Consider the following 115,343-nt stretch of genomic DNA (forward strand, 5'->3'; position numbering starts at 1 on the left):
TAGGAAGTCAGGGCTCAATCTACGTCACAGCATTTTCACACTCTGGTTGGGTACGAGCTCACTGTCTTCCCGATGTGACAAGTGCTAGCTAAACACTCATCAAGAAGAGATACAAGGTTGGGTTGAGTGACACGAAACCCAGCGGATCTCCAATGCAAAGAGCACACCCAAAGCTAGTTATATGTAGTGTTTATTGTAGGCGCATAGCTTGCTAGCGCGTCGGGCGTTAGCCTGAAAGTTAAATACAACATAAAACCTCATTCAGGTTTTTATCGTGCTGGCGACAGCGGCAAAGGTATGCTGACGCTTATATCCTCTGATCTTTCCCTGTACCACCGAGCATCACATTGCTCCCTTCAAATATTGATAGATGTGAAAGTAAATGGTGAAGATAAGATACCAATGCGTGAAATTACTCATCAGCTACCTATTTTTCATGTCACGATGTCGGAAAAATTGTTAAGCGTTAAATTTATGTTTTAGTTTGGCAATAAACAATATGACCTTTACGAGTTTTGACCCTTACGAATTTGCTATTGTATCTATTCTATTAAAACTAGATACTTAGTAGATTACTTTAAGTCACTTTAGAGAAAGCAGGCGTATTCATGAAAACAGATCTATATTCAATTTCAAAAATATTTACTGAGCGATTATTTAGAATACCTGATTATCAAAGAGGCTATGCGTGGTCCGATAAACATTTAAAAGATTATTGGTCAGATTTAGTTCAATTAGAAAAAGATAAAAATCATTATGTTGGTGTTATTACTCTCGAAGAAGCTCCAGATAAATCTGTACAAAATTGGACTGACGATCATTGGATTATTCAATCAAAAAGTTTTTCTCCATTCCATGTTGTCGATGGTCAACAACGATTAACAACAACTATTGTACTAATTCAAAGTATATGTGAAGTAGTTGGTGAGGATGGAACCCTTAATTACGACCCCGTTTCATTAATAAAGAAGAAATATATTTATGATTCAAAGGATGGAGGTATCTCTAGATCATATTTATTTGGATATGAATACGATAACCCGAGCTATAATTTTTTAAAAGCGGAAATTTTTAATGAAAAAAGAAATGTAAAGCACCCCTTAGATTCAACTATTTATACTCAAAATTTAATTAATGCAAAAACATATTTTTTAAATAAATTAAAAGCTTTAGATATATCTGAAATTGAAAATATTTATAAAAAGGTAACACAGCATTTCCTTTTTGCTATTTATTCAATGTCAGATGATATTGATGTGTATATTACTTTTGAAACAATGAATAATAGAGGGAAGCCTTTATCACACTTAGAGTTGCTCAAAAATAGATTGATATACTTATCTACTAAATTTGATACAGATAATTATGAAAGGCAAGAGTTAAGAAGAACAATTAATTTATGTTGGAAGGCGATTTATCATCACCTTGGAAGAAATAAAGATAATTTATTAGATGATGATTTATTTTTATTAAACCATTTTATACTTTATTTCGGTAAAGATATTATTGAAACAGATTCGATTTCAACAAAACAACTTAGACGTGGTTACAGACATACTTTTAAAGACTACTTATTAGAAGAGAAGTTTACAGTAAAAAGTATAAAGACCGATGGCACTTTAAATTTACAAGATGTAAATGAATATGTAACTAGCTTAAAAACCTCAGTAGAAGATTGGTACCAGATACTTAATCCTAAATCTAGTCAGTACTCTGAGCCAGTAAAAGAGTGCCTTGCTAGATTGAATAGAATTGGAATAAGCCAATACTTACCACTCATAATGACAGTTTTTAGAATGACTGTTGACCAAAAGTTAAGACTTGATTTTCTGTCTGCAATAGAAAGGCAGGCTTTTGTTCATTCTTTAATAATGTATCGTATGTATATTGAGATGGATGATGGTTCTATTGTTGAAATTTGTAATCAATTGAGTGCTAAAGAAATAAATATTTTGGAAGCTATAAAGAAGATAAGTTTGGCTACGGATGACATTTTAAATAGAAAGGAATTGCTTAAAATAATTACTGACAACTTTAAAGGGAGTCGCGGGTTTTACTCTTGGGATGGTGTTAGGTACTTTCTTTATGAGTACGAAGTTAGCTTGCGAGAGCAGTCAAAAACATATTCAGATAAACTCAGCTGGGATGTTCTGAAGAGTGATGAGAGAGACTATCATACAATTGAACATATTTATCCTCAGAACCCCCGTAAAAAAGAATGGACTTCCTTATATTCTATGTACACATCAAAGCAAAAAACGCTATTGAAGCATTCATTAGGTAATTTAGTTCCATTATCAAAGCCTAAAAATTCTAGCTTTTCGAATAAACCATTTGAAGAAAAGAAATCCAATAAAAATAATACAGTTGGATTTATTTACGGCTGTTTTTCAGAGAATGAAATTGCAAAGAATGAAAGGTGGACAGCAAAAGAGATTCTTGACAGAGGGGTACGACTTTTACAGTTTATGGAAAGGAGATGGAACATTTCTATAGGTAACAAAGTCGAATTTCTTGGTCTAGGCTTTGTCGAAGATAAGCTGAAAAAAGAAAGGGAGAAGAAATCGTAGTTATTAATTTCATATAGATAAAGTACTTTATGTTATGGCTGTGTAATTCTTGAATGGTTTTTTGTATAAATCTTAGGTGGTAAACAGAATTACCACCTAAGCCCCACACTGCTTAACCCGAGCTCCCGCATGTTTAAGCGCAATAATTTGCCCTTTGCCGTTATGCGCCATGGCGAGCATATCGCCTGTATTTATATTACTTTCGACCGCGTGTTTACCTTTTAAATCACTCAACAGCGAATGCTTAATTTGCACTAGCACCTCGTCATTACAGCTGGCTATGTACCAGTCGTTATCTACCTTTACGAGCGTGCCGTATTCTATGTGGCGTTGTTGGTGGCGGCGTAAATCGTTAGCTAATTGGCTATCGAGTGCGTGTTTTTGCTCTGTAAAGGTGCTTGCGTAGCTACCTGCTTGATTTATTTCGTGTGTTTTAATAATTGAATAGTCGTGAATGTCTATAGTATTAAGTACGGTGTTAAGCACGGTTTTAGGCGCGTGGTTAATGCCATCGTTATTATCAAACACAATAAATGCAAACACACCCAGTGCGCAGGCAAGGCTGGTTAGCTGTAGCATAAAGCCGATCTTTTTAGGCTTAGTGTGCGTGGCTTTATTAAGTAGTACTTTTTGCTGAACGCTTGTAAGTGTAGTGCGCGCTTTTCGCTCTTTGTAGTGTTGTGTGAGCTTTTGATCAAACGGCTCATCAGGCTTGTTCATTGTTTGCTCCTAATAAACGTTTAAGGTGTTGCTTGGCGTAGCGCAGCCTTGTTTTAATGGTCTCAAGGCTGCTTTGCGTTATAAGTTCTATGTCGGCAAGCGAAAAGCCTTCTTGTTGCAAGGTTATGGCTTCGCGCTGTACAAAGCTAAGTTGTTTTAGGGCGGCGTCGAATGCGTCGTAACTTATGTTTGAGCTGCCTATAGTTAAGCCACTTTCGCTTTTATCATTTTGTGCTGCTAAATGCGTGTTTTCGTCAAGCTCTACAAAGTGCTGTTGCCTGCGGTATTCGTCAATGAGTGTGTTGCGGGCAAGTTTAAATAACCACGCTTTGGGTGTGGTTTGCGCTTGGTAAAGGTGGCGTTTTTCGATTACTTTTAGCCATGTTTGTTGGCTTACGTCGTATGCTAAATGCGTATTAGATTGCGTAACAAGGTAGTGGTATAAGTCGTTACTGTAGAGGGCAATAAGCTGCTCTAAGTAACGATTGTCGCCACTTTTTGCGTAACTTGCCATGCAGTCCTTGCTTGGCGTTTCAAATAACCATGACTTAATACTTAGTAGCATAGGCGTTTAGTCCGTTAAATAGAGTTATCTAATTTAAAATCGAGCTGTACAGTTTGACCTGTTTGTAATTGTGCCACACCTTCAATTACTTTGGGGCGATATTTCCAGCGTTTAATAGCTCTTATTGCTTCGCGGTCAAAGGTGCGTTTTGGCTCGGCGTTAATAACTACTGGGTCAATTACCTCCCCCGTTGGCGAAATGCTAAAGCTTAGTTGCACCCAACCTTCAATACCATCGCGCGCGGCTGTGGTTGGGTATTTAGGGTTTATGCGCACTATGGGTGTTGCATCCCCTGTTGGGCGATTAATGGTGTTGTTAATGTCGCCACCAAAATCGTCAATTGTTATCGGCGTAAAGTCGCTAATTGCCAGCACAGGATCGGCTGATGTATCAAGCGGTGGAGCTTTTTGCGGTACTTTAGGCATCGGCGGTGGTGGCTGTATTTTTTGTATATGCCTTACTTTTGAATCCTCAGGTGCTTGAAAAATCTCTACTATAATATCGTCCCCTGGTTTAACCGGTGCGCGTTGCTCGCCACTTATTAAATATTGCATAAACGCAAAAGCTGCAAAGGTCATCGCGGCGCCGCCAATAACGGCAGTCGATGTTTTAATAAATACTGGGTTGTTAGGTACTTCAAGTGTGTGCATAAGCCGCTCCAAATTTTATTGACCACTACAATTAGGGTGTTTTCAAAGCTATAACGGGTGGCAAATCAAAAAGGGGTGAAATAATTTTATAAAAAATGTGGGGTTTAGTTACAATAGCCATTCGCAAATATTAAAACTTAACTTTTTAGGCTGTTATGCAACTCATTGAAATAAATAAAGCGCGTTACCGTAAACATTTAAACCGTGTTATTGCAGGATGTGGTATTGGTTTGGCTGTAGGCAGCTTGGCTATATCGCAAACGCTGATTGCTTTATTTCCCAATGAAAGTGGTAGCCACTTTCATTGGAACTTAATAGGCGTTGCTATTACTAGCGTTGGGCTTGCGTGGCTACTTAATAAATACCGTACTCATACATTTATGACAGAAGTTGTTTATGTGTGGGAACTTAAAAAAGCACTTAATAAAATAACCCGTAAAATGGCTAAATTAAAAGCCGCTGGCCGTGAAGGCAATGCCGATGCATTATTAGCAATTCATTATAGCTACGCGGGCTCTCGGTTATTGTGGCAGCTAGACGATAACCTAATCACTATGGACGATTTAGCCATTAAACAAGCTGAGCTTGAATCTGTTGCAGCGCAACATAATGTAACGCTTAATGTTGAAGATTACGACGCAAGTATTTTAAAACAGTTTTAAAACATAGGTTTTTAAATTAGTGAGAGGAGCCTTAATGAAAAAAGTACTCATAGTGTGTTTAGGTAATATTTGCCGCTCGCCAACCGCAGAGGCGGTATTAAAAGCCCGAGCTAAAAAGCTAGGTGTTAACGTTAAAGTTGATTCGGCGGGCACTATTGGTTATCACGAAGGTAAAACGCCTGATAGTCGCTCAATGGCAGCAGGGGAGAAGCGCGGTTACAGCTTTAAAGGTATTTATTCACGTAAAGTACGTACAAGCGACTTTACTGAGTTTGATTTAATTTTAGCGGCCGATACGCAAAATTTAGCTGATTTAAAAGCCCAATGCCCTGAGCATCTACAGTACAAATTAGCGTTGTTTTTAGAGTTTGGTGAACAGAGCGTTAGTGCGATTCCCGATCCTTATTACGGCGGCGATGATGGCTTTGAAAATGTGCTCGATTTAATTGAAGCGGCTAGCGATAAAATACTCGCTAAAATTTAATCCCTATTTTATTACTAAAGCTAAATTTAACGAGCTTTTTGTCGTATTGCACAGCGTCCCTAAAGTGAGTACATTTTATACTTACTCAAAGGGAACTTTATGAAAATAAAAATATTACTACTGACTTTATCTATCGCTTCTTGTTCTACTTTTGCTAATGATGTTAGTTTTTCTATTGGGGGGGGCTATCCTTATTTGGTTATTCCTGAGGTGTCTTTATCGGCTAACGACGACACACAACGCTGGTATGCAAACTATAAACTAGGCCTTGATGATGGATTTTCAGCAGGTTTTGAACAAGCAGTAAGCGATAATAAAAAACATGCTTTTGGCGCGCTTGTGGGCGCTATTGGCGCAAGAGATACAGACCAAGAGTGTGAAAGTTCAACAAATGATGTAGCAACTGACTTTGCTAATACGCTAGGTTGTGTAATTGGCGGTATTTTTGATGAAGAAACAACAAACGGCATAGGGCTTACTTACAGCTATAACTTTAATGGACTGAACAGCGCTGGTTTTAGATTAGAGCTAGATGTTGGCTACGGTAAAGCAAGCGACAGCAACGAAAAAAGAGCTGATGGTGGTATTAGCGTAAGTTACGAATTTTAACTACGTGAGTTTTGTATTCGTTGGTATTAAAAAAGGCGCATAAAGCGCCTTTTTTAATGAGCCGCTTTTAGTTGCGGTTAATTTTAAAGTCGAGTTGTACCTGAGAAATAGCGCTAACGGGTTTGCCGTTTTCAAACTTTGGTGCGTAACGCCATTGCTCAACGGCTGCTTGGGCTGACTTTTCAAATGCGCTGCCACCTTCAGAACTAAGTACTTTTAGATTTTTTACAAAGCCTGCAGTATCTACCTCAAACTCCATAACAACGCTACCATCGGTACTAAATCTGGCTATGTGCACTGGGTATTTAGGATTAACACGATAGAGTGGTGTTTGCTCTTGCGATTCTTTCCATGGCACCATTTGAGCGATAGCTAGGCAGTGTTTAGTTGCTTCTTCGCTTTTGCCTTGTTTTTCGTACAGACCTACAAGTTTAGAGTGAGCGGTTAGCTCAGCACTGTGATCGTATTTTAAGTTATCGTCAAACGCGGTAACTATGCTGTTTAAGCGCTCAATTGCCTGATTATATTTTTTACTACCTTCGGCAAATGCGGCTATTAAAAAATTAGCTTTAATTTGCTCTACCGAGCTACTAGGCAGATTTTCACGGTAGTATTCGTCGGCTTCTTCTAGGTAGTTTTTCGCTTCGCGATATTTTTTAGAGCTAAACTTTTTAGCCAGTAGCGTTGCAGCTTCAAGTTTCATGTCGGCTACAAACTTAGGCTTATTTTGTGTTTTAGCTATTTCAATCACTTGTTCTAAAAAGTTAGCTGCTTTGTAAGCTGATGTTGTGTAGTTGGCTTGGCCAAGTAGTGCATCAATCGTTTCTATTGATAGTTTACCGTGGTTTGCAGCTAAAATAGTGTGTGCTTCATTATAAAGGGTATAACGCTGTTCGTTTAGCTCATCGCCGTAGCCTTTAATCGCTTTAGCGTAATTAATAGCTAAGTTAGCGGTGTTATCTGAGCTTTCACCATAAACGGTTTTACCTGATGTGTAAGCAAGTTTGGCAGTTTGTAGTACGTTTTCGTCTGCTTCAACTGCTGCTAAATAGCTTTGGTATGCTTGGCTAAATACCGTTTGAGGATCGCTTGCTTGGCTGGCGAGTGCTGTAGTGCTTAAAGTTGTTGCGCTTACAGCAGATAAACTTAAGCCTATAAATAAAGCGAGTTGCTGACGTTTCATAATAATCCCTATCGTTGTTTAAAATACAAAATACCAAACGTGCCTGTAAGTGTCACTGATTAAGGTAAATCAAAGTAAATAACATTGGCTGTTATTTGTATTAATTTATTGCTAACAATCATTGAAAATAACGCCTGTCGTCGCCATATATTTGCCATAAACAGTCTTGTACTACGGTGTATTTATCCTATTTTGTGATATTATCACTTTATTGTCGTGTCGTAGTTATTTAAATATTTGGATTTGTCGTGGCGCAAGTAAGAGCAAGAGTCCAGCTTAATGTTGGCAGAAATAGTGATATCCCTGCAGAAATAATCTCATTTACTGATTTAAAAGATGGCAAAGAACATATTGCTATGGTGTTTAACAACGCTGATACAGAGCAAAATGTACCGCTTATTCGTATGCATTCTGAGTGTTTAACGGGTGATGTATTTTACTCATCGCGTTGCGATTGCGGCGAGCAGCTAAATGAATGTATTGAAATGATGCACGAAAAAGGCGGTATTTTATTGTATTTACGCCAAGAAGGTCGTGGCATTGGTTTATACAACAAAATTGATGCTTACGTATTGCAATCGCAAGGTATGAACACCTACGAAGCTAATAATCATTTAGGCTTTGCTGATGATTTACGTGATTTTTCGGATGCGGTATTAATGCTCAATGCGCTTAATTTAAGCCACGTTAAATTAATGACCAATAATCCTAAAAAGCTTAACGCATTAAAAGACGCCGGTATTAATGTTGACTCGGTTGTGGGCACGCATGCGCACATTAAAGCGGGTGTTGCGGGTAATAAATCGTACCTAGAAACAAAAATTAAGCATGGCGCGCATATGTTAGATATTAAGAAAATTAAAAAACCTTAATCATTTAATTACGTTTCGTCTATTAATACCCCCTCACGCCAAGTTATACTTGGCGTGTTTCGTTTTAAATTAAGAGCAAGTATGTCTACACAATTACGAATTTTTAAAGCCGATGCAGGGCTAAAGTGGTTAAAAGCCGGATGGCTTATTTTTAAAACCCAGCCAGCAACCTTTATTTTTATGCATTTATTTATTGGCATTGTAGGGCTGCTGTCTTTATTTTTACCTTTACTGCAAGTGGTAGCAGCGCTAGCTACGCCATTTTTAACCGCAGGGTTTTACCAAGCGGTGCTTAGTAAGCAGCAGGGCGGAAAAATTATGCTAGCCGATATTCTCAAGCCATTTACGGCAAAAGGGAATCGCTTAGGGTTATTGCGTTTAGCACTTTACCAAATGGGTGCGGGCATTTTAATGGCATTACTTGCTAATGGCTTATTTGCCGATGCAGTGGCTGTTATGAGCCAACCAGGGCTTGATCCAAACGTAGCACTTGAACAAATGCTTGATAGTATTTCGGGCGCAAATGTAATTTTATTTTTTATGGCAATGCTAATTTATTTAACGGCATTTGCGTACGCTGTACCGCTTGTTTATTTTAGTAAAGAAACACGTATTTTAACGGCACTTAAAAAATCGTTAATGGTGTTTTATCATAACATTTTGCCACTTGGCGTTTTTGGCCTTATTTGCGCATTATTTATGGCGCTTTCGATGTTCTTATCGTTCTTACCACTGTTGATTTTAATGCCGATTTGCTACATTAGCTTTTTTGTATCTTATCAAGCCATTTTTATGCCTGTTGTACCACCAAGTGACGACATTAATGTTAAGCCACTTAGCAGTGAAACAAGCGGACGTTTTGACGCTTAATGGATGATAAATTAAAGCAAAAACTAAAAAACTATGTACTTTGGTTACTAGGGCGCCAAGAATATTCGCGTCGTGAGTTAACGCTTAAGCTACAGCAAAAAGAAGCCACAGAAGAGTTTATTGAAACGCTGCTTGATTGGTGCGAAAAGCACAATTTTATTAACGAGCAACGATACTGTGAAGGCTTTGTAAGAAAACACATATTTAAATGCCACGGGCTTAAGCGAATACAAAGCGAAGCTATGGGCAAAGGGATTGATCGTTCGCTACTTGAAATGGTAGTTGAAGAGCTTGAAGTAGATTGGTTTGAGCTTGCGCAGGATGCGTACAATAAAAAATATTCAAATACACCGCCAGATCTCGATTACAAAGATAAAGCTAAGCGCGTGCGCTACTTAATGTATCGGGGTTTTAGCTACGATGAAATTAATTTTGCAATGCAAGCACAGTAAATACAGGTGAGACTTTCAAATGCAGCACATGACTACCGCACAAATTAGGCAACAGTTTTTAGACTTTTTTGCCAGCAAGCAACATCAAGTTGTACCTTCAAGCTCGCTTATACCGGGTAACGATGCCACGTTGTTATTTAACAATGCCGGTATGGTGCAATTTAAAGATGTATTTTTAGGCGCAGAAAGCCGCCCTTATACACGTGCGACTAGCTCGCAGCGTTGTGTACGTGCTGGCGGTAAGCATAACGATTTAGAAAACGTAGGCTACACTGCTCGCCACCATACATTTTTTGAAATGTTAGGTAACTTCAGCTTTGGTGATTACTTTAAGCAAGAAGCTATTAAGTTTGCATGGGAGTTTTTAACTGAAGAAGTAAAACTACCAAAAGAAAAACTTTTAGTAACTATTTACCACGATGACGAAGAAGCATTTGAGTACTGGTCAAAAGACATTGGCTTAAGTGAAGATCGTATTATTCGTATTGCTACCTCAGACAACTTTTGGTCTATGGGCGATACCGGTCCGTGCGGTCCGTGTTCTGAAATATTTTATGACCATGGCGAACACATTTGGGGCGGACCTCCGGGCTCTCCAGAGGAAGACGGCGACCGTTTCATCGAAATTTGGAACTTGGTATTTATGCAGTACAACCGTCAAAGCGACGGCACTATGCTGCCACTGCCTAAGCAATCTGTTGATACGGGAATGGGCCTTGAGCGTATTTCTGCTATTTTGCAGGGCGTGCATTCAAACTACGAAATCGATTTATTCCAAGGCTTAATTGCCGCTGCTGCAAGTGTTACTAACGCGCAAGATATGGACGACAAGTCACTACGTGTAGTGGCGGATCATATTCGTTCGTGTGCGTTTTTAATCTCAGACGGTGTTATGCCATCTAACGAAGGCCGTGGTTATGTACTACGCCGTATTATTCGTCGTGCTGTGCGCCACGGTAATAAGTTAGGTGCACAAGATTCGTTTTTCTATAAATTAGTTGCTGCGCTAATTGAGCAAATGGGTCAAGCGTACCCTGAGCTTGCTAAGCAACAAGAAATTATTGAAAAAGTATTACGCATTGAAGAAGAACAGTTTGGTAAAACACTTGAGCGTGGCTTAGCTATTTTAGAAGAAAGCTTAAGCGACCTTAAAGGCGATATTATACCAGGCGACTTAGTATTTAAGCTTTACGATACGTACGGTTTCCCAGCTGATTTAACGGCCGATGTTGCGCGTGAGCGCCAGATGACGATTGATCATCAAGGCTTTGAAGAGTGTATGGCTGTACAACGTAAAACAGCGCAACAAGCGGGTAAATTTGGTGCTGATTACAATGACCAATTAAAATCAGATAAACACACTGACTTTAAAGGTTACGACAGTACGCACCACAGTGCGACAGTGGTTGAAATTTTTGCCGGTGGCGAAGCTGTACAGTTATTAGAAGATGGTCAACAAGGTATTGTAGTACTTGACCGCACACCGTTTTACGCAGAATCTGGCGGTCAAACGGGTGATACGGGTACTATTACAGTTGCGGGTGGCGAATTTAATGTTACTAATACCACTAAGCTTGGTAATGCTTTTGCTCACCACGGTACTGTACAAGGTCGTATTGGTGTTAACGATAAAGTGGACGCAACTATTGATGATACGCGTCGCGATAGCATTAAGAAAAACCACACAGCTACGCATATTTTACACGAAGCACTACGCCAACTATTAGGTGACCATGTAGGCCAAAAAGGCTCACTTGTTCAGCCTGATCGTTTACGTTTTGACTTTTCACACTTTGAAGCGGTTACTAAAGATGAGCTACGTGAAATTGAGCGCGTAGTTAATGACGAGATTCGTCGTAACTTTGCACTTAATACTGAGCTTATGGCTATTGATGATGCTAAAGCGAAAGGTGCAATGGCGTTATTTGGTGAAAAGTACGATGACGAAGTACGTGTAGTTACTATTGGCGACTACTCTATTGAGCTTTGTGGTGGTACTCACGTTGAGCGCGCTGGTGATATTGGTTTATTCAAAATTGTATCTGAAAGTGGTATTGCCGCAGGCGTACGTCGTATTGAAGCCGTAACTGGTGCAGATGCTGTAGCGTACGTTAGCGAGCAAGAGCAACAACTTAGCGATGTTGCAGCTTTAGTTAAAGGCGATAGCGCATCGGTACTTGAAAAAGTTACTGCGCTTCTTGAAAAATCAAAGAGCCTTGAAAAGCAAATTGCACAACTTAGCGATAAGCTAGCAAGTGCAGCGGGCGCGTCTTTACTTGACTCAATAGTAGAAATTAACGGCGTTAAGCTGTTAGTTGCAAACGTTGAAGGGACTGAATCTAAAGCGCTTCGCGGTATGGTTGATGACCTTAAAAACAAGATTGGCTCAGGTGTTATTGCACTGGGTGTTGCCAGTGGCGACAAAGTAAGCCTAATTGCTGGTGTAACTAAAGACTTAACAGGCAAAGTAAAAGCCGGTGAGTTAGTTAACCACATGGCAGGCCAAGTAGGTGGTAAAGGTGGCGGTCGTCCAGATATGGCACAAGCCGGTGGTAGTGAGCCACAAAACCTTGGTGCTGCATTAGATAGCGTAACAGCTTGGTTAACTGAGCGTACTTAAGCCTAAGTGGCGCTTATTGTTCAAAAATTCGGTGGCACTTCGGTAGGCTCAATAGAGCGAATTGAAGCAGTCGCCGACCTTGTTGTTAAGACCAGACAACAAGGGCATCAAGTGGTTGTGGTGCTCTCGGCTATGTCGGGAGAAACCAACCGCTTAATTAATCTCGCCAAACAAATCGATACTCGCCCGAGTAGCCGTGAACTAGACGTACTTATTAGCACCGGAGAGCAGGTTTCTGTTTCGCTGCTTGCTATGGCTATTATTAAACGTGGTCATTCAGCTGTAAGCTTGTTAGCCGATCAAGTTAATATTCTAACCGATAACATGTTTGGCAAAGCCCGTATTGCAGAGGTTGCAGCTACACGCTTAAAGCATGAGCTTGAACATAACCGTATTGCTATTATTGCTGGATTTCAAGGGCGTGATGTTGAGGGCAACATTACAACGCTAGGGCGCGGTGGCACCGATACATCGGCTGTAGAAATAGCAGCGGCTATAAAAGCCGACGAATGCCAGATCTATACAGACGTTGACGGCGTATATACTACAGATCCTCGTGTTGAACCTAACGCGCGCAGAATGAGCCAAGTTACCTTTGCCGAAATGCTGGAGCTGGCAAGTTTAGGGGCGAAAGTTTTGCACATTCGCTCAGTAGAAGCTGCAGGTAGACACAATGTGCCACTTAGGGTGCTTTCGAGCTTTAATCCTGATGAAGGCACATTAATAAGTTTTGAGGAGAACGATATGGCAAGCAAGGTGGTATCGGGGATTGCGTTTAATCGTGACGAATGTTTAATTAAAGTCGATGGTGTGCCAAGCGGTACACAATATCTTTCAAAAATATTGAAACTTTTTGCTGATAATGGCATCGAAATAGATATGATTAATCAAGTTAATCATATCTTTGAAAAAATAGACTATGCTTTTACTGTGCACTCGAATGATTATCTGCAAGCACTTGAATTATTGAGCGAAGATCAAGCTCAACTCAGTGCTCAAAATATAAGCGGATTACCAACAGTCGCTAAAGTGTCTGCTGTTGGAATGGGTATGAAATCGCATTCTGGTGTAGCAAGTTTATTTTTTGATGCATTAGCGCAGGAAAATATTAATGTGGTTTTAGTTTCGACTTCAGAGATCAAAATTTCAGTTTTAATAGATGAAAAGTACCTAGAGTTGGCTGTTCGTGCATTACACAAAGCATTTTTAACAGAAAATGGATAGATTGAGAGTTTTTACTTACTTTTCAGTCTAATTTTCATTAGTATGTTTAAGCGGAATCTTATAATTTTTATTGGAACATGGGAGCAAGAGAATGCTAATACTAACTCGTAGAGTAGGTGAAACCCTAATGATTGGTGACGAAGTAACAGTTACTGTTCTAGGTGTTAAAGGAAATCAAGTTCGAATCGGTGTTAATGCACCAAAAGACGTATCAGTGCATCGTGAAGAGATTTACATGCGCATACAAGCTGAAAAGTCGAACCCTAATCCGGGCAATGCTTAATCAACACGTATACGTAGCTGAGTAATTAACTCAACTAGTCAAAAGCCACTCACTGAGTGGCTTTTTTGTTTATAAAAGCGAGTGTTTCTGGGGTTAATATTTGTTTTGAAATATACTGCATGCCGCTTTTATTTTTAATAATAATACCTTGCTGCGTATCTATTACTTCGCTTATGTCTTGCCAAGTTAGCTGAAAGCTTTTGTAATGATTAGCCGATTTAATGCCTTCTTCATCAAAGGTAAGTGTTACTTCTGAGCCTGATGCTCTGCTGAGCATTTGTCTGGTTACCCACCAAGGTCTGCGATAGTAAAAAGCGACGCACTCTAGTACACCTAGCATGATCATAAACGATCCTAAGTAATGATCGTTTAAAACATAAATGCCAAATAAACCAAGCGCAACCAGTAGTACAAGTAAAAAGTACTTAGGTTTGGCGCGTTTACTGTACGGGAGTGACTCATCAAAGCACTCATAAAAGTAGGGTTTATCTAGCGTGTAGGTTGTTGTAAATGCCATATTGCCTTGCTTTAAATATCGTTTTTTTTATTTTAACAAGCTAATCGCTAAATGAGCAGCTTTATAGTCAGCGATTTTATTACAGACACAAAAAAACGGCCCTAAGGCCGTTTTTTAGCGATAAAAGAAGAATTAACAGTTAGTTTCTTCAGCGTTTACGCCTTCTTTAACATTTTCACATGCATCTTCTACTTTGTTTTGCACGTCAGTTACTGCTTCGTCAATACGTTCGCCTGCGTCTTCTGCATGGTTGTCTTCACAACCCATGATGAAAAAACTTGCGAATAGACCGATTAGTGCTGCTTTTACAGTTGTTGAATTCATAATGTAATTCCTTGTAAGTTTTAATTAAATTTTAGTGTGTTAGTTGCATGCTTTATCTACCTGGGCGATTTACCACGTAGTGCACCTGAAACTAATGAAATCACTAAAAGTACTAAAAAGATAAAAAATATAATTTTTGCTATACCAGCTGCGGCACCTGCGATGCCACCAAAACCTAACACTGCAGCGATTAAAGCAATAACTAAAAATGTAATTGTCCAGCGTAACATTGTTTTCTCCTTGGTTATCAAATTTGCTCATAATAACTAATGCCAGTTACATGCCAAAGTTTATTTTATATTAATATCAATGACTTATGTTTTTTGGTTATGTTTTTAGTTATTTGTTAGTTAGTAACTTTTACGCTTTGTTATGTAAGTTATTCACACTGTTACAAATTGCTGGCAAAAATCCACTGAGAATAAATTTTTTGGTAAGACCAATTAACAATTAGTGCGTGTTTTTGTACTTATTATAAAGTTTGGTGTGTATTTTTATTAAGTTGAATAGTTAATTAACAACTTCTATATAACTATTAGCTATAGTCGTTATTTCCTACGTGTATTGTAGGGCGCATGGTTGCTGGGTTATGGCATGTAAATAAGTTGAGTGTTATGTTGTTTATAGTTTAATTGGTTTTACCAATTTACAAGATGTAGACAAAGCGACTAGTTTTGTTATCATCCAGTGAATAAATATTTAATTAAATCGATTTTTTATTTTCGATATGGGTTTCAAGGGGGAGAAAAATGGATATAGGTGCTCTACTCACAACGGCTGGTAGCTTAATGCTAACTGGTATGGTTGGGGTGTTTGTATTTCTGTCGATATTAATTGGTGCAGTAACGCTTATGTCTAATTTGGTGACGCGCTTTAGCGAACCAGAGGCATCACCAGCTAAATCACCGTCTTTTAAATCTCAAGGTGTGCCTAATGAGCACATCGCTGCTATTAGTGCTGCCATTGCTCAGTACAAATCAAATAACAAATAAGGGGCACACACATGGCTAAATTAAAATTAACAGAATTGGTATTACGCGATGCGCACCAATCATTGCTCGCAACACGTATGCGCCTAGACGATATGCTACCTATTGCTAGCAAGCTAGATGATGCAGGTTATTGGTCTATTGAATCGTGGGGCGGTGCTACATTTGATTCGTGTATTCGTTATTTAGGCGAAGATCCTTGGGAGCGTATTCGTGCGCTTAAAAAAGCGATGCCTAATACTAAACAGCAAATGCTATTACGCGGTCAAAACCTATTGGGTTACCGCCATTACGCTGATGACGTAGTTGAAAAATTTGTAGAACGCGCACACAAAAATGGCGTTGACGTATTTCGTATATTCGATGCAATGAACGATGTACGCAACCTTGAAACAGCGATTAAAGCGGCTATAAAAGTAGGCGCACACGCTCAAGGTACTATTTCGTATACAGTTAGCCCTGTTCATACGCTTGAAATGTGGCTAACTCTTGCTAAGCAATTAGAAGATTTAGGTTGTCACTCAATTTGTATTAAAGATATGGCGGGTTTATTAAAGCCATACGATGCTGAAAAACTAATTAAAGCACTTAAAGAAACTGTATCGGTTCCTATTGCTATGCAGTGCCATGCTACAACTGGTTTAAGTACTGCGACTTATCAAAAAGCGATTGATGCAGGCATTGATATGCTTGATACCGCTATTTCATCTATGAGTATGACTTACGGACACACTGCTACTGAAACTATTGTATCGATAGTTGAAGGTACCGAGCGCGATACTGACCTTGATTTAAATCACCTAGAAGAAATTGCTGCTTACTTTAGAGATGTACGTAAAAAATATGCGGCATTTGAAGGTAGCTTAAAAGGGGTTGATGGTCGTATTTTACTAGCTCAAGTACCTGGTGGCATGCTTACAAACATGGAAAACCAACTTAAAGAGCAAGGCGCGGCAGATAAGCTTAATGAAGTTTTACTTGAGATCCCACGTGTACGTGAAGATCTTGGCTTTTTACCTTTAGTAACACCAACGTCGCAAATTGTAGGTACTCAAGCAGTACTTAACGTGCTTACGGGTGAGCGTTATAAAACAATTACTAAAGAAACTGCTGGCGTATTAAAAGGTGAATATGGCTTAACGCCAGCACCAATGAATAAAGAGCTACAAGAGCGTGTGCTTGATGGAGCTGAGGTTATTACTTGTCGCCCTGCAGATAACATTGCACCAGAGCTTGCAACGCTTGAAGCTGAATTATTAAAAGAAGCGCAAGAGCAAGGTTTAACACTTGCTGATGATCAAATTGATGATGTACTAACTTATGCATTGTTTCCACAAGTTGGTTTGAAGTTTATTAAAAACCGCAACAACCCAGATGCATTCGAGCCAGTACCTTGTGTTGAAGATAAAAGCAGTAAAGCACCTTCTAAATCAACTTCAAACAATAACGGCGTAAAAGCTGAGCAGTACAGCGTAAAAGTAGATGGTAAAGTTTACGACGTAGTAGTGGCGCAAGGTGGTGAACTTAAAGAAGTAACCTTAAAAGACTCTGAGCACATTCCCCAGTCGGCTTCGGTAGCATCAGGCGAAACACTTAACGCACCTCTAGCCGGTAATATTTTTAAGATTAAAGTAAAAGCTGGGCAAGTTGTTAACGAAGGCGATGTAGTGATTATTATGGAAGCCATGAAAATGGAAACTGAAATACGCGCTACGCATACCGGAACAATTGCTGAAGTGTTAGTTAGTGAAGGCGATGCTGTAACTACCGGCGACGCTATGATTGCATTAGCTTAGGAGTAAATAGAGGATGGACGGTATTTTAAACCTCTGGAATGCGACAGGCATTGCTAACTTTACAATCCCATCGTTAATAATGATTGCGGTAGGGTGTTTATTACTGTTTTTAGCAATAGCTAAAGGCTTTGAACCACTATTATTACTACCTATTGGTTTTGGTGCGATTTTAACAAATGTACCTGTGGCAGGTTTGTCAGACCCAGGTGGGCTTTTGTACTACGTTTATTATGTGGGTATTGATACGGGGATTTTTCCGTTATTGATATTTATGGGAGTAGGGGCGCTAACCGATTTTAGTGCGCTTATTGCTAATCCACGTATGTTGCTATTAGGTGCGGCTGCACAGTTTGGTATTTTTGCGACTCTGTTTGGCGCGATATTATTAAACTATGTGCCAGGCTTTGAGTTTACTTTACAGGATGCATCGGCTATTGCGATTATAGGTGGAGCAGATGGACCTACTGCAATATTTTTAGCGTCAAAACTGGCACCTGATTTACTTGGTGCAATAGCGGTAGCTGCATACTCATACATGGCACTTGTGCCAATTATTCAGCCGCCAATTATGCGTGCGTTAACAACTCCAGAAGAACGTAAAATAAAAATGCCAGAGCTTCGTAAAGTATCTAAAAAGGAAAAGATTATTTTCCCTCTTATGGTGCTTAGCTTAACGGCTATGTTTTTACCAGCTGCTATACCGCTGGTAGGTATGTTTTGTTTAGGTAACTTAATGCGAGAGTCAGGTGTTGTTGATAGATTAAGTAATAGTGCTCAAAACGAAATCATCAATGTTACAACTATATTTTTAGGCTTAGCTGTAGGCTCAAAGCTTGCTGCAGATAAGTTTTTAACTGTTGAGACGATTGGTATTTTAGTACTTGGCGCACTCGCGTTTGCAATTGGTACGGCATCTGGCGTATTTATGGCAAAAGGACTTAATCGCATATCTAAAACACCTATAAACCCATTAATAGGGGCGGCAGGTGTATCGGCTGTGCCAATGGCGGCACGAGTAGTAAACAAAGTAGGCCTTGAAAGTAATCCTCATAACTTTTTACTTATGCATGCAATGGGACCAAATGTTGCGGGCGTTCTTGGTAGTGCAGTTGCTGCGGGTATTTTATTAGCACTTGTTGGTTAAATTAATTTTAATCCAACCGATTAGCGCAGTTTACTGCGCTTTTTTTTGTTCTTAATTTCTTCGCCGCTAAATGGTTTCTTGTTCAGCGCTTTTTGTTTACAGTAACAGCTCTTCAAAATTTTAAGGATAGTTATCATGCTTCACACACCTTTAGCAAAGCACTTACCTCATGTTAGTAAACTTGTATTCGGATGCATGGGTCTGGGCGGCGGTTGGAATAAAGACGCAATTACTGATGCACATGTTAAGCAAACTCATGAATGTATAGATAATGCTATTGAAGGTGGCATTAACTTTTTTGACCATGCTGATATTTATACTTTTGGTAAAGCTGAGCAGGTTTTTGGTAAAGCATTAAGTGAGCGACCAGAGCTTAGAGAGCACATGTATATTCAATCTAAGTGTGGGATTCGTTTTGAAGATGACTTAGGACCAAAGCGCTATGATTTTTCGGCTAAGTGGATTGAGCAATCAGTTGAAGCATCCTTGAAGCGATTAAATACAGAGTATTTAGACGTACTTATGCTACATCGTCCTGATCCTCTCATGGAAGTTAACGAAATTGCTCGTATATTTAGTTACTTAAAAGAAAGCGGTAAAGTGCGCAATTTTGCAGTATCTAATATGCAGCAACACCAAATGAATTTTTTACAGCACGCACTTGATATGCCTATTGTGGCTAATCAAATTGAGGCTAGTTTGCAAAAGCATCAGTTTGTTGATGAAGGTGTATATGCCGGTAACAGTGACGGTAAAGATCTTAATTTTACACCAGGTAGTATTGAGTACTGTCGCCATTTTGAAATTCAAATTCAAAGCTGGGGCAGTTTATGCCAAGGTTTATACAGTGGTAGTGATTTATCAAACGCATCGCAGGCCGATATAAACACCAGTCTTTTAGTTAATAAACTGGCTGCACTTTATGATACTTCTGCTGAGGCGATTGTAATTGCATGGTTACTTCGCCATCCCGCATCTATTCAGCCTATTATTGGAACAACTAATGCCAAGCGTATTAAAGCCTCTTGTGATGCTGTCAACGTAGAGCTAACTCGTGAGCATTGGTATGCACTTTATGTAAGCGCTAAAGGGCATGAGCTACCATAAGTAGGGCGCAAATATGAATATATTCGTTATTTTAATTGGATTGTTTGTCGCGCTGGCGATACTCATTCCATTACTTGAAAAATATCAAAGTAAAATAGGGCTTGATGGCGCAACCAAATACAGTAAATATATTTGGCCGCTAGTGATGGTATCTTTAGTTATTCAGCTCATTTATGTATTAATGAATTGATGGTTTATAGCGTATACAAAAAAGCCTTTGCAGATTTAACCTGCAAAGGCTTTTTTAATGTTTATTAATAAGCTTTATTTTAGTGCTAACTGTAGCTCGCGATTGCGCTCAAGTTGGGCAATAAAGTTATCTGCAATCGGTTTAAACTTAGCAAGTTCTGAGCGAGGTAATGGCTCTGACTTAGGAAGCTTAACGGTTTTAGGATTACGATGAACGCCATTTACTAAAAACTCATAGTGTAAATGCGCCCCAGTAACACGACCAGTAGAACCTACAGTACCAATTTGTTGGCCCTGTTTAACTTTTTGGCCTGTTTTAACTAGTTTCTTATTTAGGTGTAAGTACTTAGTTACATATTGTGTGCCATGGCTGATAAATACGTAGTTACCGTTGTACTTGCTGTAACCCGCTTTAACTACCTTACCGTTACCTGATGCGACTACTGGTGTGCCAGTGCGTGCTGCAAAGTCGATACCACGGTGCGCTCTAACTTGCCCAGTAACAGGATGAAGTCGCTTAGGATTAAAGCTAGAACTAATATACTTAAAGCTTACAGGTGCACGTAAAAATGCTTTTTTCATGCTACGCCCTTCAGGCGTATAAAAATTGCCGTCGGTATGGCGAATCGCTGCAAAGCGCTGACCTTGGTTTACAAATTCAGCGGCAATAATTTTACCGGTACCAATAAACTCGCCATCAACATAATGAGACTCGTAAATTAAGCCAAATAAATCGCCTTTACGAATATCATTTGCAAAATCAACATCCCAACCAAATATGTCAGCAAAGTTCATTATTTGGCGCTCGCTTAAACCTGCCGCAATTGCTGAAGTCCAAAAGTTATTAGATATTTCGCCGCCAGCGGTTTTAGTTAGCGTTTCAATTTCTTTACTATCGATAGCTGTATCGTAATTACCTTCGTCGTTTAAGGTAACAAATAAAGTATCTGTTTTTGAAATTACATAACGCAGTTGAGCCAAAGAGCCATCTTCAGCAGTAGCAAAACTGAGTACTTCACCTGGATGAATTTTAGTTAGCTTGCGAGTCTCTGCATTAGTGTTAATTAGTTTATGAAGCGTTTGAGCTGAAAAACCAGCACGCTTAAAGATAATTGCTAAATTGTCGCCATTTTTAACTTTATGATCGACAAAGTCGTATTCTGGTAACTTTTCTGCTGCTTGCTCTGAATTTAGCTCAGTTAATTTTTCGTTGTCATCAACTTTAACTTGTAACTCATAGCGCTTACCAATTTCTAGTGCATTTGCACTATTGTCTTTGGATGCAGTGGCTTTTTCAGAAGGAAGAAAGGCTAAGCCAACAATAGCAGAAACCAAACCTAGAATAAGCAATTTGTGTTTTTTGGGGAGCGTGTGAACCACGTGAACCATAACGTGCCTTTTTCTGCTGTCAAGATAATAAATACGTAATATTGCAGGATATACTTAATAATGTGCGAATACTAGTGTTTTGTAGATTTAAACTACGCTAAAATCAGGGGTAGAAAGCCTTTTTTAACGTCCTATCTAACTAAGACTCAATTCATTTAGTTTAGTTGCCCTAATAACTTAAAAAGTTATTTTAATTAGATAGAAATTTGTTATGTTAGCTACATATATATGTTCGGTTTAAACCTTAATAAAAACCGTGATTACAAGTAACTAGTCGCCCCTTCGTAGGCAGAATTTTGGAGTAATACAAAGTGGATTTACAAACCGCTCTAGCAGAGATAAAACGCGGTGCAGAAGAAATATTAATTGAAGACGAACTAGTTGAAAAACTAAAGTCGGGCAAAAAGCTAAAAATAAAAGCAGGCTTTGATCCTACAGCACCTGATTTACATTTAGGGCACACTGTACTAATTAATAAAATGAAAACCTTTCAGGATCTAGGTCATGAGGTTATTTTCTTAATTGGTGACTTTACTGGCATGATTGGCGACCCAACAGGTAAAAACGTAACGCGTAAACCACTTACTCGCGAAGACGTATTAGCCAATGCTGAAACATATAAAGAACAAGTATTCAAAATTCTCGACCCTGCTAAAACCACTGTTGCATTTAACTCTACTTGGATGGAAAAGTTAGGCGCTGCAGGTATGATAAAACTTGCTGCAAACCAAACCGTAGCGCGCATGCTTGAACGTGATGACTTTAAAAAGCGTTATGGCAGCGGTCAACCAATTGCAATTCATGAGTTTTTATACCCTCTGGTACAAGGTTGGGATTCGGTTGCACTAGAGTCTGATGTGGAACTAGGTGGTACTGATCAGCGCTTTAACTTACTAATGGGTCGTGAGCTACAGAAAGTTGAAGGCCAAAGGCCGCAAACAGTATTAATGATGCCATTACTTGAAGGTACTGACGGCGTTCAAAAAATGTCTAAGTCACTTGGTAATTACATTGGTATTACTGATGCGCCAAACGATATGTTTGGTAAAATAATGTCAATTAGTGATGTGCTAATGTGGCGTTATTACGATTTATTAAGCGCGCTTTCTATTGAAGAAATTGCAGCTCAAAAAGAGCGTGTTGAGCAAGGTACTAACCCGCGCGATATTAAAATAGAACTAGCTAAAGAGTTAATTGCTCGTTTTCATAGTGAAGCTGATGCACAAGGTGCACATGATGATTTTATTCAGCGTTTCCAGAAAAAAGCGTTACCAGATGAAATCCCTGAGCTGACAATCACTATTGCAGAAGATACTATTTTAATTGCTAACTTGCTTAAAGAAGCAAATTTAGTAGTTAGTACGTCAGAAGCAATGCGCATGATTAAGCAAGGTGCAGTTAAACTTAACGGTGAAGATAAAATCACTGATACCAAACTTGAAGTAGCAAAAGGTACAACGGCTATTTACCAAGTAGGTAAACGTAAGTTTGCAAACATCACTGTAGCTTAAATACAGTATGAAACTAAAAAACCAGCCTAGGCTGGTTTTTTTGTGCTTGTATTTTGGGTCTGTAAATAGTTACGAGGTAGCCACTAAATAGTTACTAAATCACTTTTAATATTTCAATACTTACAATTACTAACAACCAAAATGCACGGGCCTGATTTAACCTATTAATTATAACGGGCACATCCTCGGGGGTAGGTAGTCTATCAGCACCAATACGCATTTTATTAAAGCGAGTACCCAAATAAACCGCAGGCCCGCCTAGTTGTACTCCAAGTGATGCAGAACATGTACTGAGTAGCCAACCAGTATTAGTTTGATAAAAGTGCCTGCCGTAATGCTTTATGTAGTGCATGCTTTGTTTGCTCGCTCTACTTGCTGCAATAGTTAAAGCCAGCAAGCGCATTGGAATATACTCAATAATAAACAAGAGAATTTTAAGCGGTTTTAAAAAGTAGCTATTTGGGGATATATCACTACGCCAGGCTTGTTGTATTAAAGTAAGTAATCGATAGGCGAGAGCAGCAATAGGGCCAAAGGCTAAAAATATAAATATAACTACGAAATAGTATCGAGCAGTGCGCAGTATTAAACTCTCAATTAATGCTTTGATAATACCAGGAGATGAAAGCCTATTAACTTCACGGGCAAGCAGTGGTTTTAGTAATTCGCGCGCCGTCGATTTTTGATTTTGTTTAGTTAGCTTTGCAATACGGAGCGCTTTTTTATCAATACTCTTACTTTCTAAGCATAAGTATAAAATAAGACCTGCGAGTAATTCAGGGTAAAAAGCAAACTCAAGCAATAACACGACTATAATGAGAATAACACTTAAAATGAGCGTGCTTGCGAGTATAGCTGCTAAATATTGATAGCTTTTAGGTTCTTTGCGTTTGTATATACGCCTGCCAATAGCACTAAAAACCGCGCTTAACGCTGTATTAGGATGATACCAGCTAACAAGAGGAATAAAGCGCTCAGCAAGGAGCGCTAGTATGAAGGCAATAAAGTCCAAGTGGTTTTGAACAATATTGCTAAGCATTTAAAGAGACACTGCAGTTAGCTTTTCTAAAAGTGCGACAACCATTTTAGATGAGTTGATTGATGCTGTTTCTAGGTATTCTTCAAATGATTGTGGTGACTCTTTACCTGCAATATCAGACATTGAGCGAATAACAACAAATGGCGTGTTAAGCGTAAAACACGTTTGTGCAATTGAAGCGCCTTCCATTTCAACGGCAAGCATTGTAGGAAAATCACTGCGTGCTTTATCAATACGTACCGGATCACACATGAAGGTGTCGCCAGTACAAATTAAGCCAACAAGTGTTTTAACATTACTGATTTGTTCGATTGTTTGTTGTGCTGCTTCTACTAATTTTGGATGAGCTACAAAGCCTGCTGGCATTTGAGGTACTTGGCCAATTTCGTAGCCAAAAGCAGTAACATCTACATCGTGGTGACGTACTTCTGACGAAATTACTACGTCGCCAACACTTAGTGATGGATCGAATCCACCGGCAGAGCCTGTGTTAATTACGCAATCAGGTTTGAAGTTATCAATCAGTAAGGTGGTTGCAATCGTTGATGCTACTTTACCAATACCAGATTGAACAAGTGTTACTGTGTTACCAGCCAATTCACCAGTATAAAAAGTGAAACCTGCTTTAGTTAAAATTTTTGGGTTTTGCATCGCTTCACGTAAAATTTTAACTTCTGGCTCCATTGCGCCAATAATACCAACATTCATAATGTTTAATTCCTGAGTTTGAATCACTTGATTATACGTGAAGTTAGCAATAAAAAACAAAAAAGCGAGCTTGTTTATGAGCTCGCTTTAAATACTTTTTAGGAGAGTATTTAATTTGGTTTTTAAATTTCAGCTAAAGCAGTTGTTTGTGCTTTAGCTTGAGAAGGTGAAAGTACCGCTGGCTTATGTGAGCGATTACGAACAGGGCGCTGCGTTTGTGTTGCTGCAGGCTTACCAAGTTTAAACATAATTGCATCGCGTACTTCAGAAGGACGGTAGCCCGATTTAACTTTCATACGAATATGTGGAATACCCGCAGACTCTAATGCACCGTTTACAAACCAGTCGCGTTGAGCTTTGTGGCCATCTTTATTGGCATTGTTAACTAGGTCAACAGCCGCAACAATAGTAAGTTTTTCTTTGTCGATTAATACAAAGTCGAGTTGCTTATTTTTAGCTTTAGCTAAAGCAGCACGTTTAGATTTAACTGAAAGACCTTGCTTACAGTCAATAACGTCAATTAACTTAACGCGACTAACAACTTTATATTGATCGCCAACAGCACGCTCGAGAAGATTTAAAAAAGCGCCTTCAACCTGAGTGAAAACAGTTTGCTTGCGGGTAAAAGGATACGGGTTTCCGCCATCGTCATTAAATTTTGACGCAACAACAGAGGCCCCGACAACTAACACTAAGATTAATAATAAAGCGAATTCCATACGGTAACTCCATAACAACAAATTGACACTGCTCAAATAAAGCAATTTACGTGCCTAAAAAGTATGGGTTATAAAATAAATACCGTTTGTTTTAAAAGTAAAACTACGCAGCAATTAAGCTTTGTAGCCACTTTCAATGCCTTTAACCGCAATAGCTACAGCATCGTGTGCATGTAGTGATTCATAATGGTTTATTTGCAGCCAGTAGTCGCTGTAATTACCATCCTCCAGCAATGCTTTTATTTTACGTGCGGCATCTTCACAAAACATAAGGTTTTGGCCATTTAAACGGGCAAATTCTTGCTCGTCTTCGCGTTTTACTGCCGCTTGTACAGGCGTTTTAAGTTCAGCTTCAAGGGTATTAATTAGCGTCACAACGTCAAACTCTTGAATATTGCTATCAAGCTTTACTTTTACGTTTGCAATAGAGCGCTGCGAGTGAGGTGTCGCTACAATACCTTGTGTAGTGCCTAGCCACTCGTGGACATCTTTTTGGCTTAAGGTTTCTTGGTTAAACTTTTCGTTAAACGCGTTTTGTATAAGCTGTCGCGCAAGTGCCGCAGAGCATGGGCACGTTGAAGAATAGGTAACATCTACGGTTAGCTCGTAGCTAATAATGTTATTTTCAATTGTACTGGTAAGTACAACTGGGTAGCTTTTCCAGCCCGCTTTACCACTTAATAGTGATTTACGGCGGAGCGGTAATTCAAATTTAAATTCAATTTGTGCTTTATCGCTTAGCCCTTCGTGGCTAGTTATAAAGGTATCGAGTGCTTGCGCTATTGTTTGCGGATTAACTTGCTGCTCGGTTGAAAGCAGGTCAAGTGCCAAAAATAGGCGTGACATATGAATGCCTTTGGCATCTTCTTTATGCAAATTAACAAATGCACGGGCTTTAGCGTTTACCGTTACCGGTGATAAGTCTCGCGATTCAAAAATAAATGGCAGTTCGATTTCGCCCATGCCAACCCAGTCTAATTTACCTGTTTGTAAAGCGGGTGCTGTGTCTGCTATATCTGGCATATTGGTTTGCATGTGCGCTACTCGTATTTGGAGATAATAAAGCGGGGCATTTTACACTAAATAATTTATTGCTGAAATGATGAGTTGAGGAGAGAAGCAAAATCAAACATGAAAATTTTTGTTTTTATCGCACAACATGGGTAGTGGTAGGATAAAAATGCTAAAATCTGGAAAAATGGTATGTTTGCGCATACGCATTGCCTTCTTTATATATAAGTACACAGCTAAGAGATAAAATTACGTATGACCGATTATTCTTTGAGCCCTTGGGCTCGGGTACTTTCCAGCTTAATAACGCGATTTGGTGAATTTAAAACAGCAGCTATTTGTTACACTTTATTTTTAACTGTATCTCTTATTTTATCGAGCATGTTTTATTATGTTGCGATAGGCGAATTGAACCTTGTTGATATTTTGGCTGTGGTGTTTTTTACTGCTGTAGTTTCTCCTTTAATTATAAGTGTATTACTTAATTCAATTCGTCAATTAGATGCCTCGTATGCTTATTTAGATAGTGCAACCAAACAAGAAAAGCTATTAAACCAAACCTTAAAAGACAACATTAGCCGTTTAAATATTGAAATTGATGAGCGTAAAATGGCGTTTCATGCCAAGCACCGCGCTATCGAAGAGTTGCGCCGAGAAATTGCTGAGCGTAAAAAAACCCAACAAGAACTTGCTCAACAAAGCATGTTGCAACGTTCAATAGTTGATTCATCTCCCGATTTATTTTATTACCGCGATAACAACGGTGTATTTGCCGGCTGTAATAAAATGTTTGAAGAAGTAATGGGTAAATCAAGCAGCGAACTCATTGGTAAAACGGTTGAGCAAATATTTCCGAGTCATTTTTTAGCTGAAGTTTTGGCAACCGACAAAGAGGTAGAGCAGAGCCATAAAGCACTAACTATAGATGTAGGCTATGAAGTGGACGGTGAAACACGTTGGTTTGAGCTGCGTAAATTACCTTTTATAAATGATGACGGTGACTACATTGGTTTATTGGGTTTTGGTCGTGATATCACTAGCCGTAAAGAAGCAGCTCAAGCACTTGAAACTGCCTATAAAGACAAAGGTAAGTTTATTGCTACGCTGAGCCATGAACTACGTACACCATTGAATGGTATTGTCGGTTTAACGCGTATGTTATTAGATACAGAGCTTAATAAGCAACAGCGTAGTTGGGGCAATACTATTTTTTCGAGTGCTGAAACACTCGGTAATATTTTTAACGATATTATAGATTTAGATAAAATAGATAGAGATCAGCTCGATATAGCAACCAATTCTATTAATGTGTCAGACTTTATAAACGATGTAGTTAATTTTGCAGGCTTAATAGCGGAGCAAAAAGAGCTTGAGTTTGATATTAAACGCAATGGTATGCTGGATATTTACGCGCAGCTCGATCCAACTCGACTACGCCAAGTTGTTTGGAACTTAATTAACAACGCAGTTAAGTTTACTCAGCAAGGCAAAGTAACACTCGAATGCAGCAGAGAAAATCGTGTAGAAGGCCCATGGTTAGTTATTAAGGTACTAGATACCGGTCAAGGTATTCCACCAGAGCAGCTTGCCCATATATTTGATATGTATTACAAAGCGCCGGATTTAAAAGGCACTAACGCAATAGGCTCAGGTATTGGTTTAGCTGTAACCAAGGCACTTGTAAGTGCAATGAAAGGGATAATTACGGTAAATAGTACTGAAGGCGAAGGAAGTTGTTTTACAGTGCAAATACCGCTTAGTTTATGTGTTGCACCAACAGAGCAAAGTTATGTTGGCCGTGGTTTGTATATTCTACTAGTAGAAGATGTTCCTCTTAATGCCGAAATTGCTACAAACCTATTAGAGCAACGCGGCCATGAAGTGTTATGGGCTGAAACCGGTGAAGATGCACTCTCGTTTGTCGAAACCGAAGATGACTTAGACTTAGTACTACTTGATATGCAATTGCCAGATATAAACGGTGATGTGGTTGCTAAACAAATACGCTCAGATAGCCACTTCGATAAATTACCTATTGTTGCTCTAACTGCCAATGTACGCAGTGCTGAAAAAGAGCTTGAAGGTATATCAATACAAGGTGCGTTGGCTAAACCAATTAACACAGTCAAGCTTGATAAAATGCTGGCTGACTTATTTGGCATTAAGCAAAGTGAGTGCACAGAGCCACAGCTAAAAGTAAGTGAAGAAGCGCTAGAGGGCATTGATGCACACTTATTAGATATTGAAACAATAGAAGACTTTGTAAATTCGATGGGCTTGGTTGTATTTAGACGCAGTAGTCAGTTATTCGAAAAGCTAAGTCCACAATATCAGCAAGAATTACTTACCTCATTAAATACCGGCGATAGAGAAGAGTATGAATCAGTAGCGCATAAACTTAAAGGTGCGGCTGGATCGGTAGGTTTAAATGATGTGCAGCTTCATGCCAAAATAATGGAGCATGGTGCAATAGATGAATCTGATGAAGTATTAAAGAAGTGGTTAGATGTTTTAGCAGATAAAATAAATGAAGGACAAAAAGCCCTTCATTTATTTTTACAGCAATTAGAGTAAAACTAATTAGCTCTAATTAAGCGTCAATTTTACCAATGAAACGGTAACCTTCACCATGGATGGTGCTGATTAACTCTGACGTTGAGTTATCACTTTCAAAATGCTTACGAATGCGACGAATAGTAACATCAACAGTACGGTCATTTGCGCGAAGCTCACGGCCTGTCATGTGCTTGATTAATTGCTCACGACTAAAAATACGACCTGGAGAATCAAGCATTAAACGAAGTGCTCTGTACTCACCTTTTGGTAAACGTTTAGCGTCGCCATTTGGAGAAGTAAGACAACGGCTATTTTCATCAAGTTCCCAACCGTTAAACGTAATAACACCATTTGTTTCTAGTGCTGACTCTTCACCGCCTAAAGCAGTACGAGTAATAAGGTTGCGAGCTCTAATAGTTAATTCACGCGGGTTGAATGGCTTAGTAACGTAGTCATCTGCGCCAATTTCAAGACCTAAAATACGGTCAACATCGTTGTCACGACCGGTTAGGAATATAAGACCTACTTTACGCTTTTGGCGTAATTCACGGGCTAAAATAAGACCGTTTTTACCAGGAAGGTTGATATCCATAACTACAAGATTAACGTCATCGTTATTTGTAAGCTTGTCATGCATATCATCGCCATCAATGGCTTCAATAACTTTGTACCCTTCAGCTTCAAATAAACTAACTAGGTTCAGTCGAGTTACGTCTTCATCTTCTACGATTAGAATGACTGGCGTTTGCATTATTAATTAACCTTTTGGAATATTTTATTTATAAAAAAACCGGTGACGAATTTATAACCGATTACTAGAGATTATAGGATTATACCCATTTGTTAACAAGGAAAAAACAAATTGGATAAAAATAAAACAGTAGGGTGTCCAAAGTCTACTAAAAAGGGCAGTGCAAAAACTACTGTTTAATTGATATATACGTGGATGTAGCTATTTGAATCATAAAGTCGAAGCCATTTTCCTTTAATAATTGATACATCATTCAATCAAACAAGGTACTTAAAATAATCAGACTAATTCAAAGCAAAACTATATCACTTTCTAACCTTTCATCAATGTATGTGATACAGCAAAGATAAAAAAGTTCATAAATCGCTTAGTAATATTTATTTAATGTAATTAAATAGTATTACACGCTTATCACATGCCTCATTAATGAGGTCATTAAATGCGAATTCAAGGATAAATTTTAAATATATGTACTTTTTAGTGATCTTTATTTAAGGAATAGTAATTATAAAGCGAGCACCGTGTTTTTCTTCAAGATCAAACATAACTCTTCCGCCGAGAGCCTGTGTTACTAAGTTGTATACTAAGTGCATCCCTAGGCCGCTTGCGCCTTGTCCTCGCTTTGAAGTTACAAAAGGGTCAAAAATTCTATTTTTAATATTTTTATCAACGCCTTGACCATTGTCAGAATAAACGATTGTTAATTTTTTCCCTACCAGTTCTACATCAAAGCGAATTTCATTATTTTCTTTACCTATAAATCCATGGATTACCGAGTTCATAAGTAACTGCTGAAACACCTGCTGTAGAGGTTCGGACTTACTATGAATGGCCAAATCGATCGGGCAGTTAATGATAACGACAGGCTTTTTAGGCAGTAACTCAGATTGTATTGATATTAAAACATCGCTAATTAATTTATGCACATTAATGTAGGTATTAACACCGTCGTCTTGAATAACGGCGACTTTTTTAAAATTAGAAATAAGGTCAGCGGCACGATTTAAGTTACGATAAATTAAATCTAAGTTTTCAATACCTTCATCTATAAATCGTTTTAAGTGTTTAGAGGTTAGTTTTTTATCATTAAAGCTTTGTTGTATATCTGCTAGCTTATCTCGTAGTAATGTAGAACCTGTAATACCAAGCCCTATTGGTGTATTCACTTCATGGGCAACACCTGCCACCATTTGCCCTAAAGACGCCATTTTTTCGTTTTCAACAATTTGTGTTTGATACTGGTGCATTCGCTCAAGGGTTGATAATAGCTCTTGATTTGCCTCTCTGAGAGCAATAGTTCGTTGACTTACTTTTTCTTCAAGACTTTGGTTGAGCTGTTTTATTTCTTGTTTATCTTTTTCGTGGCGCTCAAGCTGCTTTTTGGTACGTGCAAGCATGATATTTAAACTATTTGAAAGAGCGGTTATTTCTTTTACATCGGTTCCTGGCGCGCGTGCATCATAGTTATGATTTTTAGATACATCCTGCAATAGCATGCTTAGCTGTTCTATTGGCTTAGCTATACGTCTTTGAACTTTTATAGCAATAAAGTAAACAACTACCAAAATTAATAGCGTTAATAGCACATCTATTAATATTTTCCTTTCAATATAAGTTTCTAAACTTTCCAGACTTCCTCGCATGTATACATAACCGACCAACTGTTCGTTATCGTAAATAGGGCGGGTTAGTTCAATATTATCGCTCGTAATTCGTGGTGTTTTTAGTTCATCAACACTGTCTATTCTTAGCGGTACTGGAGGCGTTTTTTTTGCATTGAAACTAATAAAAAAAACAGGTTTTTTTGATGCTTTTTCTATTGAATAAATATGTATGTTTTTGACAAGAGGGATGTTTTCAAATGACTTGAGGCGTTTTTCTTCTGTTTTTCTATCATCTTCAGCTACTGATTTACCAGCATCAAAAGCTACAATTTCAGAAAGTATGACGAGTTTATTAATGATTAATTGCTTTTGCTCTTTTACGCTTAAATACGTAGAGATCGAAATAGATAGCGACAAGCAAATAGCTGTAATAAGCATAATTAAGTTAATGAGCGCTTTACGAATGCTACTTTGATGAACTTTTTTAGGCATTATTTCATTATCGCCTGAGTTAATTTTAATTATTTAGAATTTTAGTTTAGCAAAGACAGGAGAAAATGAAGGAAAAAAGCTAAATTAATTCTTATATTTATACGAAGGTTAGCTTGAGTACAGTTGGACTCAAGCGTTTTAAAAAATAATATTAGCTGCTATATACGGCAAATTTGTTATTTTTAAATACAGTTTGGTAGCTTTCAAATTGCGTTTCTAAAATAGGCGGGTACTTTAGAAAGCTGTTAGCTACAATATTCAGCTTTCCTGCTTTAGTTAAATGCTGTTTTGCATTTGCTAAAAATGTCTCTGCTACTGTGTAGTCGGTTGCAATACCCGTATGAAAAGGTGGATTGCTAATAATTAAATCAAACTTACCGGTAATGCTTTTAAGGCCGTCACTTAATATCGCTTCGCCTTTGATGTTGTTAAGCTTTAGGGTTTGCTGTGTTGCGTAAGTTGCCAGTGCACTTACATCACTACACACAAACTCAAGTGCTGGATTATGCAGCCCTAAAAAGGTTGCTATTAGACCTGCGCCACAACCAAAGTCGAGAACCCTACCTTGCTTAATTGTCGGTGCGTTTTCGAGTAGAACTTTCGTTCCCATATCTAAACTACCGTGATTAAACACCCCAGGGACACTAATAGCTGTAAACTCGGTGTCAGCAACATTAACAACAAACTTTTTATGGTAGGTCGTAATATCAAAATTAGGGTGCTGGGTAATCTCAGCAAATGAGTAAAGAACGCAGTGCTTAGCTGAATCAATTTTGTTACTAAACTCTGCTTTGCCAGCTAATTGCTTTTCAATTGATTTAACACCACTTTTATTTTCACCTACCACTAATAGCTCGGCATCATCAGTAATAGCAGCTCGAATATTATCAAGCGCCATTAATAACTCTGGTTTTGATTTAGGATAGTAAAGAATAACTAAATCATAGCCGTTACCAGGTATTGTGTGATTTACGTGGATTTCAATGTCTTTGCTGTTTTTAGCAAACTCACCGTTAGCATGGTTGTAGCTAAATGCAGTTACCTTGCTTTGCGGGTTAAGTTTTTTAAGCTCTGTTAAAAAGCCATCTTGAACAAAGTTGACCACCAAGATAGATTTGCCCGTTAATGCCTCGCTATTACGAAGTAACAGTAAACTTGGGTTGGTTAGTACGCTCATAAATGGCTTTGCCTTACAGTATGTTTAGTTTTATCAAAAATAAAAGTGAGTGCTTAAAGTTACAAATTACTCAGTACGTTCAAACATTAAATCCCACACGCCATGACCTAGGCGATGTCCGCGCTGCTCAAACTTAGTAAGCGGGCGCAAATCTGGACGTGGAACATAATCGTTAGTTTCTGATTGGTTTTTAAAACCAGGCGCTACATTCATTACTTCAAGCATATGCTCTGCATAGTTTTCCCAATCTGTTGCCATATGAAAAACGCCACCCATTTTAAGTTGGGCTCTTAGTTTTTCAACAAACTCAGTTTGTACAATACGGCGTTTGTGATGGCGCTTTTTATGCCAAGGATCAGGGAAAAACAATTGTAGAGTTGTTAAGCTTTCATTAGGTATACAATCTGCAAGTACTTCAACTGCATCGTGTTCAAAAATACGTAAGTTAGTAATGCCAGCTTCATCGGCATCCATTAAACAAGCACCAACGCCTGGGCGGTGTACTTCAATACCAATAAAGTTTAGGTGAGGGGCATTTGTTGCCATTTCGACAAGCGATTTACCCATACCAAAACCAATTTCTACTACTACATCGTTGTTATTGCCAAAAACTTCGCTTAAATCAAGCATACCGTTTTTATGCTCTAGGCCCATTGTTGGCCAGCATTTTTCGATTGCAGCGGCTTGGCCTTTGGTTAATCGACCTTCGCGTTTTACAAAACTGCGAATGGTGCGGATGTATTTACCTTCTTGCTTAGCTTGCTCAAGGTTAGTGTTGCTTGATTCACTCATATTATTGGCCTGACAAAAACAATGTGTTTAAAAATGGTTGCATATTATCCCTGACCGAGCTCGCAATCACAAGTATTAGCTGGTTTTACACGCCCTATAGCTTGATCTTTTTATTAACTACAATAGACTGAGCCGCCATTGAGCATCAGTAAAAGTACAATATGTTGGATTTAAATAAAGAACAGTCTAATTCGTTTTCTAATCAAGTCGTTGATTGGTATCACCTTCATGGGCGTAAAACACTTCCATGGCAGTTGGGTAAAACACCTTATAAAGTGTGGGTGTCTGAGGTGATGCTCCAGCAAACTCAAGTTATTACTGTTATCCCATATTTTGAAAAATTTATGCAAAGCTTTCCAGATATTATTGCTTTAGCTGATGCTGATGAAGATTTAGTACTGCATCACTGGACCGGCTTAGGGTATTACGCTCGTGCGCGTAACTTACACAAAACAGCTAAAATAGTACGTGACAAGTACCAAGGCGAATTTCCGCAAACGCTTGATGAAGTAATGGATTTACCGGGAATAGGGCGCTCTACTGCCGGGGCTGTTTTATCATTGTCGCTTGGGCAGCATCATCCAATTTTAGATGGGAATGTTAAGCGAGTCTTAGCGCGCTACTTTATGATAGAAGGTTGGTACGGTGTTAAAAAAGTCGAAAACCAGCTTTGGCATTTATCAGAGCAATTAACACCTAAAAATAATGTCACCGAATTTAATCAAGCTATGATGGATTTAGGAGCGAGTGTTTGCTCACGCAGTCGCTTTGATTGCGAGGCTTGCCCATTAAATTCAGGTTGTGGTGCCTTTAATGCAGGTAAAGTAAAAGAGTTTCCACATTCTAAACCTAAAAAAGCAGTGCCAAAGAAGAGTTGTCATCAGTTAATTGTTCAGTGCGGCGATAAAGTGCTTATGGAAAAACGCCCTAACAGCGGTATTTGGGGAGGACTGTTTGGCTTTTTTGAATTTAATGAGTTCGAGGAGCTTCAAACGTTTTTAGCTCAGCAAGGATTAGAAGCCGACTTAGTAGAGCTTGAAGCATTTATTCATGTGTTTTCACATTTTGAGCTGAAGATTAATCCGCATGTACTCAATGTTAAGAAAATTCCTGATGTAGTAAATGACAAACAATTAGTGTGGTATCCGCTTGATCAATCAATAGAGGTTGGCCTAGCAGCGCCAACTAAAAAGTTGGTTAAACAAATTACAGCAATAGTATAGAATAGTCCCATATTTAGCGTTAGAGAGAATCAATCATGGCACGTACAGTATTTTGTCAAAAGTTACAAAAAGAAGCCGAAGGGCTTGGCTTTCAGTTATACCCTGGTGAAATTGGTGAAAAGATTTTTAATAACATCTCTAAAGAAGCGTGGGGTCAGTGGCAGCATAAGCAAACAATGCTTATTAACGAAAAGCATTTAAATATGATGGACCCAGAGCACCGCACATTTTTAGAAGAGCAAATGGTTGGCTTTTTGTTTGAAAATAAAGATGTGGAAATTGAAGGTTATCGACCGCCTGAAAAATAATATTTTAAACATAAAAAAGGGCTAAATAGCCCTTTTTTGTGTGCGGTTATTTAATCACTTAACTCATCTTCTTGCTCAGAGATTTTAATTTGTTCTTTTAAAAATTGAGCTGCCTTAGAGTATTCAATTTCTAACTTATCTCTTAAGTCTATTAATTCATCGGTAGTGAGTTCACCTTTTTTACATTTATCTTCAAATGCACTTGAAAGTTCTGCCACCGTTAGGGCACCAATTGTTTTGGAGATCGATTTTAATTGATGACACCCTTCAATAATCTCATCTAAATCGTTAACCATAACGCCTGAATTAATCCCCTTAATTAGCCCTTGGCTTTGTTCTAAATACATTTTGAAAAAGCGTAACTGTTTAGCTTCGTCACCATTTACATATTTAGCAACTGCTTCCATATCAATAGGTAGCGCCATGGTTTGATGGATAACTACATTTGGGTTTTGGCTTTGCTTATCGCTCCAGCGTTTTAAAGTGTCCTCTAACGCGTTTAGCTCTATAGGTTTGGTAATGAAGTCGTTTATACCTACGGCTAAACAACGCTCTTTTTCGCCTTTAAGTGCGTTTGCTGTTACAGCAATAATGTAAGGCTGCGCATCAATTGATTCTAATAACTCTGCTTCGTTACGGATTTTTTCGACCATATCGTAACCCGACATTTTAGGCATGTGTAAGTCGGTTAAAATAAGTGAGTAATCACCTTTTCTCCACATATCTAAGCCTTCTTCACCGTTGTTTGCTATCTCAACGCCAAAACCTAGTATGTGTAATTGATCGGTTAGCACTTGTTGGTTTAGAAGGTTATCTTCAACAAGTAAAACCAATTTGTTTGATTGACGAGCCTGCTCAACATTTAAATAATTATTAAGTGTTTTGGTTTTTTTAATTTGTTTAGGTGTATGCAAACCTGCAGCGACTAAAATAGACAGCATAAAGTTAGACTTACATAGAGGAGAGGCATTAATATAAAAAATATTATTATGATTTATAGCCGCTTCATCAAGCTTGCTTAGTACAACAACTTGTTGGTTATAATCCTCTAATGAATAAAATAAGCGTCTTAGCAGCGCGTTTGTTTTATCCATATTGTCTATGCCATCAGCCACCCAAATAATATCTTGCGAATGTTGGTGCTCTTCAATTTCTTCTTCTGTGTGTGCATAAACTATTTTAGCGCCCATAAACGATAAATAACGGTACATTGTTTTTTCACGTTCTAGGTGATTACTAACTACAACAACTTGCTTACCATTTAATGCACCTTTGTGTGCGTACTTAATTCTACCCGATGTGCTAAACGGCAGTTCAACAGTAAACTCACTGCCAATTCCTGTATGGCTAGTTACATGAATAGTCCCTAGCATAAGCTCAGTTAAGCTTTTACAAATAGAAAGACCTAAACCTGTCCCTCCATATTCTCGGGTAATCGAATTTTCGGCTTGAATAAACGGATTAAATATTTCGCGTAGTTGTGCCTGCGACATGCCTTTACCGTTATCAGTTACGCAAAAGCGTAAGGTAAAGTGATCAGTTGTGTTATGCACCACCTCTACTGATATTTTTACATGACCTTGGGTTTTTTCATCAGTGCTCGTAAATTTAATTGCGTTGCTACACAGGTTATAAAGAACCTGACGTACACGTACGCTATCACCGGTAAGATTTATAGGAATATCTGGTGCTATTGCTAGCTCTAAATCAAGCTCACGTTTTTTAGCAACAGATGAGAGCACACGAGCAACTTCTTCTATGGTATCGGTTACTGAAAAGGGGATAGGGTCAATATTTAGCTTTCCAGCCTCAATTTTAGAGAAATCTAAAATATCATCCAAAATACTCAATAACGAGAACGCTGATTCACGAATAATCGTACTTAAGCGATGCTGAGCGCCATCAAGTTCGGTTTGGCGAAGTAAATCAATAGTACCTATAACACCATTCATAGGCGTTCTAATCTCATGACTCATGGTTGCTAAAAACGTTGTTTTAGTCTCGCTTGCTCGCTCTGCTTTTAGTGTTGCTTGCTCAAGCGCTAAAGTACGATTTTGTACTTCGGCCTCTAGACCATTTTGTAATTTATAAAGCTCTTTTTGGGCTGCGTCATTCTCGCTCATTGCAGTTTGTACTTTTTGTAGCAATAAGTTGATGTTTTTTGCTACTACACCTAAACCAATATCAAGTTGTTCATCAACATTACTATTATAATTAGCATCTTCAGTGATTGTCTGTAACTCTTGAGTAAGAGTGTCAGTACTTTTACGCAAGCGCGTATTAATGTACATATTAAACATTAAAGTAAGTATGAATAATGTAGCAACACTTGCTATCGCAATAATATAAGCAATGACTTGAGAATCTTGAGCGCTCAAAGGAGTGGGTGGTAGGTTTTGCTTAATAATAAGCTCGCCAATGGGTTGATCGTTTAACAATAGTAAGTGGTGAAGAATGCCTTGCTCTACTAAATGCTTTTCTGCTTCAATAGAGACTATAGCAGGCTTACTGCTGCTATACACCAACTGAGTGGCAGATGCTGGATTGAAACGATATAAAGTATATTCAAAGTTATCATCTAATAAAGCCGTTAAATCAAGTAACTGTTTTACTTTACCTTGACCATACATAGTTAATGCATCGACCATTGGTAAGTCTAATCTATCGGCAAGCGTTACGATATTAACAGATGATGCTGGTTGGGATGTCTTAACTTCAGCTTGTGTATAAAATGAGTGGGCAACAATAGCGAGCGCTGTTACAGCAATATTAATGATTAAAAAAAGTGGCAGTAAGCCTTTTACTGGCGATGAGAATTTACTCTGCATTGATTGTTTCCAATTGGTGTGTTTTTACTACGATAAGTCCCTATCGTACGTATCTAAGTTAATCGTAACATTTACAAAAAATAATTCACTACGGTTTTAGTCTGATTTAGTTATATTTATTTATAGTTATAGTCCGATTTGTGGTAAAAATGAACGTTATTAATAAAAAATGTGCTGAGTTGTCTGAAAACCGTTCAAACAGTTATAAAGAATAAAAAAAAAGTTGACTTGTAAGGGCAAAACTCGTTTAATACGCCGCACGCCCAGATAGCTCAGTCGGTAGAGATGAGTGGGAATTGCATTAAAAATCCTTTAGATTTTTAATTAGCACTGTTTAAGTGCCTCGATAGCTCAGTTGGTAGAGCAGAGGATTGAAAATCCTCGTGTCCCTGGTTCGATTCCGGGTCGAGGCACCATTTATTAAAGTAGTGGTGTTTAATCAACAGTTTAAACATTATTACGCGTGCCTTAGCACACAGTTTTGTGTGCCGACTTAGCTCAGCTGGTAGAGCAACTGACTTGTAATCAGTAGGTCAACCGTTCGACTCGGTTAGTCGGCACCATTTATTTAAAGTAGTTTGAAAAGAAAGCTGTAATCAGTAGTCTGTTCAAATTACCCGTCGACTCGGTTAGTCGGCACCATTTATAAAGCTAAAAGTTAAATAATTATTTTATTTTTAGTTAGCACAGTTTATGTGCCTCGATAGCTCAGTCGGTAGAGCAGAGGATTGAAAATCCTCGTGTCCGTGGTTCGATTCCGCGTCGAGGCACCATTTACTTTAAGTTCTCAATCTTTAAAATTGAACGTGCCTTAGCACACAGTTTTGTGTGCCGACTTAGCTCAGCTGGTAGAGCAACTGACTTGTAATCAGTAGGTCAACCGTTCGACTCGGTTAGTCGGCACCATTTATTTAAGTTAATTGTAAAGTATCACAATTAATTAGCACAGTTTATGTGCCTCGATAGCTCAGTCGGTAGAGCAGAGGATTGAAAATCCTCGTGTCCGTGGTTCGATTCCGCGTCGAGGCACCATTTATTGAAAAGCCTTGCTTATGCAAGGTTTTTTTATTTTAAGTGCTTTATAAAAGTTCTCAATCTTTAAAATTGAACGTGCATTAGCACACAGTTTTGTGTGCCGACTTAGCTCAGCTGGTAGAGCAACTGACTTGTAATCAGTAGGTCAACCGTTCGACTCGGTTAGTCGGCACCATTTATTTAAAGCCTCGCTTATTGCGGGGCTTTTTTGTTTTCGATTTTAGAATTAAAAATACCCATAGTTAAAAGCGAAACAACTGGCTTGTAATCAGTAGTCTGTACAAGTTATCCGTTCGACTCGGTTAGTCGGCACCATTTATTTTAGGTAACTTGAAGCAACTGACTTGTAATCAGTTGTCTGTATAAGTTATCCGTTCGACTCGGTTAGTCGGCACCATTTATTTAAAGCCTCGCTTATTGCGGGGCTTTTTTGTTTTCGATTTTAGAATTAAAAATACCCATAGTTAAAAGCGAAACAACTGGCTTGTAATCAGTAGTCTGTACAAGTTATCCGTTTGACTCGGTTAGTCGGCACCATTTATTTAAAAGCCTCGCTTATAGCGGGGCTTTTTTGTATCTGTAATTTATTCAACGTCATTATGGATAAAATGTTCCATATTAATTGGATTGTTTCTCTCTTTTTCTATTGTCGTATTTTTTGCACAATTACCTCATCGAAAAGCAAGTACCTTTGCTTATTTGTTTTCAATCCGAGATAGGGGAAGTTTATGACTCAAGATATTACTCATTACGCAAAAAATAGACAATCAGCTAAAGCGTACAATCCAACTAAAAAGATCTCTGCTGACAATATTGAAAAAATTAAAGAGTTACTTAGATTCAGCCCTTCAAGTGTTAACTCACAACCTTGGCATTTTATATTAGCGTCTAGTGACGAAGCTAAAGCTAAAATAGCTAAATCAACAGAGCGCTTATTTCCATTTAACAAAAAATCAATTTTAGATGCATCACATGTACTCGTGTTTGCTAGTAAGTTAGATATTGAACAAGACTATTTATTACGTGTTTTAAAGCAAGAAGAAAAAGATGGCCGTTTTGTAGCAGACCCAGTCGTATTTAAAGAGCGTATGCATGGTGGCCGTAATATGTTTATTAACTTGCACAAACAAGATTTTAAAGACGTACAGCATTGGATGGATAAGCAAGTTTATTTAAACTTAGGCGCATTTTTATTGGGGGTATCTACCTTAGGAATTGATGCAACGCCAATGGAAGGAATTGAGGTTAGCGTACTTGATGAAGAATTTGATTTACGCGAAAAGGGTTATTCAAGCTTAGTTGTTGTGCCTTTTGGATATAGCGATGATAAAAATGACTTTAATGCCACTCTTCCAAAGTCGCGTTTAGAGTATTCAGAAATTTTAACTGAAGTTTAATTTTTAATTACTGCATTGGTTTAACTGATGCGGCGCTAATCTCTTTGGAGTTAATTATGATCACGCAAATAGTTAAATTTAATATTAAAGACGAATACATAAATCAATTCAAAGCGCTGCTTGAAGATGACAAGCAAGGCGGCAAAGCCGAAACAGGCTTACTAGAAATGCGTTTATATCAAGATAAAAATGCACCTGGAGTCTTTTTTGCTTACGAGCGTTTTGAAAACCAAAACGCGGTTAATTATCACGGTGCACAGCCTTATACGCAAGCTCTATTGCAAGCATTGCCTAATATTAGCGTGTCTGCGCCAGAAGCTATGAACTTAAAAGATACAACGCCTGCACCTTTGCATAAGCGCAATCTTAAAATGCCAAATTCACAAGACGATATATTTATTATCTTCTTTATATTCAAAATTAAATTGCAGTATAGAGCACAGCTTTTAACTCAATTTGAAACTCATATTACACAAACGCGTAGTCAAGAAGAGGGCAATCTTATATTTGATTTGTACACTATTGAAGGACAAGACGACACGTTGGCTGTGTATGAGCATTGGCGCAAAGAATCAGACGTGTGGGATATTCACTTTAATCAACCATACGCAATTCAAACTGGCAAATTAATGCATAAAGCGGTAGTAGGCGACCTCGAGCAATATATGAGCTTTGTAACTGAGCTATAAATTACTTTTTGTAATTTATTAAAACGACTTCCCGTTTAGCAAATAGCAGAAGTAACGCTATTTGCTTTTTTTTGGTAGTTAAGCGAAATGCTTAGCGACCTTTTTTATTTTGGAAATAGCATGAAACTATTTTTTATCAGCGTTAGCTTTTTAGCCTTATTTACACTTAACTCAGCGGCCTTCGCAGCTCCAACTGAAAATGTAATAGAACAATATGGTTTTCCGCTTGCGTTAGTTAATCAGGTGTATACAGGCGATATTACACCTGCAGAAATGCTTAAAAAAGGTCAATTTGGATTAGGGACTGCCGATAATTTAGATGGTGAGCTTGTTGCGCTCAACGGTGTGGTTTATAAAATAGAAATTGATGGCTCATTAATTAAGGCCCCATCTAATTTAGCAGCGCCTTACATGACAATGTTTAAGTTTAATCCAAAGAAACGTATTACTTTAAAAAATGTGAGTTCGTTGGCGCTATTAGGCGAGAAACTTAAAGCAACTATGAGCTCTAAAAATAGTTTTTATGCTTATAAAATCACAGGTACATTTAACTCTTTAAAAATGGCATCTGCACAAAGAGTTAAAAACGACAGTGTGCCGCTTATGGAGTATTTAAAAACGCGAGTTATGTACACTAAGCAAAATATTAAAGGTACTTTAGTGGGGTTATATACACCAGACTACTTAGGCAATATTAGTATTCCGGGGATGCATTTTCACTTTGTATCAAACGATTACAAATTAGGTGGCCACTTAGAAGGTATTAGCTTTGATGAAGTGACTGTTGAAATTGAAGAAATAAATAAAATTAATTTAACCCTTCCTCAAGTTGAAAAATTCAGAGCTATCGAATTAAAACAAGCCTCTGTGCCTGCTGCAAACAAGCATAAGTAATAAGTTTAAAATGCATTAAATGCCAATGTTGGTTAAATACCCCATTGGCATTTTTTATTTCTAGTGTTAAAAATTCCTGATCATTTACTCACTTTTACCGTATAACTGGCTATTATGTTAGTTCATCGCTAGCTATGTAATGTTATGTAAAGTAGGTTGAGCAAAAGTTGCCAAAGTGCTTGAATTACGTTCATAAATAGCAGTAATTTAGGTTTAATTATGATTTGGCAATGCAAGCCAACCCTATTGGCAATTAGTGTGATGCTGCTTAGCGGCTGTGCGAGTGATTTTAACTCGTCGCAGCGTATGCAAGCCCCTAAGGATATGCCACAGCAATGGCAGCAAGAAGCATCAAGCTCGGTATTAAAAGTACAAGAGCAATGGCTTACACAATTACAAAATCCTACGCTTAACAAATTTGTACAACAAGCACTTAAAAACAACCAACAGCTTTTGCAAACTAGCTACGATGTAGAAATCCAAAAACAACAGCTTATAGTATCGGGCTCTGCACTTTGGCCAAGCCTCGATTTATCAACGCGTACAAGTCGCAGTAAAGACAACCGCCCAGTAAGTTATGACAACGCAAGTTCAGTTAGTTTAAACTTAACTTACGAGGTTGATTTATGGGGTAAGCTTTCTGACTCAAAGCGCGAAGCTAATCTTAACTATTTAGCGCAGCAAGCACGGTTTGAACAGGCTAAACAGCAACTCGTTGCTGATGTAGTAGCAGGTTGGTTTGATGTAGTAAGTGCACAGCAGTTGCTCGATTTATTCAAACGCCGTGAAGCCAACGCACAGCAAAGCTTGGATATTATTGAGTCAGGCTACCGCCAAGGTATAAATGAAGCTCTCGATGTATATTTAGCCCGTAATGAGCTTAATAATGAACGATCTCGCATTGCTACTCAAACGGCGAATCTATCGGCTTCAGCACGAATACTTGAGCGTTTACTAGGGGAATACCCAAAAGGCGCTATTACTGCTAGTAGCGACTTACCCGTTATTAATACCGATATTCCATTGGGCTTACCTTCAGAGCTTATAACGCGTAAACCTACTCTGCGTGCAAGTTGGTATGAGCTTCTAGCTACTGACGCTTCATTGGCGTATGCGCACAAACAACGCTTTCCAAGTTTAGACTTAACAGCAAGCTTAAGTGATAGCACTGACAGAGTAAGCGACTTGTTTTCTCCATCAAGCCTTGCATGGTCGTTATTGGGAAGTATTTCTGCGCCACTTTTTGAAGGTGGACGCTTAAAAGCGAATGAAGAAATAGCGCGTCTTAATACTCAAAAGCAAGAGCAACTTTATTTGCAAACGCTTTACGATGCATTTGGTGATGTAGAAAATGCCATTTCGCAGCAGCAGTCTCTTAAATCACAATATAGCAGCACCCTTGAAGCGCAAGAAAATGCACTTGCAGCAGAGCAGTTATCGTTTGAGCAATATCAAAGTGGCTTGGTAACTTACACTACCGTGCTTGATGCACAAGATCGCTCTTTCGATGCGCAAAGCTCCTTAATCGAAATTAAAAACCAATTAATAGCTAACAGAATTAACTTACATGTTGCCCTTGGTGGTGATTTTGCAAAGCCCTCAAGTGAACTAAAGAGCAATAACGATGAAAACTAAAACAGCAAAAATTATTATTCCAGCGGTGGTTATTGTTGCCACTATTTTAATTGTTATGTTTATCAAAGGTAATCCGCCAGAGGCCAAACGCTTTGGCTCACCTCCTAAAGCATCAATAAGTGTAGCTGCGCTTGAGCTTAAACCACAAAATTACCAAGTGATGATAGATAGCTACGGTACGGTCAAACCACGTACACAAAGTTTATTAGTTGCTCAGGCATCTGGGCAAATAATTGAAGTAAGCGATGACTTTAGAGAAGGCGGTTTTTTTGAAAAAGGCGATGTCCTTTTAAAGCTAGACGATAGAGATCACCAAGCTGAAGTTAAATCTTCTCAAGCCAATTTATTAACTGCAGAGCAAGGCTTACTGGAAGAGAAAGCGCGTGGGCAACAAGCTATCACAGATTGGAAGCGTCTTGGTGGCTCAAATCAGGCAAGCAGCCTAGTACTGCGTGAACCACAACTAGCCGCAGCAGAAGCTGAAGTTTTATCTGCGCAGGCAGTACTTGAAAAAGCAATGCTTGATTTAGAGCGCACTAAAGTAACGGCGCCATACGCCGGGCGTATACTCAGCCGTAGTGTTGATTTAGGGCAAGTTGTTACTAACAATACCCAGCTTGCCACTATTTATGCAATCGATAGCGTTGAGATTCGTTTACCAATTAAAAATAAAGACCTTCCGTTTGTAAATTTACCAGAACAATATCGCGATGGTGCTAAAAACCAAGCGGGTTCAATTGTAAAATTTACCTCAGACTTAGTAGGTGAGCAAACTTGGCAAGGGCAGCTGGCACGTACTGAAGGTGCCATTGATGAAGGCGCACAACAGCTTTATGTAGTTGCTAAAATTAACGACCCATACAAAGCAACAGCTAATAACCAATACCCAATAAAAATAGGGCAATACATAAAGGCGCAAATTACCGGTAAAACAGTGTCTAACGCACTTATAATCCCTAACAGTACAATCTATCAAGGAACTTACGTTTACATTGTTGAAGAGGGCGTACTTAAGCGTAAAGACATTACACTCGCTTGGCAAAATGCGACACAAGCGATGATTAAATCAGGATTAAACCCAAATGATAAACTCGTTATTACTCCACTTGGGCAAGTGAGTTCTGGGACTCAGGTAAGGATTTTAGGAGAGCAAAGCGCAGAGCAACCTAAAAGCCGCGGAGCTAATGGGCAAGGTAAAGGAAAGCGCCCATCTCCTGAGCAGCTTGAACAAAAAGCGAAAGAGCTGGGTATTAGTGTAGATGAGCTGAAAAAACGTCGTGCAGCAAAGCAAGGAGATAAACCATGATAGCTTGGTTTGCCAAAAACCATGTTGCTGCTAACTTACTGCTAGTAACGTTGTTACTGTCGGGGCTTTTTAGTCTATCGAGTAAAATACCGCTTGAGGTATTTCCTTCATTTGAAACCGACATGATAAGTGTAAACGTGAGCTTGCGTGGTTCAACACCAGAGGACGTAGAGCAAGGCGTAACAATTCGTATAGAAGAAGCCGTGCAAGATTTAGAAGGCATTAAGCAAATATTTAGTCGCTCTTCTGAAGGTTCTGGCTCAGTAACAATAGAGGTTGAAAGCGGTTACGACCCTCGTGAGCTTTTAGCTGATATAAAAAGTCGTGTAGACGCAATTAATACTTTTCCTGCTGATGCCGAAAAGCCGATAGTAGCGCTTGCTGAGCGAATTCGTGAGGTTATAGCGGTTACAGTATCGAGTGACTACGGCGAAAAAGAAACCCGCGAATACGCAGAAACAGTACGCGATCAAATTCTACGTTTACCTAATGTGACGCAGGTAGAGCTAAGTGGTGTGCGTGATTATGAAATTGCTATAGAAGTAAGCCAGGACGTTCTTCGCCAGTACGATTTAAGCCTTGCACAAATATCGAGTGCTATTTCTAACTCAAGTTCAGATATTTCTGCTGGTAACTTAAAAACAGAAGGGGGGGACGTACTTATAAGCTCTAAAGGGCAAGCATATCGTAAAGATGAATTTGCCAATATTGTTGTTAAAAATCAAGCAGACGGCACGATTATTCGTTTAGGCGACATAGCGATAATTAAAGACGACTTTGAAGAAACACCAGTGCGTACTCGTTTTAACGGTAAGCAAGCAGCATTTATCGACGTATATCGAATTGGTCCACAAAGTGCAATTACCGTTGCTGACGATGTTAAAAACTATATAAAAGAGCAACAAAGCTCAATACCACAGGGGTTTGAACTGAGCTATTGGGATGATGACTCAGAACTTGTTAAAAGCCGTATTTCGACCCTTACTACCAATGCTTTACAAGGCGGTATTTTAGTACTGGCTTTACTTACTTTGTTTTTACGCCCTGCAATTGCATTTTGGGTATTTATTGGTATTCCGGTTTCGTTTATGGGCGCGTTTATAGCGATGCCTATTTTTGGCGTAACCCTTAATATTATGAGTTTATTTGGCTTTATATTGGTATTGGGGATTGTTGTTGATGACGCCATAGTTACCGGTGAAAACGTTTATACCCACCTAAAAACAGCTAAGTCGGGCGAGCAAGCTGCAATTTTAGGAACTCAAGAAGTAGCAACGCCAGTAACCTTTGGTGTATTAACTACCGTCGCTGCATTTTTGCCTCTTGCCTTTATTGAAGGGGCGCGTGGTGCTTTATTTGCCCAAATACCCGTAGTAGTTATACCTGTATTACTGTTTTCATTAATTGAATCTAAATTTGTACTGCCAGCACATTTAAAATATATAAAACTGCGCCACGAAAAAGGTGAGCCTTCAAAGCTTGATGTTCTTCAACAGCGTTTTGCAGATGGATTTGAAAACGCGATTTTAAAATATTATCAACCCACTTTAAATTTAGCGCTGCGCCATAAATTGGCTTCGGTAAGCTTGTTTATTGGTGTATTTGTTATAATTTTAACCATGATCACCAGCGGTTGGACTAAGTTTGTATTTTTCCCGCGTATACCAAGCGAAACAGTCCGCGTTAACTTAACACTACCAACTGGTACACCGTTTGAAGTAACTAATAAATACGTAATTGACATGTCGCAAAAGGCGCAGCAATTACAAGAAAAATACCGCGACCCAGATACGGGTGAAAGCGTTATTTTAAATATATTAGCCACAACAGGCGGGCGTGGTGGTGTATCTAATTCAGGCTCTGTACGCTTTGAAATTACACCAGCTGAAAAGCGTGAATCAGATATAGGATCACGAGAACTTGCCAGCGAATGGCGCGATTTAATAGGTGTCATCCCAGGCGCTGAAAGTTTAACGTTTAGAGCCGAAATTGGCCGAAGTTCAGACCCAATTGATGTTCAGCTTAGCGGTACTTCGTTGACTATTTTACAAGACGTGGCTGATCATATTAAAACCCGTTTATCGACCTACCCAACAGTATTTGATATTGCAGATAGTATGTCTGACGGTAAAGAAGAGTTACAAATAGAGCTTACACAACAAGGTTTAGCGCTGGGCTTAAATAGAGTTAATGTAGCAGGGCAAGTACGTAACTCGTTCTTTGGCTCGCAGGCACAACGTATTCAGCGAGGCCGGGACGATGTACGTGTAATGGTGCGCCTACCTATAGATGAGCGCCGCTCTGTAGCCGATTTACAAAACATACTTATAAATACACCTGATGGTGGCTCTGTGCCTTTATCGCATGTGGCAACACTTACTGCTGGGCAAAGTCCATCAACTATTAATCGAATAGATCGTTACCGCACATTAAACGTAACAGCAGATATCGAAAAAAATAACACCAACATGACAATACTTCAGGCTGACCTAACGGAGTATTTAGATGAATTAATGCAGCAATATCCTGGAGTAGATTACAAGCTAGAAGGTGAGGCTAAAGAGCAACGAGAGTCGTTTGGTTCGTTGGCTTGGGCACTTGTGTTTGTGTTCTTCATTATATATGCATTACTAGCTATACCGCTCAAATCTTACTTACAGCCAATTATAGTAATGAGTGTAATTCCATTTGGCATGATAGGTGCTGTAGTAGGGCATTGGATTATGGGCATGGACTTAACTATTATGAGCTTACTCGGTATGCTTGCGCTAACCGGGGTGGTAGTAAATGACTCGCTTGTACTAGTTGATTTTATTAATAAAAAACGCAGTGAAGGTGGAAAAGTACTCGATGCTATAAAAATTGCAGGTGCATCGCGTTTTCGCCCTGTAATGCTAACTAGTTTAACGACCTTTATTGGCTTAATGCCATTACTGTTTGAAAAAGCGACTCAAGCACAGTTTTTAATACCAATGGCGGTGAGCTTAGGGTTTGGGATTATTTTTGCAACTTTCATTACTCTATTACTAGTACCAATAAACTACATGCTAATGGAGCGTTTTCAAGGTTGGTTTAAATAATACCAACCTGCATAAATCTTTGATCAATTTAACGAATTAAATTGCACTATAACGTCGTTAAAAATTTTTTATTTAGAACAACTAGATATAAAAATTTTTGCCTAGGGCGTGTTGACCTTTCGTGGGTGAATTTGCAGCAGTATGTTTGGTTTTTAGGCAAGGCAGAGCCTATGTAGTGTGGTTATTCCCCACGAATAGGCGATAACGCCGCATAAATACCAAACATGCGCTGCCCTTTGGGTTCTTTCTAGGGACGATCAACTCTTTGTTGCTCGGTTTTTACTTAGCCCACTAGGTTACAAACCTCGCGCCGCGATTTAATCGTCCCTAGATTGAACAAATTTCAATCCACAAAGATCAACACGCCCTAGTTCTAGCGTAATTTTCTTAACGTTAAATAGACCTCATATATAAGCAGATTGGTATAACTTCACTCTAATACGTGATTATTAAAGCTGTAGGTAAGCAATTACCTGCGGCTTTTTTATAAGCTAAAAAGTAAAATTAGACAATTGAAGATAAGTGAATAAAAAATTTAGATAAATATAAGAATAAACAAGAAGGTTGATTTCTTTTTTGATAAAGCCTTTTAAAGGCGAGGGTTTGCTAAAAAGGTGTTCCCCAAGATATGGTACCCGGTTTCAGTCCTGAAACCAGAAGGTCTCAGGGCGGAAATCTGCGGTTTACCGTAGGCTTCTCGGTACATGCCAAGCTTGCACAATAGTAGACGAACAGAAATCCTAGTATAAAATTTATCGGCTCAGGGACTTAACCAAGCTCCGATATCCCAGGGAACAATTTAAGTATATAAGACATAATCCAATCCTTAAACCCCAAACGCAAAAAATTAAACCGTTCGCTTAGTTTTTCCGCACCTTTAACTCGTCATTTACTTTATCGCATGGTTTTTGAGCTTGATCATACAATTAATTGGAGTTGCTTTTTATCGAGTGGTAGCATTGCCTTAACTTGCAAAGCGAAGATTCGATTATGAACGATTTACCCGATTACGAAAAAGCTCAACTGCTTTTAGAAAAAAACGAAATATTTGTATCACCTGCCGAAGCGCATGGTGTGATTAGTGGTTTACTTGCGTGTGGTTTAACCATTGACGACAAAGAATACTTAGGTCTTTTGAGCGATGTGTTTAACGATGGTGAATCGTTTAGTAACGATTTAAAGCAGTTTTTTGGCACTATTTATAAGCAAGTAGTCGCGAGCTTTAATGATGATGAATTTCAGTTTGATTTATTTTTACCAAGCGACGACGAAACACTCATCGATCAGGCTAATGGCCTCGTATCATGGGTAGCAGGTTTTATGCTTGGTTTTGGTTTAAAGCAAAAAGACTACGGTAAGCTATCAAGCGATGTTAAAGAAGTTATTACTGACTTTAGCGAAATCACTCGCCTAGATACCACTTTTGAAGAAACCGAAGAAGACAGCCAAGCGCTGCACGAAGTGATTGAATATGTGCGCGTATCAGCACTACTTTGTTTTGCAGAGCTTGGTAAAGAGCAGAGCACGCAAAGCACTAAAAAAACACTTCATTAGGCATTCACTTTTAAAAAAAGTAAAACGGGTTGGTTAATAATGGTTGAAGTACAAAAGTCAGAATTTAAAGCACGCCGCGAGCGTTTAATTGCTCAAATGGATGAAAATAGCGTTGCTATTATTCCCGCTGCGAGCGAAGTGACGCGTAGCCGCGATACCGAATATGCATTTAGACAAGATAGCGACTTTTTTTACTTAACTGGCTTTAACGAACCCGACGCCGTACTCGTACTATGTAACAACAGCGATGCACCCTGTACTTTATTTTGCCTAGATAAAGACAAGCTTGCAGAAATTTGGCATGGCCGCAGAGTTGGCTTTGATAAAGCTAAAAGTGACTACTTGTTTGATGAAGCTTACCCGCTAAGTGAATTGAACGATAAGCTACTGGATATGCTAAATGCAAAAAATGCGATCTATTTTGCACAAGGTGCTTATTCTTCATTTGATACCAAAGTATTTTCGTTACTAGGTACACTTCGAAGTGGCTCTCGAAAAGGACTCACAGCACCGAGTACTTTAAAAGAAATACGCGGCCTTATTCACGAAATGCGTTTGTTTAAATCGCCAAGTGAGATAGATGTTATGCGAGAAGGCTGTGAAATTAGTGCGCGAGGGCACATGCGTGCCATGCGTTATTCGCATGCGGGTGCCACAGAGTTTCAGCTAGAAGCAGAGCTACATCATCATTATGCTATGAATGGCGCTCCACATCCTGCGTACGGCACAATTGTTGGTAGTGGCGACAACGCCAATATTTTACATTACACACAAAATAGCGACGTATTAAAAAATGGCGACCTAGTACTTATAGACTCCGGTTGTGAACTGCAAGGTTATGCCGCCGATATTACCCGTACTTTTCCAGTAAATGGTCAATTTAGCGAAGAGCAAGCGGCGCTTTATAATATTGTACTTAAAGCGCAAGAAGTGGCTTTTGATGAAGTTAAACCCGCCGGGTTTATGTCGCACGCTAATAAACTAGCAATGGAAGTAATGACCCAAGGTTTACTTGATTTAGGTATTTTAACCGGCGACTTTGACGAGCTAATGGCAAAAGGGGCATGTAAAGAATATTACATGCACGGGCTTGGGCATTGGCTTGGTTTAGATGTACATGATGTTGGCGATTACAAAGTAAATGACGTTGAGCGTGCATTTGAACCCGGCATGGTACTCACCATAGAGCCAGGGCTTTATATAAGCGAAGACTCAAGCGCACCGCAAAAATATAAAGGCATTGGTATCCGTATCGAAGATAACTTGCTAGTTACCGAAACCGGCCATGAAAACTTGACCCTAAGCGTGCCTAAAAAAATTAGCGATATAGAAGCACTTATGCAAAGTGCTAAAAACGTATAAAGCTCGGAGAGTAAAGTGGCTAAGCAGTTTGATGTAGTTATTATTGGCGGTGGTTTAGCGGGAGCAAGCTGCGCATTAAGTGTGGCTAAAACTAATCCCACGTTAAATATTGCTGTTGTAGAAGCGAATCAAGTAACTGGCGAATACCACCCGAGCTTTGACGACAGAAGTATTGCTCTCGCTCAGCAATCGGTAGAGTATTTACAAAGCCTCAATTTATTTGAGAAAAATGCCCCTTACACCGCAGCAATCAAAAAAGTGAGCGTGTCTGATAGAGGCCACTTTGGCAAAGCGCACATTAATTGCGACGAATTTGCTAAGCCCTCACTTGGTTACGTAGTAGAAGTAAATCCATTTGGCCGAGCGCTTCACCTACGTTTAACGCAGTCAAATATTACGCTCTTGTGCCCCGATAGCGTAACTGCCATTAAACAAACTTTGCATAGCAATACACTCACTCTACAAAGTGGCGAGCAATTAGATGCAGCACTATTGGTTATTGCTGATGGCGCACAATCACCAACACGCAATTTACTCGGGCTTGGTTTTAATACCCAGCCTTATGAACAAGGCGCTATTATTGCTAATGTAGAAGTGGCTGGTGGGCATAATAATCATGCATTTGAGCGCTTTACACAAAACGGGCCTATGGCGTTATTACCCATGAGCAATAATCGTTATTCGTTAGTATGGTGTATGCGTCAAGATCAGATTGAACAACACATGGCACTTAATGAGCAAGACTTTATAAGTGTACTGCAAAGCGCGTTTGGTTATCGCGGAGGTCAATTTACTAAAGTAGGCATGCGCACGAGTTACCCGCTCGTTTACGGGCAAGTCGAGTCTTTGACTGCGCACCGTACAGTGGTTATTGGTAATGCTGCACATGCTATTCATCCTATTGCAGGGCAAGGTTTTAATTTAGGTCTTCGCGACGTACAAGTACTTAGTAATTTAATAGCAAGTAGCCAACACGATTTGGGCAGCTATGCGTTTACACGTGAATATTCAAAAAAGCGCAGTGATGATATAAAAACCGTAATGAGTTTAACTGATGCACTTGTCAGGCTTTTTTCGAACTCATCGCGAGTGCTCGCATTGGGGCGCAGTATTGGGTTGTTTTCGATGGATTTATTTCCCGCATTAAAAGCGCCATTAGCCAAGCAGTTAATGGGGCAAGTTAAACAAGGTAGGCGTTTATGAAGCAAGCACAGGTTTGTATTGTAGGTGGCGGCTGCGTAGGGCTGACACTGGCACTTGGATTGGCAAAAGCCGATATAAGCGTCGTTGTAATCGACGGCGCATCAACACAAGCATTACCAACTGACGAATATGGTTTGCGCGTAAGTGCGCTAAGCATTGCAAGTCAAACCTTGCTTGAGCAATTAAACGTATGGCCCGAAATTATCGCACAGCGAGCGTGCGCTTATACACATATGGACGTACGTGATGCCGACAGCTTTGGTAAAATTGCCTTTAACAACGAGCAGCTTGAGCTTGAACATTTAGGCCACATTGTTGAAAACGATATTATTCGCTATGCACTTATAAAAGAGCTAGAGCAGCAACCAAGCGCCACACTAATGTTTGATACCGAGTATCAGCAAATACACCAAAGTGAGTCCGACGTATTTATAACCCTTAAAAGCGGCGAGCCTATTATTGCTAAGCTGCTGGTGGCGGCCGATGGCGCAAATTCGGCTATTCGTAAACAATTTAATATGGCGCTTAGCTTTAAAGATTACGACCACCACGCGCTAGTTGCTACGGTTAAAACCAAAGAGCCACATGCAAACACCGCACGCCAAGTGTTTTTACCAACAGGGCCACTGGCGTTTTTACCATTAAGCGATGCCAACACCCATTCAATTGTGTGGTCTACCAGCCCAAACCACTGCGATGAACTCCTTGCAATGGACGACAGTGCCTTTAATAAAGCTGTTATGGCTGCAATAGATGGACAATGCGGGCTATGTGAAGTGCAAAGTGCGCGCGCAGCTTTCCCACTTAAAATGCGCTACGCCCAACAATGGGTTTCAGGCAAAGTGGTACTCATTGGCGATGCTGCACATACAATCCACCCACTTGCAGGGCTTGGTATGAACCTAGGCCTAAAAGATGCGGCTTATTTAATTGAGCTTTTAACAAGCGATAGTAAGGAGTTTGCAAGCACCCGCACACTTCGTGATTACGAGCGCACCCGCAAGCTCGACGCACAAAAGCACATAGCCATGATGCAAGGGCTCAAAGAGTTATTTGAAGGCGCAAACCCGGTTAAAAAACTCATTCGTGGAGTAGGGCTATCATTAGTTGATAATCTTGGGCCAATAAAGCACCTGTTCGCCAAAGAAGCGATAGGCAAATAACGTAGCTTGGGAAGAGCGAAACGAAACCCAACGAGTAAGTAAATTAGTCAGTTTTTAGCTGTCAGCTTTCAGCAAAGAAAAACCGATGTTTAGTTTAAACATCGGTTTTTATTTATATTTTAATGGAGCTTTCTAGTTTTTTCACAAGTATAAAGAACTCAACAAAGTATTCCTTATCAAAAGTAAACCTTCCACAGTGTTCCAAGTTGTCTCCGCAAAATCTCATATAATTTGAATATTCAATTTCATAAATTAGTTTTACTAGGTTTATATCCAACAAGTAGAGGTAAGGCTTAAGATCTTCTAGCATAATTTTGATTGGAGAAGTTGTATTTAATATTAACGCATCACTGTTGGTTTCTATTGCAGCCGAAATTTTGTTTCTAGGGTAGTAGGTTCTAGGTCCGCTAATAGGAGCGTTTAGAACACTATCTGTTAAGTAATTATAAAGTTGTTCCTCGGTTAAATTTTTTTTATTAGGTATTGATCGAATAGATTTATTTGGCAATAAAATTGAATTATGAATCCCTGCTTCTAGGGTTCTTGTGATCTGAGTAATTAATGGGTTACTAATATCCTTAACTTTTTTCTTCTCAGAACGTTCCTTTAAAGTAATTGTTAAAAAGAAAAATATATAGCTTGAGAGCATTGATATAACTATTGCGCTAATTGCAGAACCTATTGAGCTTGAGCCAACTATAAAACCAGCTGAAAAGCATACGGACACCAAAGCAGCAAAAGTAAAACCCACGGGGAAGTCAAATTTAGTCATTGATTATTATTCCTCACTTTAAGCGCTCCATATTTTCATTTTTATCTTTAACTATGGTCTCTAATTAATTAGCGCAGGTAAAACCTTTTAAGCATCTCGTTTGTTAAAAAGCGCTTTAAATTAATAAGCTACAAATTGGCTTGTGCTTCATTCACCATATCTTTTAGCGCATCAACTAACATTGGGTCTCGCGAGTTTTGCTTAGCAAGTTCTAGTGCCTGTTTCATGCTAGTTACTGCTTCTTTAAACTGTTTGTTAGCGGTGTAGCCTTGCGATAAACGCATGTGGGAGTATGCAGCATTAGGGTAATCGGTAGTAAATTGTTTAAGCGTGGTAATAGCTTTAGCCGTGTTACCAAATTTTTGCTGGCTATGCGCAAATTCTACGTACACATCTTGTGGAATTTTAAGCTCAAATCCGTACTTATCACTCAGTGCTTGGTAGTAACCGGTAATAAGCGATACATCAGCAAATCTTCCGTGCTCGTCAGTCACTTTAAATATTAGGTCGCCAAATAGGTTAATTAGGCTATCGCTAAGTGCTGGTAGTATGGTGCCCATATGACTAAAAGTAGGGTAATGCTTATATTCCCATTTTAGCTGCGTAGGCATTTGTTGCTCTAAATTTACTAAAGCATTTAAAACACCTGTATAAAAACGGGCGCCTTCACTCGCTACACTAATAAATAACGATTGGCTGCCTTTAGGGTTTTTAGTGTATTTAATAATATTATTTTTTAACTCTTCATCACTCCACCAACTGTTTGGGCTTATAGCTATGTAGTTATTAAATAACTCAGGCTGATTAACTAAAGTATAAAGCGTTAATGTACCAGCATTAGAGTGACCAATTAAGGTGCTGTAGCCGTTAGTTGAGTAATTACTGTTTATATAAGGCATGAGTTCATCAGACACAAACTTTAAAAACTTGTCGGTTTGTCCTGCGTCAGGCCATTTGTTTTTAACAAAGGTTTGAAACTCTGTTTTAGGCTCGCCTTGTACTTTTGGTAAATAATCGCGAACGCGGTTAGTTGTATCAATACCAACAAGCATGGCATTGGGTATTTGCTCGTAATCTACAAGGGATTTAATAACACCAGACGCTGTATGAAAGTGCTCAACACCATCAAGTAAATAAATAACATAAAGGGGCTGATCGTCTTTTACAGTGTCAGGTATGAAAATTTTAATGGGCCTGTCTTCGTTGAGTATTTTTGATTGCAGAATGACTTTTTTACCAACGGTTATGTCAGTTGTATTGGTTTTTGCGTGGCTTAAAAATGGTGTACTAAAAGTAAGTATTAATACAAGCGATAGTAAGAGCTTCATAAATATCCTTATTTAATAATGTATTGATTAATAATTGCACGGCTTTAAGCTTGAGTAAATGTTTATATTTTCGAGGTAAACATAAAGCTTAAGCAATTAAAAGCTATCGCTTTTCACGCGAGTAAGCTTGGCTTCTAAAAGAGGTATTACACTCTTTGCTTAACTTTTGCGGTAGGCGATCAGCTTGTTAGCGTGACAAGCGAAGTGCGTAATTATTACTTTTAAACACTTATCTATAAAAGCTTAAAAACCTGCTTGCTTAATTATCCGTCTAAGCGTAAAATGCGCGCTCATTTCGGCTTTTAAACTATTAATTCCTTGCCTTAAACCGACCGGCCGAAACGGTAGAAGGCTCTATTAACCGTAAGGAATATCCATGCGTCATTACGAAATCGTATTCATGGTTCACCCAGATCAGAGTGAGCAAGTTGCTGGTATGATCGAACGTTATACTGGTTCTATCACTGAAGCTGGTGGTGTTATCCACCGTCTTGAAGATTGGGGCCGTCGTCAATTGGCTTACCCAATTAACAAGCTTCATAAAGCTCACTATGTTCTTATGAACGTTGAAGCACCAACTGAAGTAATCAGCGAGCTAGAAACTACTTTCCGCTACAACGATGCAGTGCTTCGTAACTTAGTTATCCGCACTAAAACTGCTGAAACTGAAGCGTCTCCTCTTGCAAGAGAAGAGAAGAAAGAAGCACCAGCTGCTTAATTGTTTTGAGTCCTAGCATGGCGTTTAACTGGCGGTAAATATAAATGGTTAGCCCTTTTATGAATCAGCTGGTTATATCTGGGGTAGTTTGCAAAACTCCCAAGTTTAGCCAAAGCCCTGCTGGCATCCCGCATTGTATTTTTGTTGTAGAACATAAATCGATGCAAACCGAAGCAGACCTTAACCGTAATAGTTACGTGAGGCTTCAGGTAGTTGCCAGTGGAAAGCAAATGCAACAACAGACTCAACATTTGCACGTTGGGCAGGCATTGCAAGTGAGTGGTTTTTTAAATCGCCACGAAGGTCGTAACGGCCTTAGCCAATTGGTTTTGCATGCTCAGCATATAGAAAGAATTATTTGAGGAATTAATCTCATGGCACGTTATTTCAGACGTCGTAAGTTCTGCCGCTTTAAAGCGGAAGGCGTAAAGCAAATCGATTACAAAGATCTAGCTACTCTTAGAAACTATGTTACAGAAAGTGGCAAAATCGTACCTAGCCGTATTACAGGTACTAGCGCTAAATACCAGCGCCAGCTAGCAACTGCTATTAAGCGTGCTCGCTACTTAGCCCTTCTTCCATACACTGACTTACATAAGTAAGCAGCGGATTAACAGTTTTTAAAAGGTGTAGAAACATGCAAGTTATTCTACTAGATAAGATCGCTAACCTAGGTAGCCTAGGTGAACAGGTTGTAGTTAAATCTGGTTTCGCACGTAACTTCCTTTTCCCTCAAGGTAAGGCAGTTCCTGCGACTAAAGCTAACATTGAAACGTTTGACGCTCGTCGTGCAGAACTTGAAGCGAAAATCGCTGAACAGTTAGTTGCTGCACAAGCACGCGCTGAAAAACTAGAAGCATTAGCAGAAGTTACATTAGTATCTAAAGCTGGTGACGAAGGTAAGTTATTCGGTTCAATCGGTACTCGTGACATCGCTGACGCTATCTCAGCTGTTGGTGTTGAAGTTGCTAAGTCAGAAGTTCGTTTGCCTCTAGGTACTATCCGTGAGACAGGTGAATTTGACGTATCAATTTCAGTTCACTCAGACGTAACGGCTACTATTAAAGTAATCGTAATCGCTGAAGCTTAATTTTTTAATTAAGCGACAAAAGCCGTGCTATTAGCACGGCTTTTTTGTGTCTGTAATTTGGCTAACTTCGTTTATTAGTCGCTAGTTAAGGGCACAGTTAAATACAACCTCGTACAACCCTCTTTTTTATTCAATTATTTTTTCATTCCCTTTAAACCTTTTCGAACTGTTATTACGTCTAACTTATCAATACACTAACTCAATAATAATAATTAAAAGGCGACATCACGGATGTTACACGTTAAACCCGAACAAACGCCTTTATGCGAAGCTACACTTATTGAACGTGTTAAGTCGGGTGAGCAGGCGGCATATACAACGCTTTATGAGTTACATATAAAACGAGTCTACGGTTTATGCTTACGTTTATTAGCCGACCAAGCGCATGCTGAAGATGCAGCGCAAGAAGTGTTTGTACAGGTGTGGCATAAAATAGCGCAATTTGACGGTCGCTCGCAGTTTTCTACTTGGCTTTACAGTGTTGCCAGCAATATTGCGATTAACTACCTACGCAAGCAAAAAAATTGGCTACAAAAAGTGGTGAGCATTGAACACAGCGGTATGGATGAGCAATCAGCTAATGATTGCGAAGGCTTAAATGGCCTTGATAAATTAATAGTAAGGCTTCCTGAGCGTGCACGTATGGTGTTTGTGTTGTTTGCAATTGAAGGTTACAGGCATGAGGAAATAGCCGAACAGTTAGGTATGGCTGTTGGTTCAAGTAAATCGCAATATCATCGTGCTAGGCAGTTATTACAAGAGTGGTATGAAAATGAATAAACCAAATTTTGACGATTACTTAAACAAATCATTAAATACGCTTGATAAAGAGATACCACCACAAAAAGATTTATGGGCAGGAATTGAGCGAGCAATTGTTAATAATAAGCAGAACCAAAAAAAAGCTGGCACTTGGCCAAAACTAACGGCAATAGCTGCCTGTACAATTGCGGCTTTAGTTGCAGTAAATATATTTTTTATAGCGCCCGAGCCACAGCCCGTAGTGGCTATCAGTGATTACTTTTCGGCGAGAAAAAACAGTTTGTTAGTTGAATACGAAAATAAAGAAGCATTGACCACTAATTGGCAAACACAACTACAAGAATTAGAAGAGGCTGAACAAGCAATAAAGCAAGCTCTTAAAAATGAACCACAAAACCAAGCGCTTCTGACAATGTTAGCGCAAATATATCAGCAACAACTTGATTTAATTAACAAGGTGCACGCGCCACGTTGGCAGCACATTTAGGAGTACGACATGAAAGCGATTTTATTAGGACTAAGCTTATTTCCATTGGCGGTATTTGCGGGTGAAAAAATAGATAAGCAAATAGACGTACCAAATGGCGGCACTATTTTTATTGAAAACCAACGCGGTGATATACATATTACAGGCTGGGATAAAAACGAATTTAAAGTATCTGGCGAGCTTGATGACAAAGCAGAAGGTTATGAGCTTAAAACAAATGGCGATAAAACTCAGTTCATTGTAAAAATGCCACGTAAATCAAATTGGAATAATAATGGCGATGGCTCAAGTCTAACTATATTCATGCCAAAAAGTAGTGGCTTAGAGTTTGCTGGCGTTAATGTATCGGTGACTGCAAAAGAGCTTAAGAACGGCGCTGAAGTTGATGTGGTTAACGGCGAAATTACGGTAGATGATATTGCCGGTAACATTAAATTGACCACAGTTAATGGCGACGTAAATGCACAAAGTTTAAGTGGTAATATTCAATTTGAAACCGTAAATGGTGAAATTAACGATAGAGAATCAAGTGGTGAACTGCGTTTTAGCGCTGTTAATGGCGATATTAAATCAACCTCAAGCGCCAATGATGTGCGCCTTGAAAATGTAAATGGCGATATAAATTTTACGCTATCGGCTATTAAAAACTTACGTATTAACACGGTAAATGGCGAAGCCGAAGTACACATTAAAGAGCTTTTAAAAGGTGGTGATGTACGTTTTGAATCGGTAAGTGGCGATGGTGATTTTTACTTTCCTGACAGCGTATCTGCAAATTTTGAAATTAAAGCCCATGCTAATGGCAAAATCATTAATAAAGTTACTAGTGACAAGGTCAGTAAAGCTAAATATGGCCCAGCCAGTGATTTAGAATTTAGTATTAATGGCGGTAATGCTAATGTTGAAATGGATACCATTAGTGGACGCATAGAGCTTCGTATTAAATAACGCTCTCACCTTCACTATTACAAAAAGCAGGAAAAGATTTCCTGCTTTTCTATTTGCACAGCCCCTTCAAGTCGATAGAATAGAGCCATTCAATTTTACCACTGTGAAGTTATGGCCAAACCAGATAAGCAAGTCGATACTCTTAAAGTTCCTCCCCATTCAATAGAAGCTGAACAATCTGTTTTAGGTGGTTTAATGCTTGATAACCAAGCTTTTGACCGCGTAGCTGAACTTGTTGTATCACAGGATTTTTATACCCGCACGCACAAGTTAATTTTTGAAGCGATGACGGCACTTGCTGAGATTGGCGATCCAATAGATTTAATCACTATTTCTGAAAGTTTAGAAAAAAATAATAAGCTTGCAGGAATTGGTGGTTTTGCTTATTTAGCTGAAATAGCTAAAAACACGCCAAGCGCTGCTAACATTGACGCTTACGCAAGTATTGTACGCGAACGCGCTGTTGTACGTGAAATGATTGGCGTAGCGAACGAAATTGCAGAAGCGGGTTTTAATACTGAAGGGCGTACTAGTCACGATTTACTTGATTTTGCCGAAAGCAAAGTGTTTAAAATTGCTGAGCAACGAACAAAAAGTAATGAAGGTCCGCAGAGCATTCATAGCATCCTTGAAAAAACCGTTGATAAAATAGAAGAGCTTTATCAATCGCCACAAGATGGTGTAACAGGTGTAAGTACAGGTTATGCCGATCTTGATAAAATGACGACGGGCTTACAGCCATCCGATTTAATTATTGTAGCAGCACGTCCATCAATGGGTAAAACCACCTTTGCGATGAACCTTGCAGAACATGCTGCAATGACTCAAGACAAACCAGTATTAATTTACTCTCTAGAGATGCCTTCTGAGCAAATTATGATGAGGATGCTAGCGTCTCTTGGCCGTATTAACCAAACTAAGGTACGTACTGGCCAGTTAGATGATGACGATTGGGCACGACTTTCATCAACTATGGGCTTGTTGATGGAAAAAGGTAAAATGTACGTTGATGATGCATCAGGTTTAACACCTACCGATGTTCGTTCTCGTGCAAGGCGTATAGCCCGCGACCATGGCGGTATTAGCATGATCATGGTCGATTACTTACAGTTAATGCGTGTACCAAGCCTTGCCGATAACCGAACGCTCGAAATTGCCGAAATCTCGCGTTCACTTAAAGCATTAGCAAAAGAGCTAAAATGTCCGGTTGTTGCGCTTTCACAGCTTAACCGTACGCTAGAGCAACGTGCCGATAAACGCCCAATTAACTCAGATTTACGTGAGTCAGGGTCGATAGAGCAGGATGCCGATTTAATCATGTTTATTTACCGTGATGAAGTGTACAACGAAGACAGTACCGATAAAGGTATTGCCGAAATTATTATAGGTAAACAACGTAACGGCCCAATTGGTAAAGTGCGTTTAACATTCCAAGGTCAATTTTCTCGCTTTGATAATTACGCGGGACCAGCGGTAGATGACGATTACTAATGCGCTTAGCCACTGCTGAAATTAATTTAGCTGCACTTGCGCATAATTTAGCGCAAGTTAAGTGTTTTGCACCTAATATCAAAGTAATGGCGGTGCTAAAAGCAAATGCTTACGGACATGGTTTAGTAACGATTGCGCAGCATTTAAATGATGCTGACGCATTTGCTGTGGCGCGGATAGATGAAGCGTTAGCTCTGCGAGCGGGGGGCCTAACAAAGCCAATAGTTTTACTCGAAGGCTTCTTTAATAAAGCCGACATACCTATTTTACTCGCTAATAATTTTCAAACTATTATTCACGATGAGTACCAATTAGCCGCGCTTGAAAAAGCAAAGCTTGATGCGCCAATAACATGTTGGTTAAAAGTAAATACAGGTATGCATCGACTAGGTATTGCGCCAGAGCAGTTTGAAGAATTTTATAGCCGTTTACAAAAAACACCTAACGCTAAAAACACTGTTAATCTGATGACCCATTTTTCGTGTGCTGATGATGTTGATAATGCTAAAACGGTTCAACAAATTACGTTATTTGATAACTTAGTGAATGGTATTGACCAAGCGCATTGTTTATCAAATTCAGCGGGTATTATCGCGTGGCCAAATGGACATGGTGATTGGGTACGCCCTGGTCTAATGCTCTATGGTGTATCGCCTATGGCAAATAGTATTGGGCAACAACATAAATTAAAACCAGTTATGCGCTTAACTACGCGCGTAATTGCAGTGCGAAATGTGCCTGCTAATGAGGCGGTCGGGTATGGTGGTCGTTGGAAAAGCGATAAACCAACCAAGTTAGCTGTTGTGGCTATGGGTTATGGCGATGGTTATCCTCGGCACGCTAAAGAGGGGACCCCCGTTATAATTGGCAAGCAGCGTTATGGTATTGTCGGTAGTGTAGCAATGGATATGATTAGTGTAGATATAGGCACTAATGAGCATAATATTAAAGTTGGCGACAGGGTTACTATGTGGGGCCCTGAGCTACCAGTTGAAGAAATAGCACTATGCGCTGATACTATCCCCTACGAGCTATTATGTAATATTACACCGCGCGTAAGTTATGAGTATCAGCGTTGACACAGCTATAAAGCTGTATTTACTCTTTTATAAAGTAAATATCGCTAAAGCCCATACGGGCAAATTCTTGGTCGCGAAAGTTACGAACAGAGGCAGACCCTTTTGAGGTCATTTCTATTTGCTGTACCATGCTTAAGTAATTAGTCAGATCAATACCTTCAGCGGCAGCAATTGCTTGATACATGTCGTGGTATTTATCTTTAGCGAAATTAATCTCGCGCGGTTCGTTTTTATATTTGTAGGTTATTCTACGTGCCATATTAAGCTCATTTCAATTGAGTGTTGCAGCGATTTTACACTGTATTTAATAACGGCTCTAGCATTGAGTGACTTGTTGTAATCGGTAATTAAAATAAAGAGTCGAAAATGAAATTATCAGTAGAGATCAGTAAATACCCACTTCACCAAGACTATATCCCGTTTATACAAGGGTTTATTGACAGATTAAACGAATACGATGATTTAAAAGTGATTACTAACACGTTATCAACGCAAATTTTTGGTGATTACGATTTAGTAATGCAGGTATTAAATACCGAAATTAAGCGCTCATATGAAGAATTTGGTAAAGCTATTTTTGTATGTAAGTTTCTCTCTGGCGACTTATCGCCTGAATAGCCTATAATACCAACCTGCATAAATATTTGATCAATTTAACGAATTAAATTGCACTATAACGTCGTTAAAAATTTTTATTTAGAACAACTAGATACAAAAATTTTTGCCTAGTTCTAGCGTAATTTTCTTAACGTTAAATAGACCCCGTATATAAGCAGGTTGGTATAACAATCGGCACAACTAAACGGTAACTGCATAATATGGACTTTTTAACACAAACCTTAAGTGGTTTTACAGCAATGTCGCATTGGGAGTATATTGCGGTAGGGTTGTCGATGGCTTATTTATTATTAGCAATAAAAGAAAGCTTATGGTGTTGGCCTGCGGCGTTTTTTAGTACGCTCATTTATACAATAATGTACTGGAATGGTGCATTACTTATGGAGTCATTACTTAATTTTTATTATATGTATATGGCTGTATTTGGATGGGTTGTATGGCGTAAAGGCAAAGCTGCAAATTTAAATATTACATCGTGGTCGATAAACCGCCATGCTGTTTTAATTAGTTTAACAACTATAGCTGCAATAGCTATAGGTTACGTTATGCAAAACTATACTCATGCTGATTTTGCTTATCTTGATAGCTTTACAACGTGCTTTGCAGTAGTAACTACTTACTTAGTTGCTAAAAAAGTCCTCGAAAACTGGCTGTACTGGATTGTTATAGATGCAGCTTCTATGTATTTATATTACGAAAAAGGCTATTACCCAACGCTAGCACTCTTTATATTTTATACCATTATGGCAGCGTGGGGCTTTAAAACCTGGTACGAAGAATACGAACAAAGCCAAGCTAAGCCTCTAGCACAGCTTTAATCAATGATTGCCCATACTCAGTTAGTAAAAATGTGTAGTGCGTTTATAGAGCCTACAAGCATTGTTTCAAGCGAGCGATTACTTAATGGCTTTAGTAACGATAATTTTTTAATACGTACCGAGCAACAAGGGTATTTGTTAAAGTGTTATAAAAGCCATTGGCCAAGTGACGGCCTTGAAGCGCAGCGCTTTTTAAGTGACTTTAATATATGTCCAGCGCCTATTTGGCTTGATAAAGAAAACGGTCGTGCGGTATTTAACTATATTGAAGGCAAGAGCGCGCAATCGGATATAACGCTTAGCTTTATTAATAAACTTGCTCAAGTGCACAATTACAAAGTGTCTACCGCGCCAATGGATATAGCTAAAGAGCTTCATTTTTATCAAAACACCGGCGTATATACGCAATATAAACTTCAAATAGAGCAGGCACTCAAAGCAGTTACAGCTATGTCATTTAATGCAGGTTTTTGTCATAACGACTTAGTAAAAGACAACATTATTGTAAATGCTTCAGGTATGTATTTAATTGATTTTGAATACGCACAAACTAACGATGTGTATTTTGATTTGGCAGCCCTTGCAGTGAGCTTTAATTTTAATGAGAGCAGTGAAAGTGCATTGTTAAATAACTATAAAAATAGCATCGATAAAACAAAAACGTTTGATCTTTCAATAGATAAGCTGAATTACTATAAGCTGTTTTTTTTAGTGTTATGTATTGGCTGGTACGAAGAGCGCGGCATAACTAATAAATCTGTAATGTTACGCGCGCAGCTAAATAAACTCGTTAATAATACTTTTTATAGATGTTAAAGGCCACCAAAGCGCTCGGCTAGCTCTTTGTATTTAGTTACTTCGGCTGTATCAAATTGTGGTTCGCCATTTTCATCTTCTGATTTAGCAATTAATAAACTCTCTCTAGAAAGACGTTTTACACGCTCTACTTTTACACCTAAAAACTCAGCAACTTGCTCAGTAGACATTAAACTCATCATTATTTCCTCGTATTAAATTAATCCGCACAGCGACAATCGTAGTTTCAATGTTGCTAAACCGTTACTGTTTCTTATTCAATAAGAATAAATAGCGTGTTTTTAAGCCATTGTGAAGTGTTTTATTTAAAAGAGTTTAATTAATAAGCATATAAGCTGATGTTACTGGTATTTATTTAAAGATCTCTTTATCATTGCTGATGCTAAAGCACTGATATCGCGAGTTGGTGTGGAGGCAACAAATGTGCTCTCGTGGTGAAATGGATATCACGTGGCCCTCCGGAGGCTGAGTTGTAGGTTCGATCCCTACCGAGAGCGCCATTTGCTTTTACATCTACTAATATCCCTCTCTATATTATCTAGCTTTTCATTAATTACTTTTGTATATAAAAATGTATTACTGCATAAATTTTGAAATTTTATTGTAAGAACAGCTTTCTAGTTATTTATACAATGCAAAATTGCATTATTCAAAATGTTATCTAACGTTATGTATGCATATACGACGAAATTATAAATGAGGAAAACCGATTCAATGTTAAATAGTCAGTTAGAAATACTCGCTCAAGGTCATACTTATCTTGAAAGTGTAACTAAAGAGGATTATTCGCAAATCGTTGCTCCTAATTTCATTAGTTCGGCTGGGTCACATATGCGCCACATTATCGATCATTACCAATCTTTAATGACGGGGTTTGATATAAATAATATTGATTACGATAGTCGCCTACGCGGCAGTAATATTGAAAGTAATCCCTGCGAAGCGATAAAAAAAATTGCCGAGATAGCATCGTGGATTGAACAGCTAAGTACAGATGATTTTAATAAACCGCTGTTACTTTCAAGCGAAGTATCAATTAAAAGTAAAAATGTACAAACTGTAACAACCTCATTAGCACGAGAGCTTATATTTGTAGGAAGCCATGCAGTACATCACTATGCGATGATTTCACAAATTACCTTTGCACAAAAAGCATCATTCGACCAGAGCTTTGGGTTAGCACCAAGTACAGCCACTTTTTTGAGAGAAAAAAGCCAATCAAAATCACTGCAAAGTTAATATGTGCACTTTAAGTTACTTCTTAACTGATGATGGCTACGAGTTGTTTTTTAATCGTGATGAGCAAAAAACGCGAGAAATGGCAATCGCCCCGAGTAAGCACACAGGTAACGCAATTTACCCGATCGATCCGCAAGGGGGAGGTACTTGGCTTGGTGTATCGCATTGGGGGCAAACATTAGCTTTATTAAACGATTATCAAAGTGTATTTGATATAACTGCCGTAAAGCACAGTAGAGGTCTTTTAATCCCATATTTACTGAGCAACAAAACCCCTGCATTGTCTCAATTACAAAATATGGATTTATCAGGTTATGCGCCTTTTAAATTATGTATTTTTCCGGATAAATTATCCCTAAATAATAGTCACATCGTTTTTGTTCGGTGGGACACAAAACAATTAATCGATTGCCAAGTTGAATCGCTTGCAACGTCATCTGGCGTTGAGCTAGAAACAGTTACACAAAAGCGTAAACAACAATTTAAGCAACTTATTGACGTAAGACATCCCGAAAGTGAGCAGTTTTTAGCATTTCATTACAGCAAAGCCGAGCAAGGCCAATATGGTGTAAATATGCAAAGAGAAGACGCAATGACAGTCAGTATTAGTCATATTAAAGTTGGTAAGACTATACGTTTTAATTATTTTGATAAGCAATCTCAGCTCATCAGTAGCATTACTTGTTTAAAAGTGGCTGCAGCTTAACTAGGTATTCGTATAGCTATTACATAACTAAAAAAGTCGACGCAATTAATTGCGTCGACTTTTTTGTTGCTTTATTTTTACCTGCTGTATTAATGCAGCAGATAAAATTATGAGTGATTTATATAATCATCTTTTTTATCACCAAGGTAGAGCTTAAGTAGCTTTTCAGGCGCACTTGGTAGGTGCACACTTAAAAGTAATCCTGGGGTGTGATTAAAGTTACTGTCAATTCCCATACAATGAAATTGAGCGCCTAGCTTATGATATTGCTTTAATAAAATCGGTATGTCTTTTTTATCTTCTTCTATTCCCATAACCAATGTTGATACATGATCTATGTTTAACGTGTGATCGCTAATGAAGTCTTCAAACTCAGGGTGAATTTTATTATTAAAAGGCGTATTGGCGTTAACACCTTTTTTATTATTAACCATTGCATGATCAATAATTGCGACAGAACGAGGGTCATAAAGTTTACTTAGTGAAACTGTGCCGTATAAAGTCCTATAACGTGGGTTTTGCGCCATAAACGCACCGATCCCTTTAAATAACAGCAATAAACCATGGTAACTGCCTTGATGTTTTTGAACTATAAACGAGCGACCCATTTCTAGGCAGGGTTGTTGTTGATTAATAAAAGAGGGTTCAAAATTAAACATTTGCGATAAGTAAAGGGCGCTCACGTCGCTATTTTTTTGTAATAAATCAGTTTGTCCAATTCGATAAGCTCCAATGATCTCTTCATTTTTATGATCAAAAATAAATAAATGCATGTAAGTTGCGTCAAACTTATCGGTATCACATGGCTCGCCGCTTCCTTCGTTTAATGTACGAAAGGTTATTTCTCTAAGGCGTGTTATTTCAGTAACACAATTAGGTATTTGATCTTGATAACCGTAATAAACGGAGTAACTTTTAAAGTCTAATAAGTGCTGCTCGTTTGGTAAGCTAGCAAGTTCACTCGTCATTTTTGTTTTATCAACATCCTGCATAATCGCTTTTAGTTGCATTGATTGGGCATCGTCTTGCCAAGGTGTTACAAAGCGTTCATCGTTTAAATAACAAAGCAGGCGCGCAATATCGTTAATGTCGTCAGTTTTCTCAAATTTATTTAATAACTTGGGTGTAAGTAAATTACTAGCACCTAAATTAATGGACCTTTTTTGAATTTTAAGTAATTCACGTATTAGCATTAATAATCTAAATCGGTAGTAAATGCGTCCCAAATTGTAAAACATAGGGCTATTTTGACCACTAATAAACACAGGTAATAAAGGGGCTTGTGTTTTTAAGGCTAGTTGAGCCGCTAAGCGATTCCATTGTCCGTCGGTTACACGTTGTTTTTTTGATTGAAAAAACGAAACCCTGCCAGCAGGAAAAACCACAAGTAAACCATCGTTATTTACATGTTTAAAACACTGTTTAATTGCACTGGTATTAATGGCTGCTTTTGGCTTTAGCGGATTAGCAAAAATAAAATAGTCTTTAATTTCTGTAAATATTTTTAAACCAACGTTAGCCATTACTTTTGTATCGCTACGATAATGGGTGAGCAATTTTGCAATTATTACGCCCTCAACCATGCCGTAAGGGTGGTTACATACCACTATGCAAGGGCCTTGCTTTGGTATTTTGTTAATAACATCTTGTGCGCCAAGTACATTAATACCCAATACATTTAAAAGCTTTTCACTAAACTCTTGTTTATCCAAACCCGATAAATTATTAGAGAGGTAAATATCTCGCAGTTTATTTATACCCAATAGGCTATCAAGCAGTGGAGCGGCTATTTTTAATATATGACCCAAAGGCGAGGCTGTGTTTATTGCAGCCACACTTAGGTTTGATACGGGTTGGTTTAGTTTTGTCATATATTAGTACTCTTAAGAATTTAAAGCAGTTGTTATTAAGTGCTGTGTATATTGAGACCGAGGCAAAACAATATTATGTTCAAGAAAGGTTAATAAAGTTCGCTTTTTTATAATGATTAGATAAATTATATAGCTAAATCACATGTTTTTTAGTGATAAACACTTCAGTGTAGTTGAGAGAAAGCATTTAATTATTAAAAATTAAGATAATCAGAATTACATTACAGCTCTAATAAGGCTGTAAATTATAGTTTTAGTTATATATAACTACTTACAACTCAAAAACTAGACTTTTAGGCTTAATTAATGCTATTTAAGGTACATATTCCTTAATAGAAAAATCCCACCTTTATGCTAATTACTTTGCCCGTGTCCGAACTTACTCCTGGTATGTACGTTGATAGCGTTACTAAGCAACATGAAGGGATCAATAGCATAAAAATTAAGACCAGTGGCTTGGTACGCGATAGATCTATTATTAAGCGTTTAGTCTCTGAAGGTGTGCTTGAGCTACTGATTGATTTTACTAAAGGTGATGCCCCAGTTCCTGCCAAATATAAGCCTCAAAGCATACCTAAAACATCTAATAGCCAACAAAAAGCAGAAAAAACACCTATAGCAATCTCAATCGAACAAGAATTTGCTAAAGCGACTGTAAATTACGATCAGCACGGTCGAAAGCTACAGTCGTTATACGGTGACTTAACATCTGGCCTGAGTGTTAATATAAAAGTGCTTGATGAAATAGCCAGCGAAATAGTCAGCTCAGTTTTTCGTAACGCTAACGCCATGACTATTCTTACTCGTATCAAAGATAAACACAGCTATAACTGGCGGCATATGATCAACTGCGCCATTTTTACCGCTGTATTTGCTAAATACTTAGGATATGAGCAGGCTGTTGTACAAGAGCTTGCAATGGGGGCGTTACTTCATGATTTAGGCCAAGCTAAATTACCCCAAGGTATATTTTCAAAGCCAACTAAGGTTACTAATAATGAGCTCTTAGCCATTAAAAAGCATGTAGCACAAGGTTTGGGTTTAGTTAAAGGCGAGAAGGGTATAACACCCCTTATGCTTGATATGATAGTAAATCATCATGAACGCTTAGATGGATCTGGTTATCCGCGAGCCCTGCAGGCTGAAAAGTTAAGTCGCCCGGCGCGTATAATGGCAATTGTAGATGTGTACGATGCAATGACTGCCGATAGAATGCATCAAGATGGTGATGAGCCTATTAATGCATTACGTTATTTATTAGCCAATAAACACTTGTTTGATGGTGAGTTAGTGCAGCGGTTTATAAAGTGTTTAGGGGTTCATCCGGTAGGGACTATTGTAAAATTAACGAATGAGCGTTTAGCGCTAGTGCTTGAGGGAAATGTACTTAATCCTATTAAGCCTAAAATTAAGCTATTTTATAACGCTAAGCACAATCATCATGTTACACCAAAAGACATTGATTTAAGTGAGCACACCCAAGAGCTTAAAATACTATCAAGCGTTAAGCCTTTAGATTATCAGATTAATTTGTCTCGCCTGCTAAAAGAGCATTTGTTGAATTAGCCTTACTGCATTGCCTTTTTTTAGTTTGTTTTGCTGAAATAAATGCACCCAAAAAGCAACTTCCCATCAGTGTTAACCATAGCAAAGTGCCTAGCTCTACGTGCAATGCAAAACAACACAGGGCTAAAGAGATCAACGCATTTAACATTGCCCCTAGCCAATAATGGTTTACGGGATTATCGCATTGTCCTGCTTGAGTACAGGCGCAGTAGTTTGCTTTGTAAAAGCAAAACACACTCGCCCCACAAAATATTAGCCCTGTAATAATAAATAAAATGATCACAGTTTCACTTCCTTTGCGATTTTATAATGAGTGTAAGTGGCCGCTAAACCCAAGTCAATCTAAATGATAATTAATTACAGTTAGAGTGTTTGCTCTAATAGCACACTTCTAGTCCGATGAGTTTTAAATTACCGTTAATTTGTCGTTAAAATGTGGTTAAAAACCGGGTTTTTTGCTGTTTTTTGACACTTTGATAGAGTTTTTTACAAAAAATTAAGGTAGTGTAGCCAAGTTTTAAATCCTAATAACAACACACATAGTACCCAGACGGTCAGTTTGGTTAAGGACTCAACAATGAAATTTTCTAAAACTATTATTGCAGCTTCGCTTGCATTTGTTTCAGCTGATAGCTTTGCAGCTGCGTTTCAATTATCAGAGCAAAATGCATCGGGTTTAGGCCGTGCATACGCTGGTGAAGCTTCTATCGCAGACGATGCGTCTGTAGTTGCACGTAACCCAGCACTAATGACTTTATTTAAAGACAAGCAACTAAGTGTTGCTGCTATTGGCGTAATTCCAGATGTAAGTATTGAAGGCGAAAGTACTAATAACGGTATTGACCCAAGTGCATTAGATGACGACAGCATTGCACCAAGTGCTGTAGTACCTGCTATTTACTTTACTATGCCTTACAACGATAAAGTATCGATTGGTTTTGGCGCATTTTCTAACTTTGGTTTATCTACAGAGTTTAACGATGAATACGTTGCTGGCCAAATTGCTGGCGAAACAGAAATCTTTACTGTTAACCTTAATGCAAGCGTTGCTTATAAAGTAACTGAGCAATTCAGCTTTGGTATTGGTTTAAACGCTATTTATGCTGATGCAACTGTTATTCGTAAAGTGGGTGCTAATGCAAGCGGTATAGATTTTGGTGCTGATGCTGTAAACCTTCAAGGTGATGATACTGGTTTTGGTTTAAACGTTGGTTTAATGTACCAGCTAGATGATAACAGCCGTTTTGGTTTTAACTATCGCAGCGAAACGGACATCACATTTGATGGTGACTTCTCAAACGACTTACCAGCAGCTATTGGTGGTACAGGCGGCGCTAAGCTTCCAGGTGCTGTTGATCTAACATTACCAGCTATTGCTGAGTTTTCTGGTTCACATCAGCTAGATGACAAGTTAGGCTTACATTACAGTGTATTATGGACAGGTTGGAGCAGTTTTGAGTCACTAGAAGCACAAGTGACACTACCAACTGGTGATAAGTTTGTTGCGTTTGAAAAGCAAGAGCAGTTTGATGACTCTTTCAGATACTCTGTAGGTACTGATTACCAATACAACGAAGATTTACTACTTCGTGCTGGTGTAGCATTTGATGAGTCTCCAGTATCGCAAACACACCTTTCTATCTCTATTCCAGATACCGATCGCTTTTGGTTCTCGTTTGGTGGTAATTACACAATCGATAAGCAATCAAATGTAGATTTAGGCGTGAGTATTATTCGTGGTAAAACTCAAACCTTTACTGAAGCAGATGACTCAGGCAGCCAATGGGGCTTCGAGTCTAAAGGCCACGCGGTATTACTTGGCGCTCAGTACAACTACAAGTTTTAATGTAGAAGTGTCTTGTGGTTAATCACAGGGCACAAAAAAGCCGCTCACTTCAATAAGTGAGCGGCTTTTTTAATGCCTATTAAATAGTGTTAATAGGCATTTTACGAAAGCTTATAAACTTTCTATTTTAGTTTTTTGCTCAAGTAACTTAGTTTTAGCATCGCTAAACTCAGCTAGTTTTGCATTTTCTTTAGCAAGTACGGCTTCAGGTGCATTATTAACAAACTTTTCGTTAGCGAGTTTGTTTTGCACTTGTGCTAGGCCTTTTTCTGCTTTTTCGAGTTGCTTATTAATACGTGAAAGCTCGGCTTCCACATCAATTAAGCCCGCCATTGGGATCATGATCTCAAGGTTGCCAACATAAGATGTTGCACATGCTGGTGCGTCATCTTTGTTTTCAAGCATTGTAAACTCTTCAATTTTTGCAAGTGATGCTAAAAATGATTTGTTTTCTTCAATGCGTCGCACGTCGTCGCTCGATGCATTTGCAAGTAATACGTTAAGTGGCTTGCTTGGGCTAATATCCATTTCACCACGAATATTACGAATAGCTAAAATGAATTGTTTAACCCACTCTAAATCTTCCATAGCTTTAGCATCAACGCTTGCCTCGTTATATACAGGGAACGGCTGAACCATAATGCTGGTGTTCTCTGTTTCAAGGCCTGCAAGTGGTGCAACACGTTGCCAAATAGTTTCAGTAATGTATGGCATCATTGGGTGCATTAAACGCAGTAAGCTTTCAAGTACCGTTATTAACGTATGGCGTGTACCACGTTGCTGTGCTTCATTGCCTTTAAACAATACTGGTTTAGTTAGCTCTAAATACCAATCACAAAATTGATTCCAAGTGAATTCGTAAAGCGTGTTAGCAGCTAGGTCAAAACGGTAGTTATCTAAGTGCTCAGTGTAGGTTTTAACGGTAGCTTCGTATTGACCTAAAATCCAACGGTCAGCTAATGAGAACTCTTTATCAGCATCGTTTGCAAAACCACAATCGAGCTCTTCTGTGTTCATTAGGACGTAACGGCTTGCGTTCCATAATTTGTTGCAGAAGTTACGGTAACCTTCAAGGCGGTTCATATCCCAGTTAATATCACGACCGGTAGACGCCATTGCAGCAAGGGTAAAACGAAGTGCGTCGGTGCCGTGTGCTTCAATACCGCCGGCAAATACTTTACGCGTATCTTTTTCGATTTTGGCGGCAAGTTTTGGCTGCATCATGTTACCGGTACGTTTTTGTACTAGGTCTTCAAGTTCAATGCCGTCAATCATGTCTAGTGGGTCAAGTACGTTACCTTTTGACTTAGACATTTTATCGCCATTGTCGTCACGTATTAAGCCAGTTACATACACGGTTTTAAACGGAACTTGTGGTTTGCCATTTTCGTCTTTCACAAAGTGCAGCGTCATCATAATCATGCGCGCAACCCAGAAAAATATAATATCAAAACCAGTTACCAATACATCAGACGGGTGGAAGGTCTTTAAATCATCGGTATTTTCTGGCCAACCTTGTGTAGAGAACGTCCAAAGTGCTGATGAGAACCACGTATCAAGTACGTCTTCGTCTTGGCTTAACGTTACGCTGTCTGCAATGTTGTTTTCACGGCGTACTTCAGCTTCGTCGCGACCAACAAATACGTTGCCTTCATTGTCGTACCAAGCTGGGATGCGGTGACCCCACCAAAGCTGGCGTGAAATACACCAATCTTGTACGTCGTTCATCCACGAGAAGTACATGTTTTCGTATTGCTTAGGTACAAATTGAATATCGCCGTTTTTAACAGCGTCTTTTGCAGGCTCAGCAAGTGGTGCAACACGTACATACCATTGGTCGGTAAGTAGTGGCTCAATTACAACACCAGAGCGATCGCCGTAAGGAACAGTTAAACCATGGTCTTCAATTTTTTCAAGTAGGCCTAGTTCTTCAAATTCTGCCACAATTGCTTTACGCGCAGCAAAACGATCAAGCCCGTGTAGGCGCTCAGGAATTGGCGCATCAAACTCAAGCTCTTTACCGTCAAAGGTGTATGTTTCACCTTGGGTAAGAATAGCGGCGTCTTTATCGAAAATGTTGATCATCGGCATTTGATGACGCTTGCCCACTTCGTTATCGTTAAAGTCGTGCGCTGGGGTTATTTTTACACAGCCCGTACCTTTATCTTTATCGGCATGTTCGTCAGCAACAATTTTAATACGACGATTAACGATAGGTAATAAAATCTCTTTACCGATTAAATCTATGTAGCGTTCGTCATCTGGGTTTACTGCAACACCTGAGTCGCCAAGCATGGTTTCAGGGCGAGTTGTTGCTACTACAATGTAGTCTTTTCCATCTTGCGTTGTAACGCCATCAGCCAGTGGGTAACGTAAGTTCCACATGTGGCCTTTTTTGTCTTTGTTTTCAACTTCAAGATCAGAAATAGCAGTGTGTAATTTAGGATCCCAGTTTACTAGGCGCTTACCACGGTAAATTAGGTTTTCTTTATGAAGGCGTACAAACACTTCTTTAACGGCTTCAGATAGGCCATCGTCCATTGTAAAGCGTTCACGATCCCAATCAACCGATGCGCCAAGGCGACGAAGCTGTTTGGTAATAGTGCCGCCAGATTCTTTTTTCCATTCCCAGATTTTATTAATAAAATCTTCGCGGCCTAAATCGTGGCGTGTTTTACCTTCTTCGGCATGAAGCTTACGCTCAACCAACATTTGCGTTGCAATACCTGCGTGGTCAGTACCTACTTGCCATAATGTGTTGTTACCTTGCATACGTTTAAAACGCGTTAGGGTATCCATTATTGTGTCTTGGAAGGCGTGGCCCATGTGTAAGCTACCAGTGACATTTGGCGGCGGAATCATAATTGAATATGGTACGCCTTTGCCAGATGGCTTAAAGTAGCCTTTTTGTTCCCAGTCTTGATATAGAGACTGTTCAATATCTTGCGGATTGTAGGTTTTATCCATTACACAGAACCTTAAATAAGTACTTAAATTAGTTGGTTAGTTTGCCTGATTGGCTAGCTATTAATATCTTGCGTGGTGAGATTGGCACCGAGTTGGCGTAGCTTTTTAAAACGCTCGCGGGCTGCCTGTTTAGCAGCTGCTTCTACGGGTACAAAATCAAAAACTTGGTTAAACCGACGAATGTAATCCGGTAACTGAGTAGCCAAGTTAATTAAAACTTTACGATTGCCAACAGGTGGCGTAATACCAATTTCTACAGGTGCGCCGCCTTTAGGGCCTTCACCTTGTAAATTATGTGGCACAAAACTATCTGGATCGAATGCCCAAATTATTTCATCAATGGCACAGGCTGCTTCATTATCGTTAACACAAATAAACACACGCTGCCCATTTCGATACTGATCGGCCGCAATTTGAGCAGCCAAAGCAAAATGATCGTCAGCCTTAGCTGTTAACTCATCTTGTTGCTTTAGAACGAAAAATTTAGCGTTCATGTTCATTGTATCGGGGTTTCCCATGACATTGAATGTATACCAAATTGATATACATAAATTAAGAGGCAGATTTTGCCATATAACGGGGTTTGCTTCAATTAATACACAAATAAATAAGGCGCCAAACGGCGCCTTATAAACAGATATTAATTTAAACTAAACGTTTAATCTTGAGCTGCTTCACTTACACCAGCTCTATTTAGTAAATACTGAGTAAGCATTGGAACAGGGCGACCCGTTGCGCCTTTTTTAGCGCCACTGCGCCACGCTGTACCAGCAACATCTAAATGCGCCCAATTATACTTTTTAGTAAATTTAGACAAGAAACATGCCGCAGTAATTGTTCCTGCAGAGCGTCCACCTAAGTTTGTAAAGTCAGCAAATGGGCTATCTAGTTGATCTTGATAGTCATCCCATAACGGTAACTGCCATGCACGGTCGCCACTTTGCTCTGACGCTTTTAACAAATCGTGTGCAAGTGGGTTATGGTTTGATAGTAAACCAGTTGCATGCGCGCCAAGGGCTACAATACAAGCGCCTGTCAGTGTTGCCACGTCAATAACCGTATCTGGGTTAAAGCGCTCAACGTACGTTAGTGCGTCGCACAATACTAAACGACCTTCAGCGTCGGTGTTTAACACTTCAACTGTTTGGCCCGACATTGTTGTTAAAATATCACCCGGGCGATATGCGTTTGAGCCAGGCATGTTTTCACAGCCAGCTAAAACACCAATAACGTTAATCGGCAATTGCATTTGTGCAAGTGCACGCATTGCACCAATAACACCAGCAGCGCCGCCCATGTCGTATTTCATCTCATCCATGCCTTCGCCTGGTTTTAATGAAATACCGCCTGAGTCAAACGTCAAGCCTTTACCAACAAGTACAATAGGGGCTTGGTCGTCAGCGGCGCCTTTGTAGTTAATAATCGACATAATTGATTCGTTATCACTACCGCGGCCAACAGCTAGGTATGAGTTCATACCTAGTTCTGCCATTTGCTTTTCGCCAATAATATCAACGGTGATATTGTCAAAATTAGTTGCCAGCTCTTGTGCTTGCTCGCCTAAGTACACTGGGTTACAAATATTTGGTGGCATATTAGCCACGTCTTTACACAGCTTACTACCTGCAGCAATGGCTAAACCATGCTCGATAGCACTTTCGCCAATCGTTAGTTCGCGTCGAGTTGGTACGTTAAACACCATTTTACGAAGTGGACGACGAGGGTCTACTTTTTTACTTTTTAATTGGTTAAACGTGTATAAGCAATCTTGTGTTGTTTCTACTGCTTGACGTACTTTCCAGTAAGTGTCGCGACCTTTAACGTGTTGCTCTGTTAAAAAGCAAACTGCTTCCATAGAGCCCGTTTCGTTTAAGGTATTAATAGTTTTAGAAATAATTTGTTTATATTGCTTATCGTCAAGCTCGCGCTCTTTACCACAACCAACAAGCAATATGCGCTCGCTTAATACGTTTGGTACATGATGCAATAATAAAACTTGGCCTGGCTTACCTTCTAAATCGCCACGGCGAAGTAAATTAGAGATATAACCATCGCTAATTTTATCGAGTTGTTCACCAATGGGGGATAACCTACGTGGCTCGTAAACGCCAACCACAATACATGCGCTGCGCTGTTTTTCTGGGCTACCACTTTTTACGTTAAATTCCATTGTCACTCCTGATTTTGAGTCATTTAAGTTAGTAAGTTGGGGCTAAAAAAGTATTTTCTAGTCTTATCTACGTAACTTATGTAAGGATAATTCTTATTTTAGCTGATTTTGCTAGACTCTTACTGTGTAATTGAACTTTATATGCTTAAGGGCTACTAATGCAACATTATATCGTGCACTTAGGTAGGATAATTAAATTTGATGGCTTATAATAATAGCCTATTTGCCGGTATTAATTGGGTAAAATAGCTATTTAACTATTCAATTCTCACTATCGTAGTGAAATTCCATGTTTAACAGGGGCGAGCATTGCTAATTTTCCGTTATTTGACCGCTGAGGTTTTAAAATCGCAGGTCGCCGTATTTTTAACTTTAATGACAATATTTTTGTCACAAAAGTTAGTTGGTATTTTAGGTGATGCCTCTGAGGGCAGCATTCCTGCTAAATTAGTGCTATCGATGATTGCACTAAAGCTTCCACAACTAGCCTCGCTAATACTTCCGCTGAGTATATTTTTAGGCATTATTTTGGCTTACAGCCGTATATACGCCGATAGCGAAATGACCGTACTTAAAGCCTGTGGCGTAAGTGAATGGTATGTTGTGCGCGTAACGCTTATATCAAGCGTTGGACTTGCCATACTAGCCGCTGCATTGACTATGTATATAGCGCCGTGGGCAAGTGAGCAAGAATACCAATTAAAAGAACAAGCTAAAGCCGATGCGGGGTTGTCTGCACTCAGGGCTGGGCGGTTCCAAGAAACCGGTAACGAAAAAGCCGTGGTGTTTATTCATAATATTGAAAAGGGCGGCAAAGAGCTCAATAAGGTATTTGTTGCACAGTTACCTGATAGCGAAAAAGGTAATCTAGCGCGCTTAGTATATGCACAGCAAGGTGTTGTGGTTGAAGCCGTAAATGGTGAGCAACAGCTAGTACTAACAGACGGTAAACGTTACGAAACAGATGGCACAACGCCTGCACTTAATTTAACAGAATTTGATGGTTACAGCGTACAAATACGAGAACAAGAAATAGAGCATCAACGCCGTAAATTAGAGGCTGTGCCAACTAACCAATTATTGGCTATAAATACACCTGAATCTATTGCTCAATGGCAATGGCGACTCGCTATTCCGCTATCAATCCCACTACTTACCTTACTGGCAGTACCGCTAAGTGTGGTTAATCCTCGCCAAGGTAAATTTGCAAAACTAGTGCCTGCTATTAGCTTGTACTTAGGCTACTTTATTTTACTAAATGCCGCTAAATTTGCAGTTGAAGATGGCAAAATCCCGCCTTCAATCGGCTTGTGGTGGATTCACCTAAGTGCCTTGTTTATAGGTGGGTTATTAATTATAAAAGGGCGACCACTGGGCGCTTGGCTTAAAGCCGTTGTAACTAAGCGGGAGTTAGGCTCATGATGAAAACGCTTGATTGGTATTTAGGTCGCAGTATTTTACAAACTACCGGCTTTGCATTGTTGGTACTTGTTGGTATTAGCACCTTAATTAAATTTATCGACCAGTTAAAGTCGGTAGGGCGCGGCAGTTACGATTTAATGACCGCAATGCTTTACACGCTTTACACAATACCTGGCGATTTAGTGGTGTTTTTTCCGATGGCTGCGCTAATTGGTGGCTTAACGGGTTTAGGGGCACTTGCTTCAAACAGCGAGCTTGTAGTAATGCAAGCCGCTGGTATGTCGCGCTTACAAATAATTGGCTCAGTGATGAAAACCGCCGTATTTATGGCTGTATGTATGATGGCACTTGGCGAATGGGGTGCACCTGAAGCGCAATTACACGCTAAAGAAATGCGTAACCAAGCAATACATGGCGGTGATGTGTTTAATACACAAAAGGGTGTATGGGCTAAAGACGGCAGCAATTTTATTAATATTGAAGATGTAGACGAAAATGGCAGACTCAACGGGGTACACATGTACCACTTTGATAAATCGTTAGAGCTTACCCAAATTACTAAAGCAAGAGATGCACTGAGCCGAAAAGATGGCTGGCTACTTCGTGACGTAAATAAGGTTATTATTACTAGCGAAAAAACCACAACAGAGCAATTACCTGAAGAGTTTTATTCTTCGCAACTCACAGCGGAAAAGTTAGGAGTTGTGTCGGTAAAACCGGAGTCACTTTCATTTACTGGGCTTTGGTCGTATTTAAGTTACTTAGAGCAAAACGAACAAGACACAAGTACCTACGAGCTTGCACTGTGGCGTAAGTTGATGCAGCCAGTATCTGTTGCGGTAATGCTGCTGGTGGCGCTCTCGTTTATATTTGGCCCGCTGCGTACCGTTACTATGGGAGCGCGTATTATTATGGGCGTTGTAACGGGGATTGTGTTTCACTTAACTAATGAAATATTTGGCCCTGTAGTTATGGTTTACCAAATACCAGCCATTATAGGTGCGGTATTGCCCAGTATTATATTTATAGGCTTTGCGACATATTTGATGAATAAACGGGTATAGAGTACTTATTCAAAGCATGAAAAAGGGTGACCACGGGTCACCCTTTTTGCTTTTTAACTACCGATTAACCACCGCGTAATTCACGATTTGGAAAGTTGGAATTAATCAAGCTCACTATAAATACGTCTGTTTTCTTCTTTAGTAAGCGCAATAACTTCTGTTTTAGAGATGTAATCTTGCAGTGCTTTTTTGTTTTTAAAATCGACTAACACCACCAAATTACCTAAACCGAGTAAAGCGCTAATGCTGCGGATAATTGATTGCGGCCAGCTAATTAAATTACCCTCAAGAGTTTGTACTTTTAAACGCCATGCACGCATGCCAATGGTTTGCCCGCTTTTAGTCCAAAAGTAACCAAAAAATACTAAGGTAACAATAATTAAAAGAGCGGTACGAATACCCGAAAGAAGATTTGAATTTTGAATAAAGGCAGATACATCCTCTGCGCCATTTAAACTAATTACATCGAGAGAAATAAGCCCTTGTACAGCAAATAAATACAGCACTACAGTTAACATCGCAAACGCAATAATGGCTAACGTATCGTAAACTAACGACGCAAAACGGCGCCAAAAACCAGCACGTGGAAACTCACCCGACATAAATACACTCTCACTATTAATATGCGAGCTAGTTTAGCAAAAAAGCTTACAAATACTAAGACATGTTAATGCTTAGAGGGAGAATTGATTTTATTGCTTTGGGTTATTACCTACAGGAGAAATGAAAAAGACCCTGCTATTGGTAGCAAGGCCTTTTAATTTATAGCGGATTTAACCTAGCTTAATAGCAAGGTATTTTATGTCGTCACCACTTATTTGCGGTAAAAAATAAATATCGCCGTATTTAAAATACTGCTGCGAGTTAATTATTACGGCCTGTGCTGCCTGAGGTAATGAGTCGTATGTTTGGCCCAAGCTATAGTCATTCACATTACCCACTTTTATTGCCTGGTTAAGACGGGTTGGTGGCTCATCAACGACCGTATAACCATTATTATCAGCAATGTAGTACACATTTTGATAAGTGTAGTAAGTCGTATTATGGTGTTTAAAATGCCTGTAATTTCTTGGTAGCGTATTTATACGCAGGCCTCTAGGTGGCGTAACTACGTGGTAGCCTCTTTTAGCTTTACGGTAGTAAAGGCCGTCGTTAAACGTAAACGAAATACCATTAAATCTAATCGATGCGCTATTGCGTGGTAAATGGTCTATAAATCGATTTTGTCTGTAAGCGACTGAATTATTATGGCTTGTTAAGTAGTTATATTTTCGCTGGCTGTAGCGGTGTTGTTCACGCTTTTCCTGCTTGTACTTAGCGAGTCTACGTTTTTCTTGCTTACGGTCTTCTCGTTTTTCTTTTTTATGCTCAATGCGCTGCTTTTTTTCATGGCGGCGTTCATCGCGTTTATATTCAACACGTTTGTCGTGATCACGTTTAAAGCTTTTATCATTCTCTCGCTCGTTTGGTGCTCCAAGCGCAGAGCCTGATACTGCGCCTATAGCGAGCAGTGCAGGTAGTAAAAAAGTAAGTTTCATAGTATGCCTCGTTTATGTTGTTACATAACTAAGTTCAATATTAACGCCTTAAACTGAATGGCAACTGATATGTGGTAGTTTCAGAGACGGTCCTTACAGCTTTTTACATTTTACTGACAGTTATTGACATACTTAGTTGTTTTCGACGATTTTAGAGGGGTATTTGTTCTTTGTAAGTTTATATATTATGAGAAATATTTTAATAATATTGCTATTAAATTATACACTTGGATTCTTTTGCTGGGTCTTAAAAACGTTATTTCTGCGTGTTTTAGATGGGGTAATACCAATAATAGAATTTAAGTGGTGTAAAAAGCTGAGTTTGCGGCGCGTTGTTTATTGCCGCAAACATGACTTTATATTTTAAAGGGTGCATTTATCTTTTAAAAAACTTAAGGCTTGGGTGATAGGTTATGACATTAACTTTAACAAATGCTGTGTTATTAACGTTTCTTTTAACAACTTTAGCTGGCACGTACTTGATTACCTTAGTTTGGTTAATTTTTTTCAGTTCTCGTTTTAGCTGAACCTTTTTATATTCTTGCTTTGTATATCTATCATGTGGTGCTGCAAATGCAGAACTAGATAAAGTGCCAATAACTAATAGTGCAGGTAGTATAAATGTAAGTTTCATAATATAGCCTCGTTTGTGGTTAACATGGCCAGTATTGATGGTTGAAACTGAATGCCAACTGCATGTAAGGGCAACTGTAGAGAGGCTTTACACCCTTTTACTTATCTTTACTGTTCTTGACGCTAATACCAATTCACAGTAATACTTAATCAATTTGAGAGATTAAATCTAACGCTCACTTTATTAAAAAATGACTGATATATGGCTGTATAGATGTAGAAGGTAGAGCAATAAAATAGCAATTGTAGAGAGCAACTAATAACAAGATTTTAGCTGTGTTATCAACATAGTTGTCTCATCTCAAAACAGGTAGCTTAATTAAGCTACCTGTTATAAAGCCGTATCGGTTCTATACCAATTCCATATATAGTTTAGACCCTAGTTACTTTTGATAAAAAGGGTAATCGCTATAACCCACTTCGGTGCCGCCATACATAGTGGCTGCATCTGCTTCGTTAAACGTCCAATTATTTGCTATACGCTCTGGTAAATCAGGGTTAGCTATAAACGGGCGACCAAATGCAAATAAGTCACCGTAACCTTCACCTAAAATACGCACCGCTTTTTCTACGGTGTATTTGCCAGCATAAATAATGCGACCTGAAAATTCAGCTCGTACTGCTTTATAAAATTCTTGTGGTAAATCGGGAGCATTATCCCAATCAGCTTCAGCAATCGATAAGTAAGCAATACCTGCTTGCTCAAGCACTTTAACGGCTTGTACATAAGTATGATGAGGGTTTGATTCAACAAGTCCTAAATACACTCGTGTTTCATCAGTGCTTTCAAATAAAGGAGCAAAGCGAACACCTAAACGATCAGAGCCTACAACGTCACTTACCGCTTCAACTATCTCTTTTAAAAAGCGCAGGCGATTACTAAGCGTTCCACCGTATTGATCGTCACGGTTATTAGTATGCTCAGAAATAAACTGATTAACTAAATACCCGTTAGCACAATGAAGCTCTACACCATCAAAGCCGGCTTCAAGGGCATTACGTGCAGCTTGCGCATACATATTTACCAGTTCACCAACCTCGATAGTGCTTAGTGCGCGGGGCTCACTTGGTTCTGCTAATGCGCCTTCACCAGGTGCGGTTTCAATAAATACTTTTACATTGTCAGCAATAATATCTGAAGGGCCAACCGGTTTACCTGAATTTGGTTGCAGTGTGGCGTGCGATACGCGGCCTACATGCCAAAGCTGAGCAAAAATAACGCCGCCTTTAGCGTGTACTGCATGCGTTACTTTTTTCCAACCTTCAATTTGTGCTTGCGAGTGAATACCTGGGGTCCAAGCATAACCTTGCCCACGAGGTTCTATTTGTGTGCCTTCGGTAACCATAAAACCAGCCGATGCGCGCTGCGAGTAATACTCAGCCATTAATTCATTAGGAATATTGCCAGGCTGAGTGCTGCGAGAGCGAGTAAGAGGAGGCATCACAATACGGTTTTTAAGTGTAAAAGGGCCAAGCTCAATTGATGAGAATAAAGGGGCGGTATTAACTAATTCTGATTTCATTTTTAATTCTCTTATAAAGCAAACAAAGGCTTAAATAGTGGTTAAGCAACATTGGCAGCATAGAGATTTAAGGATACAATTTGAAACAACACTTTTTTGTGCAGCATACAATTATGAATGGTATTAGTCGGCTCGATATAAAACAGTTAAGAGTACTCAGTAGCTTATTAGAACTGCAAAATCTTTCGCAAGTAGCCAAGAAAATGGGGTTAACGCAACAAGCTATTAGTGAGCAACTGCGAAAGCTACGAGATTTATTTGACGATCGCTTGTTTATTCGCCAAGGCAACAACATGGTTGCCACTCCTAAAGCGCAAGGACTTAAGGCGCCTGTTAATCATATTTTAAAGCAATTAGAATCGTTACTAGAGCCAGAACTGTTTAGTCCGCAAACTTATAAAGGTGTGTTTACCATAAGCGCAACCGACTACGCCACGCAGGCTTTACTACCGCAATTGTTTAATATTACCCGCCGCGAAGCACCGGGTTTAAAGCTAATAGTGCGCGACTTTGCGTCTGACAACGTTAATCAACTTATAACGGCAGGCGAGCTTGATTTACTGATAAGCTTTCCTGAGTTTATACCTGACAACCTTTCTTATATCACCTTGTTTGAAGAACAGCATTTGTGTATTACTGGTGTAGGTAACACTACTTACACCGAGCCTTTGAGTTTGGCGCAATTTGCAAAGCATTCACAGCTAGTGGTGTCGCCATCGCGCGCTAATTTGCGCGGATCGCACGATCAGTGGTTTGAAAGCCAAGGGCTAAAACGTAATATTGTAATGTCGGTACCTAGCTTTTCAGCGGTGCCCGACATTTTGCATACAACCGATATGTTGGCGTTTTACCCATCAAGATTATTACCAAATAGCAAAGTTAAACAGCTAAAAATAGAAGCTCTGCCTCCTACATTTAAAGTAATAGCCGCATGGCATCCGCGTACCAATAACAGCCCAATTCATAAATGGTTGATAGAGCAGCTACAAAATTTATAACGATGTAAAACATCTAAAGTGATTACTTTTTACTGTTAAATTAGCAACCCAATATTTAGATTTAATCATTTAACCCCTCCTTAACCCTCGACCTAATAAGCTATGTGTAATAGTACGGATTAGGCATAGTTAAATGGTTTATTTTAAAAAGCACTCAACCGGTTTTTTACTTGCACTTAGTTGCACACTTGCTGCATGTAGCAGTCAGTCAAGCTATCAAGGTAATAGTACTGAGCAGTCGCTAAAGCAACATGCAAACTGGCAGTACACGCAAAGTAACGCACAGCAAGTAAATTACATTACCGATTTGGTGAATATAGAAGGGCTTGATTCGCTTATTGAGCAAGCTGTTACTTATAACCCATCGTTTAATCAAGTGCATGTTGCATTAAAACTAGCTTATGCGCAGCGTGATGTAACCGCTGCAAGTCAGTGGTTTAGTGTAGATGCAGGATTTGACGCGCAGCGCAGTGAAACCGAAGGTACGCAATATAGCTCATCAGTAGGTATAAGTTGGGAAGCCGATATATGGCAAAAAATTGCTGACAACGTAGCCGCGCAAGATATGACTATTGCTAGTAACCAAGCTACTTATCAAGGCGCTAAAGATACATTAGTAGCGAGTGTTATTCGTACTTATTTGAATATTATTTTGCAGCAAAACTTGCTCGATACAGAGCAGCAACGTTTAGTTGTTTTACAAAATAATGAGCAAAGTATTGTAGAGCGCTACCAATATGGATTAGGTGATTTAGAAGCGCTTGATACCGCCCGTACTAGCACTGCATCTACTCGCGCAACCATTGCCGATTATCAAGAGCAAATAGCAAAAGCAAAGCGTGCTTTAATGCTAATTGTAGGCACTGATAAGCTTCAAAACTTGCCAAGTACATTAACCCTACCAAGCGTTATTGAGCCATTAAGTACATTACCAGAGCAAGATTTAGCGCGTCGACCTGACTTACAAAGTGCCTATTACAACATTCAGGCAAAGCATTACTTGGTTGATGTATCGTACAAAGAGCTACTACCGAGTATTTCGCTTTCGGCATCACTGAGTGATTTAGCAAGCACGCCAAGCCAAGCATTATTAACCAGTCCAGTGTGGAGTTTATTAGGCAGTTTAAGTGCCCCTTTGTTTGAAGGTGGAGCACTGCGTGCGCAAGTTGATATTGCAAAATTAAATGCCGAGCAAGCGTTTTGGGAGTACCAAGATACGCTGCTAAGTGCGGTAAACGAAGTTGAAAATGCACTCGGGCAGGAGCAATCATTAACCGAGCAGCAACTGCAAATTAGCAACGCACTCGACAGCGCTAAACGCAGCTTTAGTAACTATCAAAGTAAGTATCAACAAGGTTTGGTTGATATTTTAGATTTGCTAACAGTGCAACAAAAAGTATACGACCTGCAAGCCCAGCTTAGCCAAATAAACTACACCCTTTTAACTAACCGCATAGATTTAGGCCTTGCTTTGGGCCTTGGAGTATCGTCATGAAAATTTCGCCAACACCCGTTGTTGTAACCCTTGTTGCTATTGTATGTATAGGGCTTGCTATTGCGTATAACGGCCAAAAAATGGCGCAAAATGCTAACGCACCAAAGCCTCAAGTCTCAAAAATTAGCACACCTAATGTATCAATAATTAACGCCATTCCTAGTACTTATCAGGCTTATGTTAGCGGCCATGGTGAAGCTAAAGCGCACTGGGCACTTAGTTTAAAAGCGCAAGTTAAGGGCGAAGTAACCAGTATGAGCAAGCAATTTGCTACCGGTAATTTAATAACTAAAGGGCAAGTGCTTGCCCAAATTGATGACACCGAATATTTACAAGCCCTAGCTAGCGCAAAAGCAACATTGGCGGATGCAAAACTAGCCCTTCAAGAAGAGCAAGATTTAGGTAATCAAGCAAAGCGTGAATGGGATCGCTCAGGCGTTACGCAAGCACCAAGCTCGCCGCTTGTATTTAGAACGCTACAACTAGAAGCCGCGCAAGCTACGCTCGATAACGCAAAGTATACTTTGCAAACCGCACAGCGTGATGTAAATAATACCCAGTTAAGTGCACCATTTGACGCTGTTATTTTATCGCGCGATATAGATTTAGGCACTTATGTAAGTATTGGCGATACGCTTGCCACGCTAAACAGTACCGATAAAATAGAAATAACCGTGCCGCTTTCATTAAGCCAGTGGCAAAATCTAGCAAATAATAAATCAGGCGAGGTTATTTTAAGTGATGTAACCACCAATACTAAATGGAATGGTTATATTGCACGTTTTGAGCAACACCTTGATGACAGTTCGCGTCAACGCAGTGTAATTGTTGCCCTAGACAAACCGTTTGAGCAAGCAATACCGTTATTGCCTGGCACCTTTTTAGCAGTAGAAATTGCCGGCAAGCAATTAAGTAATGTAATTAAATTACCTGCTTCTGCCGTATCTCAAGATGGTTCAATTTGGTACGTAAATGATCAAAACAACTTAGTAAGCATACAAGCCAATAAAGTATTTGAGCGTGGTGATTACGTATATATCTCGCCAGTTGCAGGGCAAAGTACTTCAAAAGTAGTAACCCGCCCATTAGTAAGTTACCTAAGTGATATGAAAGTAAATCCAATTATTGAGGAGGTACAATAATGAGCCCTCATCAAGCACCTCAATTACCCAGTAATAATAATCCGCTGCACGGTATTATTAACTGGTTTGCAAATAACTCTGTTGCCGCGAACTTATTGTTAATAAGTGTGATTGTAATGGGGGTTATGTCGCTTTCTACTTTACGTAAAGAGGCATTTCCGAGTTTAGAGCCAGATATTATTTCGGTATCGGTGGTTTACGATAGTGGCGATGCATTGCAAGCCGAAGAAGGAATAGCGTTAAAAATTGAAGAAGCACTCGAAACCGTATCAGGTATTAAACGTATTACCTCTACGTCCGATGCTAGCGGCAGTCATGTAAGCATTGAAAAAAGTACTGATTACTCACTTGATGAGTTACTTGTTGACGTTAAAAACCAAGTTGACGCTATTAATAACTTTCCGGCAGATGCCGAGCAACCTGTTATTGATAAAGCCCGTAGGCAAGATCATGCATTAACGCTGCAACTTTTTGGAGATGCCGATCGCCATACATTACAAAACCTGGGCGAAAAACTTAAAGCCGATTTATTAGCGCAATCAGGCATTAGCGACGTAGCGCAATCGGGTGTGCTCGACCCAATGATGTCCATAGAAATCGACGAAGGTAAACTCCAAGCCTATGGTTTAACTATTAGCGATATAAGCGAGGTCATTAACAACGAGTCATCAAGCCCACTTTCGACTAGTTTGCGCGACAGCAGTAAAATTATGCGCCTAAAAGCCGCCGATCAAGCCTACTGGCAACGCGACTTCGCCAATATTGTATTGCTAACTACTGCGTCAGGCACACAAATTAAATTAGGTGACGTAGCAAATGTTACCGACACATTTGCTGAAGATAGCAACTCATTAAGCCGTTATAACCAACAAAATGCCGTAGGCGTTGAAATTTTAATGGGCGATAACAGCGATATAACCACCATTGTTGAGCAAGCTAATAGTGTAATAGATAACTGGCACGAAAGTGGTTTATTACCTCAAAACGTAGAGCTTGAAAGCTGGCACGACAAAAGCACCATGATCACTGAGCGTTTATCGCTACTTACTAAAAATGCCGTGACCGGTATTATTATGGTGTTTGTAATACTTGCCATATTTTTAAACGTACGCGTAGCGCTGTGGGTTGCTGGTGGCTTGCCATTTGTATTTTTTGGCACCCTTTATTTTATGACCGATGGTTACACCGCACTGACCATAAACGAAATGACTACCTTTGGCTTTATTATGGCGCTGGGCATAGTGGTAGACGATGCCGTTGTTGTAGGCGAGAGTATTTACACCACACGTAAAAAGCATGGCGATACATTAAATAACACGGTTTTAGGTACTATGAAGGTTGCCGTGCCAACAATATTTGGGGTGTTAACCACCGTTGCCGCGTTTGTGGCGCTTTCGAATGTATCAGGTAACTTAGGTAAAATTTACTCTCAATTCGCTACCGTAGTAACTATTTGTTTACTGCTTTCGGTTGTTGAATCAAAACTTATTTTACCCTCGCATTTAGCCCACGTAAGTACTAAGCGCCAAGTTAAAAAAGGCTTAGGAGGTCTGTGGTCAAAAATACAACATGGCGCCGATAGCGGCTTAAACTGGTTTAGTAAAAACATTTACTGCAAGGTTATTGAATTTTCACTGCGCTTTAGATACGCCGTAGTGGCTGCGTTTATCGCCTTTTTTATACTGGTTATTGGCATGCCAATGACAGGCACAGTAAAAGTTGGTTTTTTCCCAAGTATTGCAGGCGACACCGTAACCGCCGATTTAGTTATGCAAAACGACGCCGCTTATGGGCAAACAAACACAAACTTACTAACGCTTGAGCAAAGTGCATTACAAGCTGAGCAAAACTTAATGGCTAAGTTTAATTCAGATAAAAGTGAAATAACCAGCCTACAAGTTGTTAGTAGTAGCGACACAAGCGGTGAAGTAAGCGTGGAGCTATTAAACGAAGGCGCTTTTACAGCAAGCGAATTTGCTCAAGAATGGCAGAGTTTAGCAGGCAGTCCAGAGGGCAGTAAAAAGCTACAAATATTAGCCACGCGTAAAATGGTTGATAACTTTAAAGTTGAGCTTAAAGCGTGGGACGACGAAACCGTAATGGCAGCGGGCGCATTATTTAAAGAGCGCTTACAAAATACCGCAGGCGTTAACGGAATAGACGACAACTTAAACCCAGGGCAACCACAGCTTAAATTTACCCTAAATGCACAAGGGCGCGCGCTTGGCATGGATACAGCCAGTTTATCAAAGCAAGTGCTGCAAGCCTTTGGTGGTGCAGTTGTACAGCGCTATCAACGCGATAAAGACGAAGTAAAAGTACGTGTACGCTACCCAGAAAATGCTCGTAAAACGCCAGCCGATATAATGCAGTCGCGTATTCGCCTGCCCGATGGCACTGTTGTACCGCTAGTAAACGTAGCCACAATTAGCAGTGAATATCAGCAAGATGAAATAACTCGTATTGATGGACTTCGCGCAATTTACTTAAGTGCACAAGTAGATAAAAACGTGATTGCTTCAAATGAGTTAGTTGCTAACCTAAAGCGCGACTTAATTCCGGAATTAACTCAGCAATTTCCTAATTTAAGCGTGTATTTTGCGGGTGAGGCAGAGCAACAAAGCGAAACCACAGGCTCAATGAGCACAATGTTTATAGCGGCTTTATTAGTGATTTACGTGTTGCTGGCTATTCCGCTTAAATCGTACATTCAACCTATGTTGATTATGGTGGCAATTCCATTTGGTATTGTGGGCGCTATTTTAGGGCATTGGTGGAACGACTTAACCATTAGTATATTGTCGTTAAATGGTATTTTGGCGCTCAGTGGGGTAGTGGTAAACGACAGCCTATTACTTGTTTCGCGCTTTAACGAACTAGTGAAAGAAGAGGACATGAGCACGCACGATGCCATAGTTGAATCATGTACGAGTCGTTTGCGTGCGGTATTACTTACCTCAATTACGACGTACGCAGGCTTAGTGCCGCTACTTAGCGAAACCTCAATGCAGGCACAGTTTTTAATTCCTGCCGCAGCATCACTTGGCTACGGTATTTTGTTTGCCACGGTTATTACCTTAATGCTTATACCGGCATTACTGATGATTCAAACCGATGCTAAACGCGGTATTGATGCTGTGCTAAAATCGCTAGGTGCTAAAAATAAAACGCAGGAAACAGCCTCTTAATGATAAACGTACTACTGGTTGAAGACGACATAGACTTGGCAACCACCATTGTTGATTATCTCGAGATTGAGTCAATAGAGTGTGACCATGCAAGCAATGGCGTAATGGGTTTAAATTTAATAGAACGTAATCCATATCAAATGATTATATTAGATGTAAATATGCCTAAAATGGACGGTTTAACCATGTGTAAAACATTGCGTGAGCGAGGCATTGATATACCCGTATTAATGCTGACAGCGCGCGATAGCCTCGACAATAAACTTGAGGGGTTTGCAGCCGGTAGTGACGACTATTTAGTAAAACCATTTGCCATGAAAGAGCTAGTAGCGCGGGTTCAAGTATTAGCAAAGCGTAAAAGTGGTGAGGTAAAGCGACTTACGTTTGCTAACTTAACACTTAATTTAACCGCGCATACAGCAACAGTGGCAGCGTACAGTTTAAAGTTATCACCCATTACTTTTAAGTTATTAGAAGTGCTTGTTAGGGAACAACAAAAGCCGGTAACCCGGCAAGTAATTATGCAAGCAATATGGGGAGACGATCAGCCAGACAGCAATAGCTTAAAAGTGCATATTCATCATTTGCGTAAACAGCTAGAGCAAGCGCATTGCCAAGCCGTACTGGAAACAATACCGAGTGTAGGGTTTGGGCTAAAATTAAAAAATGAGACACAAGCATGAAAATTAGACCCAGCCTGAGGTTGTATTTTTTTGCGACCATGGTGCTTTTAAGTTCATTAATGGCAACTGGCTTTTCGTTTTTAAGTGTTAATTATTTTATTGATGGCTTAGACCGAGGGTTAAATGGCGTAATGCATGCGCTTTCGCAATCTACTGAGGTTAAAAACGGACAACCTACAGAAATGATTGGCTTTAAAATAGCGAGTCGCTGGGAAGACATGCCAAACGAAATACAGCAACGCTTTACAAAGCCTACTGATATAGGCGTGCTGCAAAAAAGCAAAGTAAAATCATCGTTTTTTTCAATGCCCGAAGACCTGTATTTTGTAGCGTATTTTCAAAACCCTGCAGGGGAGCCCCGCTACGTATCACGCATTATGCTTGAAAAAGAGCGCCTTAAAAAACAAGCCTCCCCCGATAAACCTATAAAAAAGTTGGTATGGATAGCATTAACGGGGGTTACAGCAATTGCTTTATTTACCTTCTTTTTGTTTATGGTAATGAAAAAAATAGCCAAGCCAGTTGAATCGCTACGTGGTTGGGCTAAGTCGTTAAATCAAAAGAACTTACAAAACACGCCACCCGATTTTACCTATAACGAACTAAATACCTTGGCAACGCTAATTCGCAGTAGCTTGCTTTCTGCTCACGACAGCCTTGAGCGAGAACAGCGCTTTTTAAGTTATGCGAGCCACGAGTTACGTACGCCAATTTCGGTTATTCGCAGCAACGTTGAGTTACTTAACCGTTTAAGCGAAAAAGCGCCTTTAAGCGATAAACAACACCTTACATTGCAGCGAATAGAGCGCGCCGGTTTAACCATGAGCGATTTAACCGAGACGTTATTGTGGCTTAGCCGAAATGACGACCAGCAAAGTGCAACAGAGCCTGTAAACCTAGCCGAAAAAATAACGACCTTGAGTAACGAACTTGATTATTTACTCAATTCAAAACAAGTTGATGTACTTATAAATACCGATAACCAAAGTACAACTATTAATACCGAAGCCACCGCATGCCACATTGTGCTTACTAACTTAATACGTAATGCGTATCAGCATACGCAACAAGGACAAGTGCGAATTGCTCAGCAGGGTAGCCGTGTGATTATAGTAAATAGCAGCGAACAAACTGATACGCTACACGCGACTAATAACACAAACAAGCCCGCCAATATTGGCTACGGTTTAGGATTAGAGTTAAGCGAAAAAATAATAAAACAACACGGTTGGGTATACGAAGTAAACGACATGCCTGGGCGTTATGAAGTGGTGGTCGATTTTAGTTAATACGCTTTTTAGTACTTAGATTTGAAGTCTAAAAACCGAGCTAAGGCACTTTTAAAAGAGCTTTAGCGCGGTTTTTTATACTCAAAAATATTTAATTTAACGCTGAGAATATAAAAACTTAGTGATAGTAATATCTTAAGCAATTTGTTAAAGCTATAAATAGTAAAGAGTATTAACGATAGACTTACATGGAGTGTTAATTCATATGTTCAAATTCATAATTATTTTAATCTCAATTACTTCTTTCAACGCCTTGGCTGCAGAGAAGGTTAAACTTGGAGTTTTAGGGAACGTTGGATCTGATGGTTTTTTTAGCCCGACGATAACGTCATTTGTTATTGAAAAAGTAGAACCTAATTCACCCGCTGAAAAAGCAGGGATTGTTGCTGGGCAGAAAATAATTTCTATAGAAAATTGTAAAATCCCAGGTTGCCCTGCTAATGAAGCAAAAGAGTTAATGCGCAAGGAATCTGGAGAGATTTTACAATTACTTTTAGAGAATGAAGATGGTAGCCAAGTACCTTTAAAAATACCTATGAATGCTTGGTAAGCCAAATCAATTTTAAAATACCTAACCAGCCTATAAAGCATGGTTATTCCCAAAGCGTGGGTTTGTGTAAATGAACTAGGCGCAATGAATATTAGCAACGTTAGCGCTGCCAATATCACTCAACTCTGTATTAATAAAAGGGCAATTTACTTCTTTACTTAAGCAAAGCGTTGATTATCGAGCCTTACAATGCCAATGATTATCGTGTTTAGTGCAGACCTCTTTTGTGGGCTTGGCTTTTACGACCATAATACTTGGAGAGTTGTGCTCAGTTACTAAAACAGGAGTAACCACTTTAACGACTTTTTTATGTGGTTTATGCGCACTGGGACTATGTTGATATACAGTGCAACCACTCATGGTAAATGCTATTGCTGCTACGCTAATAATTTTTAAAGATAAGTTCATAGGTATTTATCCTCTTTGCTTTGTATAAGCTTTAAGATAAACCTTTTTTTGTATAGTGCTGTCAATAAACGTAAGTGGAGTGTAAATGTTGCTAATGTTCACTAAGGCAATAGCGCATTTAAAGCTAATGCCTTTGTATTTGAATATTAGATTTGCACAAAAAAGTAAGGTCTAAAAAACCTATAAATCGCTGCGCCAGCCCATACCAGATTCTTCCATTAAACGCTCGTACACGCCTTCTATGTTAAGTGGTAACCATGCATCAAACTGTTTAAGGTCACTAAATTGATCTAACTTTATATTTTTCTTTATTTCATCAAGGCTTTGCCCTGCAAGTGCGCCTGCGGTTACTTGGCTGTAAAGTTGCTCTATATAACTTAAGTAACGTGTTACGTCAGCTTTGTTGCCAATGTCGGCATGTCCGCCAACAAAAGTATCAAAATCATATTTGAGTACCGCTTGGGTTGAGTTAATCATGCCCTGAATATCGTAACTCCACAGCTTTTGCCACGGCATTCTGCCAATAACAATCCAATCAACTACAAACAACGTTTTTTGCTTTTCGAATAATATACTAACCGAACCTCGCCCATCGTTTGGACCATGGTAATTTAGCTTTACCGTTGAACCACCTAAATTAAGAGTCAGCTCATCATCAAAGGTAAGAGTGGGCATGACCGTTTTCATTTGTGTGTTTTTAATATCTTGCGCGGTAAGTTTATGTGCTACAAAAGTGGTGTGCGGGCTTTTAAATACCTCGGCGCCGTAAATATGATCGCTGTGATTATGGCTATAAATTACGTATTTTACCGGTACGTTAAAGCGAGTTTTAATTTGCTCGTTTAACCAGGTGGCTGCTTTTTTATTAAGCGGGTCGGTAACAACTGCGCCCTCAGGAGTGATTAAAAATACTGAGCGATGTCTGTCATCTATAAAGCGGTGGAGGCCGTCGCCTAAGTCTTCAATTTCGTAACTTTGAGCCATAAAACCAATAAGTAATAGGCTGGTAGCGATTAGTGTTTGTAATAAGCGAGACATGCACATTCCTGTTTAACGTTTTTTATAGGTTAGTTAAGTAAGAAAGTGCCAATAAGTAAAAAATTTCAATTTTTATAGGAAAGATTGCGGGTTAAGACTAACTTAACCCGTTAATGGTTTTAACGAACTAGCTGATCGAGTAAATGTATTACTTGCTCACTGGCTGATTCCATTAAGTGTATATGTTTAACTGCTTCTACTTTTTTGCCTTGCTTAATTAGTTGTAGCGCTTGTACGCCGTTTTTATGTACTTCGCTATGCGGTTTATCTATTTGTTTGAATGCATTTAACGATTTGTATTCATTAGAGTCATCAGACTTATACCACTTACCTAAGCGGCACATTGTGTGATTGGTGAAATCGTCTACCGATTTATTGCTTTTGCCATTAGCAACCGCATAAACCTCACCTTTCCATACAATATGATCTAACTTAACGGTTTGAATAAATGAGCGAATAGAAGCCTGCGATATAGTGTTCTTCATGTTTGTGCAAAAACTAATAATGGATGCGTAATCGCTATTTAGTGATTCAAAATTACTTGAAAGCTGTGCATTGTTTTTTTGTATATCGTCGGCTGAATTAACGGTTACATCTGTTTTTTCTATTATTTCTTTAACAAGATCTGCAACCTCTTGAGCTGATTTATTAGTGTTAGTTGCCAGTACTCTTACTTCATCAGCTACCACGCTAAAGCCTCTACCAGCTTCGCCTGCTCGAGCGGCCTCAATGGCTGCATTTAATGCTAATAAATTTGTTTGATCAGATATTTTTGAAATGGTCGATACAAAGGTGTTTATACTACCTGCAAGGCTTGAAAGGCCAGATATATTTTCACTCATGCTACCCATTTTATGGGTCATAAGTTCCATCTCGCTGGCTATATGCATTAATGATTCGTTTGAGTTATTTAAAAGGTCATTTATTTTATAGCTAACTTGGCTTTCTTGCTCAATGGTTGAGTAAGACTCAAGCACAGTTTGGCGAACACCTTCAATTTGGCTTATGCAATCTATAGAACTTGAAAGTAAGTTTTCGGTAAACTGTTCATCATTTTCGGTTTGAGTAAAGCTTAATTGTTGTTCTAAGTGTTTGTTTTCTTGTGCTAGGAATTCGTTATGCGCAGTTAATTCTGCAATTTTTTTTGCAAGTTCTTCGTTATCATTTTTAGCCGATAGATACTTTTTACTTAAAACAAACATTCATAGTTCCTAAAATGTTATGGGTATATTTTTATTATAGTTGCTATTAATACTTTACTTTAAATATTTGTAATTATCTTATTTTTATACAAAAAAAAGCCATTTTTAAAAATGGCTTTATGAGAGCTTGTTGGATCAACGCAGTGAAATTTGTTGGTTTATTTCTTCAAAAATACCTGCATCGTCTATGGTTGAAGGAATTTGCAGTTTGTCGCCATCAATTAGTTGGCGTAAATTTTTACGCAGTATTTTACCTGAGCGTGTTTTGGGTAATCGCTCTACGCTAATAATGGTTTTAAGGCACGCTATAGCGCCTATTTGGTTTCTTACGGTTTGTATAAGTTCTTGCTCTACATCGGTACTTGAGCCCATAAAGTCATTTTTAAGCACGATCATTGCCATTGGTAGTTGGCCTTTTAGTGTGTCGGTTATCCCAAACACGGCGCACTCAGCAACAGCAGGGTGCGCGGCTACTATTTCTTCCATTTCACCGGTAGAAAGTCTATGGCCTGCTACGTTAATTACATCATCGGTGCGTCCCATAATAAATAAGTACCCATCTTCATCTATGTAGCCGCCGTCGCCTGAAAGATAATAGCCAGAGTACTGCGTTAAATAGCCTGCTTTAAAGCGCGGGGTATTTTGCCAAACGGTTGGCATGCACCCTGGCGGCAGTGGGAGTTTTATTACTACAGCACCTTGCTCGTTTGGTGCACATTGCTCGCCATGCATATTTAGTATTTGCACATCAAAGCCAGGTGTCGGGACTGTTGAGCTGCCTGGTTTTGTTACTAATTCTTCAATGCCTACGGGGTTGCAGGCGATAGCCCAGCCGGTTTCGGTTTGCCACCAATGATCGAGCACTGGCAGTTTGGTTTTTTCTTTAAGCCACTCGTAAGTGGGAGGGTCTAATCGCTCGCCGGCTAAAAACAAGCGTTTTAAGCTAGAGGTATCGTATTGATTAAAACCATCAGCATTTGGGTCTTCTTTTTTAATTGCTCTAAATGCGGTGGGGGCACTAAATAATGCATTTACTTTATATTCTTCAACCATGCGCCAAAATGCACTGGCATCGGGCGTTTTAACCGGTTTACCTTCATATAATACTGTCGCGCAGCGATACATTAGCGGCGCGTAAACTATATAAGAGTGCCCAACTACCCAGCCAATGTCAGACGCTGCCCAAAATACGTCGCCGGGCTTCATACCATAAACGGTTTCCATGCTGTATTGCATTGCTACAGCGTGACCGCCATTTTCGCGCACTACGCCTTTGGGTGTGCCTGTGGTGCCTGAGGTATATAAAATATAAAGCGGATCGTCACCATTTACAGGCACCGGATCTGCGCTTGTAGCGGTTTGCATTGCCTGAGTCCAATCTATGTCTCGTTTAGGCTCAAGAGTGGCCCTGACTTGTGGACGCTGATAAATTACGCAGTGTTCTACTTTGTGCATAGCTAAGTCTATTGCGTTATCAATAAGTGGTTTGTATTCAATAACGCTGCTTACTTCAACACCGCATGAGGCGCTAAGTATAAGTTTAGGCTTGGCATCATCAATGCGTACAGCCAATTCGTGTGCAGCAAACCCACCAAATACCACAGAATGAATAGCACCAAGGCGAGCGCATGCCAACATACCAATAACAGCTTGTGGGATCATTGGCATATAAATAACAACGCAGTCGCCTTTTGTAACGCCTAACGATTGTATTACGCCTGCAAATTTAGCAACTTCTCGTTGTAGTTGTGAGTAGCTATAAGTTTGCTTTGTATTAGTGACTGGGGAGTCGTAAATCAGTGCGGTTTGCTCGCCAAATCCGGCAATAACGTGCTGGTCTAGCGCTAAAAAACTGGTGTTTAATTGCCCGTCGCTAAACCAATGATAAAGCCCATCGTCGTCTTGTGTGTATGCTTTTGTGGGAGTTTTATACCATGAAATATTTTTACTTTGTTCGAGCCAAAATTGGGCTGGGTTTTGTTTAAATGCATTATATTGCTGTTGATATTCGCCTGACATATAAGGCTCCTAGGCTAGTGTGTGTGAGAGACCTTACAAAATGTAGGCTTTTTTTAGTAAGCAAGCTATTCGACCTTGGTCGGCTAAAAGTTAATCAATATACTGGTTTTAAAAATACCAAATTGACAATACAAAGCGTGTGGTTCAGCATGGCGGGCAGTAAAAATAAGAGAAAAGACGATATGATTAATGTAGTAAGAGTAGGGGTTGCGGTTATTATAAAGCATAAAAACACAATTTTACTAGGTGAGCGCATTGGCGCGCACGGTGCTAATACATGGGCAACACCTGGAGGGCATTTAGAGTTTGGTGAAAGTGTTGAGCAATGTGCAATACGTGAAGTGTTTGAAGAAACAGGTTTAAAGGTAAGTAAAATTACTAAGCTTGATTTTACCAATGATATTTTTACAGCAGAGAACAAACACTATATTACGTTGTATGTAAAAGCTGATTTTGAGGGCGGAGAGCCTGAGCTTAAAGAGCCTAATAAATGTTTAAAGTGGCGCTGGTGCGATATTAATAATCTACCAACGCCACTTTTTACATCACTAAAAAATTACTTATCTGAGGTTATACTAGCCTAGTTATTTTGTTGACGGTGTCGCAGGGCTCAACTCTAGTTTACTAAAGCTTACTTGAGCGTAATCGCCATTTTGTTTATCTTTAGTCCAATCGCCAGTACCTAAACAACCAGGGTACCAAATACCTTTCGCGCTTTTAGTACTACATTGGTTATAAGCGCCGGCTTTAAAGTAATGCCAATCTGCAGCGTAACCATGTGGATGGTCTTTTTCATCTACTTTGCCATAAGCATCTACGTTATTACCTAAGTTAATAGAGTAGTTAACGTCTTCTTTGCCTTGTGCGCTAAATGTAAGGTGCATAACATTTTTATACACATTTACCGTGTAGCTAAATTCTTCACCTAGTGCAATACCGGCGCTGCCTGGCTCGTTAGGATTTTCCCATGTATTACCCCAAACAGGGTAAGTAATGTCTGTACGGTCAGGATTTGTTTTAGCTAAGTTACGTTCGTAGTTCCAAAAAACTGAGCCTGTTTTATGTCCTGGCCATTTTTTGTAATATATTTTAAGTGGTTCATTGCCCCAGCCATAACCAAGCTTGGTATCAATAAGTGCCTGATCTTTACCTGCGTGAATTTGCCCTACCACAACCGAGTAAGCCGCTTTTTTATCAGGATCAGTCGCACGAAGTGCAACGTGATCTACTTTTAACGTTGCTTCCATTTTTCCACCAACAGAACCAAATCGGTCAGATAGCGGGTGAACAGCTAAAGCAAAGTTGTTTTTAGAGTGTTTAGTTTTAATTTTAGTATTTGATCCACGGATCATTTGTCTAAGTTCACTACGGGTATTAGTAGAATTGGCACTTGTAAGCGCTTTATTAGGGGAGGTAAATACCATGTAGCCTTTATCATCAAGATAGAAAAAATCAGGGTGTGCGTAAGTCTGAATTTCTTCTACATCTATTTCATCAATTTTACCGTCGTTGTTTAAATCAACTGGTACATTTATTTTCCAGTGAGATAAATCAAACTTTGTTGCAGGTACAGGCGCATCGCTTTGCTGATTAGTGCTTTGGGTACTTGAACAAGCGGTAAAAAGTAAAGGGGTGATAACGGCTAAAGCCGTAAGTTTAAATGTGGATGTATTTTTTATCATTATTGTCTCTGTGTGATGAAGTAAAAATTGTGCGGTACAGGCATCGTTTAATCTCAATCTAGCATACCAATTTAACAATTAAAACTTACCAATTAGTAAAATTAAATATTTTTTAAATGATTTTTTGTTATACCAATTTGGTTGGGGTGTTTTTTAACGGCTTTTATGGAGGTGTTTGCGGTATGTATTTTTTATGTGCTTGGCTATTCTCCTAATGATGTTTAACGTGGCCTTTGGCGCTAAAGTGTAGTTTTTTTGGGGGGTATTAATTTTGTAGTTTGCCTTGCAGCGTTTAGCAAATAACTAAATAACCACTGCCAATAACTAATGTCGGGCTTTAACCATGGTTAGTGCTGCAAGTTAGTCGTGTTTGGTAATAAAAGTTGCCACTTGTTTAAAATGGTACGGTATTCACCATTTTCTTTAATATTATTTAATGCGTCAGAGAGTGCTTTAGCTGTTTTAGGATTAAGTTGGTTACTTGCTGCAAAATTAAGTGAAGAGGGCAGATCGCTTAAATGAATTCGTTTTGTTATTAGGCTAGGATCGAGTTCTAGGCTTTTTAACTCGTTATCAAGTGTAAGTGTATTAGTTACTACAAAGTCGATACGGTTTTTATAAAGCATTTGCCAAAGTTGGTTATAGTAGCTGACCAGTATCAAGTTTTTGTTTTCGGTAAAGCCTTTTTGCTTTAAGTAGGCCTCACTCAGGTAGCCTCGAATGGTTGCTACTTTATACTCTTTAGCAAAATTTAAGTGAACGACTTCATCTACATGGTTTTTTAAACTAATTAAATAGGCATCTGCGAAGTACACTTCGCCTAACCACGTATATTTATTAATCCGCTCTGGGGTTTTTAACAAAGACAACATTATGGCGTTGGTACTTGTTTGATGCTCCTTAAAAACGCGGGCCATAGGCATTATTTCAAAATTAGCGGTTAAGTTTGTTTGCTTCACAACTGCTTTGGCAATGTCGACTAAAGCTCCGCTTACTTCACCTTGCTGATTTTTAAAGTGATAAGGAGGAAGCTCTTCAGCTATAAATGTGACGTGGTCTGCGTTACATATGGCGCTATAAAACATAAATACACAGGCACTAAATACAACACGCACTAACATAAACAAATCTTTTTAAATAATATTATCACTAGTGTAAAGAGTGCTGCTTAAAAGGTATACATTTTATGTTTATTTAATGTAAATAAACAGCATTAGCACCTTACTTTGATTTAGCGTTTTTTGTAAATTTTAATGGCGAGCACTTATGCCAGCGTAAAAATGCGCGATTAAAAGAGCTTTGATCTTTAAATCCTAAAATATTAGATAAATCAGCAAGTGGCATGCTGGCTATTAATGTACCTGCACGTTTTTTACGTTCTTTTTCAAGTAACTGAGCAAAGGTTAAGTTTTGTTCTTTTAAGCGTCGTTGTAGCGTTCGGGGTGTTAAATTAAGCGCATCAGCTATGCCTATTAGGTTACAGTTTTGCAAGGTGGTTTTAGCTGTAAGTAACTGATTAACTTTATCGTCAATACGCTGCTGGCTTTTAAAATTAGAGAGTTGCTGCTCTGACAATTGCTTAAAAGTAGAATTAATAATGGCGTTATCGGTTTTAAAGGGCAGCGTTAAATAATGGCTCGGAAAGCTAATTTGATTATATTCAGCACTGCTTTTTACAGGGCATTTAAACCATGATTCAAGGGCGCGTCTTTGCAATGGCAACCAATTATAAGTGAAACTAATACTACTTGGCGAAAGCGTTAAGTTTATTAACTGGCGAATTACACTTACCCACGCGGTCATGTTTCGTAAAACTACATGCTCATTACAACTTTGATGAGCAATCCAACGAATAGTTGCTGTATCAGTATTTAGTTCAAACTTGGCCTTACCAATATCAGCCACCAAGCTGTCGTAGCTTAACAATGCTTTAATGGCACTACTTAAGTTATCGCTTGATTCAATTAAGTAACCTAAAACGCCGTAGTCAGCAGTGCGAATTTGCTGACCTAGGGTAAAACCAAAAAGAGGGTCGTTAAGTGTTTTCTTGCCATAAACTAATAAAGCATTGTAACTATTTAAACTAATACGCGGCGCTAATTGATGGGTATGCTGATTACTAAATTCGTCAAAGCTAATAGCGTGCAAAGCCGTTTTAGTATTAATGCCTTGCGCTTGTAAGTAATCAAGAATACTTGAAAAGTAATGATCAGCTAATGTGTGCATTTGTCATCTAAAGCTAAAAAATAGTCGTGTATTAGCAAGTTTGCCACGTTAAATTTTTATATGCTAGTTGAATGCCTAATAACCTATTGCTGTAAAAATGATACTTATAACAATTAAACAAACGCTTAATGCACAGCCAAAGCAAATAATAAGCACACTATTGGATCATCAACAGTTGCATCGATTTTTTAATGCCAAATTTAAGCTGCTACAAGCACAAAACGAAGGGCAAATAGAAGGCGGGAAAGGATCTGTTAGGCAAGTAAAAATAGGTAAAATAACGTTTTCAGAGCAAATAATCAGTGCCGATCAAAATCATATCAGTTATCAAATAGTAGGCGATAAACCAGTAGCTAATCATCGAGGCGATATATACCTCATTGCAAATAAAGACATCAATACTTTAGTTACCGAACTTAACTATTGCATAAGCTGCTCAGCTCCGTGGTGGATGCCAAATGCATTACTTAAATATGTTATTACAAAAGATATAACCCAAGCGTTAAACAATTTAAATAATTATTTTTTGGTGGGTAAAGCATGAACTCAGAAATTATTTTACTCGCTCTGAGTCCATTATTTTTGATATTTGTTTGCTCTGAGTTTATTAAGTTTAAGCGCTATTACGACATAAAAGATAGCCTAGCAAATACAGTGTTAGCGCTATTGCACCAAGGCGCCGATGCTATTGCGTTACTGCTATTAATGCCTTTATTTAATTGGTTGTATGACTATAGATTGTTTGATATTGAAGTAAGTATATTAAGTATTGCATTTGCATTTTTACTGCAAGATTTTTTGTATTATTGGTTTCATAAAGCATCGCATCATATTCATTGGTTGTGGGCTGCACATGTGGTGCACCATAGTTCAACTAAAATGAATTTCACCACCGCATTTAGGCAAAGCTTAATGTACCCCGTAGCCGGTATGTGGATGTTTTGGCTACCTATGATTTTAATTGGATTTGAACCGCTAACAGTATTTAGCGTGGTTGCATTAAATTTGGCGTATCAATTTTTTGTACATACTCAAATAGTGGGTAAGTTAGGCTGGTTTGAAAAAGTATTTAATACGCCTTCGCATCATCGAGTTCATCACGCAATAAATGCAGGTTACCTTGATAAAAATTTTGCAGGTGTACTTATTATTTGGGATAAGTTATTTGGCACCTTTGTAGAAGAAGATAAATCAAAGCCTTGTAAATACGGCATTATAGGGCAGCTTAATAGCAATAACCCAGTCGTTATTACGTTTCATCAGTGGGAGCACTTATTTAAAGGTGTTTATAAGGCATCAGGAATAAAAGCTAAATGTAGAGTGCTATTTGGCTACCCTACAAGTAGCATTAAACATAAATAAGTTATTGTGGTTTTTTACTTCTTGGGGCACCCAATAAAATACAAGTATGGCAGATACATACAGACAAAAATGCACTAATACCTAATGCACCGCCGTAGCCGTCAAGTTTTGGTACAAGGAACTCAAATAATATTGAAAACAAAATAGATGAGCTTGCTACGGTATAAATACCAAATCGATGTGGGGCGCTCATACCTATGAATGTGCCGCCAAAAAATACAATTGCGTATAAATCGGGGTTTAAATTTAAAGCGCTAAAAATTAAATAAGCAATAATAGAAAGTGAAGACGACGCTCTAACCCCATCAAAGCGGCTATGTTTAGCCAAGTAAAATGTTAAAAAGGCCCCAAGCAGTACAAGTAACGGGTATTCAATACTCATAATACAATTCCTTTAGCTAATACAAAAAGTGCCACACTAGCAAAGGCAACACTGCCAAGCTTACCGCCAAAGCCTGTAAACATATTCATAGTAAGCACATACAAACTTGAGCCAATAAGCGAAATAATAGCAATTTCCCAGTAACTGGTAATTAAATGGGTTGAACACATACCGGCAAAGCTACCAGCATAAATTGCAGCATAAGGATGATTTTTATAACGCGCAGGAAAGGGAATAAACGAGCCTATAAGCCCCGTTAGCGCAGCAGAAATTACTAAAGGCAGTGCAAAAGTAGTGTGCATAGCAAAGCAAGCTACAAAGCCTAAAAAGAAAGTAATGAATTTTAAAAGTAAGAATTTAATCATAGCGGCGCATTTTAAACTAATCCTTTTGCGCTTTCTAATACTCTCTAACAAATAAATGTTATAAGTAATTACACATTTAAAAAGCATGTTTTTTAAACGACTTTTAGGTATTAAATATGCTTAATAGCGTTGCTGTTAATGTTCTATAAATCACAAATTATGTATAATGGCGATAATTTAATGTATTAAAGTGTTAACCAAGGGTTATTTATGTCTAACTGTTTGCATCTGGCTATTCCGGCTGGCGATTTAAAAGTGGCTAAAGCGTTTTATTGTGACGTACTAGGCTGTAAAACCGGTAACAGTGAAGAAGGTCGCTGGGTAGATATAGATTTTTGGGGTAATGAACTTACCTTGCACCAGAGTGTTGAGCGCTTACCAACAGTTCGCCATGATGTTGATATGGGAGCTGTAGCAGTACCCCACTTTGGGATTCACTTATCTGAAGATGAATTTAATGGATTAAAAAAACGTATTGAAGATGCGGGTATTGAATACCTAGATAAACCATACCGCCGTTTTATTGGTGATGAGTTTGAGCAAGAAACATTTTTTATTGAAGATCCAAATGGCAATGTGCTTGAAATGAAAACCATGGTAAACCCAGAGGTTTTATTTAAAAAAGTATAAATGCTGTTGTTTAAGTTAAGCTAAAAAACCACTTTAATAAGTGGTTTTTTTTATAACTATTAATCAGTGTTTTGATAAATTAGTTAATACTTACAGGTGAAAAAAATTACACTACATGCATGATTTTTATTCACTCTACAATGTAGGTATAGCCACGTAAACTCGATTCCAACTCTCATACTTTATTGTTATTCATGCTGCTTAAACTCATAATTGCACCTTTGCTTATTTTACTAATAACATTCGCCCAAAAACGCTTTGGTAGTTTTGTTAGCGGCATAATTCCTGGCTTGCCTATCACCTCGGGCCCAATATCTTATTTTATAGCATTAGAGCAAGGTAAATTATTTGCTGCAAACTCTGCTGTGGCATCTTTATATGGAATGAGCGGCATAGGTTTATTTTGTTTTAGTTACTTGGTTGTATCACGAAGGTTTGGAATGCTTAAATCGCTTTTTACAGCGTTAAGTATTTGGTGTGTATTTAGCGTTATTACTTTATTTTTACCAGTGAATATTATTGTGGCGAGTGTGGTTTCGCTTTGTATTTTACTCGGTTTAACTATTATCTCTACAAAGCTAAATATATCAGCTGATGCAAAACCATTAAATGCCCGCTGGGAGCTTCCGGTAAAAATGATATTAGTGACAAGCTTTATCGTGCTTGTTACTTTTATATCACAGCATATAGGGTCTGCGTGGAGCGGGTTAATCTCTACCTTTCCGGTTATTTTGGCGGTAATGGGCAGTGTTGCCCACTTTAGTGACAAACAAGCCTCAACGTTTAAAATTCTTAATGGGGGTATTATTGGTTCATTAGGTGGGTGTGTATTTTTTGCGGTGATTGCGTTTATGTTAAAACATAACTTTATGATTTGGCAGGTGTACGCAACAGCTGCCATTTGCTCAACGTTATTTACTATTATTTTTAGCCAATTTATCAATCGTCAATTTGCTAAGCAAGCTATGCTAAACACCAAAAAAGCAGTGTTTAAGATTGACTCGCTCGGTTAATTTACATCTCTAAGACCATTATCTTTAGCTATGTAGTTGAGTTAACATTTCACTAGGTGTTTTATTAAAGTGGCGTTTAAATTCGCGGCTAAATTGCGATGGGCTCGTATAGCCAACCTTTAATGCAGCTTCGTTGGCTTTACTCCCACTAGTGGTTATAAGCTCTTTAGCCTTAGCTAAGCGTACTTTTTTTAAATACTGCAAAGGTGACTCAAACGTTACTTGCCTAAAAGCACGATGGAACGATGATACGCTCATGTTTACATCTTCAGCTAATCCTTCAACTGTAATTTGATTGGCATAACTACTGTGCATAGTTGAGAGCGTACGGGCGATACGCGCATAATGCCCATCATGCATAGCAAGCCCTATTAAAGTATGTCCTTGTGGACCACAAAGTACGCGATATACCAATTCTTTTACTATATCTTCGCCAAAAACGTCAGCCTCAATGGGGTTATTAAGCACACTAAGTAAACGGTGGGTTACTTGCTCCATTGCACCATCTATTTTAGCCGATTGAACGCCACTCATTTGCCCAGTGGTGAATGGCTTATGTGTACCAATTTGGTTTACTAATTTATGTAACATTACCGGGTTTATATCTATAACAATACCCATAACAGGTAGGTTGTTATCGGTAAAAGCTTCGCATTCAAGTGGCACAGGCACACCTAAAACAAGGTAGTCGCCTTCACCATATTTTATTTGATGATCAGGAAAATGAATTATCTTATGTCCTTGCCCAACAATAATAATACCTGAGTTATATATAAGTGGCTGGCGCGGCGAGCTTTTACTTGCACGATGAAAATACACACCTGGAATAATGGTTTCCATATTGCCTTCAAAGTTAAGTAAATTATTGTGCTCTGCAAATTTTTGCATCATGTTGGCTATTGAGGACATTAAAGCATCTACTATCGTACGAATTTTGCTTAAAATATCAATACTGACAGTTTTAGGCAAGCTTTTGCGAGTTATTGGGCTTTTTTTATGTTTGTTTTGCCACTAATATGCACTCATTGAAGTTTAGCTTAGTGAGTAACTAAGCATTATATTTAGTATTTAACCGTCACCTAGGAGCAAAATAATGAAATTTAGCTACGTAAACCCAACACTTATCCAGTTCGGCCAAGAACAAATTGCCTCACTAACTGATTTGATCGCAAAGGATCAAAAAGTACTTGTAGTGTACGGCGGCGGTTCAATTAAAAAGAACGGCGTGTACGACCAAGTTGCAGCAGCACTTGAAGGCTTTGACTGGGTTGAATTTTCGGGTGTAGGCGCTAACCCAACTATAGAAGTACTAGACCAAGCAGTAAAAATTTGTAAAGAACAAGGCATCGACTTTGTACTAGGTGTAGGCGGCGGTTCAGTAATCGACGGCGTTAAATACATTGCAGCATCTGCAGTTTATGATGGCGAAGGTTGGGATATTCCTACTGGTAAGCACACTATTACTAGTGCATTACCAATTGGTGCAATATTAACATTGCCTGCAACGGGTTCAGAGTCTAACCAAAACTCAGTTGTGAGCAAAGAAGCAACGAAGCAAAAACTACCGTTTGCATCACCAGAAGTACTTCCTAAATTTGCGATTATGGACCCTGATGTAATGAAAACATTACCACAGCGCCAACTTGTGAATGGATTAGTAGATGCATGGGTTCATACCTGTGAGCAGTACCTAACATTCCCTGAAACAGCATTGGTTCAAGAAGGTTACGCAGAGGCACTATTAAGAACGCTTAAAAAACTGGGCGATAACTTTGAAAACCAAGACGATGCATGGCGTGCAAACCTTATGTGGGCAGCTAACCAAGCACTTAATGGTTTAATTGGTTCTGGTGTATCGCAAGATTGGGCAACACACATGATTGGCCACGAGCTTACAGCTGCTTACGGTGTTGATCATGCTCGTTCACTTGCTATTGTTCAGCCTTCTTTACTACGCAACCAATTTGCAGTTAAAAAAGCAAAGCTTGAGCAAATGGGTAAAAACGTATTTGGTCTTGAGCAATCTGACGACTTAGCGGAGAAAACAATTGAAGCAATTGAAGCGTTTTACCACAGCCTTGACGTAGCAACTGTGCTTACTGAGCATGGCGATGATAAAGCCGCTGCGATTGACAACATTATTGGCAAACTTGAAGCACATGGCATGCTAGCACTTGGTGAGAACCAAGCTATTACGCTTAAAGAAAGCCGCGAAATTTTAGAGCAAGCTGTTGCTTAATCATTTTAAAGTAACTTAAAACTTAAAGCCGCTAACGTTTAAAGCTAGCGGCTTTTTTGTGAGTTATACCAATCCGCAATAATACTTAATCATTTTGCGGGGCTAAACGTATCGCTATTTGCGTTAAAAAATTCTCATTTAGAACAACTAAATAGCAAATTTTTTGCCTAGTTATCAACACGTTTTTCCATCCTCAAAATAGATCACTTAATTAAGCGAATTGGTATTAAATAAATTAAAAACACTGCATTGATAATTAACCAATAATGCTGGTATTAATGTTTGCAAATGATGATAGTAAACTGTGCTCAACGGTTAGAAGAAATCTAACGCTCAAATAAATTAAACAGGACTAAAACTCATGAAATTACTAAACACATTACTTAGCTCAAAAGCAGGCGCAGCAGCATTAATTTTACGAGTGCCTGTGGGCCTTATTTTAGCTGCGCATGGTGCACAAAAATTATTTGCTTGGTTTGGCGGTTATGGCCTTGAAGGTACAGGTCAATGGATGGCGAGTATTGGTTTAGAGCCAGGTTACTGGTTAGCAATGATGGCCGGTAGTGCAGAGTTTTTTGGTGGTATTGCCTTGGTTATTGGTTTATTAACACGCCCAGCAGCGGTTGTTGCTGGCTTTACTATGCTAATTGCTATTTTTAGCGTGCATATTAGTAATGGTTTGTTTATGGCAAACAATGGCTACGAATATGCGTTAACGTTACTTGTTGTAATGGCTGCACTTGCCATTCAAGGATCGGGAAGTTTTTCGCTTGATAACGTATTAGCTAAAAAACTAGCTAATAAATAACGTTTATAAATTTAAAAAACAGCGGCTAATTTGGCCGCTGCTTTTGTTTAAATAACCTATTTAGCTGAAAAAGTTAAAGAATAACTATACTGCTTTTGCTCAAGTAAATATTCTTTATGGGTGCTTGGGCTCCACGAGTCATCACCACCCACGCCCATATGTTGATGATCAATATGCACATGTACGCAATCATCAGCAATTAGTTCGTTAGTGTGTTTCGCCTGAGTTAACATACTTTGAGAATACTCGCTAGCTGCAAACAAAAACGCGCCAGTCACGGTTAAATTATTAATACTCAGTAATTGGCAATCGCTACGCAGACCATTATCAGTTGGGAATATATACGGTGTATGTAGCTCATTTAAGCTCAAGCTGTAATAACCTAAACGTGCTGCGGCTTTGCGATCTGGGTAGTTTTCGAAAGGCCCTAAACCTAGCCAGTTTATTTTTGTATCGCTTTGCTTATTAAGCGTTGTACTTAGCCCTATACGCGGCATTGGCGGCAGGATATCGTTTAAGTGCACGTTAATATTTAGGCTAATATTACCGGTATTATTTAGTGTATATAGCCACTGTGTTTGAGCCTGTAGCACGCCATTAAACTCGTAATTAAATACACAAGTAATACGTACATCAACACTTGATTGCACTGCGTGAATTGAGCTACATGTGCGCTGCCATTGCCCTATACCTGCACGCAACCAACGAGCCTCCCACGCATTAGGATCTAGGTTATCTACTTCGCTTACACCAATGTCGTTATCAAGTGGCGCACGATAAAAGTTATCAACCAGTGGGCTACTAATAACCTGAGTATCGTTTTGTAACCACTGCTCTATAAGCCCTGATTGCTTGCTAAAAATAAGTTTAAACTTATCGTTTTCAATATTTAGGTGGGAGTCAGTTTCATTAACACTTATAGCGCTTTGCTTAGAGGTTGGTGTAAATGATTTATCGTTTAAATTATTACTGTTCATTAGCTTAAACTGCTCGGTATCCATAATATGTTGAGCGTTTGCAAAGTGTGAGTCGTTAATTAGCGCTACATCTAAATTAAGGTAATATTGCGCACCTTGCTCAAACGCTGTTTTAGTTTTAATCGTTAACGTGTGCGTACTTTGCGGCGCTATATTAAGTACTTGCTCGCCTTGCTCAACACACACGCCATTTTGCATTAATTGCCAAACGAGCTTTTCGTTATCGGTGTGCCTAAATACGTAATCGCTAAATACCTTAATGGTGTATTGGTTTTGATTTTGCTCACGCAATGTAAATTGTAAATGCTGTTGGCTGTATTTAGCTTCAAACAGGCTAGGGTGTGGTGTTCGGTCTGGGAACAATAACCCGTTTATACAAAACTGTCGGTCATTTAGTTCATCACCAAAGTCGCCACCGTAAGCCCAGTAATGCTCACCGTTTTCGTCAGTTTTAGATAAACCTTGGTCTACCCAATCCCAAATAAAGCCGCCTTGCAAACGCGGGTATTCTCTAAATGCTTGCCAGTAATCGTCAAAGCTACCTAGGCTGTTACCCATTGCGTGAGCGTATTCGCATAAAATAAGCGGGCGAGTTTCACCCGGTAGGCTTAACCATTTTTTAATTGAATATTTAGGTACGGCGTCGTCGGCAACATGCGTATCTACACGGGCGTACATTGGGCAAATAATATCGGTAGCCGTTGTATTTGCGCCGCCACCTTCGTATTGCACTGGGCGAGAAGGGTCAAAGCTTTTTGACCAGCCATACATAGCATCGTGATTTGCACCGTGCCCGCATTCGTTACCCAATGACCAAATAATAATTGAGGCGTGGTTTTTGTCGCGCTCAACCATTTGCGTATAGCGCGACATAAATGCACCGGCCCACTGCGGATCGCTCGCTAAACGCCCCATAGGAAACATGCCGTGGGTTTCTATATTGGCTTCATCTACTACGTATAAACCTAGCTCGTCACATAACTCGTAAAAGCGTGGATGGTTAGGGTAGTGAGCAGTACGCACGGCGTTAAAGTTATTTTGCTTCATCAGCTTAATATCTTCAATCATATCGGCGGTAGTAACTGCATGACCGTTTTCAGGGTGGTGCTCGTGGCGGTTAACGCCGCGAATAAGTAGCGGCTTGCCGTTTAGGCAAAGCTGCCCGTTAAGCATTTCTACTTTTCTAAAGCCAATGTTGTAGGCTTCTACATCTACAGTGTTGCCTTGCTCATCTAACAGGCTTACAACACAGCTGTATAAGTAAGGGGTTTCGGCGGTCCATTTTTTAGGGCTTTGTATATCAATTGTTTGAAATACGACATCGCTCCAGCCGCCTTTTTCATCAACACGTTTATTGTTAGTGCTTTGAATTTGTGGCTCACATAGCGCCTGTTCCCCATCAAAAACTTGCACTGCTACTTGATAGTTATTTGGCGCATTAATCGCGGTTTTTATATGTAGCGTTGCATCGCGGTAGCAAGCGTCTAAATCGGGGGTTATAAACACATCACGTATTTGATTTTGTGGTTTTGTAAGTAAGTTAACATCGCGAAAAATACCGCTTAGCCACCACATGTCCTGATCTTCTAAGTAACTGCCATCGCTCCAGCGAATAACCATAATGGCAATACGGTTGGTGCCTGCAACTAACAGTTCGCTTAAATCAAACTCGCTTGGCAAGCGGCTATCTTGTGAATAACCCACCCATTGCCCGTTACACCAAAGGTGAAACGCCGAGTTAACGCCTTCAAAAATAATATGATTACGCTGAGCTAATTGATCCGCCGTAATCGTAAATTCAGTACGGTAACAGCCTGTAGGGTTATCGCTTGGTACAAAAGGCGGGTTAACTGCAAACGGGTATTTAACATTACAGTAAATAGGTTTATCAAAACCGTGTAATTGCCAGTTAGAAGGCACTGTAATGCTTTGCCAGTCGCTGTTTAGTGTTTTACTTAGCAACGACTCATCGACCGCTTCGGGTTTATCAAATAATTTAAAATCCCACTGACCGTTTAAACTTTGCTTTTGCGATTGTGTGTTAGTACGGGCATGTTCAACGCTTTTAAAACCATTGAGTGGGCTGTGCGCTTTTACTTGATTAACTTGTACTGAAATTGGGTTTTCCCAATCGCGGCGATTAATTATGTGCTCTAAAGAGGTCATGTTTATCCTATTGCATAAGCGGGCAATTATAATTTGCTAAATATAGCTAAAAATAATCGCAGGGGTTATGCTTAAAGCTCTCTTTTATTTATCCAAAACTATCATTGTAATTATGCGCTATAACATTAAAGATATACTCGATATTGGCCCGCGTTGTATAGAACGCTTTATTGATTCACAAACGCTCGCGCAAATACCAAACCTTGAAATAGCACTTGCGGGTTGCTCAAACCTATCGGGTCGTTATTGCGTAGCACGCTCAGCACCGCTAGAACATACACTTTTTTATACACTTGCTGGGCAGGGTAAATTAACAACACAAAATGAGCAGTACACACTCAATGCCAATACACTTATTGTGCTACCCGCTAAGCAAAGCTTTGAAGTTAAAATTGATGCTGAACATTGGGATGTTATTTGGTTAAACCTTGCAAACACTAAACGTTGGCAGCATTTAAATTTAGCGCAAGCATTGGTGTTAACCGATCAAAAGCTTGAGCCGTTACACCTTGCTATGGAGCTTTTATATAGCGAGCCTAATGCTAATTTACGCGAAAGCGTCATGCCTATTTTAAGTCATTACTTAAATGCTACGCTGCAAAATAACTCACAGGGTGCGGCGCATAACCGTTTAATTAGTTTGTTTGAAGAGGTAGATAAGCGCTTACAGTTTGATTGGACAATAGAGGTAATGTGCGAGCATGTGCATTATTCACCGCCGCACTTACATCGTTTATGCCAAGCGCTATTTGGTAAAAGCCCAATACAACAACTTATTCATTTACGTATTGAGCGAGCTAAAAACTTACTGTTAAACACGGCTTGGCCAATTTCTCATGTGGCAAGTTATGTGGGGTATTCTAATATTTTTATTTTTTCCAAACGTTTTAAGAAGTCGGTGGGTATGTCGCCATCAATGTATAGAAAGTAGCTCGTTACTTTTTGAAGTGTTTAATGTATTGTGCGTGCGTTGTTAATTGTATTTTTGGATTTTATAGGTCGCAATGCGCTCAAACTACTTTTTAGTCGTGATACTCCTAGTGCTTGTACACAGCTTTATTAGCTGTGACGCGGCCGTGTATCATTTACAAGAAGAAGTCGATCACGTTACCCATATTCATTCTCAAACAAGTTTAGAAGATGAAGACGCTCAATCACCTACTGAAATTCATGCCCATCAACATTGCCACTGTGGTTACTACAGTACGCTAAATCATCCAATAAGTCCTGAGCAAAGCCAAGCAACGCAGCCTGCTTGTTACAAAGGCTTAAATTATCCGCCAGATGTTCCGCCGCCTAATTCACTTAGCTAGTTTAATTATTTTTTAGATAATTTCAGTGCATTTTATTGCCTGCGCTTATATGCGTTAAAGGTACTATTTTGCCTATTTAGGGTGCTTACGATTTGTAACACACCCACTGTTTGTTAAAAACGGACACGCTATATGAATAAAAAACCAATAATGCTGGTGGCGCTACTGTGCGTATTGCCTGTATTTAGCGCATTTGCTAACAGCGAAAATCAAAACGTATTAACCCTTAAGCAAGCGCTTACAAATACTGAGCAGCAAAACTTACAGCTTAAACGCTACCCTTATCATCAAAAAATATTAAGTGCGCTTAAAACCCAGGCTGCGCTTGCACCTAATCCAGAGGTGAGTTTTGAAGCTGAAAATTTTTTAGGGACCCACGGCTCCCATGCATTTTCGGGGGCGCAGTACACACTTGCACTGAGTCAATTAATAGAGCTTGGCGATAAACGGCAGAACCGCGTTAATTACGCGACTGCAAATATAAAAGCGCAAACAATTGAGTATAAAAATACGCGCTTAGCGCTTTTTGCTACTACTACTGAGCGTTATTACCAAGTACTTAAGTTTCAGGCGTTAATAGCTTTAAATAGTGAGCGTAAAAGTACTGTTAAGCAGGCGCTTAAGGCAATAGAAAAACGCGCTGAAGCGGGCGCAGTTTCACAAGCTGATGTAACACGTATGCGCTACGCATTAAGCCAAGTAGATCTAAATACCGTAATGCTACAAAGTGAATTTGAGCGCTCGCGCTTAGCACTAAATGAGCTTTGGCAAAAGCAATTACTCAGTGATTATTATGCTGGGGATTTATCTACAGTTACAAAGCTTAAAAATGAGCAAGCATTACTTGATGCAGTAAATACAGCACCAGACTTTGCTTTGTTACAGCAGCAATATATGCAGCAAACGGCTAACTTATCGCTACAAAAATCAAACGGGGAAAGTGATTTAACACTTAGCGGCGGCGTGCGTTATAACCAACAAACAGATGCCAGCTCGTTTGTATTTTCGTTTTCTATGCCGCTACAACTGAGTAATTCTAACAGCGGTAATATTGAGGCGGCTCAAAGCCAGCTTGCACTGCTGAATGAGCAGCAAGGGCAGTTACGTATTCAACTTCGCCAGCAAATACGCACCTTGTACGCGTATTACCAAGGTAAAGCTGCGCAAGCACAGCTGTTGACACAGCAGGTAATTCCACAAGCACAAACGCTTATAAAGCAAAGCTTAAAAAGCTATCAGCAAGGGCAAATTTCGGTACTGCAATTACTCGACGCTCAACAAGCTTTATTTGATTCTAAACGCGCACTTATCACCACTCATAGCGAGCTGTACCAAGTGCTACTTACCCTTGAGCGTTTAACTGGCCAACCTTTAATTGAGACTCATCAATCATGAATAAAACTCTTATCGCATTATTAATTACCCAGCTGTTTGCATTCCCGCTATTTAGTAGCACGGCTATGGCATCTGACGACAATCATGAAGAAAGTCACGAAGAAGGTCATAAAGATGAACACGCAGAAAAAGGTCCTCACGGCGGATTTTTACTAACCAATAACAAACTTGATTTAGAGCTTAAATTAACGCAATTTGCAGGTAATACGGAGCTGCGAATATATGGTTTTGATAATAATAAAGCCGTTGATATAAACCAGTTAAGCGTAACTATTAATGTGCAGCGTTTAAGTGAAAAACCACAGCTTATTCGCTTTAAAGCAGAAGATGACTATTTAGTAAGTACCGTAAGTGTAAACGAGCCGCACTCATTTAAACTTGACGTTATGGCACGCTATAAAGGGGCTAAAATAAATTATCATTATGAGCAAGAAGAAGGGCGCACCACACTAAGCACCCAAGCAATTGAGCGCGCAGGTATTAAAACCCAACTTGCTCAGTCAGGCAGTGTTGAGCTGATGGATACTTTATTTGGTGTAATAGCACCAACCGCGCACGGCACTGTTGAAGTAATGGCGCCTTACACCGGTTTAGTTAACGATATATTTGTCAGCATTGGTCAAAACGTTAAAAAAGGTGACAAGCTTGCAAGCGTAACTAACCGCGAAACGCTGCAAAATTACATCATAAAAAGTCCCATAACAGGTGTTATTACCGAGCAATATTTAAAGCGCGGTGAACTTGCAAATAGTGCGCTAATGCAAATAGTAAACTTAGAAACCGTATGGGTAGAGCTATCGGCATTTCCTGAAAATATTGAAAAGTTAGCCATAGGGCAAAACGCTAAAGTGTACGACTTACACCATCATTTAAACGCGCAAGGCGAGGTGTTTTTTATCGCGCCAATGATGAGCGGCGGGCATATTGCGCGCGCTCGGGTTGAGCTTAAAAATCCAGACGGGCATTGGCGACCAGGCATGCACGTTAATAGCGATATTAGCACTGCAAATATAAATGCGGCTGTACGCGTTAAAGCGACTGCTATTCAGGAATTTAACGGTAAATCTAGCGTGTTTATTAAAAGCGGTAATGTTTTTGAAGTACGCGCTGTAAAGCTCGGTGCTAAAAATAGTGAATGGGTTGAAGTGTTAGAAGGACTTTCTGTTAATAGTGAGTACGTAACTGAGAACAGTTATGTAATAAAAGCAGATATTTTAAAAAGCGGCGCTAGCCACTCACACTAGGAGACAGCATGATTAACTGGATAGTTTCTTTTGCGGTTAAACGCCGCATGATGGTGCTTGCACTAACGCTTTTATTTGCAGGATTTGGCGTATACAACACACAAAACTTAGCGGTTGACGCCGTACCCGATATTACTAACGTGCAAGTGCAAATAAATACCAAAGCGCCTGGTTTTACCCCGCTTGAGAGCGAGCAACGCATTACCTATTTAATCGAAACTGCGATGGCGGGCATACCAAAGCTTGATTATACTCGTTCGATTTCGCGTTATGGGCTCTCGCAAGTAACCGTTATTTTTAACGAAGGCACCGATATTTACTGGGCGCGCCAGCAAATTAGTGAGCGCATTCAAAGTATTCGCTCAGACTTACCTGCCAATATTGAGCCAAACTTAGGGCCAATTGCCAGTGGCCTAGGGGAGATTTTTACTTACTCGGTGCATGCAAATAAAGACGCATTAAAAGGCGATGGAACCCCATTTAGTGCAGAAGACTTACGTACTTTGCAAGATTGGGTTATTCGCCCGCAGCTTTTAAAAGTGAAAGGCGTTACCGAAATAAACAGCCAAGGTGGCTTTGAGCGCCAGTACCAAGTAGCGCCAATGCCCGAAAAACTACTCGCTTACAAGCTCACGCTAAGCGATGTTATTACTGCTCTTAAATTAAATAACAGTAATCAAGGTGCCGGATTTATAGAGCGCTTTGATGGGCAATATTTAGTGCGCTCACCAGGGCAATTAAAAAGCATTGATGATATAGCCAACACGGTTGTTGCTAAGCGAGATGATGCACCCGTTCGCA

At 39.2% G+C, this 115,343-nt stretch carries 107 protein-coding genes, 7 tRNA genes and 1 other RNA gene (1 of these 115 running past the window's edge); 73 read left to right on the forward strand and 42 right to left on the reverse strand.

Translation table 11 applies throughout. From position 1 onward, the window contains the following. Positions 1-608: 608 nt before the first annotated feature. A complete protein-coding gene (locus BW142_RS13855) occupies positions 609-2,570 on the forward strand; it encodes a DUF262 domain-containing protein (RefSeq protein ID WP_076925235.1) in 1,962 nt (653 codons plus the stop codon). A 96-nt stretch (positions 2,571-2,666) separates the two neighbouring features. Here BW142_RS13855 and BW142_RS13860 read toward each other — a convergent pair whose 3' ends face one another. The 3 genes from BW142_RS13860 to BW142_RS13870 are packed head-to-tail and all read right to left on the reverse strand — an operon-like array spanning position 2,667 to position 4,505. After that, complete coding sequence (locus BW142_RS13860; protein ID WP_076925236.1) at positions 2,667-3,290, reverse strand: hypothetical protein; 624 nt, start codon at positions 3,288-3,290, stop codon at positions 2,667-2,669. After that, positions 3,277-3,855, reverse strand: coding sequence for a sigma-70 family RNA polymerase sigma factor (locus tag BW142_RS13865; RefSeq protein WP_076925237.1), 579 nt, complete (start codon positions 3,853-3,855; stop codon positions 3,277-3,279). Before BW142_RS13865 ends, BW142_RS13860 begins: the two co-directional genes overlap by 14 nt. Positions 3,856-3,869: 14 nt before the next feature. Next, on the reverse strand, positions 3,870-4,505 hold the full coding sequence (locus BW142_RS13870; RefSeq protein WP_076925238.1) for an energy transducer TonB: 636 nt from the start codon (positions 4,503-4,505) through the stop codon (positions 3,870-3,872). A gap of 155 nt (positions 4,506-4,660) precedes the next feature. Between BW142_RS13870 and BW142_RS13875 the strand changes: the two genes are divergently transcribed. From BW142_RS13875 to BW142_RS13885, 3 genes are all read left to right on the forward strand, one after another. Further along, positions 4,661-5,167: a DUF3087 domain-containing protein gene (locus BW142_RS13875; protein WP_076925239.1), complete on the forward strand. Its 507-nt coding sequence runs from the start codon at positions 4,661-4,663 to the stop codon at positions 5,165-5,167. 34 nt (positions 5,168-5,201) lie between these two features. Beyond that, a complete protein-coding gene (locus BW142_RS13880; protein ID WP_024600771.1) occupies positions 5,202-5,651 on the forward strand; it encodes a low molecular weight protein-tyrosine-phosphatase in 450 nt (149 codons plus the stop codon). 99 nt (positions 5,652-5,750) lie between these two features. Then, positions 5,751-6,260 carry a hypothetical protein gene (locus BW142_RS13885; protein ID WP_007583799.1) on the forward strand — a complete coding sequence of 170 codons (510 nt, stop codon included), beginning with the start codon at positions 5,751-5,753 and terminating at the stop codon, positions 6,258-6,260. A 67-nt stretch (positions 6,261-6,327) separates the two neighbouring features. Here the strand turns inward: BW142_RS13885 and BW142_RS13890 are convergent, their stop codons facing one another. Further along, complete coding sequence (locus BW142_RS13890; RefSeq protein WP_076925240.1) at positions 6,328-7,443, reverse strand: energy transducer TonB; 1,116 nt, start codon at positions 7,441-7,443, stop codon at positions 6,328-6,330. A gap of 248 nt (positions 7,444-7,691) precedes the next feature. On the opposite strand from BW142_RS13890, the gene ribA reads away from it, so the two are divergent. From ribA to csrA, 6 genes are all read left to right on the forward strand, one after another. Next, positions 7,692-8,315 carry a GTP cyclohydrolase II gene (ribA, locus tag BW142_RS13895; protein ID WP_076925241.1) on the forward strand — a complete coding sequence of 208 codons (624 nt, stop codon included), beginning with the start codon at positions 7,692-7,694 and terminating at the stop codon, positions 8,313-8,315. A gap of 81 nt (positions 8,316-8,396) precedes the next feature. Next, positions 8,397-9,185 (forward strand): BPSS1780 family membrane protein, encoded by a 789-nt coding sequence (locus tag BW142_RS13900; RefSeq protein ID WP_024600767.1) that lies wholly within the window; start codon positions 8,397-8,399, stop codon positions 9,183-9,185. Then, entirely contained in the window at positions 9,185-9,637 is a 453-nt protein-coding gene (locus BW142_RS13905) for a regulatory protein RecX (RefSeq protein WP_024600766.1), read from the forward strand. Before BW142_RS13900 ends, BW142_RS13905 begins: the two co-directional genes overlap by 1 nt. A gap of 19 nt (positions 9,638-9,656) precedes the next feature. Next, positions 9,657-12,257, forward strand: coding sequence for an alanine--tRNA ligase (gene alaS / locus BW142_RS13910; RefSeq protein WP_076925242.1), 2,601 nt, complete (start codon positions 9,657-9,659; stop codon positions 12,255-12,257). Between the two features lie 6 nt (positions 12,258-12,263). Next, positions 12,264-13,481: an aspartate kinase gene (locus BW142_RS13915; RefSeq protein WP_076925243.1), complete on the forward strand. Its 1,218-nt coding sequence runs from the start codon at positions 12,264-12,266 to the stop codon at positions 13,479-13,481. Positions 13,482-13,572: 91 nt separating this feature from the next. Then, on the forward strand, positions 13,573-13,764 hold the full coding sequence (gene csrA / locus BW142_RS13920) for a carbon storage regulator CsrA (RefSeq protein ID WP_004587515.1): 192 nt from the start codon (positions 13,573-13,575) through the stop codon (positions 13,762-13,764). Positions 13,765-13,813: 49 nt separating this feature from the next. Here the strand turns inward: csrA and BW142_RS13925 are convergent, their stop codons facing one another. The 3 genes from BW142_RS13925 to BW142_RS13935 form a co-directional block, all read right to left on the reverse strand. Then, positions 13,814-14,281 carry a YcxB family protein gene (locus BW142_RS13925; RefSeq protein WP_007583811.1) on the reverse strand — a complete coding sequence of 156 codons (468 nt, stop codon included), beginning with the start codon at positions 14,279-14,281 and terminating at the stop codon, positions 13,814-13,816. 132 nt (positions 14,282-14,413) lie between these two features. Then, positions 14,414-14,605, reverse strand: coding sequence for a hypothetical protein (locus BW142_RS13930; RefSeq protein ID WP_007378921.1), 192 nt, complete (start codon positions 14,603-14,605; stop codon positions 14,414-14,416). 56 nt (positions 14,606-14,661) lie between these two features. Beyond that, the gene (locus BW142_RS13935) at positions 14,662-14,835 is read right to left on the reverse strand and encodes a DUF1328 family protein (RefSeq protein ID WP_002961939.1); all 174 of its coding nucleotides are present in this window, start codon (positions 14,833-14,835) and stop codon (positions 14,662-14,664) included. 519 nt (positions 14,836-15,354) lie between these two features. On the opposite strand from BW142_RS13935, the gene BW142_RS13940 reads away from it, so the two are divergent. The 5 genes from BW142_RS13940 (at position 15,355) to BW142_RS20745 (ending at position 19,831) form a co-directional block, all read left to right on the forward strand. Continuing rightward, entirely contained in the window at positions 15,355-15,597 is a 243-nt protein-coding gene (locus BW142_RS13940) for an OadG family transporter subunit (protein WP_076925244.1), read from the forward strand. 11 nt (positions 15,598-15,608) lie between these two features. Next, on the forward strand, positions 15,609-17,390 hold the full coding sequence (gene oadA, locus BW142_RS13945) for a sodium-extruding oxaloacetate decarboxylase subunit alpha (RefSeq protein ID WP_076925245.1): 1,782 nt from the start codon (positions 15,609-15,611) through the stop codon (positions 17,388-17,390). A 13-nt stretch (positions 17,391-17,403) separates the two neighbouring features. After that, complete coding sequence (locus tag BW142_RS13950; RefSeq protein ID WP_076925246.1) at positions 17,404-18,534, forward strand: sodium ion-translocating decarboxylase subunit beta; 1,131 nt, start codon at positions 17,404-17,406, stop codon at positions 18,532-18,534. Between the two features lie 135 nt (positions 18,535-18,669). Further along, positions 18,670-19,641: an aldo/keto reductase gene (locus BW142_RS13955; RefSeq protein ID WP_024600762.1), complete on the forward strand. Its 972-nt coding sequence runs from the start codon at positions 18,670-18,672 to the stop codon at positions 19,639-19,641. A gap of 13 nt (positions 19,642-19,654) precedes the next feature. Continuing rightward, positions 19,655-19,831 carry a hypothetical protein gene (locus tag BW142_RS20745; RefSeq protein ID WP_170072950.1) on the forward strand — a complete coding sequence of 59 codons (177 nt, stop codon included), beginning with the start codon at positions 19,655-19,657 and terminating at the stop codon, positions 19,829-19,831. Between the two features lie 74 nt (positions 19,832-19,905). Here the strand turns inward: BW142_RS20745 and BW142_RS13960 are convergent, their stop codons facing one another. Next, positions 19,906-21,219 (reverse strand): peptidoglycan DD-metalloendopeptidase family protein, encoded by a 1,314-nt coding sequence (locus tag BW142_RS13960; protein ID WP_024600761.1) that lies wholly within the window; start codon positions 21,217-21,219, stop codon positions 19,906-19,908. 311 nt (positions 21,220-21,530) lie between these two features. On the opposite strand from BW142_RS13960, the gene tyrS reads away from it, so the two are divergent. Then, entirely contained in the window at positions 21,531-22,730 is a 1,200-nt protein-coding gene (gene tyrS, locus BW142_RS13965) for a tyrosine--tRNA ligase (RefSeq protein ID WP_076925247.1), read from the forward strand. Between the two features lie 94 nt (positions 22,731-22,824). On the opposite strand, the gene ampE is transcribed toward tyrS, so the two are convergent. The 4 genes from ampE to folE2 all read right to left on the reverse strand — a co-directional run bounded on the left by ampE (position 22,825) and on the right by folE2 (position 26,231). Continuing rightward, a complete protein-coding gene (gene ampE / locus BW142_RS13970; protein ID WP_076925248.1) occupies positions 22,825-23,769 on the reverse strand; it encodes a regulatory signaling modulator protein AmpE in 945 nt (314 codons plus the stop codon). Then, positions 23,770-24,477: a 5'-methylthioadenosine/S-adenosylhomocysteine nucleosidase gene (mtnN, locus tag BW142_RS13975; protein ID WP_024600758.1), complete on the reverse strand. Its 708-nt coding sequence runs from the start codon at positions 24,475-24,477 to the stop codon at positions 23,770-23,772. It lies immediately after the preceding gene. A 122-nt stretch (positions 24,478-24,599) separates the two neighbouring features. Next, entirely contained in the window at positions 24,600-25,196 is a 597-nt protein-coding gene (locus BW142_RS13980; protein ID WP_024600757.1) for a DUF2726 domain-containing protein, read from the reverse strand. 114 nt (positions 25,197-25,310) lie between these two features. Beyond that, a complete protein-coding gene (gene folE2 / locus BW142_RS13985; protein ID WP_076925249.1) occupies positions 25,311-26,231 on the reverse strand; it encodes a GTP cyclohydrolase FolE2 in 921 nt (306 codons plus the stop codon). Between the two features lie 231 nt (positions 26,232-26,462). Between folE2 and arcB the strand changes: the two genes are divergently transcribed. After that, positions 26,463-28,781, forward strand: a complete 2,319-nt coding sequence (arcB, locus tag BW142_RS13990; protein ID WP_076925250.1) for an aerobic respiration two-component sensor histidine kinase ArcB — start codon at positions 26,463-26,465, stop codon at positions 28,779-28,781. A 16-nt stretch (positions 28,782-28,797) separates the two neighbouring features. Here the strand turns inward: arcB and arcA are convergent, their stop codons facing one another. The 4 genes from arcA to trmB form a co-directional block, all read right to left on the reverse strand. Beyond that, positions 28,798-29,514, reverse strand: a complete 717-nt coding sequence (arcA, locus tag BW142_RS13995; protein WP_002962549.1) for a two-component system response regulator ArcA — start codon at positions 29,512-29,514, stop codon at positions 28,798-28,800. A 491-nt stretch (positions 29,515-30,005) separates the two neighbouring features. Beyond that, positions 30,006-31,610, reverse strand: coding sequence for a HAMP domain-containing histidine kinase (locus BW142_RS14000; RefSeq protein WP_076925251.1), 1,605 nt, complete (start codon positions 31,608-31,610; stop codon positions 30,006-30,008). Positions 31,611-31,761: 151 nt separating this feature from the next. After that, positions 31,762-32,787, reverse strand: coding sequence for a methyltransferase (locus BW142_RS14005; protein WP_076925252.1), 1,026 nt, complete (start codon positions 32,785-32,787; stop codon positions 31,762-31,764). A gap of 66 nt (positions 32,788-32,853) precedes the next feature. Continuing rightward, entirely contained in the window at positions 32,854-33,579 is a 726-nt protein-coding gene (gene trmB / locus BW142_RS14010; protein WP_007582957.1) for a tRNA (guanosine(46)-N7)-methyltransferase TrmB, read from the reverse strand. A gap of 161 nt (positions 33,580-33,740) precedes the next feature. On the opposite strand from trmB, the gene mutY reads away from it, so the two are divergent. Together mutY and BW142_RS14020 are read left to right on the forward strand one after the other, a co-directional pair. Beyond that, positions 33,741-34,802: an A/G-specific adenine glycosylase gene (gene mutY / locus BW142_RS14015; RefSeq protein WP_076925253.1), complete on the forward strand. Its 1,062-nt coding sequence runs from the start codon at positions 33,741-33,743 to the stop codon at positions 34,800-34,802. A 35-nt stretch (positions 34,803-34,837) separates the two neighbouring features. Next, a complete protein-coding gene (locus BW142_RS14020) occupies positions 34,838-35,110 on the forward strand; it encodes an oxidative damage protection protein (RefSeq protein ID WP_024600750.1) in 273 nt (90 codons plus the stop codon). A gap of 50 nt (positions 35,111-35,160) precedes the next feature. Here the strand turns inward: BW142_RS14020 and BW142_RS14025 are convergent, their stop codons facing one another. Further along, entirely contained in the window at positions 35,161-37,938 is a 2,778-nt protein-coding gene (locus tag BW142_RS14025; protein ID WP_076925254.1) for an ATP-binding protein, read from the reverse strand. A gap of 340 nt (positions 37,939-38,278) precedes the next feature. On the opposite strand from BW142_RS14025, the gene BW142_RS14030 reads away from it, so the two are divergent. From BW142_RS14030 to BW142_RS14090, 12 genes are all read left to right on the forward strand, one after another. Further along, positions 38,279-38,354 (forward strand) — tRNA-Phe (locus tag BW142_RS14030). 71 nt (positions 38,355-38,425) lie between these two features. Beyond that, a tRNA-Thr gene (locus tag BW142_RS14035) sits at positions 38,426-38,501 on the forward strand. Positions 38,502-38,635: 134 nt separating this feature from the next. Next, positions 38,636-38,711 (forward strand) — tRNA-Phe (locus BW142_RS14040). Between the two features lie 57 nt (positions 38,712-38,768). Further along, positions 38,769-38,844 (forward strand) — tRNA-Thr (locus tag BW142_RS14045). A gap of 50 nt (positions 38,845-38,894) precedes the next feature. Beyond that, a tRNA-Phe gene (locus BW142_RS14050) sits at positions 38,895-38,970 on the forward strand. 102 nt (positions 38,971-39,072) lie between these two features. Further along, positions 39,073-39,148 (forward strand) — tRNA-Thr (locus BW142_RS14055). 553 nt (positions 39,149-39,701) lie between these two features. Further along, positions 39,702-40,370 (forward strand): oxygen-insensitive NAD(P)H nitroreductase, encoded by a 669-nt coding sequence (nfsB, locus tag BW142_RS14060; RefSeq protein ID WP_076925255.1) that lies wholly within the window; start codon positions 39,702-39,704, stop codon positions 40,368-40,370. Positions 40,371-40,426: 56 nt separating this feature from the next. Next, complete coding sequence (locus BW142_RS14065; protein ID WP_076925256.1) at positions 40,427-41,059, forward strand: antibiotic biosynthesis monooxygenase; 633 nt, start codon at positions 40,427-40,429, stop codon at positions 41,057-41,059. 120 nt (positions 41,060-41,179) lie between these two features. Beyond that, positions 41,180-41,953: an acetolactate decarboxylase gene (budA, locus tag BW142_RS14070; RefSeq protein ID WP_076925257.1), complete on the forward strand. Its 774-nt coding sequence runs from the start codon at positions 41,180-41,182 to the stop codon at positions 41,951-41,953. Positions 41,954-42,172: 219 nt separating this feature from the next. Next, positions 42,173-43,588 (forward strand): TolC family protein, encoded by a 1,416-nt coding sequence (locus BW142_RS14080; RefSeq protein WP_076925258.1) that lies wholly within the window; start codon positions 42,173-42,175, stop codon positions 43,586-43,588. Beyond that, entirely contained in the window at positions 43,578-44,894 is a 1,317-nt protein-coding gene (locus tag BW142_RS14085; protein WP_076925259.1) for an efflux RND transporter periplasmic adaptor subunit, read from the forward strand. The genes BW142_RS14080 and BW142_RS14085 overlap by 11 nt, the downstream gene beginning before the upstream one ends. Continuing rightward, positions 44,891-47,974, forward strand: coding sequence for an efflux RND transporter permease subunit (locus BW142_RS14090; protein ID WP_024600743.1), 3,084 nt, complete (start codon positions 44,891-44,893; stop codon positions 47,972-47,974). Before BW142_RS14085 ends, BW142_RS14090 begins: the two co-directional genes overlap by 4 nt. Before the next feature lie 614 nt (positions 47,975-48,588). Here the strand turns inward: BW142_RS14090 and ssrS are convergent. After that, a non-coding RNA gene (ssrS, locus tag BW142_RS14095) (6S RNA) lies at positions 48,589-48,771 on the reverse strand. A 193-nt stretch (positions 48,772-48,964) separates the two neighbouring features. Between ssrS and BW142_RS14100 the strand changes: the two genes are divergently transcribed. From BW142_RS14100 to BW142_RS14115, 4 genes are read left to right on the forward strand one after another with little or no spacing between them, the layout of a single operon-like run. Further along, a complete protein-coding gene (locus tag BW142_RS14100) occupies positions 48,965-49,528 on the forward strand; it encodes a UPF0149 family protein (RefSeq protein WP_007587323.1) in 564 nt (187 codons plus the stop codon). Positions 49,529-49,567: 39 nt separating this feature from the next. Then, on the forward strand, positions 49,568-50,890 hold the full coding sequence (gene pepP, locus BW142_RS14105) for a Xaa-Pro aminopeptidase (RefSeq protein WP_076925260.1): 1,323 nt from the start codon (positions 49,568-49,570) through the stop codon (positions 50,888-50,890). Positions 50,891-50,905: 15 nt separating this feature from the next. Continuing rightward, positions 50,906-52,093, forward strand: a complete 1,188-nt coding sequence (gene ubiH, locus BW142_RS14110; RefSeq protein ID WP_076925261.1) for a 2-octaprenyl-6-methoxyphenyl hydroxylase — start codon at positions 50,906-50,908, stop codon at positions 52,091-52,093. After that, a complete protein-coding gene (locus BW142_RS14115) occupies positions 52,090-53,256 on the forward strand; it encodes an FAD-dependent monooxygenase (RefSeq protein ID WP_076925262.1) in 1,167 nt (388 codons plus the stop codon). Before ubiH ends, BW142_RS14115 begins: the two co-directional genes overlap by 4 nt. A 112-nt stretch (positions 53,257-53,368) precedes the next feature. Here the strand turns inward: BW142_RS14115 and BW142_RS14120 are convergent, their stop codons facing one another. Together BW142_RS14120 and BW142_RS14125 are read right to left on the reverse strand one after the other, a co-directional pair. Continuing rightward, complete coding sequence (locus BW142_RS14120) at positions 53,369-54,028, reverse strand: hypothetical protein (RefSeq protein WP_076925263.1); 660 nt, start codon at positions 54,026-54,028, stop codon at positions 53,369-53,371. Positions 54,029-54,156: 128 nt separating this feature from the next. Then, positions 54,157-55,356: an alpha/beta hydrolase-fold protein gene (locus BW142_RS14125; RefSeq protein ID WP_076925264.1), complete on the reverse strand. Its 1,200-nt coding sequence runs from the start codon at positions 55,354-55,356 to the stop codon at positions 54,157-54,159. Positions 55,357-55,732: 376 nt separating this feature from the next. On the opposite strand from BW142_RS14125, the gene rpsF reads away from it, so the two are divergent. The 9 genes from rpsF (at position 55,733) to alr (ending at position 61,931) form a co-directional block, all read left to right on the forward strand. Further along, complete coding sequence (gene rpsF, locus BW142_RS14130; protein ID WP_007378473.1) at positions 55,733-56,074, forward strand: 30S ribosomal protein S6; 342 nt, start codon at positions 55,733-55,735, stop codon at positions 56,072-56,074. 44 nt (positions 56,075-56,118) lie between these two features. Beyond that, complete coding sequence (gene priB, locus BW142_RS14135; protein WP_033015549.1) at positions 56,119-56,436, forward strand: primosomal replication protein N; 318 nt, start codon at positions 56,119-56,121, stop codon at positions 56,434-56,436. 12 nt (positions 56,437-56,448) lie between these two features. Next, positions 56,449-56,676, forward strand: a complete 228-nt coding sequence (gene rpsR, locus BW142_RS14140) for a 30S ribosomal protein S18 (protein ID WP_024600736.1) — start codon at positions 56,449-56,451, stop codon at positions 56,674-56,676. A 35-nt stretch (positions 56,677-56,711) separates the two neighbouring features. After that, entirely contained in the window at positions 56,712-57,164 is a 453-nt protein-coding gene (rplI, locus tag BW142_RS14145) for a 50S ribosomal protein L9 (RefSeq protein WP_002962755.1), read from the forward strand. 231 nt (positions 57,165-57,395) lie between these two features. Continuing rightward, positions 57,396-57,944, forward strand: a complete 549-nt coding sequence (locus BW142_RS14150; protein ID WP_024600735.1) for a sigma-70 family RNA polymerase sigma factor — start codon at positions 57,396-57,398, stop codon at positions 57,942-57,944. Then, positions 57,931-58,413, forward strand: coding sequence for a hypothetical protein (locus BW142_RS14155; protein WP_076925265.1), 483 nt, complete (start codon positions 57,931-57,933; stop codon positions 58,411-58,413). Before BW142_RS14150 ends, BW142_RS14155 begins: the two co-directional genes overlap by 14 nt. Before the next feature lie 9 nt (positions 58,414-58,422). After that, positions 58,423-59,361 carry a DUF4097 family beta strand repeat-containing protein gene (locus BW142_RS14160; RefSeq protein ID WP_076925266.1) on the forward strand — a complete coding sequence of 313 codons (939 nt, stop codon included), beginning with the start codon at positions 58,423-58,425 and terminating at the stop codon, positions 59,359-59,361. A 111-nt stretch (positions 59,362-59,472) separates the two neighbouring features. Next, positions 59,473-60,852, forward strand: a complete 1,380-nt coding sequence (dnaB, locus tag BW142_RS14165) for a replicative DNA helicase (protein WP_024600732.1) — start codon at positions 59,473-59,475, stop codon at positions 60,850-60,852. Continuing rightward, on the forward strand, positions 60,852-61,931 hold the full coding sequence (gene alr / locus BW142_RS14170) for an alanine racemase (protein WP_076925267.1): 1,080 nt from the start codon (positions 60,852-60,854) through the stop codon (positions 61,929-61,931). Before dnaB ends, alr begins: the two co-directional genes overlap by 1 nt. Before the next feature lie 19 nt (positions 61,932-61,950). Here the strand turns inward: alr and BW142_RS14175 are convergent, their stop codons facing one another. Continuing rightward, positions 61,951-62,190, reverse strand: coding sequence for a DUF2960 domain-containing protein (locus tag BW142_RS14175; RefSeq protein ID WP_024600730.1), 240 nt, complete (start codon positions 62,188-62,190; stop codon positions 61,951-61,953). A gap of 107 nt (positions 62,191-62,297) precedes the next feature. Between BW142_RS14175 and BW142_RS14180 the strand changes: the two genes are divergently transcribed. From BW142_RS14180 to BW142_RS14190, 3 genes are all read left to right on the forward strand, one after another. Then, on the forward strand, positions 62,298-62,549 hold the full coding sequence (locus tag BW142_RS14180; RefSeq protein ID WP_007587304.1) for a hypothetical protein: 252 nt from the start codon (positions 62,298-62,300) through the stop codon (positions 62,547-62,549). Between the two features lie 200 nt (positions 62,550-62,749). Further along, positions 62,750-63,367, forward strand: a complete 618-nt coding sequence (gene pnuC, locus BW142_RS14185) for a nicotinamide riboside transporter PnuC (protein ID WP_076925268.1) — start codon at positions 62,750-62,752, stop codon at positions 63,365-63,367. Between the two features lie 3 nt (positions 63,368-63,370). Beyond that, positions 63,371-64,183 carry a phosphotransferase gene (locus BW142_RS14190; RefSeq protein WP_076925269.1) on the forward strand — a complete coding sequence of 271 codons (813 nt, stop codon included), beginning with the start codon at positions 63,371-63,373 and terminating at the stop codon, positions 64,181-64,183. On the opposite strand, the gene BW142_RS14195 is transcribed toward BW142_RS14190, so the two are convergent. Continuing rightward, positions 64,180-64,362 carry a hypothetical protein gene (locus BW142_RS14195; protein ID WP_007587299.1) on the reverse strand — a complete coding sequence of 61 codons (183 nt, stop codon included), beginning with the start codon at positions 64,360-64,362 and terminating at the stop codon, positions 64,180-64,182. The genes BW142_RS14190 and BW142_RS14195 overlap by 4 nt on opposite strands. A 246-nt stretch (positions 64,363-64,608) precedes the next feature. Between BW142_RS14195 and BW142_RS14200 the strand changes: the two genes are divergently transcribed. The 3 genes from BW142_RS14200 to BW142_RS14210 all read left to right on the forward strand — a co-directional run bounded on the left by BW142_RS14200 (position 64,609) and on the right by BW142_RS14210 (position 66,128). Beyond that, positions 64,609-64,683, forward strand: a tRNA-Arg gene (locus BW142_RS14200). 214 nt (positions 64,684-64,897) lie between these two features. Further along, positions 64,898-65,422, forward strand: a complete 525-nt coding sequence (locus BW142_RS14205; protein ID WP_024600726.1) for a hypothetical protein — start codon at positions 64,898-64,900, stop codon at positions 65,420-65,422. A gap of 1 nt (position 65,423) precedes the next feature. Next, positions 65,424-66,128 (forward strand): NRDE family protein, encoded by a 705-nt coding sequence (locus tag BW142_RS14210; RefSeq protein WP_076925270.1) that lies wholly within the window; start codon positions 65,424-65,426, stop codon positions 66,126-66,128. Positions 66,129-66,235: 107 nt separating this feature from the next. Here the strand turns inward: BW142_RS14210 and BW142_RS14215 are convergent, their stop codons facing one another. Continuing rightward, positions 66,236-67,999, reverse strand: coding sequence for a GNAT family N-acyltransferase (locus BW142_RS14215; protein ID WP_076925271.1), 1,764 nt, complete (start codon positions 67,997-67,999; stop codon positions 66,236-66,238). A gap of 351 nt (positions 68,000-68,350) precedes the next feature. On the opposite strand from BW142_RS14215, the gene BW142_RS14220 reads away from it, so the two are divergent. Then, positions 68,351-69,565 (forward strand): HD-GYP domain-containing protein, encoded by a 1,215-nt coding sequence (locus tag BW142_RS14220; RefSeq protein ID WP_076925272.1) that lies wholly within the window; start codon positions 68,351-68,353, stop codon positions 69,563-69,565. On the opposite strand, the gene BW142_RS20855 is transcribed toward BW142_RS14220, so the two are convergent. Next, a complete protein-coding gene (locus BW142_RS20855) occupies positions 69,525-69,848 on the reverse strand; it encodes a hypothetical protein (protein ID WP_024600722.1) in 324 nt (107 codons plus the stop codon). The genes BW142_RS14220 and BW142_RS20855 overlap by 41 nt on opposite strands. A 294-nt stretch (positions 69,849-70,142) precedes the next feature. Here BW142_RS20855 and BW142_RS14230 point away from each other — a divergent pair, with 294 nt between their 5' ends. Beyond that, a complete protein-coding gene (locus BW142_RS14230) occupies positions 70,143-71,411 on the forward strand; it encodes an outer membrane protein transport protein (protein WP_076925273.1) in 1,269 nt (422 codons plus the stop codon). Positions 71,412-71,522: 111 nt separating this feature from the next. Here the strand turns inward: BW142_RS14230 and BW142_RS14235 are convergent, their stop codons facing one another. The 3 genes from BW142_RS14235 to pepA form a co-directional block, all read right to left on the reverse strand. Further along, positions 71,523-74,378, reverse strand: a complete 2,856-nt coding sequence (locus BW142_RS14235) for a valine--tRNA ligase (protein WP_076925274.1) — start codon at positions 74,376-74,378, stop codon at positions 71,523-71,525. A 53-nt stretch (positions 74,379-74,431) separates the two neighbouring features. Then, a complete protein-coding gene (locus BW142_RS14240) occupies positions 74,432-74,878 on the reverse strand; it encodes a DNA polymerase III subunit chi (RefSeq protein WP_024600719.1) in 447 nt (148 codons plus the stop codon). 158 nt (positions 74,879-75,036) lie between these two features. After that, a complete protein-coding gene (gene pepA / locus BW142_RS14245; RefSeq protein ID WP_024604878.1) occupies positions 75,037-76,548 on the reverse strand; it encodes a leucyl aminopeptidase in 1,512 nt (503 codons plus the stop codon). A gap of 309 nt (positions 76,549-76,857) precedes the next feature. On the opposite strand from pepA, the gene lptF reads away from it, so the two are divergent. After that, positions 76,858-77,970, forward strand: coding sequence for an LPS export ABC transporter permease LptF (lptF, locus tag BW142_RS14250; RefSeq protein WP_007587281.1), 1,113 nt, complete (start codon positions 76,858-76,860; stop codon positions 77,968-77,970). Next, complete coding sequence (gene lptG, locus BW142_RS14255; RefSeq protein WP_076925275.1) at positions 77,967-79,034, forward strand: LPS export ABC transporter permease LptG; 1,068 nt, start codon at positions 77,967-77,969, stop codon at positions 79,032-79,034. The genes lptF and lptG overlap by 4 nt, the downstream gene beginning before the upstream one ends. Positions 79,035-79,135: 101 nt before the next feature. On the opposite strand, the gene BW142_RS14260 is transcribed toward lptG, so the two are convergent. The 4 genes from BW142_RS14260 to BW142_RS14275 all read right to left on the reverse strand — a co-directional run bounded on the left by BW142_RS14260 (position 79,136) and on the right by BW142_RS14275 (position 82,728). Next, a complete protein-coding gene (locus BW142_RS14260; protein WP_076925276.1) occupies positions 79,136-79,636 on the reverse strand; it encodes an RDD family protein in 501 nt (166 codons plus the stop codon). 171 nt (positions 79,637-79,807) lie between these two features. Further along, positions 79,808-80,572, reverse strand: coding sequence for a DUF6515 family protein (locus BW142_RS14265; protein ID WP_076925277.1), 765 nt, complete (start codon positions 80,570-80,572; stop codon positions 79,808-79,810). Between the two features lie 376 nt (positions 80,573-80,948). Beyond that, the gene (locus tag BW142_RS14270; protein ID WP_076925278.1) at positions 80,949-81,206 is read right to left on the reverse strand and encodes a hypothetical protein; all 258 of its coding nucleotides are present in this window, start codon (positions 81,204-81,206) and stop codon (positions 80,949-80,951) included. Positions 81,207-81,588: 382 nt separating this feature from the next. Then, a complete protein-coding gene (locus BW142_RS14275; protein WP_076925279.1) occupies positions 81,589-82,728 on the reverse strand; it encodes an alkene reductase in 1,140 nt (379 codons plus the stop codon). Positions 82,729-82,808: 80 nt separating this feature from the next. On the opposite strand from BW142_RS14275, the gene BW142_RS14280 reads away from it, so the two are divergent. The 7 genes from BW142_RS14280 to BW142_RS14310 all read left to right on the forward strand — a co-directional run bounded on the left by BW142_RS14280 (position 82,809) and on the right by BW142_RS14310 (position 92,073). Continuing rightward, positions 82,809-83,726, forward strand: coding sequence for a LysR family transcriptional regulator (locus tag BW142_RS14280; protein WP_216351716.1), 918 nt, complete (start codon positions 82,809-82,811; stop codon positions 83,724-83,726). Positions 83,727-83,859: 133 nt separating this feature from the next. Beyond that, on the forward strand, positions 83,860-85,221 hold the full coding sequence (locus BW142_RS14285) for a TolC family protein (protein WP_076925280.1): 1,362 nt from the start codon (positions 83,860-83,862) through the stop codon (positions 85,219-85,221). Continuing rightward, the gene (locus BW142_RS14290) at positions 85,218-86,363 is read left to right on the forward strand and encodes an efflux RND transporter periplasmic adaptor subunit (RefSeq protein ID WP_076925281.1); all 1,146 of its coding nucleotides are present in this window, start codon (positions 85,218-85,220) and stop codon (positions 86,361-86,363) included. The genes BW142_RS14285 and BW142_RS14290 overlap by 4 nt, the downstream gene beginning before the upstream one ends. Further along, positions 86,363-89,551, forward strand: coding sequence for an efflux RND transporter permease subunit (locus BW142_RS14295; protein ID WP_076925282.1), 3,189 nt, complete (start codon positions 86,363-86,365; stop codon positions 89,549-89,551). Before BW142_RS14290 ends, BW142_RS14295 begins: the two co-directional genes overlap by 1 nt. After that, positions 89,551-90,234: a response regulator transcription factor gene (locus tag BW142_RS14300; RefSeq protein WP_076925283.1), complete on the forward strand. Its 684-nt coding sequence runs from the start codon at positions 89,551-89,553 to the stop codon at positions 90,232-90,234. The genes BW142_RS14295 and BW142_RS14300 overlap by 1 nt, the downstream gene beginning before the upstream one ends. Then, on the forward strand, positions 90,231-91,523 hold the full coding sequence (locus tag BW142_RS14305; protein ID WP_076925284.1) for a HAMP domain-containing sensor histidine kinase: 1,293 nt from the start codon (positions 90,231-90,233) through the stop codon (positions 91,521-91,523). The genes BW142_RS14300 and BW142_RS14305 overlap by 4 nt, the downstream gene beginning before the upstream one ends. Before the next feature lie 205 nt (positions 91,524-91,728). Further along, on the forward strand, positions 91,729-92,073 hold the full coding sequence (locus tag BW142_RS14310) for a PDZ domain-containing protein (RefSeq protein WP_076925285.1): 345 nt from the start codon (positions 91,729-91,731) through the stop codon (positions 92,071-92,073). Positions 92,074-92,247: 174 nt separating this feature from the next. On the opposite strand, the gene BW142_RS14315 is transcribed toward BW142_RS14310, so the two are convergent. From BW142_RS14315 to BW142_RS14330, 4 genes are all read right to left on the reverse strand, one after another. Next, the gene (locus BW142_RS14315) at positions 92,248-92,481 is read right to left on the reverse strand and encodes a hypothetical protein (RefSeq protein WP_076925286.1); all 234 of its coding nucleotides are present in this window, start codon (positions 92,479-92,481) and stop codon (positions 92,248-92,250) included. Between the two features lie 180 nt (positions 92,482-92,661). Then, positions 92,662-93,519, reverse strand: coding sequence for an MBL fold metallo-hydrolase (locus BW142_RS14320; RefSeq protein WP_076925287.1), 858 nt, complete (start codon positions 93,517-93,519; stop codon positions 92,662-92,664). A 119-nt stretch (positions 93,520-93,638) separates the two neighbouring features. Beyond that, positions 93,639-94,721, reverse strand: a complete 1,083-nt coding sequence (locus BW142_RS14325; protein WP_076925288.1) for a methyl-accepting chemotaxis protein — start codon at positions 94,719-94,721, stop codon at positions 93,639-93,641. A gap of 135 nt (positions 94,722-94,856) precedes the next feature. Further along, positions 94,857-96,740 (reverse strand): propionyl-CoA synthetase, encoded by a 1,884-nt coding sequence (locus BW142_RS14330; protein ID WP_076925289.1) that lies wholly within the window; start codon positions 96,738-96,740, stop codon positions 94,857-94,859. A gap of 182 nt (positions 96,741-96,922) precedes the next feature. Between BW142_RS14330 and BW142_RS14335 the strand changes: the two genes are divergently transcribed. Beyond that, the gene (locus BW142_RS14335; protein ID WP_076925327.1) at positions 96,923-97,324 is read left to right on the forward strand and encodes an NUDIX hydrolase; all 402 of its coding nucleotides are present in this window, start codon (positions 96,923-96,925) and stop codon (positions 97,322-97,324) included. On the opposite strand, the gene BW142_RS14340 is transcribed toward BW142_RS14335, so the two are convergent. The 3 genes from BW142_RS14340 to BW142_RS14350 all read right to left on the reverse strand — a co-directional run bounded on the left by BW142_RS14340 (position 97,325) and on the right by BW142_RS14350 (position 100,648). After that, a complete protein-coding gene (locus tag BW142_RS14340; protein ID WP_076925290.1) occupies positions 97,325-98,422 on the reverse strand; it encodes a polysaccharide lyase family 7 protein in 1,098 nt (365 codons plus the stop codon). A 347-nt stretch (positions 98,423-98,769) separates the two neighbouring features. Further along, positions 98,770-99,543, reverse strand: coding sequence for a transporter substrate-binding domain-containing protein (locus BW142_RS14345; RefSeq protein WP_076925291.1), 774 nt, complete (start codon positions 99,541-99,543; stop codon positions 98,770-98,772). Positions 99,544-99,643: 100 nt separating this feature from the next. Continuing rightward, complete coding sequence (locus BW142_RS14350) at positions 99,644-100,648, reverse strand: AraC family transcriptional regulator (RefSeq protein WP_076925292.1); 1,005 nt, start codon at positions 100,646-100,648, stop codon at positions 99,644-99,646. A gap of 97 nt (positions 100,649-100,745) precedes the next feature. Between BW142_RS14350 and BW142_RS14355 the strand changes: the two genes are divergently transcribed. Next, positions 100,746-101,192 (forward strand): SRPBCC family protein, encoded by a 447-nt coding sequence (locus tag BW142_RS14355; RefSeq protein WP_076925293.1) that lies wholly within the window; start codon positions 100,746-100,748, stop codon positions 101,190-101,192. Beyond that, the gene (locus BW142_RS14360) at positions 101,189-102,010 is read left to right on the forward strand and encodes a sterol desaturase family protein (RefSeq protein WP_076925294.1); all 822 of its coding nucleotides are present in this window, start codon (positions 101,189-101,191) and stop codon (positions 102,008-102,010) included. Before BW142_RS14355 ends, BW142_RS14360 begins: the two co-directional genes overlap by 4 nt. 1 nt (position 102,011) lies before the next feature. Here BW142_RS14360 and BW142_RS14365 read toward each other — a convergent pair whose 3' ends face one another. Together BW142_RS14365 and BW142_RS14370 are read right to left on the reverse strand one after the other, a co-directional pair. Next, a complete protein-coding gene (locus tag BW142_RS14365) occupies positions 102,012-102,392 on the reverse strand; it encodes a hypothetical protein (RefSeq protein ID WP_010554619.1) in 381 nt (126 codons plus the stop codon). Continuing rightward, positions 102,389-102,694, reverse strand: coding sequence for a hypothetical protein (locus tag BW142_RS14370; RefSeq protein ID WP_002962854.1), 306 nt, complete (start codon positions 102,692-102,694; stop codon positions 102,389-102,391). Before BW142_RS14370 ends, BW142_RS14365 begins: the two co-directional genes overlap by 4 nt. A 273-nt stretch (positions 102,695-102,967) precedes the next feature. Between BW142_RS14370 and BW142_RS14375 the strand changes: the two genes are divergently transcribed. After that, on the forward strand, positions 102,968-103,387 hold the full coding sequence (locus BW142_RS14375) for a VOC family protein (RefSeq protein WP_002962853.1): 420 nt from the start codon (positions 102,968-102,970) through the stop codon (positions 103,385-103,387). 194 nt (positions 103,388-103,581) lie between these two features. Continuing rightward, complete coding sequence (locus BW142_RS14380; RefSeq protein WP_076925328.1) at positions 103,582-104,400, forward strand: hypothetical protein; 819 nt, start codon at positions 103,582-103,584, stop codon at positions 104,398-104,400. 24 nt (positions 104,401-104,424) lie between these two features. On the opposite strand, the gene BW142_RS14385 is transcribed toward BW142_RS14380, so the two are convergent. Further along, positions 104,425-105,309 (reverse strand): AraC family transcriptional regulator, encoded by an 885-nt coding sequence (locus BW142_RS14385; RefSeq protein ID WP_076925329.1) that lies wholly within the window; start codon positions 105,307-105,309, stop codon positions 104,425-104,427. A gap of 184 nt (positions 105,310-105,493) precedes the next feature. Between BW142_RS14385 and BW142_RS14390 the strand changes: the two genes are divergently transcribed. Beyond that, entirely contained in the window at positions 105,494-106,639 is a 1,146-nt protein-coding gene (locus BW142_RS14390) for an iron-containing alcohol dehydrogenase (protein WP_076925295.1), read from the forward strand. Between the two features lie 361 nt (positions 106,640-107,000). Next, on the forward strand, positions 107,001-107,447 hold the full coding sequence (locus BW142_RS14395) for a DoxX family protein (protein ID WP_076925296.1): 447 nt from the start codon (positions 107,001-107,003) through the stop codon (positions 107,445-107,447). A 56-nt stretch (positions 107,448-107,503) separates the two neighbouring features. Here the strand turns inward: BW142_RS14395 and BW142_RS14400 are convergent, their stop codons facing one another. Then, positions 107,504-110,590, reverse strand: coding sequence for a beta-galactosidase (locus tag BW142_RS14400; protein ID WP_076925297.1), 3,087 nt, complete (start codon positions 110,588-110,590; stop codon positions 107,504-107,506). 112 nt (positions 110,591-110,702) lie between these two features. On the opposite strand from BW142_RS14400, the gene BW142_RS14405 reads away from it, so the two are divergent. The 5 genes from BW142_RS14405 to BW142_RS14425 form a co-directional block, all read left to right on the forward strand. Further along, positions 110,703-111,521 carry a helix-turn-helix domain-containing protein gene (locus BW142_RS14405; protein ID WP_076925298.1) on the forward strand — a complete coding sequence of 273 codons (819 nt, stop codon included), beginning with the start codon at positions 110,703-110,705 and terminating at the stop codon, positions 111,519-111,521. A 73-nt stretch (positions 111,522-111,594) separates the two neighbouring features. Continuing rightward, the gene (locus tag BW142_RS14410) at positions 111,595-111,903 is read left to right on the forward strand and encodes a hypothetical protein (RefSeq protein WP_024600694.1); all 309 of its coding nucleotides are present in this window, start codon (positions 111,595-111,597) and stop codon (positions 111,901-111,903) included. A gap of 132 nt (positions 111,904-112,035) precedes the next feature. Then, positions 112,036-113,298, forward strand: a complete 1,263-nt coding sequence (locus BW142_RS14415) for a TolC family protein (RefSeq protein WP_076925299.1) — start codon at positions 112,036-112,038, stop codon at positions 113,296-113,298. Continuing rightward, positions 113,295-114,542, forward strand: a complete 1,248-nt coding sequence (locus tag BW142_RS14420) for an efflux RND transporter periplasmic adaptor subunit (protein WP_076925300.1) — start codon at positions 113,295-113,297, stop codon at positions 114,540-114,542. The genes BW142_RS14415 and BW142_RS14420 overlap by 4 nt, the downstream gene beginning before the upstream one ends. Positions 114,543-114,550: 8 nt before the next feature. Beyond that, positions 114,551-115,343: the 5' portion of a CusA/CzcA family heavy metal efflux RND transporter gene (locus BW142_RS14425; protein ID WP_076925301.1), read on the forward strand. Its footprint extends 2,354 nt past the window's final position; 793 of the gene's 3,147 nt are visible here — the first part of the coding sequence; it begins with the start codon at positions 114,551-114,553; its stop codon lies off the right edge, out of view.

The organism is Pseudoalteromonas sp. EB27, from assembly GCF_001974875.1.
Lineage (GTDB): Bacteria > Pseudomonadota > Gammaproteobacteria > Enterobacterales > Alteromonadaceae > Pseudoalteromonas.

Excerpts from the sequence above, each read along its gene's own strand:
- BW142_RS13875 (WP_076925239.1), top strand. The coding sequence starts at position 4,661 with ATGCAACTCATTGAAATAAATAAAGCGCGTTACCGTAAACATTTAAAC.
- BW142_RS14195 (WP_007587299.1), bottom strand. The coding sequence starts at position 64,362 with ATGAGTTTAATGTCTACTGAGCAAGTTGCTGAGTTTTTAGGTGTAAAA.
- BW142_RS14180 (WP_007587304.1), top strand. The coding sequence starts at position 62,298 with ATGAAATTATCAGTAGAGATCAGTAAATACCCACTTCACCAAGACTAT.
- BW142_RS13865 (WP_076925237.1), bottom strand. The coding sequence starts at position 3,855 with ATGCTACTAAGTATTAAGTCATGGTTATTTGAAACGCCAAGCAAGGAC.
- BW142_RS14290 (WP_076925281.1), top strand. The coding sequence starts at position 85,218 with ATGAAAATTTCGCCAACACCCGTTGTTGTAACCCTTGTTGCTATTGTA.
- pnuC (WP_076925268.1), top strand. The coding sequence starts at position 62,750 with ATGGACTTTTTAACACAAACCTTAAGTGGTTTTACAGCAATGTCGCAT.
- BW142_RS13870 (WP_076925238.1), bottom strand. The coding sequence starts at position 4,505 with ATGCACACACTTGAAGTACCTAACAACCCAGTATTTATTAAAACATCG.
- alr (WP_076925267.1), top strand. The coding sequence starts at position 60,852 with ATGCGCTTAGCCACTGCTGAAATTAATTTAGCTGCACTTGCGCATAAT.
- nfsB (WP_076925255.1), top strand. The coding sequence starts at position 39,702 with ATGACTCAAGATATTACTCATTACGCAAAAAATAGACAATCAGCTAAA.
- BW142_RS14405 (WP_076925298.1), top strand. The coding sequence starts at position 110,703 with ATGCGCTATAACATTAAAGATATACTCGATATTGGCCCGCGTTGTATA.
- BW142_RS14235 (WP_076925274.1), bottom strand. The coding sequence starts at position 74,378 with ATGGATAAAACCTACAATCCGCAAGATATTGAACAGTCTCTATATCAA.
- arcA (WP_002962549.1), bottom strand. The coding sequence starts at position 29,514 with ATGCAAACGCCAGTCATTCTAATCGTAGAAGATGAAGACGTAACTCGA.
- rpsR (WP_024600736.1), top strand. The coding sequence starts at position 56,449 with ATGGCACGTTATTTCAGACGTCGTAAGTTCTGCCGCTTTAAAGCGGAA.
- BW142_RS14325 (WP_076925288.1), bottom strand. The coding sequence starts at position 94,721 with ATGTTTGTTTTAAGTAAAAAGTATCTATCGGCTAAAAATGATAACGAA.
- BW142_RS14300 (WP_076925283.1), top strand. The coding sequence starts at position 89,551 with ATGATAAACGTACTACTGGTTGAAGACGACATAGACTTGGCAACCACC.
- BW142_RS14330 (WP_076925289.1), bottom strand. The coding sequence starts at position 96,740 with ATGTCAGGCGAATATCAACAGCAATATAATGCATTTAAACAAAACCCA.
- BW142_RS14320 (WP_076925287.1), bottom strand. The coding sequence starts at position 93,519 with ATGTCTCGCTTATTACAAACACTAATCGCTACCAGCCTATTACTTATT.
- dnaB (WP_024600732.1), top strand. The coding sequence starts at position 59,473 with ATGGCCAAACCAGATAAGCAAGTCGATACTCTTAAAGTTCCTCCCCAT.
- BW142_RS14025 (WP_076925254.1), bottom strand. The coding sequence starts at position 37,938 with ATGCAGAGTAAATTCTCATCGCCAGTAAAAGGCTTACTGCCACTTTTT.
- BW142_RS14375 (WP_002962853.1), top strand. The coding sequence starts at position 102,968 with ATGTCTAACTGTTTGCATCTGGCTATTCCGGCTGGCGATTTAAAAGTG.
- BW142_RS14420 (WP_076925300.1), top strand. The coding sequence starts at position 113,295 with ATGAATAAAACTCTTATCGCATTATTAATTACCCAGCTGTTTGCATTC.
- BW142_RS14265 (WP_076925277.1), bottom strand. The coding sequence starts at position 80,572 with ATGAAACTTACTTTTTTACTACCTGCACTGCTCGCTATAGGCGCAGTA.
- lptG (WP_076925275.1), top strand. The coding sequence starts at position 77,967 with ATGATGAAAACGCTTGATTGGTATTTAGGTCGCAGTATTTTACAAACT.
- mutY (WP_076925253.1), top strand. The coding sequence starts at position 33,741 with ATGTTGGATTTAAATAAAGAACAGTCTAATTCGTTTTCTAATCAAGTC.
- BW142_RS13935 (WP_002961939.1), bottom strand. The coding sequence starts at position 14,835 with ATGTTACGCTGGACAATTACATTTTTAGTTATTGCTTTAATCGCTGCA.
- BW142_RS14270 (WP_076925278.1), bottom strand. The coding sequence starts at position 81,206 with ATGAAACTTACATTTATACTACCTGCACTATTAGTTATTGGCACTTTA.
- BW142_RS14100 (WP_007587323.1), top strand. The coding sequence starts at position 48,965 with ATGAACGATTTACCCGATTACGAAAAAGCTCAACTGCTTTTAGAAAAA.
- BW142_RS14400 (WP_076925297.1), bottom strand. The coding sequence starts at position 110,590 with ATGACCTCTTTAGAGCACATAATTAATCGCCGCGATTGGGAAAACCCA.
- BW142_RS13940 (WP_076925244.1), top strand. The coding sequence starts at position 15,355 with ATGGATATAGGTGCTCTACTCACAACGGCTGGTAGCTTAATGCTAACT.
- BW142_RS14210 (WP_076925270.1), top strand. The coding sequence starts at position 65,424 with ATGTGCACTTTAAGTTACTTCTTAACTGATGATGGCTACGAGTTGTTT.
- rpsF (WP_007378473.1), top strand. The coding sequence starts at position 55,733 with ATGCGTCATTACGAAATCGTATTCATGGTTCACCCAGATCAGAGTGAG.
- BW142_RS14215 (WP_076925271.1), bottom strand. The coding sequence starts at position 67,999 with ATGACAAAACTAAACCAACCCGTATCAAACCTAAGTGTGGCTGCAATA.
- BW142_RS14160 (WP_076925266.1), top strand. The coding sequence starts at position 58,423 with ATGAAAGCGATTTTATTAGGACTAAGCTTATTTCCATTGGCGGTATTT.
- BW142_RS14315 (WP_076925286.1), bottom strand. The coding sequence starts at position 92,481 with ATGAACTTATCTTTAAAAATTATTAGCGTAGCAGCAATAGCATTTACC.
- folE2 (WP_076925249.1), bottom strand. The coding sequence starts at position 26,231 with ATGCAAACCAATATGCCAGATATAGCAGACACAGCACCCGCTTTACAA.
- BW142_RS14390 (WP_076925295.1), top strand. The coding sequence starts at position 105,494 with ATGAAATTTAGCTACGTAAACCCAACACTTATCCAGTTCGGCCAAGAA.
- BW142_RS14115 (WP_076925262.1), top strand. The coding sequence starts at position 52,090 with ATGAAGCAAGCACAGGTTTGTATTGTAGGTGGCGGCTGCGTAGGGCTG.
- BW142_RS13860 (WP_076925236.1), bottom strand. The coding sequence starts at position 3,290 with ATGAACAAGCCTGATGAGCCGTTTGATCAAAAGCTCACACAACACTAC.
- BW142_RS14275 (WP_076925279.1), bottom strand. The coding sequence starts at position 82,728 with ATGAAATCAGAATTAGTTAATACCGCCCCTTTATTCTCATCAATTGAG.
- BW142_RS14230 (WP_076925273.1), top strand. The coding sequence starts at position 70,143 with ATGAAATTTTCTAAAACTATTATTGCAGCTTCGCTTGCATTTGTTTCA.
- BW142_RS14410 (WP_024600694.1), top strand. The coding sequence starts at position 111,595 with ATGCGCTCAAACTACTTTTTAGTCGTGATACTCCTAGTGCTTGTACAC.
- BW142_RS14340 (WP_076925290.1), bottom strand. The coding sequence starts at position 98,422 with ATGATAAAAAATACATCCACATTTAAACTTACGGCTTTAGCCGTTATC.
- BW142_RS14120 (WP_076925263.1), bottom strand. The coding sequence starts at position 54,028 with ATGACTAAATTTGACTTCCCCGTGGGTTTTACTTTTGCTGCTTTGGTG.
- mtnN (WP_024600758.1), bottom strand. The coding sequence starts at position 24,477 with ATGAATGTTGGTATTATTGGCGCAATGGAGCCAGAAGTTAAAATTTTA.
- arcB (WP_076925250.1), top strand. The coding sequence starts at position 26,463 with ATGACCGATTATTCTTTGAGCCCTTGGGCTCGGGTACTTTCCAGCTTA.
- BW142_RS14000 (WP_076925251.1), bottom strand. The coding sequence starts at position 31,610 with ATGCCTAAAAAAGTTCATCAAAGTAGCATTCGTAAAGCGCTCATTAAC.
- ampE (WP_076925248.1), bottom strand. The coding sequence starts at position 23,769 with ATGCTTAGCAATATTGTTCAAAACCACTTGGACTTTATTGCCTTCATA.
- BW142_RS14175 (WP_024600730.1), bottom strand. The coding sequence starts at position 62,190 with ATGGCACGTAGAATAACCTACAAATATAAAAACGAACCGCGCGAGATT.
- pepP (WP_076925260.1), top strand. The coding sequence starts at position 49,568 with ATGGTTGAAGTACAAAAGTCAGAATTTAAAGCACGCCGCGAGCGTTTA.
- BW142_RS14365 (WP_010554619.1), bottom strand. The coding sequence starts at position 102,392 with ATGAGTATTGAATACCCGTTACTTGTACTGCTTGGGGCCTTTTTAACA.
- BW142_RS14125 (WP_076925264.1), bottom strand. The coding sequence starts at position 55,356 with ATGAAGCTCTTACTATCGCTTGTATTAATACTTACTTTTAGTACACCA.
- BW142_RS14305 (WP_076925284.1), top strand. The coding sequence starts at position 90,231 with ATGAAAATTAGACCCAGCCTGAGGTTGTATTTTTTTGCGACCATGGTG.
- BW142_RS14295 (WP_076925282.1), top strand. The coding sequence starts at position 86,363 with ATGAGCCCTCATCAAGCACCTCAATTACCCAGTAATAATAATCCGCTG.
- BW142_RS14355 (WP_076925293.1), top strand. The coding sequence starts at position 100,746 with ATGATACTTATAACAATTAAACAAACGCTTAATGCACAGCCAAAGCAA.
- BW142_RS13855 (WP_076925235.1), top strand. The coding sequence starts at position 609 with ATGAAAACAGATCTATATTCAATTTCAAAAATATTTACTGAGCGATTA.
- BW142_RS13930 (WP_007378921.1), bottom strand. The coding sequence starts at position 14,605 with ATGAATTCAACAACTGTAAAAGCAGCACTAATCGGTCTATTCGCAAGT.
- BW142_RS13955 (WP_024600762.1), top strand. The coding sequence starts at position 18,670 with ATGCTTCACACACCTTTAGCAAAGCACTTACCTCATGTTAGTAAACTT.
- BW142_RS14065 (WP_076925256.1), top strand. The coding sequence starts at position 40,427 with ATGATCACGCAAATAGTTAAATTTAATATTAAAGACGAATACATAAAT.
- BW142_RS13900 (WP_024600767.1), top strand. The coding sequence starts at position 8,397 with ATGTCTACACAATTACGAATTTTTAAAGCCGATGCAGGGCTAAAGTGG.
- alaS (WP_076925242.1), top strand. The coding sequence starts at position 9,657 with ATGCAGCACATGACTACCGCACAAATTAGGCAACAGTTTTTAGACTTT.
- BW142_RS14415 (WP_076925299.1), top strand. The coding sequence starts at position 112,036 with ATGAATAAAAAACCAATAATGCTGGTGGCGCTACTGTGCGTATTGCCT.
- BW142_RS13925 (WP_007583811.1), bottom strand. The coding sequence starts at position 14,281 with ATGGCATTTACAACAACCTACACGCTAGATAAACCCTACTTTTATGAG.
- trmB (WP_007582957.1), bottom strand. The coding sequence starts at position 33,579 with ATGAGTGAATCAAGCAACACTAACCTTGAGCAAGCTAAGCAAGAAGGT.
- BW142_RS13980 (WP_024600757.1), bottom strand. The coding sequence starts at position 25,196 with ATGGAATTCGCTTTATTATTAATCTTAGTGTTAGTTGTCGGGGCCTCT.
- BW142_RS14080 (WP_076925258.1), top strand. The coding sequence starts at position 42,173 with ATGATTTGGCAATGCAAGCCAACCCTATTGGCAATTAGTGTGATGCTG.
- BW142_RS14150 (WP_024600735.1), top strand. The coding sequence starts at position 57,396 with ATGTTACACGTTAAACCCGAACAAACGCCTTTATGCGAAGCTACACTT.
- BW142_RS14220 (WP_076925272.1), top strand. The coding sequence starts at position 68,351 with ATGCTAATTACTTTGCCCGTGTCCGAACTTACTCCTGGTATGTACGTT.
- rplI (WP_002962755.1), top strand. The coding sequence starts at position 56,712 with ATGCAAGTTATTCTACTAGATAAGATCGCTAACCTAGGTAGCCTAGGT.
- BW142_RS13885 (WP_007583799.1), top strand. The coding sequence starts at position 5,751 with ATGAAAATAAAAATATTACTACTGACTTTATCTATCGCTTCTTGTTCT.
- BW142_RS14360 (WP_076925294.1), top strand. The coding sequence starts at position 101,189 with ATGAACTCAGAAATTATTTTACTCGCTCTGAGTCCATTATTTTTGATA.
- BW142_RS14385 (WP_076925329.1), bottom strand. The coding sequence starts at position 105,309 with ATGTCCTCAATAGCCAACATGATGCAAAAATTTGCAGAGCACAATAAT.
- csrA (WP_004587515.1), top strand. The coding sequence starts at position 13,573 with ATGCTAATACTAACTCGTAGAGTAGGTGAAACCCTAATGATTGGTGAC.
- BW142_RS14370 (WP_002962854.1), bottom strand. The coding sequence starts at position 102,694 with ATGCACACTACTTTTGCACTGCCTTTAGTAATTTCTGCTGCGCTAACG.
- priB (WP_033015549.1), top strand. The coding sequence starts at position 56,119 with ATGGTTAGCCCTTTTATGAATCAGCTGGTTATATCTGGGGTAGTTTGC.
- oadA (WP_076925245.1), top strand. The coding sequence starts at position 15,609 with ATGGCTAAATTAAAATTAACAGAATTGGTATTACGCGATGCGCACCAA.
- BW142_RS14350 (WP_076925292.1), bottom strand. The coding sequence starts at position 100,648 with ATGCACACATTAGCTGATCATTACTTTTCAAGTATTCTTGATTACTTA.
- BW142_RS14190 (WP_076925269.1), top strand. The coding sequence starts at position 63,371 with ATGATTGCCCATACTCAGTTAGTAAAAATGTGTAGTGCGTTTATAGAG.
- BW142_RS14205 (WP_024600726.1), top strand. The coding sequence starts at position 64,898 with ATGTTAAATAGTCAGTTAGAAATACTCGCTCAAGGTCATACTTATCTT.
- BW142_RS14240 (WP_024600719.1), bottom strand. The coding sequence starts at position 74,878 with ATGAACATGAACGCTAAATTTTTCGTTCTAAAGCAACAAGATGAGTTA.
- BW142_RS20745 (WP_170072950.1), top strand. The coding sequence starts at position 19,655 with ATGAATATATTCGTTATTTTAATTGGATTGTTTGTCGCGCTGGCGATA.
- BW142_RS14005 (WP_076925252.1), bottom strand. The coding sequence starts at position 32,787 with ATGAGCGTACTAACCAACCCAAGTTTACTGTTACTTCGTAATAGCGAG.
- BW142_RS14090 (WP_024600743.1), top strand. The coding sequence starts at position 44,891 with ATGATAGCTTGGTTTGCCAAAAACCATGTTGCTGCTAACTTACTGCTA.
- BW142_RS14395 (WP_076925296.1), top strand. The coding sequence starts at position 107,001 with ATGAAATTACTAAACACATTACTTAGCTCAAAAGCAGGCGCAGCAGCA.
- BW142_RS13890 (WP_076925240.1), bottom strand. The coding sequence starts at position 7,443 with ATGAAACGTCAGCAACTCGCTTTATTTATAGGCTTAAGTTTATCTGCT.
- BW142_RS14085 (WP_076925259.1), top strand. The coding sequence starts at position 43,578 with ATGAAAACTAAAACAGCAAAAATTATTATTCCAGCGGTGGTTATTGTT.
- BW142_RS14335 (WP_076925327.1), top strand. The coding sequence starts at position 96,923 with ATGATTAATGTAGTAAGAGTAGGGGTTGCGGTTATTATAAAGCATAAA.
- BW142_RS13880 (WP_024600771.1), top strand. The coding sequence starts at position 5,202 with ATGAAAAAAGTACTCATAGTGTGTTTAGGTAATATTTGCCGCTCGCCA.
- budA (WP_076925257.1), top strand. The coding sequence starts at position 41,180 with ATGAAACTATTTTTTATCAGCGTTAGCTTTTTAGCCTTATTTACACTT.
- BW142_RS14310 (WP_076925285.1), top strand. The coding sequence starts at position 91,729 with ATGTTCAAATTCATAATTATTTTAATCTCAATTACTTCTTTCAACGCC.
- BW142_RS14285 (WP_076925280.1), top strand. The coding sequence starts at position 83,860 with ATGGTTTATTTTAAAAAGCACTCAACCGGTTTTTTACTTGCACTTAGT.
- BW142_RS13905 (WP_024600766.1), top strand. The coding sequence starts at position 9,185 with ATGGATGATAAATTAAAGCAAAAACTAAAAAACTATGTACTTTGGTTA.
- pepA (WP_024604878.1), bottom strand. The coding sequence starts at position 76,548 with ATGGAATTTAACGTAAAAAGTGGTAGCCCAGAAAAACAGCGCAGCGCA.
- BW142_RS14260 (WP_076925276.1), bottom strand. The coding sequence starts at position 79,636 with ATGTCGGGTGAGTTTCCACGTGCTGGTTTTTGGCGCCGTTTTGCGTCG.
- BW142_RS14345 (WP_076925291.1), bottom strand. The coding sequence starts at position 99,543 with ATGTTAGTGCGTGTTGTATTTAGTGCCTGTGTATTTATGTTTTATAGC.
- BW142_RS14155 (WP_076925265.1), top strand. The coding sequence starts at position 57,931 with ATGAAAATGAATAAACCAAATTTTGACGATTACTTAAACAAATCATTA.
- BW142_RS13960 (WP_024600761.1), bottom strand. The coding sequence starts at position 21,219 with ATGGTTCACGTGGTTCACACGCTCCCCAAAAAACACAAATTGCTTATT.
- BW142_RS14380 (WP_076925328.1), top strand. The coding sequence starts at position 103,582 with ATGCTGCTTAAACTCATAATTGCACCTTTGCTTATTTTACTAATAACA.
- BW142_RS13950 (WP_076925246.1), top strand. The coding sequence starts at position 17,404 with ATGGACGGTATTTTAAACCTCTGGAATGCGACAGGCATTGCTAACTTT.
- BW142_RS14020 (WP_024600750.1), top strand. The coding sequence starts at position 34,838 with ATGGCACGTACAGTATTTTGTCAAAAGTTACAAAAAGAAGCCGAAGGG.